This window comes from Cryptosporangium arvum DSM 44712, assembly GCF_000585375.1.
Taxonomy (GTDB): Bacteria; Actinomycetota; Actinomycetes; order Mycobacteriales; family Cryptosporangiaceae; genus Cryptosporangium; species Cryptosporangium arvum.
On the sequence record NZ_KK073874.1, the window covers coordinates 4,036,337 to 4,147,124 of the forward strand.

Sequence of the window (110,788 nt, forward strand, 5' to 3'; positions counted from 1 at the left end):
GTCTCGAGCTGACCGCCGGACTCGTCGCACCGGCCGGGGGCGTGCCGGTCGTTCTCGTCGGTGCGGGCGGTGTCCACGAGGAAGTCCTCGCCGACAAAGCGCTGGCCACCTGCCCGCTGGGCACCGGCCGTGCCGCCGCGATGCTCGACGAGCTGCGGTGCGCACCCCTGCTCCGTGGCCACCGGGGGAGCCCTCCACTGGACCGCGGCGCGGTCGTGGACGTCCTCGACCGGCTGGCCCGCCTCGCGGCGATCGCACCGGAGATCGCCGAACTCGACCTCAACCCGCTCCTCGTCGACGAACACGGCGTGACCGCCGTGGACATCGCGGTGCGGTGCCACCCGTCCACCCCGGACGGCCGTTCGCTCCACCGCGACCCGGTGGCGGACGACTACGCCCGCGCGCTGGGCTGACCCCGGCGCACGAATCACCCCTTACCCAAGGAGGCCGCCATGCGCGCCGCTGTTGTTCCCGCCCTCGGTGCCCCGCTGGAGATCCGGGACCTGCCCGTCACTCCGCCCGGTCCGGGCCAGATCCTGGTCCGGATCGAGGCGTCCGGTCTGTGCCACACCGACATCCACGCCGCGCGCGGCGACTGGCCGGTCAAGCCCACACCGCCGTTCGTCCCCGGGCACGAAGGCGTCGGTGTGGTCACCGGCGTCGGTACGGGCGTCACCTCCGTCGCGTGCGGTGACCGGGTCGCGCTGCCCTGGCTCGGCCACGCCTGCGGACGCTGCCGCTACTGCGTGTCCGGCCGGGAGACGCTCTGCGCCGGACAGCAGAACACCGGCTACTCCATCGACGGTGGGTACGCCGAGTACGCGCTCGCCGACGCCGCTTACGCCGTTCCGGTCCCCGACGGTGTCGACCCGGTCGACGCCGCCCCGCTCACCTGCGCCGGCGTCACCACGTACAAGGCCGTGAAGGTGGCGGGGATCCAGCCGACCGAGCTGGTGAGCGTCGTCGGCATCGGTGGTCTCGGGCACCTGGCCGTGCAGTACGCCTCGATCGTGGGCGGCACCGTGATCGGCGTCGACGTGCGTGAGGACAAGCTGCAGCTGGCCAAGGAACTGGGCGCGACCTACACGGTCAACGCCGCGACGACCGACCCGGTCGAGGCGATCCACACGCTGGGCGGCGCCGACGTCGCGATCGTGCTCGCCGCCAGCTCCGCGGCGGCCGAGGCCGCTCTGGCGTCGCTGCGCCCCGGTGGTCGCCTCGTGCTGGTGGGGCTGCCCAAGGACGGCGCGATCCGGCTGCCGATCTTCGACACGGTGCTGCACGGCAAGCACGTCATCGGGTCGATCGTCGGCACCCGGCAGGACCTGACCGAGGTGTTCGCGCTGCACGCGGCGGGCCGGACCCGGGTCATCACGCAGGCCCGCGCGCTCGACGAGGTGAACACGGCGTTCGACGAGGTGCTGGCCGGCGACGTCCCGGCTCGGCTGGTCTTCACCCGCTTCTGACGGCGGGTGACGGGCGTCCCGCGTCGCGACGAGGCTCCGCGACGCGGGACCTTCGTCCCTAGGGAGAACGATGATCGCGCTCGACACTGAGCCGATGCGCCCCCTTTCCCCCTCCCTCGTGGTGCTCGATCGCGACGAGTGCCTCGCCCTGCTGAGCAGCGTGCCGGTGGGGCAGGTTGTTTTCACCGACCGGGCGCTGCCCGACGTCCTCCCGATCAACTTCCGGCTCGACGGCGACGCGGTGGTGATCCGCGTCGCGACCGGCTCGAGGCTCGCGCGGGCCGCGGCCGGGGCGGTGCTGGCGTTCCACGCCGACCGGATCGACGAGGCCACGCACACCGGGTGGAGCGTCACCGTGGTCGGGCGGGCCACCGAGGTGACCGACCCGGCCGAGCGTCAGCGCCTGGACGAACTCCCGCTGCGGTCGTGGATCGGCGACACCCGGGATCACTTCCTCCGGATCCCGGCCGAGCGGGTGACCGGCCGTCGTCTGACGTGATCCGTCAGGCGCCGCGGCGATCAGGCGTGCGCGACCACCAGCGGCGCGCTCACCGGTCGGCCTCGGCGAACGCGGCCTCCAGCGTGGTGGTGTCCTGGTCGGCGCCGGCGATGCCGACCGCAGCCCACGACGACCGACGCGCGGGACGCGGACGCTTCCAGGAGGGCGCGCGCGGGTGGCTCGTCGCTGACCCGCCCGGAAACGGACAGCGCCGGGAACGCCGCGCCCAGGCGGGTCGCCGCCGGTCGAGCGCCCGCTCCCCGTCGACGCGTGCCGCGTCTCTCTTCCACGCAGGCCCAGCCGAGAGCCCGGTCGGCGGCGAGGGTGCCGTCGAGGCCGACCACGACTCCTTTCCACGCGCTCATCACGGGGCGGGCCGGGCGCGGAGTCGACGGACGCCGTGCTCCGTCGGGTCGCGGTGCGGTGCGGTGCCTCATGGCGATCCTCCTCGAACGCGGAAGGGCAGCCGGTACCTCCAGCGCGCGACCGTCCACCGGGGATCGACAGGGTCGACGATCCCGACCCGGACCGAATTCCGGGCCGGGAGTCACCACCAGGACCGCTGGTCGCCTCGGTCCGGGACCAAGGACCCTGCCCGGTTCGGTGGGACGCGACGAGGCTGGTGGGTGTGAGGAGGCTTGCGATGAGCGTTCATGGTGATGCCCCGGTCGTTCTGGCGGAGCTCCCGGTGGAGGTGACCACCGACGGGTACTTCGCTCCCGACGTCCCCGACCACGCGCGGCGGAAGGTGCGTGCGGCGCTGAGGTACTGCCCGTACCCGATCCTCCGGGCGTCGGTGCGGATGGTGCGTTTCCCCGACCCCGCGTTGCCCCGGCCGGTGGTCTCCAACGCGTTGGTGAACGTCAACGGGCGGCTGGTCCGGGTGCAGACGACGGCGTCGTCGGCCCGGGAAGGACTGGACGCGCTGCAGCACTCGCTGCGCACCGCGATCGAGCGGATCGATCGTCATCCGGGGCGCCGGGGCCACGGACAACGGCCGGTGGTACCGGACGCCGGCGACGATCCGGAGATCCACCCGCACGGCACCTACGCGCCGGTGTCGTGCACCGTCGACGAAGCGATCGCCGATCTCGACGCGCTCGACCGCGAGTTCCATCTGTTCCACGACGTCGACACCGACGTGGACACCGTGGTGTTCCGCGCCGGGCCGACCGGCTATCGCCTCGCCCAGGTCCGGCATCAGCCGCTCGAAGTGACTCCGGCCACGCCGGTGGCGATCGAGGTCGGCGACGCACCCCGGCTGAGCGTCGGGGATGCCACCGAGCGCCTGCGCTGCAGCGGTCAACCCTGGGTGCTCTTCGCCGACAGTGCCACCGGGCGCGGCACCGTGCTCCATGTCGGGCGCGACGGCCACTACGGGCTGGTCACGCTCGACTGAGAGGGTGTCAGGCGCCGGGCGTGTGCGGACCGAGCAGCTTCGTCGCCAGGATCGCGGCCTGGGTGCGGCGTTCGAGCCCGAGCTTCGACAGCAGGCTGGAGACGTAGTTCTTGACCGTCTTCTCGGCCAGGAACATCTCCTCGCCGATCTGCCGGTTGGTGAGGCCGCGCGCGATCAGTTCGAGGATCCTCCGTTCCTGCGGAGTGAGGCGGGCCAGTTCCGACGGCGTGTGCTCGTGGCCCTCGCGGATCCGTTCGAGTACCTGCTGGGTGACGGCGGGGTCGAGCAGGCTCTGCCCGGCCGCGACCCGCCGGATGCCGTCGATCAGGTCGGTGCCGCGGATCTGCTTGAGCACGTAGCCGGCGGCTCCGGCCATGATCGCGCTGAACAGGGCCTCGTCGTCCTGGTACGAGGTGAGGATCAGGGCTTTGATCGACGGGTCGGCCGACCGGACGTCACGGCAGACGTCGATGCCGTTGCCGTCGGGGAGGCGGGCGTCGAGCACGGCGACGTCCGGGCGCAGCGCGGGGATGCGGCGGGTGGCCTCGGGTGCGGAGCCGGACTCCCCGACGACCTCGATGTCACCGCTCGACTCCAGCAGCGCGATCAACCCACGTCGGACGACTTCGTGGTCGTCGAGGAGGTACACCCGGATCATGTGTCGTTCCTACACGGCGCGGACCGGATCCGGTGGGTTCTTCACTAGGCTGCGACCGGCGGCAGAGGTGTCCGGCGGGAGCGAACGATGAGCGACGACAGCGAAGAATCGGCCGGACCGGTGCCGTCCCTGTCCCGGTTGCGCCTGGACACGTTGCTCCGCGAGCTGGTCGTCCGGGCCGAGGACCTGCTCGACACCCAGTCGCGGCTGCACCGGTTGCTCGACGCGGTGGTGTCGATGGCCAGCGATCTGAGCCTGCCCGACACGCTGCGCCGGATCGTGGAACTCTCGGCCGAGCTCGCCGGCGCCCGGTACGCGGCCCTGGGCGTCATCGGACCCGAGCGTCTGCTGGTGGAGTTCATCACCGTCGGGCTCGACACGCAGACGCGGGTCGCGATCGGTGATCCGCCGCACGGCAAAGGCATTCTCGGCCTGTTGATCAACGAGCCGAAGCCGATCCGCCTGCACGACCTGGGCGAGCACCCGGAGTCCTACGGGTTCCCGCCGAACCATCCGCCGATGACGTCGTTCCTCGGTGTGCCGATCCGGGTGCGCGGCACGGTGTTCGGCAACTTGTACCTCACCGAGAAACGCGGCGGTGAGGACTTCAGCGAGGAGGACGAGGACGTCGTGATCGCGCTGGCCGCCGCGGCCGCGATCGCGATCGAGAACGCGCGGCTGTTCGAGCAGACCCACCGGCGCGAGCAGTGGCTCGCCGCGTCCACCGAGGTCACCGACCGGCTTCTGCAGGGCGCCGACTTCACCGAGACCAGCGGTCTGATCGTCGCCAAAGCCGTGGAGATCGGCCAGGCCGACGCCGGGTTCCTCCTGCTCCGCGGGGAGGGCGAGCCGCAGGACGACCCGCGGCTGACCGTGCGGGCCGCGTTCGGGGACGGCGCACATCATTTCCTCGGCGCCAGTTACACCGTTCCCAGCGCCCGCACCGCGCTGTTCGCCGGTGACGGCAGCCCGTTCCGGTTCGACGGCGGCGGCGCCCATCCGTTCGTCCCGCGGGACCCGGCCCCGGTTCCCGACCGTTTCCTCGGCCCGGGCGCGATCGTCCCGCTGGCCGCGGGCGGACGGGTCTTCGGCGTGATCTCGGTGGCCCGGGTCGAGGGGCGGGCCACGCTGAGCGACGCCGACACCCGGATGCTGCACGCGTTCGCCGGTCAGGCCGCGCTCGCCCTGGAGTTCAGCCGGGCGGCGTCCGATCGGCAGCGGCTCGCGGTCTTCGAGGATCGCGACCGGATCGCTCGTGACCTGCACGATCTGATTATTCAGCGGCTGTTCGCGGTGGGGCTCGGGCTGCAGGGTGTCAGCACGATGGCCGGCCGTCCGGAGGTGACCGACAAGCTCAACGGGTTCGTCGACGACTTGGACGACACGATCCGCGATGTCCGCAAGACGATTTTTTCGCTGCAGGAGCCGGTGGAGCGGCCCAGTGGGTTGCGGGGGGAGGTGTTGCGTGTGGTGTCGGGGTCGGCGGAGACGTTGGGGTTCGAGCCGCGGTTGCACTTGGTGGGTCCGATCGATTCGGCTGTGCCGGATGCGGTTCGTCCTGATCTGCTGGCAGTGTTGGGGGAGGCGTTGACGAACGTGGCGCGGCACGCGCGGGCGTCCAGTGCGGAGGTGGAGCTGAGTGTCGACGTCGGGTCCGGCCGGGTGACGCTGGTGGTCACCGACGACGGGGTCGGGCCTGGTGCCGACGACACGCCTGGCCACGGAACCGTCAACATGGCCTCCCGCGCCCACCGGTACGGCGGCGACTGCACGTTCGAGCCCCAGGCCGAGCGCGGGGCCCGGCTGTGCTGGTCGGTGCCGCTGCGTCCCGGTTCCTGAGCCGACCTCCGGGACTTTGGCCTCTGCTCCCGAGCGGCCCACCGTCCCACGCTGAGGTGGAGACCCGTGACGCGCGACCTGGAGTCGCGCCCGGCCGAGGAGCCCACGATGACCCACCGCAAGGTCCGGGACGTCATGACCACCGACGTCCGCACCGTCCACGTCGGATCACCGGCGAAAACCGTCGCCGGGCAACTGGAGGCCGGTTCGGTCAGCGCGCTGCCGGTCGTCGACGACGATCGGCACGTGGTCGGGGTCGTCTCGGAGGCCGACCTGCTGCACAAGATCACCTACCAGGACGACGCCGACGACCTCCCGCGCATCTTCCGACGGCACCGCGCCGATCGGGCCAAGGCCGACGGCGAGTCCGCCCGGACGTTGATGACGTCGCCGGCCGTGACGATCGGGCCGGGAGCGTCCGTGGTCGAGGCCGCCGCACTGATGGAGCGGCACCACGTGAAGCGTCTGCCGGTCGTCGACGACACCGGTGACCTGATCGGCATCGTCAGCCGTCGGGACCTGATCCGGATGTTCACCCGCACCGACGACGAGATCCGTGCGGAAGTCGAGCACGAGGTGCTCGACCGGGTGCTGATGCTGGAGCCCGGCACCGCCTCCGCCTGGGTCGCGAACGGCCACGTCACGTTGCGAGGGCGGTTGCGGCGCAAGAGCGAAACCGAGATCGCCGTCGCGCTCGCGGGGCGGGTCGACGGCGTCGTCGGGGTGGCGAACTCGATGACGTTCGACCAGGACGACACCACCTACCGCGCGCTGCGCGACGACGTCGCTTCGCGCGGGATCTATTACTGAGATGAACCGCTACTCGCGGCCCCGTCGCGTTCTCCGCACGCTCGGCTTCGGACGCAATCCGATGCGGCGTCGACTCGATCGGGTCGACGCCCTGCTGCGGGTGGTCACGGCGCTGCTGGCGATCGGGCTGGTGACGACCGCCGGTGACCTGGCCGCGACGAGGTACCGAACCGCGGTCGACCACCGGGCCGACCAGCTCCGGCATCGGCACGAGGTCACCGTGGTGCTCCTGGCCGACACCGTCTCGACGTCGAACGGGTCGTCCGCGCCGGTCCACCGGCAACGCTCGCCGGTGAGGGCCCGGTGGACCCAGCCGGACGGAACGGTGCGCACGGGCGACGTCTACTCGCGTCACCCCGGTGTGAAGGGCGACCGGGTCGCGGTCTGGTTCGACGAGACCGGCACGCCGGTACCCGCGTTGATCACCGTCGGCGACCTGCGGGCGCAGGCGTGGACGATGGCGTTGGCGGCCACGGGATTCGGTGGGCTGGTGCTGTTCGCCGTCTACACGAGCGCGCAGGCGGTGCTCGACCATCGTCGGTACGCCGCGTGGGCGGCGGAGTGGGCGGCGGTCAGCCCGCGGTGGCGCCATCGGATCTGAGGGGCGATCCGACCGGACCGCCCCTCGCCGGGGCATCAGCGGACGACGAGCACCGCCGCGTCGGCGTGGTGCACCAGGCGGCGGGCGACCGCGCCCAGCAGCATGCCGGCGAAGCCACCCCGCCCGTGCGATCCGACCACGACCAGACCGGCGTCGGGAGCCAGGCCCAGCAGCATCTCGGCCGGACGTTCCCGCTCCACCACGGTGTTGACCCGGACGTCGGGATACTTCGCCCGCCATCCCGCCAGCCGGCCGGTCACCAGGGCGTCCGCTTCCTCCCGCGCCTCGATCCAGCTCGGCACGGCGGCCGAGCCGAACAGGCCCACCCGGCTGACGTCGCTCCAGGCGTGGGCGACCACCAGCGGCGCGGCCCACCGGTCGGCCTCGGCGAACGCGGCCCCGAGGGTGGCCTCGTCCCAATCGGACCCGGCGACGCCGACGACGACCGGCGCCTCCGGTCCGGGCACGCGATCGGCCCGGACCACCGCCACCGAGCGCTCCGCGTGCGCGGAGACCGCAGTGGACACCGAGCCCAGGACCAGGCCCGCGGCCGGATTGAGGCCTCGGCAGCCGACCACAACGAGATCGCTGAGCGCGGACGCGTCCAGGAGGGCGCGGACGGCGGTCTCGTCGCTGACCCGGCCGTCGACCGCGAGGCCGGGCCGGGCCGTGCGAACCCGGGCCACCGCACGGCCGAGGGTCTTCTCCCCGTCGACGTGGGCGGCGTCTTTCAGCTCGGCGACGCGGTAACCGCCGTAGAACTGGCGCTCGCCCGGCCATCCGACGGCCACCACCACGTCGAGCGTCGCTTCCCGGGCGAACGCGTACCGCGCCGCCCAGTCGAGGGCGGCCAGCGCGGGAGCCGAACCGTCGACCCCCACGGTGACCACGGTTGTATCTGACATGTCGACCTCCTCTCTCACCTCCAGGGTCGGGCGCGTCGTCGCCGGCCGGCAGAGGCGGAGGTCCCGGCGGAGGACCCGGCCGGTTCGGGACGTCCGGCCCTGCCCCGCCCGCGCCGTGCGGTCGACGCTGGAGGTGAGGGGAGGAGCGGTGATGAGCGAGCAGCGGTACGACGGGCGGGTCGCGCCGGGTGACCGGCCGGACCGCCTGAGCCTCCGAAACGAGGGGGGAACGATGACACTCGACACCCGGCCGACCGGGCTGCGTCGCGTACTGCGCACCGGGGCGGGATTCGGTCTCGTGGCGGTCGGAGGCGCCCTGCTGTGGCCGGTCGCCGCGGCGGTGGTCGCCGGCGACCTGTGGCGAGCACGTCACCGGGCGTGACCTCCCGCGCCCGGCCGGTTCGCCACCGGGGCCCGTCCTACCTCATCAGCTCCGGAAGTGGGTGGTCAGTGCCTGCAGTTGCTGGGCCATCCTGGTCAGTTCGGCCACCGCGCTCTGGGATTGGGAGATGCCCTCGGTGGTGATCTGGGTAGCGGTCGCCAGGCCCGCGATGTTGGTGGCGATACCTCCCGCCCCGTCGGCGGCCGCCGAGACGCTGCGGTTCATCTCGCTCGTGGTCGCGGTCTGTTCCTCCACTGCTCCGGCGATCGTCGACTGGAAGTCGTTGATCTGCATGACGACCTCGCTGATCTGACCGATCGCGGCGATCGCCGCCTCGGTGTCCGACTGGATCGCGTCCACCCGCTGCGCGATGTCTTCGGTCGCCCGCGCCGTCTCCTGGGCCAGGTCCTTGACCTCGCTGGCGACCACGGCGAAGCCCTTGCCCGCCTCGCCCGCGCGCGCCGCCTCGATCGTGGCGTTGAGCGCGAGCAGGTTGGTCTGCGCGGCGATGCTCGTGATCACCTTGACCACCGTGGCGATCTCGGTGGAGGACTGGCCGAGCTTCCCGATCTGTTCCGTCGTCGTCTGGGCGACGCCGACGGCCTGACTCGCCACCCGCGCCGCCTCGGTCGCGTTGTGGGCGATTTCGCGGATGGAGAGCCCCATCTCCTCCGTGCCCCGCGCGACGGTCTGCACGTTGTCGGACACCTGGGCCGCGGCTTCCGCCGCGCCCTGGGCCTGGCCGGACGCATCCTGAGCCGACGCTTCTATCCGGCTGGACGTCGACGACATCTGCTCGGCCGCCGCGGCGACGTGGAACGCCGAGTCGGAGACGGCCGCGATCACGCTGCGGACGCCGGACTGAGCCTCGTCCAGCGCGTGGGCCATCTGGCCCACCTCGTCCCGGGACGAGATTTCCGCGCGGACCGTGAGGTCACCGCCGGCCATCGCCGCAAGTGCCAACCGCACCCGCTGCAGCGGTCCGGTGATCGAGAGCACCACGAACCGGGCCAGCAGACAGAGGAGAAGCGCGGTCGCCGCCGCGGTGGCCCACAGGACGTACTGGGCGTTCCGGCGGCTGGTGGCCGACGCGGCCTCCTCCGCGGTGACCACGCGTGCGAACAGCGTCCGCTCGTTCTCCAGGACGGTGCTGGTCAGATAGTTGTCGATGCCGATCTGGCCCCAGGCGCTCCGGGCACCGGCCGGGTCGACCGCGGCCCCGGCGACGAAGCGGGTGACGACCGCCGTGTAGTCGGTGTACGCGGTCTTGATCCGGGACACCGCGCTCGACAAGGACCTCGGCAGGTCAACGGTCTCCAGGCGACCGAGCAGTTGATCGGCCGCACCGACCTGATCGGCGAGCAGCGCCTGCTGGGTGGCGGGGTCGCTGCGGACGAGCGCTTGGAGCGCGCTGCTCTTCAGCTCGGTCGCCTGACGATCGAGCTGGAGCACCAGCGCGCCGGCCTCGTTGATGTTCTGCAGCCGTGTCGCGGTGCTGTCGGCGATCTGATGGCTCACGGTCGTCACCACCAGGCAGGTGGCGAGTGCGACCAGGCTCGCGCCGACGAGGGCGCCCAGCTTGGTGCGGACCGGGAGGTCAAAGAATCGGCCGGCCGGCGACCGACGCTTCGACCCGCTCTGCGGAGCGGATCCGTTCATGCGTGCTCCTGAGTGTGTCGCTTTCAGCCCGCTAGCTGGTCGGCGGTGTAGTAGCCGCCCTCGACGAGGACCCGCCGGTAGTTCGATTTGTCGACGTTCACCGGTTGGAGAAGGAACGTGGGCACTGTCTTGACGCCGTTGTTGTACTGCTTGGTGTCGTTGACCTCGGGGGTACCGCCGGTCAGCAGGGAGTTGGTCATCTGAACGGCCACCTTCGCCAGTTCACGGGTGTCCTTGTAGACGGTCTGCCCTTGTTGACCGGCGGCGATGAGCTTCACCGAGTCCAGTTCGGCGTCCTGGCCGGTGAGCACCGGCAGCTGCGAACCGCGATAGCCCGCCGCCTTCACCGCCTCCAGGATGCCCCGGCTGATGCCGTCGTACGGCGAGAGCACCGCGTCGAGGCGGGCGGACCCGTAGGAGGCGGCGAGGATGCGGGCCATCCGCTGCCGGGCCACCGTTCCGTCCCAGCGCTGGGTGGCGACCGCCGCGAACGACGTCTGCCCGCTTCGGACGACGAGCCGGCCGCGGCCGATGTACGGGCGGAGCACGCTCATCGCCCCGTTGAAGAAGAACGTCGCGTTGTTGTCGTCAGCGGAACCGGCGAACAACTCGAGGTTGAACGGACCGCGACCACGCTTCAGCCCGAGCGCGTCCACTATGTAGGACCCTTGCAGGACGCCGACACGGTAGTTGTCGAAGGTCGCGTAGAAGTCGACGTCCCCGGAGTCCCGGATCAGCCGGTCGTACGAGATCACCGGGATGTCGGCCGCGGCGGCCTTCGCCAGTACGTCCTTGAGCGCGCTGCCGTTGATCGCTCCGACCACGAGCGCCTTGTCGCCGCGCTCCACCATGGCGTCGATCTGGTCGATCTGCGTCTGCACGTCGTCGGCGGCGTACTGCAGATCGGTGCGGTAGCCGAGCAGCGTGAACTGCTTGACCATGTTCTCGCCGTCACCGATCCACCGCGCCGACCCCTTCGTCGGCATCGCCAGGCCGACGACCCCCCGATCGGGGGCCGCGATGTCCCCGGACGTGGAGTCCGAGCAGGCCGCGGTCACGAGCATCGTCCCGACGAGGGCCAGTGACAGCCACGGCAGGCTGACGTTCCGAGTGGCGAACGGCATACGTGCCTGATCGGGCGCCGCCCGGGCGACCTGAGCCCTTTCCGACGCCGAAGCGGGCCGGGTCAGCGCTCCCGCAGGGGCATCGCGAGGGGGCGCATGGGTGCGGCAGTCGCGCCACGGAGCTTGATGCCGGCGCCGATGAAGCAGAACTCGTACAGCTTCTCGGCCGACAGCGCCTCCATGTCGACGACCTCCATGATCGGCACACCGGCCTCGGCGAACAGGTACGTGTGCACCGGCAACCAGTTGCCCTCCTCGGTCGACGGGATCTGCTCGAACGAGAGGTTGTCGGAGCACACCAGCGCGGCCCCGCTCCTGGCCAGGAACTCCGCGCCGTCGCGGTTCACCCCGGCTTCGTTGGTGATGTAGGCCTGCGGGTCGTCCCACAGCGTCATCTGGCCGCCGCGGATGAGCACGACGTCGCCGGGGCGCAGCTCGACCTGCTGCGCGCGGGCGGCGTCGGCCAGGTCCTTCGCGCCGATGCCGTAGCTCTGCGGCAGCACGTCCACGCCGTGCAGCGCGGCGACGTCGAGCAGCACTCCGCGCGCGATGATCGGCGGCTGCTTCTCGGCGCCGGCGCACATCCAGTGCCGCGCGCCGAGGTACTGGTCGGCGTCGAAACCGTTCCAGATCTTGGTGCCGTACCCGAAGTGGTTCAGCGTGTCGATGTGCGTGCCGCAGTGCGTGTACATCGAGATCGCGTCACCGGAGTAGCCGACCAGCTTGTTCTGTTCACCGAAGCCCGTCCCGTCGTCGACGGCGGTGCCGCGCGGGGTGTTGGTCATCCAGATCTGGTACGGCGGCTGCCCCGCCGCGGTGAACGACGGCATGCCCAGGAAGTAGTCGACGCTCAGGTCGATCGTGTGCCCGGCGTCGGCGCGCGAGAGCACCGCGCGCATCGACTCCGGCGTGATCAGGTTGAGCATCCCGATCTCGTCGTCGGGGCCGAACGGGCTCTCGGTGATCTGCCGGAACTTCGCCGCGGTCGCGGCGATCTTGTCGGCGGTGGCCTGGTCGACGAAATTGGTTCCGCACATGTCAGGCGTCCTTCCTGGCGGGGGTTTCACGGGTCAGCTCGCCGTAGAGGCGCGGGCGACGATCGCCGAACAGCGAGATCGCGAAGTCGACCTCGGGGGCGAGGATTTCTTTGCGGCGGGCTTCCGCCGGGTCGATGGCGGCGATCACCAGCGCGTCGCCGCGATCCGCGGACGCCAGCACCGCGCCCGAGGGATCGAGGATCTGGCTGCGGCCGATGAACGAGACCCCCTCCTCCTCGTCTCCCCGGTTGGCCGCGATCACGTAGACGTGGTTCTCGGCCGCCCGCACCCGGGTGAACAGCTCGGCGACCTGCTCGGCCGGAGCCGGCCAATTCGTGGGGTTGGCGATGATGTCGGCGCCGCCCAGCGCCAGGCAGCGCGCCCACTCGGGGAATCGTAGGTCGTAACAGATGCTCAGCCCGATCACCCCGAACGGTGTCGTGACCAGCACCGGCAGGTTGTCACCCGGGGTGACGTACCGATCGGCGCCCAGGTGCGGCAGGTGCGTCTTGCGGTAGGTGGCCATCGGCCCGCCGGGGCCGAACAGCGTCACGGTGTTGTGGACGCGGTCACCGGCGCGCTCGAGGTAACCGACGACGACGTGCAGGCCCGACCCCGACGCGGCCGACGCCACCCGGGCCAGCTCAGGGCCGTCGACCTCCAGCGCGGCCGCGTGCACCGACGCGGCGTCGTCGAACACGTAACCGGTCAGGCCGCACTCGGGCAGCACCAGCAGGTCCACCCCGGCCGAACGGGCGTCGCGCATCGCGCGGAGCGTGCGGTCGACGTTCTCGGCGATCCGACCGGCGGGCGCGGCCAGCTGGCCCGCGGCGACTGTGGCAGTCAACGTGCTTTCCTCCGTCGGTCCCAGAGGCCGTTGGCGACGATCGCGACGACGAGCACGACGCCGTACACCATCTGCAGCACGAACGACGAGGCCTGGGTGAGCGTCAAGTAGTTCTGGATCAGGAACAGCAGCACCGCGCCGGCCGCCGCGCCGAGCAGCCCGCCGCGTCCCCCGGCGAGGCTGACGCCGCCGAGCGCGACCGCGGCGATCGCCTGCAGGGTGTACGTGGGGCCGACGGTGGAGTCGGCGCCACCGAGCACGGCGGTCAGCACCAGCCCCGCGACCCCGGTGAACACGCCGGTGACGAGGTAGGCCAGGAACCGCACCGCGGTCACCGGCACCCCCGACGCGTACGCGGCCCGGTCGGAGCTGCCGACCGCGCGCAGGTTGCGCCAGTACGCGGTGCGCGTCAGCCCCCACCACACCGCACCGACGCCGAGAACGACGTACGCGACGTTGGGCAGCGGCCCGTCGGTGCCGGTGAACCACCGCATCCAGCCCGGCAGGAACCCGGTCGGTGCGGCCAGGATCTGGGTCGCGAGACCGGCGAACACCAGGTAGGTGGCGAGCGTCGCGATGATCGGCGGGATCCGGACGAACGCGACGAGCGCGCCGTTGATGGCGCCCGCGGCCGCGCCGAGCACCAGCGCCGCCAGCACGATCAGCCACCACACCGACAACTGGTTCGGGATCAGCACCGCGGCGAGGACGACGCTGATCAGCCCGGCCGCGGGGCCGACCGACAGGTCCATGCCGCCGCCCCCGCTGAGTACGACCGGCGCCTGGGCCATGCCGAGCAGGATCAGCGGCGAGGCGTAGACGAACACCAGCTTCCAGCCGCCGTCGAGGAACTGCGGGGACGCCGACGCGGTGATCACCAGCATCAGCATCACCGCGAGCACGGCGGGCACGAAGTACGGGACGCTCCGCCGCGGGGTCGTGCTGAGCGTGGTCATGGGACCTCCTGTCCGAACATGGCCGCGAGGGCCGCGTCGTGGGTCATCGCGTCGCCGTCGAGCACCGTGGCGACGCGGTGATCGGCGCAGACCGCGATCCGGTCGCACACGGCCAGCAGCTCCTCGAGCTCGGTCGAGAGCATCAGCACGGTCATGCCCTCGTCGGTGAGGCGGCGCAGCAGCGCGTAGAACTCGACCTTCGTGCCGAGATCGACGCCGCGCAGCGGGTCGTTGAGCACCAGCAGGTCGGGTTCGGCCGCCAGCCACCGCCCGACCAGCACCTTCTGGGCGTTGCCCCCGGACAGCCCGGTGATCGGGTAGCGGGGATCGGACGGATGCACGCCCAGCCCGTCCAGGTGCTCGCGCACGGTCGCCAGCACCTGACTGCGGCGGAAGAACCCGCGGCGCGCCAGCCGCGGCAGGATCGCCATCGCCAGGTTGTCGGCCACGTCCAGCGTCGGGAACAGGCCTTCTTCCTGACGCTTGCCCGGCACGTACGCGACGCCCGCGGCGAACGCCGAGCGATGGCTCGTGATCGCCACCCCGTCGGCCGTCCCGACCGTGCCGCCGTGAGGCTTGCGGAGACCGGCGACGGTCTCGACGAGCGCGCTGCCGCCCTGGCCGTCGAGCCCGGCGACGCCGAGGATCCGGCCGCGGTGCAGTGTCAGGTCGAACGGCTCGGCGCCGGGCTCGAGGGTGAGGTCCCGCAGAAGGACGAAGTCGTCGCCGCCGGTGCGCGGGGGTCCGCTGCGGGCGGGCGCCGATTGCTCGGCGCGTCCGCTCATCATCGCCAGCAGCTTCGCCGGCGTCGCCTCCTCGCGGGTCACGGTGCCGACCGTGACGCCGGAGCGCTGGACGGTGGCGCGGTCGATGATCAGCTGCAGTTCGTCCATGCGGTGGGAGACGAACAGCACGCTGCGGCCATCGGTGGTCTGCTCGTTGACGAGCGCGAACAGGCGGTCGCGGGTGGCCAGGTCGAGCGCGGAGGTGGCCTCGTCGAGGATCAGCAGCCGCCACGGCCGTACCAGCGCCCGGGCCAGCGTCAGGATCTGCCGTTCGGCCAGGCTCAGGTGGTCGGGGGTGAGGTCGAGCAACGCCGGGTCGGCGCCGAGCCGCGTCAGGGCGTCGGCGGCCGCGGTGCGCTGGGCGGCGACGCTCCGCCGGCGCCGGAACAGACCGTCGGTGCCGGCGAACACGTTGTCGAGCGAAGTCAGTTCGTCGGCGACCAGCGTCTCCTGGAACACCGTGACGATGCCGTGGTGCTGCGCGTGGGCGGGGGAGCGCAGCGTGACCGGGGCGCCGTCGACCTGGACCGAGCCGGCGGTCGGCCGCATGATGCCCGACAGCAGCTTGACCACGGTGCTCTTGCCCGAGCCGTTCTCACCGACCAGCGCGTGCACTTCGCCGGGCTCGATGTCGAGCCGACAGTCGGCCAGGGCGACGGTCGCGCCGTAGCGGTGCTGCACACCGCTCAGAGACACCAGCATGGCGCTCACAACCTTTGTGCGACGTGCCGGTCGCGGCCGTAGACGGTGATCAGGGCGAGGATCGCCAGGCCGAGCAGCACCTGCTGCATGGTGGCGCCGATGCCCACGCCGATCAGCAGCGTGGTGAATTCGGTGGTGACCAGGACGCCGGCGATCGTGCGGGCGTAGCTGCCCGCGCCTCCCAGCAGTGACGTGCCGCCGACGACCACCGCGGTGATCGTCGAGAACAAGTACGAGGAGCCGATGCCGACCGACGCGCCGCCGCTGGAGCCGGCCAGCAGGGTGCCGGTGGCGGCCGCGCACAGGGCGCTGACCACGTAGACGGTGATCTGCACGCGGACCGGGCGCACGAACGCCAGCCGCGCGGCGCGGGTGTTGGCCCCCACGGCGTAGAGGTGCCGGCCGAACACCGCGCGGCGTTCCACCCACAGCACGAGGCCCGCGATGACGATCCAGGCCAGCACCGCGAACGGGATCGGCAGCGGACCGGCCGTGCCGACCGGCGACACCGCGTCGGTCAGCGCGGCGGGCACCGCGCCACCGGTGTTGCCGCCGGTGGCCACCAGCACCGCGCCGGTGACGACCGAACCGACGCCGAGCGTCACCACCAGTGGGTGCAGGCCGAGGCTGCCGGCCAGCGCGCCGTTGAGCAGGCCGGTGGCCACGGCGACGGCCACGATCACCGCGAGCGCGGCCCCGAAGCTCCAGCCGCGCGAATACAGCGTGGTCAGCAGCACGTTGGCCATGCCGATCGTGGCCGGGATCGACAGGTCGATGCCGCCGATCATGACCGCCCAGGTCTGCCCGACCGCGGCGATGCCCAGCAGCGCGGCCAGTACCAGCAGCGACATCACGCCGGTGCGGGAGAGCACCTCGGGCAGCACGGCCACCAGGACGACGAACATCGCGACCGGAGCGACGTAGACGAGCCGGACCAGCAGGTGCGGGAGCCTCGCCGCGACGGGCGCGCGGGCCGCTTGGGTGGTGGACATCGTTCTCCTGGGGGAGCGAGCCCGGCCGGCACGTACCCGCGCCGGCCGGGCGGGGATCACTTGATCGGGAGGGCGCCGAGACCGGCCGTGAAGGTGGCCGGCTTCGCGTCGCCGGTGAACAGCGCGTCGTAGTAGCTGTCCGGCACCGACTCACCGTCGAGCGGCTGAGCGTTGCAGCCGCTGTTGAGCGTCATCTGCGGCTTGTAGTACTGCGTGAAGTTGCTCGCGTTGATCTCCGGCAGCGGGTACAGCAGCGTGTTCACCGTCGACTTCTGGCCCGCCAGCAGCCGCAGCGCCACCTTGAACGCCTCGACGACACCCTGGCCGCCGCCCTGCGTGAAACCGATCGACTCCTTGCCGGTCCGCTTCCAGCTGGCCAGCCACGCGCAGCCGCCCTCGAACCCGGAGACGTACGGCAGCGTGCGCCCGGCCTGCTGGAACGCCTCGGTGACGGCGACCGCGCAGACGCCGCCGTCCCACACCCCGGCGACCTCACCGGCGTGCGTGCTCAGGTAGCTGAGCATCTGTGACTTGATCGTCGAGGGCGTCCACTCACCGGTGACGCGGTCGACCTTCAGCCCGGCCTTCTGGAAGACGGCGGCCGCGGCGGCCTGCCGGGCCTCGGCGGCGGCGACGCCGGGAATTCCGTCGCACATCACGACCGTGCCCTTGCCGCCGCTCTTCCGCACCAGCCACTCCGCGGCCTTCGCGCCGGTGGCGTACTGGGCGAAGTCCGACTGGATCACGTTCGTGCACTCGGTGCCGGTCTGCATCACGACGACCAGCGCACCGGCCTTGTTCGCGTTGTCGAAGGCGTTGCACATGCCCACCGACGGCGGCTGCATCGCGAAGATGACCTGGCAGCCCTGCTGCACCATCGTGGTGACCTGCGTGGCCTGCACGCTCGCGTTGTTGTTCGCGTCGGCGACCACCAGGTCACCGTCGACCAGGTTCTGGGTCTGGAGTTGCGCGACGATGTTCCGCGCGACGGTCAGCCCCTCGGCGCGCCACGAGTTGCCCTGGTAGGCGCTGGAGTAGCAGAACTTCCACGGCGCCTTCGGCGGCGTCCAGTTCGCGTAGGGGCTCGGGCCCAGGCGGGTGGAGTGCCAGAAACCGTCGTACGAGTCCTTCACCGACGCCGGTAGCGCGGCCAGCGCGTCGGTCTCGGTCGTCGTCGCGTCCTTGCCGGTGCGCAGGGCGGTGTAGCCGCCGGTCGTGCTGTCGGTGCCACCGGGCTCCTCGGCCGACAGACCACCGCACGCGGTGAGCACGCTGATCGCTAATCCGATTGCCACCAGGGCCAGTGCTCTCGGTCTGTACACGGGAGCTCCTCTCACAGTGTCGAAAGTCCCCGGATTCGCGTCGGGCTCCGGCTGGTGTGCCATGTAACATGCAACATGGAACAGGCGTCAAGAGCGGACTGCGCAGGTAGTGCATGCTTGACGCGTTCCCTGGTCGATCGGAGGCGAATGAAACCCCTGCGCGAGGGCTCGATGACCGAGCGGGCCGCCGCGGCGCTGCGCACGAGCATCCTCAACGGTGAGCTCGAGCCCAACGTCCTGCACGCCACCCACACGGTGGCCGACCAGCTCGGTGTCTCCCGCACCCCCGTGCGCGAAGCGCTGATGCAGCTGGCCAGCGAAGGGCTCGTGCGGGTTCAGCGCAACCGCGGGTTCGTCGTCCTGCGCCACTCGCCGCAGGACCTGCGGGAGATCTTCTCGCTGCGCATCCTGCTCGAGGTCCCCGCGACCCGGGTCTCGGCCACCATCGCCGGCCCCGCCGACATCGCGCGGCTCGAGGCCGACGTCGAACGCATGCGTGAGGCGATGGACGACGCGGAGAAGTTCCTGCGCGCCGACCGGCAGTTCCACCGCTCGCTCCTGGCGATCGGCGGCAACGAGCGGCTGGTCGACTTCGTCGACAACCTGCGCAACATCGTGCTGACGAGCGGGGTGTCGACGGCGAACCGCTCCGAGTCGATCGAGGAGATCCTGGAGCCGCACGTCGAGCTGCTGGAGCTGGTGCGGCGCAACGACGCGGTGAGCGCCGCCGCGTCGATGAGCAGGCACTTGATGAGCACGGGCGTGAAACTCATCGCCCAGGAATTCGGCCCCGACACGGCCGACGAGTTCCGCCGGACCGTGTCGATGCTCGTGCCCGGCCCGAGCTGACCAGCGGACAGGTCGAATGCGTCGAAGAGCCGCCGCTCGATCGGCGCGAGAGCACGAGCGCCCGGTCCGCGGCCCTTCGCGGCCGAGTTCGGGAACACCGACATACCGTTGTCGCGTCGGCGTTCGAGTGTGGGGGCATGACCGAGAGCACCAACCTCACGACCAGCTCCACCGCCCGGCACTCGCTCGACCTGTGGCTGACGATGTGGAACACCGACGGCGAGATCGCGCGGCAGATCTGCGCCGACGACTTCCGGATCCACTTCGCGGTGACCGAGCGTGACGGGTCGACCCCCGCCGACGACATCCGCACCGCTGAAGACTTCGTGATCTACCTCGACTGGTGGCACGAGCAGAACCCGGGTGTCGTCTTCACCAGGATCGACGACGCGATCGACGGCGATCACGGCCGGCTGCTGTGGGACGTCGAGGCGGACGGCACTCTGGCGGGCGGCGTCGACGTGTTCGACTTCGCCGAGGACGGCCGGGTCCGGCGGGTCTGGTCCGTCGGTGGACAGCGGAGCATGCGCAGCTGACGGAGGGCGCACGAATTCTCCCTGCCAGACTCGAGGCATGAAGAGAGCCGAGCGGCAGTACGCCCTGGTCGACCTGCTCCGCGGAGCACGTCGGCCCTGGTCCGCCGCTCGGCTCGCCGACGAGTTCGGGGTGTCCTCGCGCACCATCGAACGGGACATCGGATCGCTGCAGCTCGCCGGGGTCCCCATCTACGCCGACCACGGCGCGGCGGGCGGCTACTCGATCCTCCGGGAGTACTCGCTGCCACCGCTGAACCTGTCCGCCACCGAGTCGCTGGCCGTGCTGGCCGGGCTCGCGCTCCTCGACTCCTCGCCGTACCAGGGGGCCGCCCGGCGCGCACGCGCCAAGATCGCCGCCGTCATGGACGAAGACCATCGCGCGCCCGTGCAGGAGCTGCTCGGGCGGATGCGGGTCATCGACGCCGTCACCCCCGGTGACGACGGGGTGCCGCTCGGGATGCTCGCCGACGTGATCGCGGCCCGGCGGGTGGTGCGGCTCGCCTATCTGGGGGAGAACGCGGACGGTGGCCCGGACCGCGCCACCACCACCGTCCGCGACGTCGAGACGCTGGGCCTCCTCCGCGCGGGCGACGCGTGGCTGCTCACCGGGTGGTGCCGGCTCCGGGAGGCGATCCGCGGCTTCCGCATCGAGCGGATCACCCGGCTCGAGATCCTCGCGGAGGTGCCGCCGGCCCGCGACCCGGCGCTCCTCGAGGCCGACCTCGCGCGCTGGCCGACGCGGCGCCTCGCCTGATTCCCCCGGCTCCACGGCGCCTCGCCTGAATCCTCCGGCTCCACGGCGCCCGTGCGGTCGAACGCCTCCTGCGGCGCTGACGGTCAGGCGCCGGGCGACGGCTCGCCGACCTGATGCGAGCCCGCCTCGCGGGGGGTTCGCACTGGCCAGGTCGCGGCGTCGGCCAGGCGGGCGAGGGCACGCAGGCGGAGCGCGACGCGGAGAAGGCCGTACCCGAGGGGCGCTCCCAGGACATTGGCCAGCAGGTCGTTGACGTCGACCGCATGGCCGGCGTGGAACACGACGTCGGCGACGAACTGCAGCAGCTCGATCGTGAGACTGGCGAGAACCCCGGCGAGCAGGACCCGGCCGACCGAGCCGACCCGCGCGACGAGGGGGAGCAGGACACCGAGCGGGACGAACAGCACCACGTTCTGCAGCACGTCGTGCCACTCGGCGTGGACCAGCGGGGTGAGGTTGACAAACCACTGCCACGCCACGTGGTAGTCGGGCTCGCCGAGCGGGACCGGCAGGAGGGTCGCGGCGAGCACGGCGGTGGCGTAGACGCAGAACGTGACGACTACGAGGACGCGCGGCCAGGTCAGCGCCGCGCGGCGACGCAGTCGCCACAGCAGTGCCGCGATCGCCGCCGCCGCGAGCGGCAGGGCCACGGACAGCCGGGAGATCTCGTCGTACGGAGCGGGCATCGGGCGGAGTCTCCTCGGGCAGCGTCGGGCGTAGCGCACCCAAAGATTTCACGACGCCGTCACCGAAACCTTGACCACATCCGCATCGCTGGCTAGCTTCCTCGAATCGATAAGAAAGTTTCCAATCGATCCGAGCCCAGGAAGGCCAGCCCCCGATGTCCGGAAGCCCCAGCGCGCTGCGCTTTCTGAACGACCGCGCCGCGCTCGAGGCGTTGTTGCAGCACGAGGCGATCACCCGGGCCCAGCTCGAGACCCTCGTCGGCCTCTCGAAGCCGGCCACGTCCCAGCTGCTGGCCCGCCTGGAGAAGGTCGGCCTGGTCGAGCGCCTCGGCCGCCGGGAGGTCGGGCCCGGCCCCCGCGCCCAGCTGTGGGGCCTGAAGGCCGACGCCGGGTTCGCCGCCGGCGTCGACGTCACCAGCCAGGGCATCGACGTCGAGATCGCCGACCTGCGTGGCACCACGGTCGCTCAGCACCGGGCCCCGGCCGCGACCGACGAGCCCGCCGCGGCGCTCGGGGCGGCGCTCGGCGAGGCGTGCCGCCGGGCCGGTCTCGGCGTCGACCGCCTGGCGCACGTCGCGATCGGGACCCCGGGATCGGTCGACGCCGCCAGCGGTGTGCTCCGGTACGCGTCCGACCTCCCGGCGGCCTGGACCCGCGTGAACCTGCTGCAGGCGATCGGCTCCGTCCTCGACGTTCCCTTCACCATCGAGAACGACGTCAACCTCGTCGCGCTCAACGAGATGGCCCGCGGCAGCGCGCGGGACGTCCGCGACTTCGTCCTGCTCTGGATCTCCGAGCACGGCGTCGGCTCGTCGGTGGTCGTGCACGGCGGCCTGGTCCGCGGCGCGACGCTCGGGGCGGGGGAGCTCGGGTTCACTCCGGTCCCCGACCTGGCCCGCGAGCCCCTCCCCGGCGTCCACCGCTTCGGCGACCTGCTGGCCGGCTCCGCGCTGCTGACGCTGGCCGGGACGCACGGCCTCACCGCGGGTGGCCCGATCGACGCGATCCGGCAGAGCCTCGAGGGCGACGACGGCTTCCTGATCGACGTCGCCCGGCGGATCGCCGCGGGCCTTGCCGCCGTCGTCAGCCTCCTCGACCCGGAGCTGATCGTGCTCGGCGGCGCGGTGTGCAGCGCCGGCGGCTCCGCCCTCCGGGCGGCGATCAGCGAGGCGCTGGCCGAGTTCGTCGAGCCACGCGTCCGTCTCGTTCCCGGCCGTCCCGACTCCGACTCGGTCCGCGCCGGCGCGGTCCAAGCCGCGCTGGTGCCCGCTCGTGAGCACTACTTTTCCGCCGGTTCCTCACTCGGTGACATCTGACCCCCGGAGATCCACATGAAGAGACTCACCGCCGCCGTGGCCGCGGTCCTCGTACTCAGCGCCTGTGGCGGCACCGGCGGAGGCGACCAAAAAGTCGCCGACGCCCCCGGCGACAACGACAAGGTGACGCTCACGGTGTGGAGCGGGTTCGCCGACAAGGAGCTGGCCGCGCTCGACGCGGTCCTCGACGGGTTCCACCAGAGGCACCCGAACATCACGATCACGAGCCAGGGCAGCCAGGACGACGACAAGATCTCCCAGGCCGTCCGTGGTGGCACCGCACCCGACGTGGCGATCTCCAGCAACGCCAACGCGCTGGGCCAGTACTGCAAGACCGGCGCCTTCCAGAACCTGCAGGGCTACCTGGATCGCGACAAGGTGGACCTGAGCGTCTTCCCGCAGGCCGTGCGCGACTACACCGAGCACGACGACGTGCGCTGCGCGATGCCGCTGCTGGCCGACGCGTACGGCCTCTACTACAACAAGACGCTGTTCGCCGAGGCCGGCATCACCGCGCCGCCGAAGACGATGACCGAGCTCGCGGCCGCGGCCAAGAAGCTCACGAAGTTCAACGCCGACGGGTCGATCAAGGTGGCCGGCTTCGTCCCGACGCTGGGCTTCTACAACAACCGGGTCGACGTCTGGGCGCCGCAGTTCGGGGCCGAGTGGCAGGACTCCCGCGGCAAGTCGAGCCTGTCGACGAGCCCCGGCTGGACGAACCTGTTCCAGTGGCAGAAACAGCTGACCGACTTCTACACCGAGAAGAAGCTGACCGCGTTCACGGCCGCGGCGGGGCAGAAGTACTCCCCGGACAACGCGTTCCAGACCGGCAAGATCGCGATGATGTTCGACGGTGAGTTCCGCACCGGCTTCGTCGACTCGGAGGCCCCGAACCTCGACTACGGCACCGCGCCGCTGCCGGTGTCCGACGACCGCACCGACACGTACGGCGGCAGCGACGTCGGCGGCAACATCATCGGCATCCCGAAGGGCGCCAAGCAGGCCGGCGCGGCCTGGGAGCTGATCAAGTACCTGACGACCGAGACCGAGCCGCTCGTCGCGCTGGCCAACGGACTGAAGAACCTGCCGACGACCACCGACGCGCTCAAGTCGCCCGACCTGAAGTTCACCGGCACCCTCGCGCCGTTCGTCGACATCTTCACCAACCCGAACTCCAGTTCGCTGCCCACCACCCCGAACGGTGCGGCGTACCTGAAGACCACGCTGGACTTCGCGGTGAAGTGGCAGACCGGCGGCGCTCCCGACCTGAAGAAGGGCCTCAAGGACGCCGACACGCAGATCGACGACGATCTCGCACTGCAGAAATGACCGCTCACCGGCGGTTCGTCGTCCTCGGGTTCATGTCGCCGTGGATCGTCGGGTTCAGCGTCTTCTTCGTCTATCCGCTGCTCTCGACGCTCTACTACAGCCTGACCAGCTTCGACCTGATCAACGACCCGGTGTTCATCGGCGCGCGCAACTTCGTGTTCCTGTTCACCAAGGACCCGCTGGTACGCACCTCGGCCGCGAACACCGCGTACCTGGTGGTGGCCGTCACCGTCGGCCGGGTGGGGTACGGGCTGCTGACCGCGCTGGTGCTGAGCAGGCTCCGGAGCCGGGCGAGCGGTGTCTTCCGGACGCTGTTCTACCTCCCGGCGCTGGCTCCGCCGGTGGCCGCGGCGCTCGCGTTCGTCTTCGTGTTCAACCCCGGTACCGGACCGGTGAACGCGCTGCTGAACGTCGTCGGGATCAAGGGACCGCTCTGGTTCAACGACCCGTCCTGGTCGAAACCCTCGTTGACGGTGCTGGCGCTGTGGGCGTCGGGGGAGGTGATGGTGATCCTGCTGGCCGCGCTGCTCGACGTCCCCGCCGACTACTACGAGGCGGCGTCGCTCGACGGCGCGGGCCCGCTGAAGAAGTTCTGGCACATCACGCTGCCGTCGATCTCACCGGTGCTGCTGTTCGCGATCATCAACTCGATCATCGTGGGCCTGCAGTACTTCACCGAGTCCACGGTCGCCGGAGCGGTGGCGTCGGGATCGTCCGACGCCGTCGGCAACATCTCCTCGCTCGGCTACCCCGACAACTCGACGCTGACGTTCCCGATGTGGCTCTACGAGCGGGGCTTCCACTCGTACAACATGGGCTACGCCTCCGCGATGGCCACGGTGCTGTTCGGGGTGTCCGCGATCTTCACCGTCCTCCTCGTCCAGCGGCTGCGGGCGACGGCCGGCGGGCAGGAGGACTCATGAGCACGTCGGTTCGGGCCGCGCTGGCCTGGTGCGGGCTGCACGCGGTGGCGGTGGCGATGGCCATCGGGTTCCTCGCGCCGCTGCTGTTCCTGCTCCTGACGTCGGTCATGACCGATCAGCAGGCGTTGACCAGCGACCTGTGGCCGCGCGACTGGCAGTGGAGCAACTTCGTCACGGTGTTCGACAAGGCACCGATGCTCGGCTACTTCGCGCACAGCCTGTTCTACTCGATCACCGCGACGGCCGCGATGCTGGTCTCCAGCGTCCCGGTGGCGTACGCGCTGGCCAAGCTGCGGTGGCGCGGCCGGACCTGGGCGTTCTACCTGGTCATCGTGGCCATGCTGTTGCCGCCGCAGGTCATCGCCGTGCCGATGTACGTGATGTGGGCGAAGCTGGGGCTGACCGGCTCGCTCTGGCCGCTGATCCTGCCCAACCTGTTCGGCGACGCGTTCAGCATCTTCCTGCTGCGTCAGTTCCTGGTCGCGATCCCGCAGTCCTACATCGACTCCGCGCGCATCGACGGGGCCTCGGAGCTCGGCGTGCTGCTGCGGATCGTGGTGCCGATGGCCCGGCCGGGCATCGCGGCCGCCGGGCTGTTCATGTTCCTCAAGACCTGGAACGACTACTTCGGCCCGCTGCTCTACACCGGCGAGAACCGCGCCAACTGGACGCTGTCGCTCGGGCTCGCCGCGTTCCGCAGCACCCACCAGGTCCAGTGGAACCTGACGATGGCCGCCACCGTGCTGGTGATGCTGCCGGTCGTCGTGCTGTTCTTCTTCGCCCAGAAATCGTTCATCGAGGGGATCAAGTTGTCGGGGGTCAAGGGATGAAGCTCGCCGTCGTCGGCGGAGGGTCGACGTACACGCCGGAGCTGATCGACGGGCTGCTGAGCAACGCGTTCGGAATCGACGAGATCACGCTCGTCGATCCCGACGCGGACCGCCTGGAGGTCGTGGCCGGGTTCGCGCGCCGCATGGTGGGCGCGGCCGGGAAGGCGACGCGGATCACCGCGACGGACGACCTGGACCAGGGCGTCGACGGGGCCGGCGCGGTGCTCGTCCAGCTGCGTGTCGGGGGGCAGAAGACCCGGCTCTCGGACGAGACGTTCCCGCACGCCTGCGGCTGTCTCGGCCAGGAGACCACCGGCGCCGGTGGGTTCGCCAAGGCGCTGCGGACCGTACCGGTGATGCGCGACATCGCGTCGCGCGTCGACCCGGACACCTGGATCGTCGATTTCACGAACCCGGTCGGCATCGTCACCCGCAGCCTGCTCGACGCCGGGCACAAGGCCGTGGGGCTGTGCAACGTCGCGATCAACTTCCAGCGCAACTTCGCCGGTCTCCTCGACGTCGATCCCGGCCGCGTGGGCCTGCGTCACGTCGGGCTCAACCACCTGAGCTGGGAAACGGCGGTGTACCTGGACGGGGAGGACGTGCTGCCGTCGCTGCTCGCCGCGCGGGCCGAGGAACTGGCCGAGAGGTTCCGGATCACACCGGAGCACCTCCGGCTGCAGGGCGCGGTGCCCTCGTACTACCTGCGCTACTACTACGCGCACGATGTCGTCGTCGCCGAGCAGCAGACCGAGCGCCCGCGGGCGGAGGTGGTCAGCGACGTCGAGCAGGAACTGCTCGCGCTCTACCGCGACGAATCGGTGGTGACGAAGCCGGAGGCCCTGCAGAACCGCGGTGGACGGCACTACTCGCTGGCCGCGATCAATTTGGTCGCGTCGCTGCTCCAGGATTCCCGCGACGTCCAGGTCGTCAACGTCCGCAACCGGGGCACGCTGCCGTTCCTGCCCGACGAGGCGGTCATCGAGGCGGCCTCGACGATCACCGCCGCCGGGCCGGAACCGCTGCCGATCGGGCCGGTCGACCCCCTGCTGCGCGGGCTGATCGCGCACACCGCCGCCTACGAGGAGCTCGCCGTCGACGCCGCGCTCCACGGCGGGCGCGACCGGGTGGTCAAGGCGCTGTTGGCGCATCCGCTGGTCGGCCAGTACGCGCTGGCCGAAGGGCTGGCCGACCGCCTGCTGGCCGAGAACGCACGCTTCCTGCCGTGGGCGTGAGCCGGTCGTGGGGGTGAGCGCGGACGGCGTGCTGCTGGCCGTCGACGGCGGCAACAGCAAGACCGACGTCGCGGTGCTCGACCGCGACGGCACGCTGCTGGCGCGCCGGCGGGGGCCGGGGTTCTCCCCGCACGTGCTCGGTGTGGCCGGTTCCGTGCTCGCCGTCGAGGAGCTGGCCCGTTCGACGCTGTCCGCGATCGGGCTCGGTCTCGACCCGGCTGCGGTCGCCCACACGGCCGCCTACCTGGCCGGCGTCGACCTGGCCCGGGAGCGGCGGGAGATGCTCGCCGCCGTGACCGCCCGTGGCTGGTCCCGCTCGGCCGTGGTGGACAACGACACGTTCGCGGTACTGCGGCTGGGTTCCCCCGACGGCGACGGCGTCGCCGTGGTCTGCGGCGCCGGGATCAACTGCGTCGGGGTGTCGGGCTCCCAGGTGGTGCGGTTCCCCTCGCTGGGCACGGTCTCCGGCGACTGGGGCGGTGGCCTGCAACTGGGCGCGGAGGTCATGTCGGCCGCCGCGCGGGCCGAGGACGGACGCGGGCCGGCCACCGGGCTGGCCGCCGCGGTGACCGCGCACTTCGGGGTCGATTCGGTGCTGGAGGCCATCGAGGCGTTCCACTTCGGAGACTTCCCGGCGACCCGGTTCGGGGAACTGAGCCCCGTGGTGTTCCGCTCCGCCGCGCAGGGCGACGCGGTCGCCGGTCGCCTGGTCGACCGGCTCGCGGCGGAGATCGCCGACTACGTGTGTGCCTCCCTGCGCCGGCTGGAGCTGCGTGACCGGGCCACCCCGGTGGTGCTCGGCGGCGGGATCCTCGCCGGCGGCGACGAGCGGCTGCTGGCCGGAGTGGTCGACCGGGTGCGGCCGGAGTTCCCGCTCGCCCGCTTCGTTCCGGTCGACGAGCCGCCGGTGATCGGGTCGGCGCTGCTGGGGCTGGATCACCTCGGGATCGCCGGGGACGGTGTGGTGCGCGCGGCGTTCCGCGTCGCGGCCTGAGCCGCTGGTCGAACGCCGCCGACCCTCCTGAGGGTGTCAGGAGTGTGCCATCGCGATCTCTCTTCGCTGAGTGATGGCAGAGATTTGACATCACCGCGCCCCGATTTCGGGTGTGTTCCACGGCTTTCGTGCCTTGCTCGACACGGCAGCTACAGAGTTGGAACAGTGAAGAAATGTCAGAGTAATGACGCGCAGTCAATCTGCTTTCACCCGCAGCATTCAGCTGCACCCGGCCGGTGGCACGGGAGTACGGGACGTCGGCCGCTCGCTCTGACCATCCACACCGCACGTTTCGCGGTGCCGGGGCGCGGCGTCCCGCCCCCATCCCCAGGAACGGAGTTCCCCTATGTCCATCACCAGCAGGCGGCTGCGCGCGCTCGTGGCCACCGGCGCCGCCGGGATGAGCATGGTCCTCTTGCTCGCCGGCTGCGGCGCCCGAGCCGGCGACGACACGGCCGCCCAGGGGTCGGCTCCGGCGGCCAGCTGCGTCGACGCCTCCGGCGCCACCATCAAGCTCGGCTTCCTCAACTCGCTCACCGGTGGCATGGCGATCTCGGAGAAGACCGTCTCCAACGTGCTGCACATGGCCGCCGACGAGATCAACGCCGGCGGCGGCATCCTCGGGAAGAAGATCCAGTACGTCCAGGAGGACGGCGCCACCGACTGGCCGACCTTCGCGGAGAAGACCGAGAAGCTGCTCACCCAGGACTGCGTCGCCGCGATCTTCGGCGGCTGGACGTCGTCGTCGCGCAAGGCCGTCAAGCCGGTCGTCGAGAAGCACAACGGGCTGTTCTTCTACCCGGTGCAGTACGAGGGCCTCGAGTCGTCGAAGAACATCTACTACACCGGTGCGACCACGAACCAGCAGATCATCCCGGCGATGGACTTCCTCAAATCCCGCGGGGTGAAGACGCTGTTCCTGGCGGGCAGCGACTACGTCTTCCCGCGCACCGCGAACGCGATCATCAAGCTGTACGCGGCCAAGCTGGGCATCAAGATCGTCGGTGAGGAGTACGTACCCCTCGACAAGGACGACTGGACCAGCCAGGTGGCCAAGATCGTCAAGGCCAAGCCCGACTTCATCTTCAACACGATCAACGGCTCGTCGAACGTCGGCTTCGTCAAGGCGTACTACGACGCCGGCCTCACCGCCGCGAAGACGCCGATCATCTCGGTGTCGATCGCCGAGGAGGAGGCGCCGGCGATGGGCCACGAGGTCACCGGCCACTTCGCGTCCTGGAACTACTTCCAGTCGCTGAAGACGCCCACCAACCCGAAGTTCATCAAGAGCTGGCAGGCCTACCCCAACTCGAGCGGCGTCACCTCCGACCCGATGGAGGCCGCCTACATCTCGCTGTACCTGTACAAGTCCCTCGTCGAGAAGGCCGGCTCGTTCGACGTCGACGCGGTGAACGACGCGGCGAAGAAGAACACGATCACGTTCGACGCGCCGGAGGGCACCGTCACGCTCGACGGCGAGAACCACCACATCTCCAAGCCCGGCCACATCGGGCAGATCAACGCCCAGAACCAGTTCACCGTCGTCTGGGCCTCGGACAAGTTCATCGAGCCGGACCCGTACCTCGAGAAGTACGACTGGTTCCCGTCCGACGTCCGCAAGCAGCTCACCGACGCCGCCGGCTGATCGCCCACGCGGGGTTGCCTGCCGCCCGCGGCAGGCAACCCCACCCCTCGAACGGAGAGAGAGAACACGTGGACGCCCTGATCACACCGCTGCTGAACGGCAGTGCACAAGGTGCGCTGCTCCTGCTCGCCGCGCTGGGCCTCTCGCTCACCTTCGGCCAGATGGGCGTGATCAACATGGCCCACGGCGAGTTCCTCATGATCGGCGCCTTCACCGCCTACCTCGTCCAGCAGGTCATCGGCGCCGGCGACCTGTCGATCCCCGTCGCGTTGCCGGTCGCGTTCGTCGTCGCCGGTCTGTTCGGCCTCCTGCTGGAGGTCGCCATCATCCAGTGGATGTACCGCAGGCCCCTCGACACCTTGCTCGTCACCGTCGGGGTCAGCCTGATCCTGCAGCAGGCGGCACTGCAGATCTTCCCGTCGCAGGGCGTCCCGGTGGAGAAGCCCCACTGGCTCGACGGGCAGCTGAACGTCCTCGGCTACGACTGGCCGTTGCGGCAGCTGTTCACCATCGTGCTCGCGATCGGCTGCGTCGCCGCACTGGCGGCCTGGCTCAAGTACACCGCGTTCGGCCGACGCATCCGGGCGACCGTGCAGAACCGGGACCTGGCCGAGACCTCGGGCATCGCCACCCGCACCGTCGACCGCCTCACGTTCTTCGCCGGGTCCGGGCTGGCCGGGGTCGCCGGCGTGGCCGCCTCGCTCATCGGCGGCACGAACTCGCAGATGGGCACGCAGTACATCATCCCGGCCTTCCTCGTCGTCGCCGCCGGAGGCATCGGCCAGCTCAAAGGCACGATCATCGCCGCGTGGGCGGTGGGCGTCGCCCTCGCGTACTTCGCCGACTGGACGACCGGCAGCCTGGCCCAGGTGCTCGCCTTCATCCTCGTGATCGTCTTCCTGCAGCTGCGCCCGCAGGGACTGTTCACGGTCCGAACCAGGAGTTTGGTATGAGCAAGCTGAAGCCCTGGCTTTCCCTCGGCGGCATCGGGGTGTTCGCCGTCCTGCTCCTCGCCGTCGCCCCGCTCGTGCTCACCGAGCACTGGCTCAACAACCTCGGCAAGTACTGCTGCTGGGCCATCGCCGCCGTCGGCATCGGCCTGGCGTGGGGCCGGGGCGGGATGCTCGTGATGGGGCAGGGGGTGTTCTTCGCCCTCGGCGCCTACTCGATGGCCATGCACCTCACGCTGGAGACCGCCGGTGACCGCGTACCGGGGTTCATGGTGCTCTACGACCCCCTCGCGCCGCTCCCGGTGTTCTGGGAGCCGTTCCGCAGCGCGGGGTTCACCCTGCTGGCGATCGTGCTGCTCCCGGTGGTGCTGGCCGGCCTTCTCGGCTACGCGCTGTTCAAGCGCGGCGTGAAGGGCGCGTACTTCGCGATCCTGACCCAGGCCCTCGCCGTCGCGCTGGCCACGCTGATCAGCTCCACGATCCGCGAGACCGGCGGCGACACCGGGCTCAGCGACTTCAAGTACTTCTTCGGCTTCGTGCTGAACGACCCGGCGAACAAGGTCATGGTGTACCTGATCGCCGCCGCGCTCCTCATCCTGTGCCTGCTCGTGGTGTGGCAGCTCTACCGCAGCCGCTTCGGTGAGCTGCTCGTCGCCACCCGGGACGCCGAGGAGCGCGTCCGGTTCCTCGGCTACGACCCGGGCACCGTCAAGCTCGTCGCGTTCGTCGTGTCCGCGCTGATGGCGAGCATCGGGGGAGCGATGTTCGTGCCCATCGTCGGCATCATCACCCCGGCCGAGATCGGTGCCGCGGCCTCGATCTTCCTGATCGCCGGTGTCGCCCTCGGCGGCCGCGCGTCGCTGTTCGGGCCCGCGCTCGGCGCGATGGCGGTCGGCTGGGGACAGTCGAGCCTCGGCTCGACCTGGCCCGACGGCTGGACCTACCTCCTCGGCCTGCTGTTCATCGTCGTCATCCTGTTCCTGCCGAAGGGTCTGTCGTCGCTGCCGGCCCGGTTCACCGCCGCGCGCCGGAGCCCGGCCGAACCGCAGGCCCCCACCGCCGCGGAACTCGAAGAGGTGAGGTCATGAGCCTGGTGGTCACGGATCTGCGCGTCGAGTTCTCGGGCTTCGTCGCGGTCGGCGGCGTCTCCTTCGACGCGCACCCCGGCGAGGTGCGGTTCCTCATCGGCCCGAACGGCGCCGGCAAGACGACGTGCATCGACGCCATCACGGGGCTGACCAAGGGCACCGGGTCGGCCCGCCTCGGCGAGACCGAGCTGCTCGGCCGGCCGGTGCACACCATCGTCCGCCTCGGAGTGGGTCGCACGTTCCAGACCGCGAGCGTGTTCGACGAGCTCTCGGTACTGCAGAACCTCGACATCGCCGCCGGACGCCACCGCCGCCCGGCCTCGCTGTTGCGGACCAGGACCGGCGTCGACGCGTCGATCGAGCGGGCGCTGGAGGAGACCGGGCTCGCGGGCGAGCTCGCCACGCCGGCCGGCATCCTGTCGCACGGGCAGAAGCAGTGGCTGGAGATCGCGATGCTGCTCGTGCAGGACGCGAAGGTGCTGCTGCTCGACGAGCCCGTCGCCGGCATGAGCCAGGACGAGCGCACCGCGACCGGCGAGCTCCTGCAGCGCGTCGCGGCGAACCGCATCGTGGTGGTGGTCGAGCACGACATGGACTTCATGCGCCGCTTCGCCACCCGGGTGACCGTGCTGCACCAGGGCGCGGTGCTCGCGGAGGGCGCGGTGAGCGAGGTCCAGGCCGATCCGAAGGTGCAGGAGGTCTACCTCGGCACAGCGGGAGCCGCGACCACAGCCGCCGCGTCGGCCGTGCCTGAACCACTTCGGAAGGAGGACTGACATGCTCGAGCTCACCGACGTCGAGGCCGGCTACGGGCGCACCCGGGTGCTGCACGGCGTGACCGTGCCGGTCGGCCGGGTCGTGGCCGTGCTCGGCCACAACGGCGCCGGCAAGACGACCCTGCTGCGCCTCGCGATCGGCCTCATCAAACCGTCGAGCGGCCGCGTGGTGTTCGACGGTGAGGACGTCACGTCGCTCGCCCCCAACCAGCGCATCGCTCGCGGCATGGCCTACGTCCCGCAGGGGCAGCAGGCCTTCAGCCAGCTCACGACGCTCGAGAACCTGCAGCTCGTCGCCGACGGGCGCCGGGGCGGCAAGGCCCTCGTCGACGCGCAGCTGGCGCGCTTCCCGGCGCTGGAGCAGTTCGCCGCCCGGAAGGCCGGCCTGCTCTCGGGCGGGCAGCGCCAGCAGCTCGCGATCGCCCGCGCCCTCATCACCTCACCGAAGCTGCTCATCCTCGACGAGCCGACCGAGGGCATCCAGCCCACGATCGTCGCCGAGATCGAGCAGACGATCGTTCAGCTGGCCGCCGAGGGCATCAACGTGCTGCTCGTCGAGCAGCACATCGGCTTCGCCCTGGAAGCCGCCGAGCGCTACGTCGTGCTCGCCTCGGGCCGGGTCACCCAGACCGGAGACGGTGGTGCGGCCGCCACCTCCACGGTGCGGGCCGCCATGGCGATCTGACGGCTTCCTGGCCGCAACGCGATCGAAACACCGGGCCGGGAGGATACCCCCGAGGGGGCGCCACTGTGTCGACGGACAACGCGCGCGCGGCCGCGGAGGACAGCCTCGAGGACTACGCCTTCCGCTACGTCCCGCGCACTTTCCGGCGCTGGAGCGCGGCCTCGGTCGGCGCCACCGCCCTCGGATCGATCGCGTTCCTCGCCGATTTCTCGATCGGCGCGAGCATCGGTATCGACCACGGCACCGCCAACGCCGTGCTCGGCATCCTGTTCGCGTCGGTCGTCATCGTCATCGTGGGTGTTCCCGTCGCCTACTACGCCGCCCGCTACAACCTCGACCTCGACCTCATCGCCCGCGGCTCGGGGTTCGGTTACTACGGCTCGATCATCACGACGATGGTCTTCGCCGGTTTCACCTGCATCTTCTTCGCCCTGGAGGGCGCCATCATGGCGCAGGGACTGCAGGTGGCGACCGAGATGCCGCTGTGGCTCGGTTATCTGCTCTCGACCGTCGTCGTGATCCCGATCGTCATCTACGGCATGCGTGCGCTGGAGCGCCTGCAGTTCTGGACCACGCCGCTGTGGCTCGCGCTCGCCCTGCTGCCGCTGCTGTGGATCCTCGTCTCCGACCCCGAGGCGGTGCGCGCCTTCACGACGTTCACCGGCAACTCCGACGGCTCGATCCGGTTCGGCGCCGTGGTGTCGAGCGCGGCCGTGTGCTTCGCCCTCACCCCGCAGCTGGCCGAGCAGATCGATTACCTGCGCGCCATGCCACCGCGCACGTCGTCGAACACGCGCTCGTGGTGGACGTCGTTCGCGTTCGCCGGTCCGGGCTGGGTCGTGTTCAGCGGCACCAAGCAGGTGATCGGCGTGTTCCTCGCGGTCTACCTGCTGGTGAAGGTCGAGCCCACGCTCGGGCACCGCGCGACCGAGCCGGTCCAGCAGTTCGTCGTGATGTACCAGACGCTCGTCCCCGACTGGCTCGCGATCGTTCTCGCGCTCGTGCTCATCGTGGTGGCGCAGGTGAAGATCAACGTGACGAACGCGTACTCGGGCTCGCTCGCGTGGTCGAACGTCTTCACCCGGATGGCGAAGCACTACCCGGGGCGCACGATCTTCGTGCTGTTCAACCTCGTGATCGCCTACGCGCTCATGATGCTCGACGTCTTCACGCTCATCTCGTTCGTGTTGAGCCTCTACGCGAACGTCGTCATGGCCTGGCTCGTGACGATCGCCGCCGACATCGCGATCAACAAGTGGATCCTGCGGATCTCGCCGCGGTTCCCGGAGTTCCGCCGCGGCATGCTGCACGACTGGAACCCGGTCGGGCTGGTGTCGGTGGGGCTCGCCTCGGCGCTGTCGCTGCTCGCGTTCGCCGGGCTGTTCGGCCCGGGGGTCAAGCCGTTCTCGGTGCTCATCGCGATCGGCGTCGCGATGGTCGCCACGCCGGTCACGGCCCTCGCCACGCGGGGGCGCTACTACCTGCGCCGCCGCTCCGACGGCATCGACTCGCCCCGGTTCGACGACGACGGCAACCCCTCGGGGGAGCGGCTGCGCTGCCACGTCACCGGCTACACGTTCGAGCGGCCGGATATGCTGGCCTCGGCCGAGAGGGGGCCGCACGGCGAGGTGCAGTACGTCTCGTCGCTGGCGCTCACGCTCGACGATTCCGATCGCTTCGTGCTTCCGCCCGAAGTCACCGAGCCCCCGCGGTGGGCGGCCGCCCGGTCGAGGGAGGCGTGATGGAGGAGCCGGTCGACACCGCGACCGCGATACTCGCGAGCGCCGTGGTGCTGCTGCGCGGGCGGACGTTCGACGACATCTCCTACCGGGCGCTCGCCGACGAGGTCGGCATCTCGGAACGCACGATCTACCGCCAGTACCCGACCCGCGCGCACCTGCTCGCCGCCCTCTCGGACTGGATCGAGCAGACCTGCTTCCCGCTGCCGCCGTTCGTGACCGTGGCCGACTTCTGCGCCGCCGCCCACGAGCGCTTCCGCGCCTTCGACGCGTCGCCCGCGTACGCGTACGTCAGCGCGCGGGCGTCCGCGATCTCGCCGACGCTCGACGCCGCCGGGCCGGCCTACCTCACGCGGGCGATCGAGGCGATGCTCGAGGTGGCGGCGCCGACGCTCAACCGGCGGGACCGGCGGCGGGTCGCGGCCTCCCTGCGTTACTTCTCGTCGGCGATGTTCTGGGCCCGCCTGCGTACCGGCTTCGACCTGGATGCCGCCGAGATCGGCGACGCGTTCGACCACGCCGTGGGCACCGTGCTCGCGCGGCTGCCCGACGCGACGTGGGTGAAGCCGTGACGCTGAGTGGCACCCAGACGGCGATCCTCGCGGCCTACGCGGAACTGATCGAGGAGCTCGGCAGCGACGACGTGTCGTTCCGGGTCATCGCGCGCCGGGCCGGTATCGCCCAGCGCACAGTGTTCCGCAACTATCCGACGCGTGTCGACCTGCTGCTGGCGACCGCGGCGTGGATCGAGGCGACGCTGTTCGCCCGCGACGAGCTGGACTCGATCTTCGACGTCCCGCTCGCGATTCGCGACGCGATGCAGCGCTACGACGCGCGCCCGGAACTCGCGCACGTCGTCGCCGAGACCGCGATGCGCGGTGTGAGCGGCGCGGCACCGGCGCCCGGCCGGGCGCAGCTCGAGCGGCTGCTCGATGCCGAGGTGCCCTCCCTGGACGCCGCGCAGCGCCGGTCCGTCGTCGCGGCGCTGTCGCATCTGGACTCCGTCGGGACCTGGGTGACGTTCCGCCGCGAGTTCGGCATGGACCAGCGTGACATCGCCGACGCCGCCGCGTGGGCGGCGGAGGCGGTGCTCGACACCATCCGCGACCGCGTCGCCCCGTAACGTCCCCGACGGATCCGGCAGGCGTCGAGCCCGGCCGGTTTGACTCTCCAGTGGCTCGAGACGTGATAGTCACCGGCATGGACGAGCTTTATCCCATCGGTGACGTCGCCCGTCGCACCGGACTCAGCGTGACCACCATCCGGTTCTACGCGGACGCCGGGGTGGTCGTCCCGACCGGGCACAGCGGCGCCGGGTACCGGCTGTACGACGTCCGCGCGATCGCCGCCCTCGAACTCGTCCGCACGCTGCGTGAACTGGGCGCGGGGTTGGACGAGATCCGGCGGGTGCTGGCGGGCGAGGCCGGCGTCCGCGACCTCGCCGCCCACCACCTCGACCTCGTCGAGAGCCAGATCTCCCGCCTCCGGACGCGTCGCGCCGTGCTGCGCACGATCGTCCGCCAGGACAGCGCGATCGAACAGGTGACGATCATGCACGAGTTGGCGACCCTGTCCGACGACGACCGCGACCGGCTCGTCGACGGCTTCTGGACCGAGATCGCGGAAGGCCTCGACGCCGGTGTCCTCGACGACGACGTCCCGCCCTACCGGCCCCGGCTGCCGCAGGACCCGACGACCGAGCAGCTGGAAGCGTGGATCGAGCTGGCCGACCTGGTCATCGAGCCCGGGTTCCGGCAGGCGGTCCGCCGGTATTACGAGCAGCTGTACGCGCCGGAACAGGACCGGGCCTGGAGCGAGGAGGAGATCCAGCGGCAGGTCGCGCTCCTCACCGAAGCGAGGACGGCGGCCGAAGCGGGTCAGCCCGTCGACGCGCCGCCGGCCCGCGAACTGGCGCGCCGCTACGTGGCGCTGGTGATGAGCATGGACGGCGGCCTGGACGCCGCCGAGGCGCGCCGGTTGATCGCCGGCGCCGAGCCGAGCGCACACGTCGATCGGTACCGGCGGTTGTTCGACCGGTACAACGCCCTGGTCGCGATCATCAACGCGATCACGCACCGGCGAGCGGAAGCGCCCGGTGTCACCTGGCTGCACGAGGCGGTCAAGGCCCTGCCCGACACCCCCGACCACGGCGCCCGCAGCGCGGACTGAGTGAGGGCTTGGCGGGGGCCGGTGTCACGGTGGAGGCCCGTCGGCACCGGGTCAGCGCACCAGGCCGATCCGGTGGGCGAGCACCACGGCCTGGACCCGGTCGCGGACCTCGAGCTTGGCGAGGATCCGGCCCACGTGGGTCTTCACCGTGCCCTCGGAGAGCACGAACCGTTCCGCCAGTTCCGGGTTGGAAAGGCCTTCGCCCATCGCCACGAAGATCTCCCGCTCCCGGGGCGTGAGCCTGGCCACCCGCGGATCGTCGGGCGACGCCTGCCCCGGCGTCGGCAGCCGGTCGGCGTACGCGTCCAGCAGGCGCCGGGTGACGCTCGGGGCCACGACCGCGTCGCCGCTGGCCACCGACCGGATCGCCGACACCAGGTCACCGGGGGCGCGTCCTTGAGCAGGAAGCCGCTCGCTCCGGCACGCAGGCCCGCGTACGCGAATTCGTCGAGGTCGAACGTCGTCAGGATGAGCACTCTCGCCTGGCCGGCCTCGACGATCCGGCGGGTGGCCTCGATGCCGTCCGTGCCCGGCATGCGAACGTCCATGACGACGACGTCGGGCCCGAGCCGGGCGGCCTGCCGGATCGCGTCCGCGCCGGCCCCGGCGGGCGGCGACCGCGGCGACCGCGTACCGATGGCCCGGCCCGGCGACCCGGCCTGCCGTCGATCACGCCGGGGGCGGGTCGATCGCGTACAGGTCGAGCGTGGCCGGAGGCTCGGCGATCCCGGGGCCGCCGGCCCGGACCCAGGCGATGACGTCGTCGATCGCGTCCGGGTCCAGGACCAGTCCCAGCCAGGCCGGGCGGCCGCCGGCGCGTCGGCCGGCCGGGCTGGGGTTGACCACGAGGACGTTGGACTGGGCACACCGGTCCAGGCACGCGCTGACCCGGACGCGAATGGTGTCGCCGAGCGCGTCACGCAGGCGGGCGAGTTGTCCGTGGTGATCGACGGAGGGGTGCTTGGTGGTGCTGCCGCAGCAGCAGTCGCGGCAGACGGTGATCATGTGTTCCGGTTCCCGTCGTTCGCCGTGGTCGACCGTCATCATCACATTCGGTCCGCGCTCGGGCGGCGCGGCCCTCGGCGTCACGAGGAGGAAACCCGGCGATCAGCTGGACGACGATTACTAGACTCCGTCTGATCGAGTCGGCGGACACGGGGGAGTGGCACGGTGGACGATCGCCGCGGAGCGGCCGAGCTGGGGAGTGCGCTCCGCGCCGCGAGCCCGGTGGAGCTGTACCGGTTCAACGCTTTCCGGGTGACCGGTCTGCCCGTGGACGCCACCCCGGCCGAGGTCCGCCGGAGCGCCTCGCAGTTGCGGGCGGCCCACGCCCTCGGCGTCGACGCGCAGCTGCCCGGTCAGGTTCTCCCGCTGACCCCGGCACCGTCCCACGAACTCGTCGAACAGGCCCTGGCCCGGTTACGTGACCCGATCAGCCAGGTCGTCGACATGTTCTTCTGGTTCTGGCCGGGCAACGACGCCGCCACCGCGGCGCTGGCGGCCGGTGATCTCGACGGCGCCGAACGCGCCTGGGACGCGGACGGCTCCGCGGCCGCGTCGCACAACCTCGCGGTCCTCAACCACCTGCTCGCCCTCGACGCCGAACACGTGGGCAAGACCCCACCCCGCTACGGAGCCGCGGCCCGGTGGCGCGAGACCTACCGGCACTGGCTGGCCGCCTGGCGCGACGACGCGGTCTGGGTCGAGTTCGCCGACCGGGTGATGGGTCTGCGCCACCCCGGGCTGGACGCGACGGTCGCGGCCACCGTCCGGGACCTGGTGCCGACGGTGGTGATGGCCGGCACCGCCGCGGTCGCCCTGCGGGGGGCCGACCGGGGCTGGGACGACGAGCGCATCCGGGTGCACTGGCGGTTGGTCCACCGGCCGGGCTTCCCCGACGACACCCGCGCCGTCGTCGTCCGGGCGGCCACCGACCAGATCGTCGAGCGGCTGGAGGTACGCCTCGAAAAGGCGGAGCAGGATCTGTCCCACCACCCCGAGCGGGCCGACGAGCTCTCCGAGCGGCTCGCGGAGGCGACCCACCCGCTGCTCGTCAACCTGGAGCTGGCCCGCACCGCCGACTCCGACGCACTGCACGACGGGGTCGCCCGGCTGCTGCTCCGCTGCGCGTACACCGGCCATCAGCATCTCGGGGACTGGGAGCGGACCCGCACGATGCTCCGGCGCGCGCAGCGTCCCGCGCGGGGCGAGATGATCCGCACCCAGGTTCGGGAAGACATCCTCGCGGTGGAACGGATGCTCGAGAACCCCCGGCGCCCGGAAGCCCGGGGCTACACGTACCGGGTCCCCACCCAGGACGAACTGGAGGCGAGCGCCGAGGCCGAGCGGCAGCGCAACATCGAGATCATCCTCGAGGAACTGCGTAAGGTGCCGAACCTGCTCACCGAGGAGCGGGAGGCGGAGGTACGGCGCTTGGGGGCGTCGTTGGGGGCGCTCGGGGGCATCGTGTTCGTCCGTTCGAGTACCTGGGTGGACAACCCGATCGAGGTCGCACGCCGCTACCGGGAGATTTTCGCCGGACGGGACCATCTCGCGAAGGTCCGCCGCGAGGCGCAGGGGCGGCGGTCCCTGCTGGACGAGCTCCGGCGGGAGGCGGACGAGGCGAAGACGCGGCGGTACTTCGATCTCGAGGGCGGCCGGCCGGGGGATGTCTTCCCGTGAGCGACTCCGACGCGGCGACCGTCCGGGAACTGGAGGCGGTGATCGCCGAGGTCGCCACCGGCCTGTGGCGGCTAACCGCCCGGCTCGGGGATGCCCCGGAGCGCGACCGGCGTCCGGTGGAGCGACTCGTCGAGGTGCTCGCCGACCGGGGAATCCGGGTGCACGACCCGCGTGACCGCCCCTTCCACCCCGGGTTGCCGGTGGAGGTCGTGGCCTATCAGCCCACTCCCGGCATCCGCGAGGAGACGGTGATCGACGTCGAGCGCCCGACCGTGTACCGCGGGGCGAGCGTCCTGCAGCGCGCCCGGGTCGTCGTCGGCGTTCCGGACGAGGAGGTCGGTACCGCGTGAGCACGATCGACTACGGCATCGACCTCGGCACCACGAACAGCGCGATCGCCGCGCTGAGCGGTGTCGACACGCGGATCGTCAAGAACAACGACGACCAGGACACCACTCCGTCGGCCGTCTGGGTCGACCGCCGGGACCGGGTGTTCGTCGGGCGCGCCGCGCGGGACCGGGCCGAGGCCGACCCCGGGAACACCTGTACCGAGTTCAAGCTCCGGATGGGTACGGCGGGCGCCGAGAAGCACTTCGCCGCCGGCGGCCGGACGATGAGCCCGGAGCAGCTCTCCGCCGAGGTGCTCCGGTCGCTGCGCGCCGACGTCCACCAGCGCGACGGCGTCGAGCTCGACGCGGCCGTGATCACCGTGCCCGCCGCGTTCGAGCTGGGTGCCTGCGAGGCCACCCGGCGCGCCGCGGCGCTCGCCGGGTTGCGCACCACCCCGCTGCTGCAGGAGCCGACCGCCGCCGCGTACGCGTACGGCTTCCAGTCCGGGGAGGACGCCCGCTGGCTCGTCTACGACCTGGGCGGGGGCACGTTCGACGCGGCGGTCGTGCAGCTGCGTGACGGCGAGTTCACCGTTCTCACCCACCGGGGCGACCCGTTCCTGGGCGGCAAGCTCGTCGACTGGCGCATCGTCGAGACCCTCCTGGTGCCCGCGGTGGCGGCCGAGTTCGGCCTGGACGACCTGAGCCGCGGCAACCCCCGGTGGACGGCGGTGCTCAGCCGGCTCAAGCTGGCGGCCGAGGCGGCCAAGATCCGGCTGTCCCGGGCGCCGAGCGTCGACGTCCTCCTCGAGCTGGACCTCGGCGAGCCGGGGCGGCACGAGTTCGAGTTCGAGGTGCACCGGGCCGACGTCGAGCGGCTCACCGAGCCGTACCTGATCCGGTCGGTCAACCTGTGCCGTCAGGCCCTCGCCGATTCCCGCCTCGCGCCGGACGACCTCGCCCGCGTGCTGCTGGTCGGCGGCCCGACGCTCTCCCCCTACCTCCGGGAGTGGCTGGCCGACGCCGACCACGGCCTCGGCGTCCGGCTCGACCACAGCCAGGACCCGATCACCGCGGTCGCCCGGGGTGCCGCGATCTTCGCCGGCACCCAGCGGCGGCCCGGGCCGGCGCCGGTCCCGGACGTGCCGGGCGCCCGGCTCCGGATGGCGGTGGAGTACGCCCCGATCGGACCGGACACCGAGCCGTTGATCGCCGGGCGCCTCCTCCCGGCCGGCGAGGACCGCACGCCGGACCTCGTCGGCCACCGGGTGGAGCTGATCAGCGACGACCCGGGCGCCGTCTGGCGCAGCGGCCAGTACCCGGTCGGACCGGACGGGTTCTTCGCCGTTCCGGCCTGGGCCGAACGCGGCCGGCGCAACACCTACCGGATCACGGTCACCGACCCCGCCGGCACACCGATCGACGTCCCGCACGACCCGATCACGTACACGGTGGGGATCGTCGAGACCAGCCCGCTCCTGACGAACTCGATCGGCGTCGGGCTCGAGGGCAACACCCGGCAGTGGCTGGTGCGGCGGGGCACCCCGCTCCCCGCCTACGGCCGGGTGACGCTGCGCACCGCGGTCGACGTCGGCCGCGGCGGCCACGGCGGCGTGCTCCGGATCCCGTTCCTGGAAGGCGAGCACGCCAGGGCCGACCGCAACCGGCAGATCGGCCGGCTCGAGGTCGTCGCCGCGCAGGTGAGCCGCGACCTGCCGGAAGGCAGCGAGGTCCAGGTACGCCTCGAGATCGACGCGTCCCGGCTGATCACGGCCCGGGCCTACGTGCCGATCCTGGACGAGGAGTTCGAGCACGTGGTCCGGCTGGGGACCGAGACGGCGCCCGCGCACGCCGTGCTGAGCGCCGAGCTCGAGGTCGAACGACGTCGCCTGGCCGCGGTCCGGCAGCGGCAGCGCGACGTCGCCAGCCCGGTCGCCGAGATCGACCTGTTCCGCATCGACGACGAACGGATCGAGCCGGAGGTCGCGGCGCTCGTCGATGCGGCGCGTGCCGACCCGGACGCCGCCTCCGCCGCCGGACGCCGTTTGCTCGACCTGCGTGCCGCCGTCGACGCGGTCGAGGACGCGCTGGAGTGGCCGGAGCTGGTCAGCGGCGTGGAGCAGGCGATCGAGGAGGTGCGCCGCCTCGTCGCCACCGACGGGGACGCCGGTGACCGCCGTCGACTCGACGAGCTCTCGGCCACGGCGCGGCGGGCCGTCGACGACCGTGACCCCCGGCTGCTCCGCGTCCAGTTCTCCGAGCTGGCCGAGGTGGCGGTGACGATCCTCGATCGCAGTGGCCGCCTCGACGTGATGGTCTTCGAGGATCTGGCCCGCCGCCGGGGCGAGTTGCTCGACCGGGCTCAGGGCGACGCGCTGCTGGAACGGGGGCGGCAGGCCGTGGCCGGCGGCGACCACGCGACGCTGCGCAACCTCAACGTCCGGCTGCGTGGGCTGTTGCCGGTTCCGCCGCCGCCGCCCGACCCGTTCAGCACCGTGCGGAGGGCCTGACCCGTCCCGGCGCCGGGCGCGCCGCCGCGGTCAGCGGTCGTCGCGCGGCTGGTCGACGTGGGTGATCAGGTTGATGCCGCCGTCGACGTGGATCACCTCGCCGGTGACGAACGGGACCTTGGTGAGCGCGAGAACCATCGCGGCGACGTCGGCGGGTTGCCCGAGCCGGCCCAGCGGGGTCATCGCCGCGGTGCGCGCCGCCCGCGGACCGAGGCTGCCCGAGGTCAGCCGGGTCTCGACCGGCCCCGGAGCGATCGCGTTCACCCGGACGTCCGGGCCGACGGCCTTGGCCAGCAGCCGCGTCAGGTGGTCGAGCGCGGCCTTGCTGACCGAGTAGGGGATCGAGCTGCCGAGGGGGCGCGAGCCGCCCACCGAGGTGATGTTGACGATCTGGCTGCCGGGTTCCATGACCTTCACGGCGGCGACGGAGACCTGCCACGTCCCGACGACGTTGACGCCGAGGATCCGGTGCCAGTCGTCGGCGGTGATCGCGTCCAGGTCGGGGTGGGGGACCGGTCGCGCCACCCCGGCGTTGTTCACCAGCAGGTCGAGCCGGCCGTACCGCTCCACGGCCGTCTCCACCAGGCGCACGGCGTCGATGGGGTCGGCGATGTCGGCCCGGACGTAGCTCGCCCCGGGGAGCTCGGCCGCGAGCCGCTCACCGGCGTCGACCGAGGTGGCCGAGGTGACCACGACGTGGAAGCCGTCGGCCGCGAGCGCGCGGGCGATCCCTTCGCCGATCCCGGAACTGGAACCGGTCACGATGGCGACGCGCGCCACGGCTCAGACCCCGCCGGCGGCGTCGGGGGTGCTGGTCCAGAAGATCAGCCACTTGCCGAGCTGCACGACGATCGCGTGCAGTGCGATGCCGATCGCCGACAGCACGACGATCACCGCGAACGTCCGGGCCACGTCCAGGGTGAAGTTCGTCGCCTGGATCAGGTAGCCGAGACCCTCGGAGCTGCCCACGAACTCCGCGACGACGGCGCCGGTCACCGACAGGATGACCGCGACCTCGAGCCCGGCGAAGATGTGCGGAAGCGCCGACGGGATCTGCAGGTGCCGCATGACCTGCACGCGTGACGCGCCGAAGGACCGGAGCATCTCGACCTGCTCGTGGGCGGCGGACCGGAACCCCAGGACGGCGTTGATGAGGAGCGGGAAGAACGCGATCAGGGCGACGGTCAGCACCTTCGAGCTGATCCCGATACCGAACCAGACGATCAGCAGCGGCGCCATGGCGACCTTGGGGATGGTCTGGGTCAGGATGAGCAGCGGGAAGAGCACGCGCTCCACCGGCCGGAACTGGGTGATGAGCACCGCGGAGACCAGCGCCGAGCCGACCGCGATGCCGAACCCGATCAGGATCTCCTTCAGGGTGACGACCGAGTGGGTGATCAGGCTGCCGTCCCGGAAGCCGTCGACCAGGGAGTCGGCGACGGCCGTGGGCGCGGGGACGAGGATGTCCGAGACGTCGAACACCTTCACGACGAACTGCCAGACCACCAGCAGCCCGACGAACACCAGCACGCTGTAGGTGATCTCCGGTACCCGGCGGCGTCGGCGGCGGACCGGGGTGTCCGAGGCCTCCGGGGCGGCGAGCGTGGTCGACATCAGAACTCCTAGTGGGCGCTGTGCTCGGAGTCGAGCAGCTTGCGGATCTTCAGGACGATCTCGCCGAACTCGGGGGTGTTGATGTTCTCGAGCCGCCGCGGCCGGGGGAGCGCGACCTCGACGACGTCCGCCAGCCGGCCGGGGCGCGGGGTCATGACCACGACGCGGTCGGCGAGGAGCACCGCCTCGGGGATGCTGTGCGTCACGAACAGCACGGTCTTGCGGTCGGATTCCCAGATCCGCAGCAGGTCCAGGCCCATCTGGTCGCGGGTCATCGCGTCGAGGGCGCCGAACGGCTCGTCCATGAGCAGGATGCGCGGGTCGTGCATCAGGGCGCGGCCGATCCCGACCCGCTGCTGCATCCCGCCGGAGAGCTCGTTGGGGTACCGGTCGCCGAACTCCTCCAGGCCGAGCATCACCAGCAGCTCGTCGGCCTTCGCCCGGGTCGCGGCGTCCCGGGTGCGGTGGAGGTCGGGCGAGGTCAGCAGGTTCTTGCGCACGGTGCGCCAGGGCAGCAGCAGCGGCTGCTGGAAGACCATGCCGAGCTGGTTGCGGTGGGTGTCCTCCGACGGGGAGAACGTGACCTGTCCGGAGGTCTGGCGCGACAGGCCCATGAGGATCCGCAGCAGCGTGCTCTTGCCGCAGCCGCTGGGGCCGACGATGGAGATGAACTCACCGGCCCGGACGCGGAGCGAGACGTCGTCGAGCGCCTGGACCGTCCCGCCGGACTTCGTCGGGTACAGCATGGACAGTGCGTCCACGCGGATCACGCAGTCGGTGTCGGTACTTGTCGGCATGCCTGTCACTCCTCACCTGGTTCGGGCCACGTGCCACCCATTTCCTTGGTCAGCCGCTTGCAGGCGGCCTTCAACGCGGTGGCCTCCCGCGAGTCCAACGCCGCCGGCAGCATCCGCTCGGTGCCGACGGCCGCGATCGTGGCGCAGATCCCGCTCGCCGCGAACACCGGCGCCGCGAGGATGCAGATGCCGCGGTGGTTGACGTCGCTGCTCATCCCGGCCTGCCGGATCGTCGCGATCCGGCTGCGGACGTCGGTGCGCTGGGGCTCGGGGAGGCTGCCGGTGAGCCGGTCGGCGTGGAACTGGTCGGGGAGGAAGGCCAGGAAGACCTTGGCCTGCGAGGAGTTCAGGGCGAGCTGCGAGCCCACGCGCACCGTCACCAGCGTGGGATGGTCGGCCTCCTCCACCAGGGAGACCACCGGGCCGGAGGCGCCCCACAGCGACAGCACGGTGCTCACCTTGATCTCGAGTGCGAGCTCACGCAGGTAGGCCGGCGCCATCTGCATGATGCGCTGCTGTCCGAGCATGAAGCTGCCGAGTTGCAGGATCGACCGTCCGGGACGGACCAGCGCGGACTCCTCCACCCGCTCGAGCAGGCCGGAGCTGATCATCGAGCTGAAGTAGCGGTGCACGGTGGTCCGCTTCAGACCGAGCCGGCGGGTGGCCTCCGCGACCGAGAGCTCCGGCGTCTCCGGACCGAACAGCCCGAGGATCTGCGCGGTCCGGCTCACCGCCTGGATGTCCTGCTCCCGAGCCGTCTCCGGCTTGTCGTCCTGGTCCTCGGTCATGGCCTGACACCTGTTCCGTTGAGCGTCCACAAAGAGCACGCGTCGTTCGCAGTACGGACGGAGATTAAGCGTGTCCTCCGGCGTACGGCAAGGGTTGCCTGCGGATTCGCCGCGCCACTCCACTCTTGACAGACCGCATAGCGAACTCACAGTCTGTGATGCGAACGCCCGGCGATGCCTGGAGGCTTCATGAGCGAGACACCCGCAATCGTCAAGCTGCTGAACGGCTGCGTGGACCTGCACTGCCATTCCGGCCCGAACCCGTTCCCTCGACGCATCGACCACGCCGAGGCCGGAAAGGACGGCGAGCGGCTCGGCATGCGGGGCGTGCTGGTGAAATCCCACCACCACAACACCGTCATGGACCTGCTCGCGATGAGCGATCGGCTGGCGACGATCCGCACCCCGGTCTTCGGCGGCATCACCCTGAACAGCATGGTCGGCGGCATCAATCCGCAGGCGGTGGCCATGTCGCTGCGGATGGGGGGCCGGGCCGTGTGGTTCCCGACGTTCTCGGCCGGCCGGCACATCGACTGCCATCCGGAGGGCGTCGGCTTCCCCACGGCGAGCGTCGAGGTGCCCTCCTCCCGGGTCGACGTCCACCAGGCGGACGGCGAGCTCATCCCGGAGGTCCACGAGGTGCTCGACCTGGTGAAGGAGAGCGGCGCGATGGTGACCGGCGGCCACATGGAGACCGAGTCGATCACCCAGCTGTTCGCCGCGGCCAAGGACAAGGGCATCACCCGGATGCTGCTCAACCACCCCGACTACGTCATCGGCGCGGACGAGGCGAAGTGCCGTGAGCTCGTCGGCTACGGGGCGTTCATCGAGCACGAGACCGGCTTCTACGACCCCGAGGGCACCAAGAAGTGGGACCCGAAGCTGCTCCTGGACTGGATCGAGAAGATCGGCCCCGAGCACACCGTGATCGCCTCCGACCTCGGTCAGAAGGATCGGCCGCTGCCGGTGGACTCCTATCTCCGCGTCGCGACCGCGCTGCTGGACCTCGGCTTGGACGAGCGGTCGCTACGCCAGATCTTCTGCGACAACCCGGCGTTCCTGCTCGGACTGGAGGACCGATGAGCACCCTGGCCACCCCGCCCGACGTCGAGTTCTCCGACCTCGGCACGGGCGATCCCGACGAGACGACCCCCGGCGGATCGTCGACCTGGTACTTCCGCGGGCACAACTTCGTGCTCGCCCACACGACGCTCGTCGCCGGCGACGAGCTGGCACGGGCCGACCAGCCGGACGAGTACGTCGTGATCCTCCCCTACGAGGAGTGCGGCATCGAGGTGCGCGCGTCGCAGGAGGTCGCGTCGGTCTCGGGCCGAGCGGTGGTGATGGTCCCGCCGGGCCGCAGTGCGATCGTCGGCGTCGAGGACTGCACGGTCGTGCGGCTGTTCAGCTGCCGGTCCGCCGACCTGCTCGACAAGGCACGCAACCGGAGCTCGTACGCCGAGCCGCACCCGAACGTCCGGCCGTTCGAGCCGTGGCCGGACCCGCCGGAGGGCTATCGCATCCTGCCCTACCGGCTGGCCGACCTGGCCGTGACGCCGGACGCCGTCCGCCCGGGCCAGATCGTGCGGTGCAGCACGTTCATGGTCAACTTCCTGGCCCCCCGGGTCGGTCCGCGCGATCCGGACAGCCTCTCTCCGCACGACCACGACGACTTCGAGCAGTGTTCGCTCGCCGTGGAGGGGGAGTACGTCCACCACCTGCGGACCCCGTGGTCGAAGCGGCGCCGCGAGTGGCGCGAGGACCGGCACCTGCGGTGCGGCAGCCCGTCGGTGGCCGTGATCCCGCCGCCGATGATCCACACCAGCGAGGCCGTGGGCCCGGAGACCAACCAGCTGATCGACATCTTCTGCCCGCCGCGTCTGGACTTCTCCCGGACGCCGGGCCGAGTGCTCAACGAAGACGCCTACCCGTTACCCCACCAGTAAGAGGAAGGGTCCATCGTGAAGACCAGACGAGCGATGAAGCTCGTGAGTGGTGCGGTCGCCGTCCTGTGCGCGGCCGCGACGTTGAGCGCGTGCGGATCCGACGACTCGGCCTCGTCCGGCGGGCTGACGCCGGTGAAGTTCGCGATGGCGTCCCCGAGCTGGAACGCCGGCTTCGCGGTCATGGCGGTCGTGGAGGCCGAGGGCTTCTACCAGGAGGAGGGGCTGAAGGTCACGACGAACCTGTTCCCGTCGGCCACCCAGGCCGCGCAGCAGGTCGCCGGAGGCGGGGCCGACGTCGGTCTCATGACGGTCGAGCCGGTGGCCATCGGGCACGACAAGGACCTGGACCTGGCCTACTTCAGCTCCTACTGGCCGAAGTGGATCTACAGCCTGCAGGTGCCGGAGGGTTCGGACGTGAAGAGCATCGCCGACCTGAAAGGCAAGAAGATCGGCGTCACCGCGGTCGCGAGCTCCGGCGCGACGTTCGCCCGGACCGCGATGAAGCTCAACGGGATGAGCGAGAACGACGCCAGCCTGGTGCCGATCGGTGCCGGCCCCCAGCAGATCAACGCGATCAAGAGCGGCCAGGTCGACGCGTTGGCGCTCTGGGACATCCAGTACCAGAGCGTCAAGAACGCCGGCATCACGCTGACGCCGCTTCCGGTCACCGAGACGGCGGACGCGTGGGGCGGCGGCTTCGCGACGACCCGGAAGAACCTCGGGGCCAAGAAGGACGTCCTCGAACGGTTCGGTCGTGCGGTGGCCAAGGCGTTCGCCTTCTCGAAGGCCAACCCCGAGGCCGCGGTCCGCGACCTGTGGAAACTCCACCCGGAGACCCGCGGCTCCGGCTCGGAGGCGAAGGCGCTGGCCGACGGGGTCAAGGTCCTCCAGGTGCGCCTGGAGGGACAGGGCTTCGACGACAAGACCCTGGGCCGGATCGACGAGGCGGCGTTCACCCGGTCGCTCGACTTCCTGGCGTCGGCCGACCTGATCAAGAAGTTCCCGGCGAAGGACGTCTACACCGACGAGCTGTTCACCGCGTTCAACAACTTCTCCTACGAGGACGTCGTCAAACGAGCAGAGAGCGCCGGCTGAATGAGCAGCTCGTTCGTGTACGCGTCGGTCCGGACCCCGTTCGGCCGGTTCAACGGAGCCCTGGCCGACACGAGGCCCGACGATCTGGCCGCGACCGCACTGAAAGGACTTCTCGACCGCTCGCCGGGCCTCGATCCCGGACTGGTCGGTGACGTGTTCTGGGGCAACGCCAACGGCGCCGGCGAGGACAACCGGAACGTCGGCCGGATGGCCGTGCTGCTGGCGGGCCTGCCGGTCTCGGTGACCGCCACCACGGTGAACCGGCTCTGCGGCTCGTCGCTGGACGCCGCGATGATGGCCACGCGCATGATCGAGGTCGGCGACGCGGAGATCGCGATCGCCGGCGGCGTGGAGTCGATGACGCGGGCGCCGTGGGTGCTGCCGAAGCCGTCGCGCCGGTATCCGGCCGGCGACGTCACCGCCGTCTCCACGACGCTGGGCTGGCGCCTGGTGAACGAGCGGATGCCGGCCGAGTGGACGGCCTCGCTGGGCGAGTGCAACGAGCAGCTGCAGGAGAAGTTCTCGATCTCGCGCGAGCGGCAGGACGAGTTCGGCGCCCGCTCGCACCGTCTCGCCGCGCAGGCGTGGGACAGGGGCTTCTACGACGACCTCGTGGTGCCCGTGCGCGGCACCGACCTGGTCCGGGACGAGAGCATCCGGGCCGACACCTCGGTCGACAAGCTGGCCGGGCTGAAGCCGGCGTTCCGGCCCGACGGGACGATCACCGCGGGCAACTGCTCCCCGCTGAACGACGGGGCGAGCGCGGTGCTGCTGGGTTCGGCGGGCGCGGCCGCGTCCATCGGCCGGGACCCGGTCGCGCGGATCGCCGGTCGCGGCGGGGCGGCGCTGGAGCCGCAGCACTTCGGCTACGCCCCGGTCGACGCGGCCGACCGGGCACTGGAGCGGGCCGGCATCACCTGGGCCGACGTCGGCGCCGTCGAGCTCAACGAGGCGTTCGCCGTCCAGTCGATCGCCTGCGTCGACGCCTGGCTCGAGCTCGGGCTGCCGGACGCCGAGCTCGTCAACGCCACCGGCGGGGCGATCGCCATCGGGCACCCACTGGGCGCCTCGGGCGGGCGCGTCCTCGGGACCCTCGCGGCGCGGCTCGTGGAGTCCGGCGAGCGGTGGGGCGTGGCCGCGATCTGCATCGGCGTGGGTCAAGGCCTGGCCGTCGTGCTCGAGAACGTCGCATGACGCTGCTCTGCGCCTCGGCCGACGAGGCGGTCAGCGGCATCGCCGACGGCTCGACGGTGCTCGTCGGCGGCTTCGGCACCGCGGGCATGCCGTTCGCGCTGATCGACGCGCTCATCCGGCAGGGAGCGCGGGAGCTCACGGTCGTGTCGAACAACGCGGGCAACGCCGACACCGGGCTCGCGGCGCTGCTCGCGGCCGGGCAGGTGCGCAAGATCGTGTGCTCGTTCCCCCGCCAGACCGACTCCTGGGTCTTCGACCGCCTGTACCGCAGCGGGACGATCGAGCTCGAGGTCGCGCCCCAGGGGAACCTGGCCGAGCGCATGCGCGCCGCCGGAGCCGGGATCGGCGGGTTCTACACCCGCACCGGAGTCGGAACCCTGCTCGCGGAGGGAAAGGAGACCCGTGAGATCGACGGCCGGACGTACGTGTTCGAGCGGCCCATCGCCGCCGACGTCGCGCTCATCAGCGCCCACACCGCGGACACCCTCGGGAACCTCGTCTACCGCAAGACCGCACGCAACTTCGCACCCGTCATGGCCACGGCCGCGACGACCACCGTCGTGCAGGTGCCGCACGTCGTCGAGCCGGGAGCGCTGGATCCGGAGGCCGTGGTGACCCCGGGCATCTACGTCGATCGAATCGTGCGGGTGACGTCGTGAGCGGCCCGCTCGGACGGGACGAGATGGCCCGGGTGCTCGCACGCGACATTCCGCGCGGGGCGTACGTCAACCTCGGCATCGGTCAGCCCACGACCGTCGCCGACCATCTCCCCCCGGAGTCGGGAGTCGTCCTCCACACCGAGAACGGCATGCTCGGCATGGGACCGGCGGCGACGGGCGACGCCATCGATCCCGACCTGATCAACGCCGGCAAGTTCCCGGTGACCGAGTTGCCCGGCGCCGCGTACTTCCACCACGCCGACTCGTTCGCGATGATGCGTGGTGGCCACCTCGACCTGTGCGTCCTCGGCGCCTACCAGGTCTCGGCGTCGGGGGATCTCGCCAACTGGCACACCGGCGAGCCCGACGCGATCCCGGCGGTCGGCGGGGCGATGGACCTCGCCGTGGGCGCCAAGCGGGTCTTCGTGCTGATGTCGCTGTTCACCCGGGGCGGCGAGCCGAAGCTCGTCCGGGACTGCACGTATCCGCTCACCGCGCTGCGGTGCGTGAACCGGATCTACACCGACGTCGCCACGTTCGAGATCACCGGGGATCACGTCCTCGTCCGGGAGACGTGGGGGATCTCGTTCTCCGAGCTCCGCTCGCGCCTCGACGTCCCACTGGAGCGACATGTCCACTGAGTTCTACATCGGGGGTAGCTGGGTCGATCCGGCCGCGCCGCGGACCCTGGGCGTTCTCGACCCCGCGACCGAGGAGACGTTCGCGACGATCAGCCTCGGCACGGCCGCGGACGTCGACCGCGCGGTGGTGGCGGCGCGCGCGGCCTTCGCCACGTACTCGCAGGTCAGCGTCGAGCAACGACGGGAGTACCTGGAGCGGATCGTCGCCGGCTTCCGGGCCAGGCTGCCCGAGATCGCCCGGACGATGACACGCGAGATGGGTGCGCCGATCACGTTCTCGACGCAACGCCAGGCCACGGTGGCGCTGTTCCACTTCGAGGAGGCGGCCCGGGTACTCGCGGACTACCGCTTCGAGGAGGAGATGGGAGCCGGGATCGTGCGGCGCGAGCCGATCGGCGTCTGCGGTCTCATCACGCCGTGGAACTGGCCGCTGAACCAGGTCGCCTCGAAGGTGGCCCCGGCGCTGGCCACCGGATGCACCGTGGTGCTCAAGCCGAGCGAGATCGCGCCGCTCAGCGCGATGGTGCTCGCCGAGGTCATCCACGACGCGGGGCTGCCGCCCGGTGTGTTCAACCTCGTCAACGGCGACGGTCCGGGAGTCGGTGAGGCCATCGCGGCGCACCCCGGCATCGACATGGTCTCGCTCACCGGCTCGACCGGGGCCGGCGTCCGGGTCTCCCAGCTCGCGGCCGTGACCGTGAAGCGCGTCGCGCTCGAGCTCGGGGGCAAGTCGGCGAACATCGTCCTGCCCGACGCGGACCTGGAGTCCGCCGTCGTCGCCGGGGTGCACTCGTGCTTCACCAACGCGGGTCAGAACTGTCAGTCGCCGACGCGGATGCTCGTGCACCGCGCGCAGCGCGACGAGGCGTACGCCGCCGCGCGACGGGCGGTCGCCGAGGTCCGTCTCGGGGACCCGCTCGACGAGTCGACCACGATGGGGCCCGTCGTGAGCCGGGTGCAGCGGGAGAAGATCACCGCGCTCGTGCGGTCGGGGATCGACGAGGGCGCGACGCTCGTCGTCGGTGGCCCGGAGCGTCCCGACGGGCTCGACCAGGGGTTCTACGTCCGCCCGACCGTGTTCGGCGACGTCACGCCGGAGATGCGGATCGCGCGTGAGGAGATCTTCGGCCCGGTGCTCTCGATCCTGCTCTACGAGACCGAGGACGAGGCCGTCGAGATCGCGAACGACACGCCGTTCGGGCTGGCGGGCTTCGTGCAGTCGGCGGACCCCGACCGCGCCCGCCGGGTCGCCCACCGCATCCGGGCGGGCCGCGTCTACCTCAACGGCGCACCGTTCGACCGCAGCCTGCCGTTCGGCGGCTACAAGCAGTCGGGCAACGGGCGGGAGTTCGGACGGTTCGGGTTCGACGAGTACCTCGAGGTGAAGGCGATGATCGGGTGGTGAACGCCGACCGGCTGGCCGTCCTGCTGGACCGCGAGGAGCTCTTCGACCTGGTGCGGCGGGAACGCTTCGCCCGCGACCAGCGCCTCTTCGACGTGATGCGCGACTGCTTCCACGACGACGCCTACGTCCGGACCACCTGGTACGACGGGCACGGCGGCGCGGCCTACGTCGAGGCGACGAAGGCGTGGATGGCGAGGACCGGGAACAGCAAACACTGGGTTTTCCCCGCCTACGCGCGGGTCGCGGGCGACCGGGCCACCGTCGAGAGCCCCGCGAAGATCTTCAACCGCACCACGGTGGAGGGAGTGGAGGTCGACTTCCACGCCTACTGCCGCTTCTTCTCCCGGGCGGTCCGGGAGGAGGGACGGTGGACGCTGCTGAGCTTCGAGGTGTTGCTGGAGCGCGACGAGCTGCGTCCGGTTCACGCGGGAGAGGCGCTCCCGGTGGACGTGGCGCAGCTCGCCGGCTTCCGTCCTTCCTATCGGTTCCTGACCTGGATCCAGTCGACCCGCGGCGTGACGGTGAGCCAGGACCTGCTCGGCGACGACCGGCGGGCCGAACTCGACGCGTTCCACCGGGGCGAGACGGCCTGGCTCACCGGCACGGACAGCGGTCAGGGCCGTAGACCCCCACCGTAGGTGGCTCGCACCGTGAGGACCCCACGGCATCGGACGTCGTCGCCCGCCGCGATGACCTCGGCGCCGTAGCCACCAGGGCCGGGGCGCGGGCTCGACGTGCTCAGGTCCCGGATGACCGGCCCGTAGCGCCTGGATCGGTGCCGAGGAACTCCAGCCGGTTACCGACGGGGTCGAAGGTGTGGAATCTCCGCCGGCCCGGAATCTCCGCCGGATCCGCCCACCGAACCGGATGGTGCGCCGCGGCCAGCGCCGCCGCTACCGCGTCGACGTCCACGACGAACGCGGGATGGGCCTTCCGGGCGGGGCGGAAGTCGGCTTCGACGCCGACGTGCAGTTCCCCGTCGGGACCACCGAGGCCGGGGACGCGGAACCAGCAACCACCCCGCGCCGCCAGCAGTGGCGGCTTGTCGAGCTCCGTCCAGCCCAGCGTGCCGCTGTAGAACGCACGGAGTCGCGCTTCGCTACCGGCCGGACAGGCCACTTGGACGTGATGGATCACGAGCCTCACCTCCGTGCTCACTCTGCAGTACGGGCGTTCCCTCGTGCCGGCTGTCTCCGGCTCCGCCTCGGGGCGGGAAACTCGGGGCGGGGAAACCGGAGCCGATCGACGATCGGCGTCAGCGCGGCAACCGGCTGACCACCACCCCGAGGAGGTACTCGGCGTGGGCGTAACCGCGCACGCGGGAGTCCGCGCTGGCCGCGACGTTGTCGCCGAGCAGGAGGAACCGGCCGGGCGGCACCTCCCGGTCGGGCACGGTCGGCCGGACCACCTCGGGCACGGCGTCACCCGGCCCCGCCACCAGTCGCTTCACCATCCACGGGGCCAACGTGGACGGCCGGCCCGGCGTCGGCTTCTCGATCGTACGAGGGAACGGTCCGCCGGGCTCGGGGACGCCCCAGGCCGCCACGACGACGTCGCCGGCCCGCGCCCGAGCGAGGCGGACCCGCCGTACGAGCACCCGATCGCCGTGCGCGAAGGTCGGGACCATGCTCTCGCCGAGCACCGTCACGACGACGAACCGCCGGTGCAGCCACCACCCGGCCGCGATGCTCGTGGCGAGCAGCGCCCCGGCGACCCGCGCGACGGTCACCGCTGCGCCCCGGCCCGGGTGTAGCCGCTCGCCTGCAGGCCGAACAGGTGCGCGTAGGTACCGGCGGTCGCCATCAGTTCCCCGTGGTCGCCCTGCTCGGCGACGACGCCGTCGACCAGGACCACGATGCGGTCCGCGTCGGCCACGGCTCCGAGCCGGTGGGAGATGAGCAAGCTGGTACGGCCCGCCCGGTGACGGCGCAGCCGGGTGTGGACCTCGTACTCGGCCTCGGCGTCGAGGCCGGCGCTCGGCTCGTCGAGGACGAGCAGGTCACGCTCACCGCGCATCAGCGCCCGGGCCAGCGCCAGCCGCTGCCACTGCCCGCCGGACAACATCGTCCCGTTCGACTCGTCGTCGGACGTGTCGCCTTCCGTGAAGACCTGCGACAGCATCGTGTCGTAGCCCCGGGGCAGCGCGGCGAGCACGTCGTCGATCCCGGCGAGACGGGCCGCGTCGGTGATGCGATGCCGGTCGTCCACCGCCGCCACGTCGCCCAGACCGATGTTCTCCGCTGCGGTCAGGTCGTACTCCATGTAGTCCTGGAACAGCGCCGTGGTGCGCTGCCGCAATTCGTCGATCGCCAGGTCACGGAGGTCGACCCCGTCCCAGTGGATCGAGCCGAGGGTCGGGTCGTACAGCCGGCACAACAGCTTCACCAGCGTCGACTTGCCGGCGCCGTTGCGCCCGACGAGGGCGACGCTTGCGCCGTGCGGGATCACGAAGCTGACCCCCCGCAGAACCCAGGGCTTGTCGTCCGCGTAGCGGAACCACACGTCGCGCAGTTCGATGCCGCGACGCAACGGCGGGACCGGGACCGGCGCGACCGGCACCGGCAGGTCCGTCTCGGCCGCGAGGACCACCCGGTGGTGCGCGAACAGCAAGGCGGATTGGTGGCCGCCGGCCAGGGAACCGACGAGCCCCACCAGGGTCGCCTGCAGGCCGGCGACGGTGACGACGAACATCGACACGTCACCGACGCTCTGCTGGCCGGCCCGGGCGGCGAACACGGCCCACACCAGACCGCCTCCGGCGACGCACGCGCCGAGCAGGGCCAGGCCGCCCTGCGTGCCCAGCTCGCGCCGGTCGACGGCGCGCTGCGCGACGTCGATCGCGCGGTGTTCGGTGAGCATCCGTTCGCGCAGGAAGCGCGCGAGACCGAAGAGCCTGATCTCCTTGGCCGCGACCGGGTGCCCGAGCAGATGGCTGAAGAAGAATTCGCGCCGGGCCGTCGGGCTCATCCGCCACAGCACGGCGGCTCGACGCCGCGCGAGCCTCAGCTCCATCACCAGGACCGGCACGGCGGCAGCGAGCACGATCAGGGTCATCAGCGGGCTCACCACGGCCAGCGCCGCGATCAGCCCGACCGCGCCGAGCAGACCGGCGCCGGCCCCGAGTACCTCTCCGCACAGCTCGCCGGGTGCCCGGCCGCCGTTGCCGGCCATCCGTAGCCGGTCCAGGAACGGCGGGTCCTCGAACCGGCGCAGGCCGGCCTGCCGTTCGACCGCCCGGTAGAGCTCGTCGAGGGCCCGGACGGTGCTCCGCCGGCCGACCTCCGCCTGCGCGTACCTGGTGGCGTGCGGCAGCACCCCGGCGGCGATGCCCACCGCACCCAGTCCGGCGACGAACACGAGCAACTCGCCGGTGTCCAGGGACGTCACGATGCCGTCGATCGTCGCCCGGGTCAGCCACGCGGTCAGGGCCGGCGCGGCGGCGCTGAGCACGGCGACGACGACCGCACCGGCCAGCTGGGCCGGTGCGGCCAGCCACGCCAGCCGGAAGGCGGCGGCGACCGTGCGCGCCACCGGTTCGGTGGTCGCCTCGCTCATACGGCCGGCACGGCCAGCCGGTCCACCGACGACGCGTCGCTGACCAGGAGCCGGCCGTCACCGTCGAGCTGGAACACGGTCGGGTAGCCGGTGACACCGAACGCCCGCTTCACGACGCCACCGGTGACGTCCTCGACGACCACCCGAGCCGCCGGGGACAGCCGGTCGACGTACCCGGCCGCCTCCTCCGGCGTACCGACGACGACGGCGAGGGCGCTCTGCCGGCCGCCGGGGAGACGCTCCGCGTAGGACACGAACTTCGGCAGGAGGGCTTCGCACGGCGTGCAGCCGGGGCTGAAGAACCCGATCACGGCACCGTGGGGGAGCTCGTTCCGGAGCAGCGGACGCCCGTCGGTGTCGGTGGTGGTGAACGCCTCGATCTGCGCGCCGACCGGCAGAGCCCGCGGGCCCGGCAGACCACCGGGCGGGGTGTCGCCCTGCTCGCGCAGACGCCGGATGACTCCGAAGAGCAGCAGCAGGTTCAGCAGGGTCAGCGCGTTGGTGACGGCGAGCGCGGCGACGACGTAGGTCACGTCGGAGGTCCCTTCTGCCGGTGGATACGAACTAGCCGGCCGCAGGTGCAGCGGCCGGCTAGTCAGGCTGGTGCGCCGGAACCGCGACGAAGGACGGCGCCGGCGGATCTCGGATCAGCAGTAGTAGTCATGGCACTTGCCGATGTACCACTCGCTGCAGCTCCCGGCGCAGTACCGGTTGTCCTGCCGGTAGAACGAGCCGTAGCAGTGCACGCACCGGTACTCCATCTCGGCCAGCGCGGTGGTCCGTGGGACGACGACGGAAAGGAGGCGGTCCGCCAGCTTGACGACGGTATTGATCACGGGGTTGCTCCGTTCGACGATCCGATTTCCCGGAAAGGCAGTTCAGAAGCTCGCTCAGCAGCACCCTGGTGACGTGCTGTACGGCGTCGAGTAGCAGGAGTTCTCCCGCATCGCGAAGCAGTACTGACCGCCGGACACGTACTTGTTCCAGTAATAGACACAGCTACTGCCGCCGCAGGCGGTGTAGGCGTGCCGGCACATGATGCCGCAGGCGGACGCCCGTGCCTTGGGCAGCATGGCCGCGAGCATGGTGTCGCCCATCCTGGTGAGAAGTCTGGCCATGATGGTCCTTCCGCCGCTGAGACCGACGCCGTGTCGGCAGGGGCACCCTGACACGTGTCTTTAACGTTCCGCTAACGATGTGCTATCGGCCCGGGGGCGGCGGATCGCGCCGATCAGGCGGCTGATGCGTACTCCCGGAGCGGTGCCCAGATCTCCGGCGAGGATCCGGCAGAGCTGGTCGTGCACCGCGAGCGCGGACGCGAAGTCGCCGCGCTCCAGATGAGCACTGATCAGGTGCTCCCAGGCGCGCTCCCGGTAGGGCGTCAGCTGCACCAGGGACTGCATCGCGTCGATGACGGCATCGTGCTCGCCGAGCGCGAGACGCGCTTCCGCGAGGTCCTCGGTGGCCCGCCGGCGACGTTCGTCCAGCGACGCGGCGACCGCGGCCACCCAGGGGGAGGAGAGGTCGGTACACGCGTCCCCGCGCCAGAGCAGCAGAGCCTGCTCCAGTGCGGCCGCGCGCCGCGCCGCGCCGGACGGGAGCGGGCTGTTCCTGGCCTGCCGCACGAGGTTCTCGAAGGCGTCGAGATCCGTGGTGGCGTCCGGCGCGCAGAGCACGTAGCCGGGGCGTCGGGTGCGCACGACCCGCGCCGCCCTCGGCCCGCCGAGCCGCACCAGCCCCTGGCGGAGCGCGCAGACGTGCCCCTGCAGTTTGGTCGTCGCCGTCGCCGGTGGATCGTCGCCCCAGATCGCCTCCAGCAGACGGGGGACACCGACGACGGTGCCGACGTCCAGCGCGAGCGTCGCGATCAGGGCACGGCGGCCGGGTCCGCCGAGCGCGAGCGGCTGCCCGGCGACGGTGACCTCGATCGGGCCGAGCACCGACACCTGTACCAGCCCGGCGGTGCTCACGGCGCGATCCGATCGGCGCGCGTGTCGTCGTATCCGGAGGCTTGCAGGCGGAAGAGGTCGGCGTAGTGGCCGCCGCACGCCATGAGCTCCCGATGGGTGCCCAGCTCGGTGATCCGTCCCTCCTGGAGCACGGCGATGGCGGTAGCGTCGCGCACGGTGTTCAGGCGGTGGGAGATGAGGAGGCTGGTCCGCTTCTCCCGGAGCGCGGTGAGCCGCCGATGGACCTCGTGTTCGGCCTCGACGTCGAGGCCCGCGGACGGCTCGTCGAGGACCAGGACGTCGGCCTCCACACGCAGTGCCGCCCGGGCGAGGGCGATCCGTTGCCACTGGCCACCGGAGAGCACGACGCCGGTGCTGCGGAAGCCCGCGTCGTCGTCGGAGAAGGCGCGGGTCAGCAGGGTGTCGTAGCCCCGGGGGAGCTTCCGGAGCGTGTCGTCCAAACCGGCGGTGTCCGCCGCTGCACGCACCCGGTCGGTGTCGTCGAGCCCGTCCAGGTCTCCGAGGGCGATGTTCTCGTGCGCCGACAGGTCGTAGGTCATGAAGTCCTGGAAGGCGGCGCCGATGCGGGCCCGCACCGACGCCGGATCGTAGGTGCTGATGTCGACGCCGTCCCAGCGAACGACGCCGCGGGTCGGTCCGTAGAAGCCGCAGAGCAGTTTCACCACCGTCGACTTCCCGGCGCCGTTGCTCCCGACCAGGGCCAGCGACGTGCCGCGCGGGATCCGGAGCGTCAGGCCACGCAGCACCCAGTCGTGATCGGCCGCGTACCGGAACCAGACGTCGTCGAACTCCAGCGCGTCGCGCAGCCGGGGAGCGGGCGGGAGGGAGGAGGCGGCCGCGGATCGGCGTGCTCCGGCGGTGACGTCCACGTAGTGCCCGAACATGATCAGGGTCTCTCCGAGGTTGGCGATCTGCTGCACCAGGCTGGACACCGACATCTGGAGTGCGCCCAGCGCAGCGATCACGACGACGAGGTCGCCGATGGTGGCCCGTCCGCCGGCGACCTCCCGGACGAACACTCCGAGCGCGGCCAGCGACACCAGCCCGGTCAGCGCGGCCAGTCCGCTGTCGACGCCCAGCGCGAGCCGGTCCTGCTCCCGTTCCTGGCGCTGCGCCGAGCGGAGCTCACGGATCATCCGGCCGCGGAAGAACCCACTCAGGCCGAACAGCCGGATTTCCTTGGCGGCGCGCATGTCCAGGAGGAGCGCGGCGTAGAAGGCCTGGCGACGGAAGATCGGTGCGACCCGCTCCATCATGGCGCCGCGGAGCCGGGCCAGCCGGGCCTGGGCGACGAACGTCGGCACGGTGGCGAGAAGAATGAGCAGACCGACCACCCAGGACCAGCGCAGCAGCGGAACCGCGAACCCCACGATCGTGATCACGTCCTGACCGACGCCGAGGAAGACCATGCTCAGCTGGGCGGGCGCGAACTGGCTGGCCTCGCGGGCGAGGCGGAGGCGGTCGTGGTAGGTGCTGTCCTCGAGCTCGGTCAGGCCGGGATTCGCCGACACGGCGCTGAACAGCTCGACCTGTGTCCGTACCGTCACCCGTCGTTCGGTCTCCGAGCGCACGTATCCGGAGAGATGGGAGACCACCGGCGTCACGACCGCGAGCGCTCCGAAGCCGAGCACGCCGGCCCAGATCCGGGTGCTGTCCTGAGCGGACAGCCCGTCGACGATCGCGCGGGTGGACCAGGCCACGGCCACCGGTGCCAGGCCGGCAACCACCATCACACCGACGCTCACCGCGGCGGCCCACGGCGCCGCTCCGACGTAGATCCCCAGCGCGCGCCGGAAGATCGTCGCGGCCCGGCGGATCCCTCGCGCCGACCGGGGGGTCATCCGTCACCCAGCACGTCGCTCAGTTCGTGGCCTCTGCGCGTGAGCCGGCCGTCCGCGTCGAAGAGCAGGAAGCTGGGCGTCGCCGTCTCGCCGAAGACCGCCGTCAGGTAACCCGGGTCGCTCTCGGTGACGAGGGTTCCGGTCTTCTCGAGCACGGGGCTGAGGTTGTCGGCCCGGCCCTCGGACACGGTCAGCACACTGACCACCCGGGTGCCGTCACCGGTGAGTTCGTCCGCGCGCGACGCCAGGCGCGCGGCCTGCGCCGGGCAGTGCGAACAGCCGGTGGAGAAGAACGCGACGAGTGCGGGGCCGCCCGCGAGGTCGTCGCGGCTCAGCCCGTCGTCGCCGGTGCTGAAGTCCGGGATGGTCGCTCCGACCGGTAACCCGGTGTCCGGAGGGGTGCGGAGGTCGATCAGGGCCGCCTCGGTCTCACGCAGGCGGCGGATGATCGCCGCGCTGAGCACGAGGTCGACGAGAACGAGGGCCGTCAAGACGGCCACGATCACGGAGAGGATTGCCATGCGGAGCCCCGTTCGAAGACGTGCCGCAGCGCCCGGACCGGGTCAGGAAGGCGAGGCCGGGCGGCGGAAGAGCCAGAGCAACTCGTCGAGCCAGACGAGGGACGCGACGAGGAATCCGGCGGCTGCGAACGCGACGATCAGCTGAGCCGCCGGCAGGCCGGTCACTCGCTCGGTCGAGGTGGTCACGGCACCGCCGAGTGCGACGAGGGAAGCGGCAGCGAGAACACCGCTCCGCGCCACGTGACGTCGGGCGACCGGGGTGCTGGACACCCCGAAGCAGTGGCAGCCGGTGGTGGCGCGCCGCCCCACGGCGACGGACAGCGCGGCGGTGAAGCCGCCGAAGAGAAGGGTGGCTCCGGCCAGCCCGGCGACGAGGCCGCCGGGCCACACGAGGGCACCGAGCACCGCCGCCTCGGCCACCACGGCCAGTGCGGCCAGTGGAGGCGCCCAGCGGCCGGGAACGACCCGGAGTGCACCGAGCCCGCCGACGAAATCGCGGAAATCGCCACGGCTGCGGAGTTTGCTGAAGAGGGATACCGAAAGAACCCCGATGACCACTAGTGCCACCGTGGCGACAACGACGCGCATGAGGCCCCCCGTGGGCCAATAGTCGGTGCGGACAAACGCGAGTCGAACTGTTTTGGCAACCTACGGAGATTCGAAACGTACGCGTTGTTAACGTTAACGTCAACCAATTGCGGAAGCGCTCCGGCGATCGGTGCGCGAGGAGGTGGAGCCATTGTGGACGACGAAGTCCGCGGTCCGCGCGGTGCTGCCGACGGCCCTGGCGGCGACGCTGGGTGTCCTCGTCGGAGGCACTCTGGTGGCGCGCCGGCGATTGCTCGTGATCGACGTCGTCGGCGACAGCATGTCGCCGGTCTACGACCACGGTGACCGGCTCCTGGTCCGCCGGACCCGTCGGTTCCGGGTCGGCGACGTGGTGATCGCCCATCATCAGGTCGGTGGCCGGCGAACGCTGCCACCCGGATCACTGGCGACGAGTTGGCTGGTCAAGACGTTGGCGGCGCTGCCAGGAGATGCCGTGCCGCCCTCCGTCGCCGCCGCGGTCGGCAGTGACCGGCTGATCGTGCCGCCCGGTTCGGTGGTTCTGCTCGGCGCGCACCCGGCGAGTGCGGACTCGCGACTGTGGGGATTGGTCCCGGCCGAGGACCTCGCCGGTGTGGTGATCACCCGGCTGGGTTCCGCGCCGTCGCCCTGATCGACGGTGGTGCCGAGCGGCGGAGGTGGTTCGGGCGCGTACCGCGGTTCGCACCGGAGTCGTCGGGCCGATGTGAGCGTTACCAATCGAGGATTGCGCCGAGCCCTCTCAGCCGGTCAACCACGACCGCACTCGCCTTTCCGGATGGCCCGGCCGTCCCGGCCGAAAACTATTCGCCTGTCCGAATCGGCGGCGTCGGCGGCGCCGATTCCCGTTCAGCGCCGGACCTACCGGTACGGCCCGGTTCCCGCGTTCGTGCCGGGCCGGGATCACGGTCTGCGCGCGACCGCCCGTGGACCGCGCTGTTCGGGCTGGGCTGTTCGTCCGGTCCGGCGAGGCGGTCTCCGGCGCCTCGCCGGCCGGGGCGGACCGGGCCGTCACCGCCCGCGTAGGCGCACCAACGCGAAGACATGAAGTGCCATCGCCCGGTCCAGCTCGGTTCCCTCGCCGCTGTGACGGCGGAGCGTGTCGCACGCGTCGCCTAGATCTCGACGGCCGCGATGACGTCGAAACCCTTTCGCCAGCCGCATCGAAACGTCAGGGTCACTTGCGCCGGCTGGTCGAGCAGGGCGTCGACTGTTTCAAGACCGACTTCGGCGAGCGCATCCCGCTCGACGTCCGGTGGAGCGACGGAGCGGACCCGGACGGTATGCACAACCGGTACGCGCAGCTGTACAACGAGGCGGTGGCCGACGTGCTGTCGGACGCCCGCGGCGCCGGTGACGTCGTCCTGTTCGCGCGGTCCGCCACGACCGGTGGGCAACGTCTGCCGGTGCACTGGGGCGGGGACAGCACCTCGACCTTCGCCTCGATGGCCGAGACCTTGCGCGGCGGTCTCTCGCTCGCGCTCAGCGGGTTCGGGTTCTGGAGCCACGACATCGGCGGCTTCGAGGGAACCCCCGATCCCACCGTGTTCGTCCGGTGGGTCCAGTTCGGCCTGCTGTCGTCGCACAGCCGCCTGCACGGCAGCGGTTCGTATCGGGTGCCCTACGCCTTCGGTGACGAGGCCGAGCGGATCACCCGCGAGTTCCTGCGCCTGCGCTACTCGCTGATGCCCTACCTGTGGGCGACCGGCCGGCAGGCGGCCGAACGCGGCCTGCCGGTCATCCGCCCCATGGCGCTGGAGTTCCCGGACGATCCCGGCGCCGCGTACTGCGACCGCCAGTACATGCTCGGGGCCGATCTCCTGGTCTGCCCGGTGTTCGATCCGGACGGTGCCGTGGAGTACTACCTCCCGCCGGGCCGATGGACCGACTGGTGGACCGGCGACGTCACGCACGGCCCGGCCTGGCGCACCGACGAGTACCCGCTGGACCGCATCCCGCTGTGGGTGCGGGGACCGGCCGTCATTCCGATGACCACGCGGGTGGACCGCCCCGACCACGAGTGGCTCGACTCGCTGGAGCTGCGTGTCTTCCCGGCCGGTGGCGGGGCCGCGGTGAAGCAGGTGACCGTGACCGATGAAGCCGGACGGGAGGCGACCTGGCAGGTGACCATCGACGACGAGTTCCTCGCGGCCGTTGGCGCTGACGGAGCACCCGAGTTCTCCTTCTCGGACGCCGGTCAGCGGGTCGGCGTCTCGCGCGAGGGCCGCGCCCGACTCCCGCGGCGTGCCGGGACCCCCGGCTGACCCGCGCGACCCCGGGTCGCCGCCCGCTCGAGCGCTTCACCCCGTCGACGGGCCAGGGTGCGGACCCGTGCCGGGCACCGGTGCGAACGGGGGTGGGCACGACCGAGGGTGGTGGGAACACCAGCTGAGGAGATGCCATGGAGTACGCGATCGAAGTGATCGTCCTGCCGGTTTCCGACGTCGACCGCGCGAAGGCCTTCTACACCGCACTGGGCTTCCGGGAGGACGTCGACTACCGCGGGCCCGACGGGTTCCGGGTCGTGCACGTCACTCCGCCGGGTTCGGCGGCGTCGATCGTCATCGGCAGCGGGATCACCGAGCAGACGCCGGGGTCGTCGCAGGCCGTGCACCTCGTCGTGGACGACATCCGGGCCGCCCGGGCCGATCTCGAGGCCCGCGGCGCCCGGCCGAGTGCGGTCTTCCACGACGCGGGCGGTGTCTTCCACCACGCCGGGGTGGTGGACCGTGTCCCCGGCCCGCATCCCGACCGGCAGTCGTACGGGTCCTTCCTGTCGTTCACCGACCCGGACGGGAACCTGTTCGTGGTGCAGGAGGTCACCACGCGCCGTCCGGGCCGCGTCGACCGCGTCGTCTACCGGTCGGTGGACGAGGTGGAGAAGGCTCTGATCGACGCCGCCCGCGCGCACGGCGAGTACGAGAAGGAGATCGGGCGGGCGGACGAGAACTGGCCGGCCTGGTACGCCGCCCACCTGGCCCGGGCGGCCGGGCTCGGCGCCTGAGCCGTCAGCACGGCGTCGGTCCCGCCCGGCCACCGGCCGGGCGGGACCGACGCGTGACGCTCACCCCCGTGGGGCGTAGCGGGCCTCGATGGCCTTGACGGTGTTGCCGAGCGCCTTGTCGAGCTGGCCCTTCGCGACCGTCCCGAGCAGGAATCCGACGATTTTTCCCTTCAGGTTCTTCCCCTCCCGGACGACGACGGCGTCCAGCACGGTCATCCCGTCGGCGCGCCGGGTGAGCGTGTAGGTGTGGCCCGAGGCCCCGCCCCACAGGTTCGAATCGATCGTCGTCATCACTATGCGGTGCGGATCCGACCAGTCGTACCGGAGCCGCTCCCAGACGCCGCCGGACCCTTCGGTCACGTCGGCCCGGGTGGGGCCCTGGTCGTGCACCTGGAGCCGGTCGTCCGCGCTGGCGCTGAAGAGCGTGGAACGGCCGGGCCCGAAATCGGTGATCCCGGCGACGAGCTGCTCCGGTGTGGCGGTGGTGGTCTTGCTCATGCGAATCGTCGACATGCGCTGAGCGTCGCTCCGGGAACGGGGCCATCGCACCCGTGGTGGACACTGGTCCGTACCCGGGACGAAGGAGAGCGGTGCTGCTGGGGCGGGGGCGCGAGTGCGAGGCCCTGGACGGTCTGCTGCGTGACGTCCGGGCGGGGCGGAGCCGGGTGCTGGTGCTGCGCGGCGACGCCGGCATCGGGAAGAGCGCCCTCCTGGACCACGTGGCCGGGCGGGCCGCGGCGGGCCGGGTCGTCCGCGTCGCCGGCGTCGAGGTCGAGTCCGACATCGCCTACTCGGGGCTCCAGCAGCTGTGCGGCCCGCTGCTGCCGCACCTCGGCGCGCTGCCCGGCGTCCAGGCCGCGGCGCTGAGCACGGCGCTCGGGCTGAGCGCCGGGAGCGCGCCGGAGCTGCTCCCGCTCGGTCTGGCGGTGCTGAGCCTGCTCGCCGAGGCCGCGTCCGAACGGCCGGTCGTCGTCGTGGTCGACGACGCGCACTGGCTGGACCGGATGTCCGGGCTCATCCTCGGCTTCGTCGCCCGCCGCCTGGACGCCGAGGCGGTGGCGCTGATCTTCGCGACCAGGCAACCGAGCGACGAGCCGACGCTCGGCGGGCTGCCCGAGCTCCGGATCGGCGGATTGCCCGACGGCCCGGCCCGGACGCTGCTGAACTCCGTGCTGCCCGAACCGGTCGACGCGGCGGTGCGGGAGCGGATCCTCGCCGAGGCCAGGGGGAATCCGCTCGCGCTGCTCGAACTGCCCCGGGGATCGACGTCGGCGGAGTTGGCGTTCGGGTTCGGCGGTCACCGACCCACGCCGATCGCCGGCCGCGTCGACGAGGGCTTCCGGCAGCGGATCGCCGCGCTGCCGGCCGAGACCCGGGTCCTGCTGCTGACCGCCGCGGTCGAACCGACCGGCGACGTCCCGCTGCTGCTGCGCGCACTCCAGCTGCTCGGCGTCAAGATCTCCGCGGCCGAACCGGCGGCCACCGCGGGCCTGCTCGAGCTGGGGGCGGGTGTGCGGTTCCGTCATCCGCTCGTCCGGTCGGCGAGCTGGCGTTCCGCCGACGCCACGCTGTTGCGTGCGGTCCACGCGGCGCTGGCCGACGCCACCGACCCGGCCGACGACCCGGATCGCCGGGCCTGGCACCGCGGCCACGCGACGCTCGAGCCGGACGAGGAGGTGGCGGGCGAGCTGGTGGCCGCCGCCGACCGGGCGCTGGCCCGGGGAGGCCGGGCCGCGGCCGCCTCGTTCCTCGAACGCGCGGTGGTGCTCACCCCGGATCCGCAGCGGCGGGCCGCCCGGGTGCTCGCGGCCGCGCGTGCCCACCTCGGTGCCGGGGCCGCCGAGGCGGTGGCCGATCTGCTCGCCGCGGCCGAGCTCGGCCCGCTCGACGCGCGCCAGCGGGCCGAGGCCGGGCGGCTCCGCGCCTCCGCGGCGTTCCTGGTCGACCCGAGCGGCCGGTCCGGGCCACCGCTGCTCGACGCGGCGGCCGGCCTCGCGACCCTCGACGAGGCCGCGGCGCGGGAAACCGCCGTGATGGCGTTCGTCGCCGTGCTGCAGGGCGGCCGCTCCGGTGATCCGGACGCGGTGCGCCGCACCGCCGAGGCGGCCGGAACGCTTCCGCGCGGAGACGATCCGGCCGGGCGGCTGGTGGACGGTCTGGTCGCCTGGAGCCTCGACGGGCCCGGACCGGCCGCGCCCCGGCTGTCCGCGGCGCTGGAGACGATCACCGCCGCCGACGATCCGGAGGTGCTCTGGCTGTCGGCGTCGGTGGCGCTGGACCTCCTGGATCAGGCGGCGCTGGACCGGCTCACCCGCCGCGGCCTGGACTCCGCGCGCCGGACCGGAGCACGGTCGGGCCTTCCGGGCGCGCTGTCCGGCCGGAGCGAGGCGCTGCTGGCCGCCGGTCGGCTCGTGGAGGCGCGGAGCCTTCTCGACGAGGCGCGCACGATCGCCGAGGCCACCGGTCGCCCGAGTCACCTCGGCACCGAGGCGCTCGTCGCCGCCCATCAAGGCCGGGAGAAGGACGCCGAGGAGGCGATCGCGGCGGCCGAGCGGGCCGCCGCGTCGACCGGGGTGGGCCGCCTGATCGGGGTCGCGGCGCTGAGCGGGGCGGTCCTCCGCAACGGCCTGGGTCACTTCCCGGCCGCGCTGGCCGCCGCTCGGGTCGGCACGGCGTTTCCCGAGCTGTCGCTCTACCCGCGGGTGTTGAGCGAGCTGGCCGAGGCCGCGAGCCGGGCCGGGGTGCCCGCCGCCGTGACCGAGGCCCGCGACCGGCTCGCCGAACGGGCCGCCGCCGGGACGCCGTGGGCGCTCGGTGCCCACGCGGTGGCGGAAGCGCTGACCGGCCCGGCGCCGGCAGCGGAGGAGTGGTTCCGGGCGGCGATCGCGCACTTCGACGTCGACCTGCTGGCGTTTCCGCAGGCCCGGGCGCGGTTGCTCTACGGCGAGTGGCTGCGCCGGGAGGGCCGCCGGGTCGACGCCCGCGCGGCGCTGCGTGCCGCCCACGAGGCCTTCGCGGCGATGGGGGCGGAGGCGTTCGCCGACCGCGCCGCCCGGGAGCTGACGGCCACCGGCGAGATCGTGCGCAAACGTTCCGCGGACGCGCGCGACGAACTGACGTCGCAGGAGGCGCAGATCGCCCGGCTGGCGCTGGCCCATCGCACCAACGCGGAGATCGCCGCGATGATGTACCTGAGCCCGCGCACGGTCGAGTGGCACCTGCGCAAGGTCTTCACCAAGCTCGGGATCACGTCCCGCCGGGAGCTGGCGGCCGTCCTGGAGGGCTGATGCCCGCTCAGGGGGTGTGGACCCTGTCCACCTCGATCGTGAGGAGGACACGCTGCTGCTCGCCGCCGCCGTAGTTGGGGTACGGGCGGCCGATGTACTTCTGGGACAGCTCTTCCAGGTTCTGCCGGGCGCCGCTGGTCTCGGCGGCGACGACGGTGCCGCGCAGCGCCCAGGACCGCAGGGGTGCGGCCGGGTCGGCGATCCCGATCGCGACGCGCGGGTCGCGGCCGATGTTGCGGGCCTTCTGGTGGGTGTCGACCGTGTTGATGAGGACGTGCTTGCCGTCCGTGTCGGCCCAGGTCTGCGAGATCTGGGGCGAGCCGTCGGGCATCAGCGTGGTGACGAAGCAGATCGCCTTCCCGCGGAGAACCTCGAGCAGATCGTCGGGAAGTGGCATGTCGGTCGCACCTTTATTTCTGCTTGTCGTGGTACAGGAGATCGATGACCGTCTCGTCCGGCGGGTCGCCGGAGAGATCGGCGTGGCGCAGGCCGGCCAGGACGACGACGAGCGCGCGCCGCCAGAGTTCCGGAGCGGAGGCGCGGGACGCGTCCAGCACGCTGCCCACCATCACGTGCGCCGCGGCGAAGTCGGCCGGGGTGGCCCCGGCGGGGAGCTGCCCGGCGCGTACGGCGCGGTCGATGAGGCCGGCCACGAGCGGGGTCATGCGATCGTGGGCGCGACGTACCGACTCGGTGGCCTGATTCCGGCTCCGGAGAAGTTCTCCCAGCCCGCGGCTCTGCGCCTCCAGTTCGAGTTGCCGCTCGAGGAACCAGGTGAGCCCGGCCCAGGCGTCGTCGGAGCGCGCGGCCTGCTCGGCGAGGTCGGTCACCGTGTCGATGTGGTCGCTGAACAGGGCGTCGAGCAGATCCTGCCGCTGCGGGAAACGCCGGTACATCGTGCCCATCCCGGTACCGGCGGCGCGGGCGATGTCCTCGTACGGGACGCCGACGCCCTCGGTGGCCATCAGCTCGTACGCGGCGCGCAGGAGCAGCTGACGATTGCGCTCGGCGTCGCGTCGCAGCGGCGGTTTCGGATCGGACACGCCCCTGACGCTAGCCAAGTGGAAGAGAAATTCCAAGTTGAAGTTCTCTTCCACTTATGGGTCGGGGCGGCGCCGCGCTCACCGCCCGCGAGCTCGACGCGGTTGCGATCTGGGCCCACGAAGCCGGGCACGCCGTGGGCTGAGCCTTCGACTCACCGGTTCGACACTGCGGGCGTGGCCGACCGGATCGTCGACCCTCGCCTTGCCACATTGGACGACGCGATGAAAACTGCCTAGATGAGGCGGCGCGGCATCGAGCCGGTGGACCGCCGGGGGGTGAGGCACTCATGGACGGTCACCAGCCGGGCGACGCTCTCAATCGGCCCAGTCATCCCACCGCGAGTCTCCCGGAAGTCCGGGCACGGACGGAGATCTCCCGGCTGTTGACGGAAACGCCGATTCCGCCGGAAGACTTGACGAAGAATCTCGGGCTCTATCAATCCAAGGAGAGCGTCGCAACCATTCTGGCCATGAACGACGTCTACCGGCGTATTCGATCGATCCCGGGCGTCATCATGGAGTTCGGCTCGCTCTGGGGCCGCCGGTTGGCCCTTCTCATCGCGCTCCGCGAGATCTACGAGCCGTACGACTACACCCGGCGGATCATCGGTTTCGATACGTTCACCGGTCTTCCCGACCTCCATCGGAACGACGGGTCCTCCGTGGAGGTGCGGCCCGGATCGATGTCGGTGCCGCCGGACTACGCCCGCCATCTCGAACAGGTGCTGCACGTTCACGAGATGGAGAGTTGCCATGCGCATATCCAGCGCTTCGAGGTGAGACAAGGGGACGTCCGCCGGACGCTGCCGGAGTATCTGACGTCGAATCCCGAGACGATAGTGAGCCTGGCCTATTTTGATCTCGACCTTTATGAGCCCACCATTGCCTGCTTGGAGGCTCTTCGCCCCCGGCTCGTTCCGGGAAGCGTCTTGGCGTTCGATCAGCTCGTGCACCGAAACTTCCCGGGCGAGACCATCGCCGTTCTGGAGTCGTTGGGACTGCGCCTGAAGTCGGTGGAGAAGCTGCCCTACCTGCGGTCGCCAAGTATCGTGACGGTCTGATCCGGCCCAGCGTCGACCGGGGAGGGATGAGCCGTGCGACCAGACCGTGACCGCCCCTTCGTCGACGTGGCAGAGCTTGTCGGTGACCCGTCCCGCGCGCGGGTGTACGAGCACGGCTGGCAGTCGTGGAGCCCGACCGGCATCTATCCGGCCACCGGGACCTCGCAGCGGCCGGCGGACGCCACGGCGCAGACGATGGTGTACCGGCCGGGCCGCCCGGCCCCGGCCCGCGGGTTCCAAGGCGAGGGACTGATCGCCGTCCAGCCGGCCCCGCACGCCCCGGTGCACATCTGGTCGTCGTCCGCTCCCGAGCGTACGGTGCCGTCGATCCGGGTCCGGGCCGAGCGCGACCGCCTGGTCGTCTCGGCCGATTCGGAGGTCACCGTGTCGGTCCACGACACCGGCTTGGGAACCGCGCTGGCGCGGTGGGCGGAGTCGCTCGCGGTCCGCTTGGGTGTCGGGCCGGTACGACCCACGCCGCCGGTCTGGTGCTCCTGGTACTGCTACTGGGAGGCGGTCACCGCCGAGGCGGTGCTGGCCAACCTCGACGCCATCGTGGACGCGCGCCTTCCGGTCGAGGTCATCCAGGTCGACGACGGGTGGGAGGCCGGCATCGGCGAATGGAGAGCCGGCGGCGACTGGGCCGGCTCGCTCACCGGGGTGGCCGCGCGCGTGCGCGACGCCGGGCTTCGCCCGGGCCTGTGGCTGGCGCCGTTCCTCGTCGGCGCCCGCTGCACGCTGGCCGCCGATCACCCGGACTGGCTGGTCGGCGGGGCCGACGCCGGTCATAACTGGGGTCAGGACCTCGCGGTGCTCGACATCACCCGTCCGGCGGCGGCCGAGCATCTGACCGGGATGCTGCGCGCGCTCGCCGACGCCGGGTTCGACTACTTCAAACTGGACTTCCTCTACGCCGGCGCGCTGGCGGGGCGCCGGTACGCCGACTGCAGCCCGGAGGCGGCTTACCGGGAAGGGCTGGAGCTGATCCGAGCCGCGCTGCCGGAGGGAACCACGCTTGTCGGTTGCGGCGCGCCCCTCCTGCCGAGCATCGGGCTGGTCGACGCCATGCGGGTCGGTCCGGACGTCGCCGGGGAGGGGGCGCGGGAGACTCCGGAGCGCCGGCCGGCCGCGATCCGGACCGGCAGCGCTCGCTCCTTCCAGCACGCCCGGTGGTGGGTCAACGACCCCGATTGCCTCCTTCTGCGCCCGGAGGTGCCCGACCGGGAGGAATGGGCCGGGTACGTCAGCTCCTCCGGGGGCGTCGCCGGGTTCAGCGATCCGGTCTGGCAGCTCGACGAGTGGGGTCTGGATACTGCGCGCCGGCTGCTGCGCCCGTCCTCGACCGAGCACGTCGACCTCGTCTAGGGCGCCGCCATCACTCGGTGGGACCGACCGGTGGGACCGGGTAGGTGGCCGTCGGCGGCCCGGCGACCGGTGCCGAGCGTTCCAGGAGCGAACGGGCCCGCTGGGTCTCCGGGTTGTCCGGGCCGAAGGTGGCGGTGGTGATGTCGACGGCGAGCGCGAACTGCTCGCGGGCACCGGACTCGTCGCCCGCTTGCCGCAGTAGCGTTCCCAGGTTGCTCCGGACCACCGCGAGTGAGCGGTGCTGCGGCCCGAACGACCGCTCGATGATCGTGAGTGCCCGCTCGTAGTGCGCCCGCGCGCCCTGCACGTCTCCGAGGTCCTGCAGCACACCGCCCAGGTTGTTCGCCCGCATGGCGACCTGGTACCGGCCGGAGCCGAGCGTCTCCTCGTCGATCTCCAGCGCACGTTCGAGCAGACGGCGTGCCCCGGTCAGGTCGCCGAGGTCGTGCAGCAGACGACCCAGGTTGTTCAAGTCGACGGCGAACCGGGGATGGCTCGAGCCGTACCTGCGTTCGTCGATCTCCAGCGCGCGCTCGAGCTGGGCGCGGGCCGCGTCGGTCTCGCCCATCTGCTGCAGGACGCGGCCGAGGTTGCCGCAGATCGACGCGACCGCCGGATCGTCCGGACCGAACGCCGCCTCGTCGACGGCGAGCGCCTGCTCGAGCTGGTCCCGTGCGCCGGCGAGGTCGTCGAGGTCCTGGAGCACACCACCGAGTGTGTTGCGGACCGCCGCGATGCGCGGGTGGTCCGGTGAGAAGACCTGCATCAGGATCTCCAGCGCCTCCTCCAGCTCGGTCCGAGCCGCCGGCCACTCGCCGAGGTTCTGCAGGGTCCGCCCGAGGCTGTTGCGTGCCTCGGCCACGGCTTCGTGGTCCGGACCGTAGGCCGCCGAGGTGATCGCGACCGCCCGCTCCATGTACTGCCGGGCCTCGTGGAGTTCGCCCCCGGACTGCGCCACCGCGGCCAGGTAGCCGAGGTCGACGGCGACCAGCGGATGCTGTGGGCCGTGTGCGGACTCGTCGATGGCCAGCGCGCGCTGGAAGGCGCTGGCCGCGTCCTTCAGCCGGAACCGCTCGGCCAGGTAACTGCCCGCCGAGGTGAGCAGTTCCGCAGTGCGATCGGGCTCGACGCCGAGCCGCTCCGTGCGCGCCACGACCGTCAGCGCGTGCGGCAGCATCCGCTCACATCCCGGCCAGCTCGCCGGTTCGTCGGTGGCGAAGGGGAACGCGTCGGCGATCAAGTGCAGGGCACGTGTCGCCCAGAACGGCTCATCGGCCGGGCCCGCCCGCGTGCGCACGACCGCCTGCACCAGCCGATGCACGCTCAACGAGTCGTCGTGGGCACTGACCAGCGAGAAGCGGACCAGGGCGCCGACCGCGTCGGCATAGGTCAACGGGTCCGCCACCGCCTCGCGCAGCCGGTCCGGCAGCCTCGCCGCGCCCTGGACCGGCAGGCCGCGCGGGATGTCGTCCGGTGCCAGCATCGCGCATAACGTGAGCAGCTCGGCGGCGGCGGGGGCCCGAAGGTTGAGCTGGTCCAGCGCGATCGACCACGTGGTCGCGACCGGCTCCTTGTGCGCGAACGGCTCGCCGCGGTGCAGCACGTCCGGAAGCCGGTCCCGGACCAGCTCGACGTACGCGGACACGGTGATCTTCGTCTGGCTGACGTAAGCCGCGGCCTGCTCCAGCGCGAGTGGCAGATCGCCGAGCGCGTCGGCGAGATCCCGGGTCGCCTCGACGTCCGTGGCGACCCGGGACCGGAGAAACGCGACCGACTCGGCCCGGTCCAGCACGTCCACTTCGACCGTCCCGGCCAGCCCGGCCCAGTGCGGGTTGCGGGACGTCACCAGCACATGGCCGCCGATGGCCGGCCAGTAGGGCTCGAGGTCACCGCCGTTCTCTGCGTTGTCGAAGATCAGGAGCCAACGGATGCCGTCGCGCAGCACGTTCCACAGTGCGTCGGTCATGTCCGCCTGGTCGGCGACCTCGGCCACGCCCAGCCGGCGAGCCAACGCGGCCAGTTCGGCGGCCACCGTCGTGCCCTCCTCGGCCGCGATCCACCACACCACGTCGTAGTCGGCGCGGCGACGGTGGGCGTACTCCAGCGCGAGCTGGGTCTTGCCGACTCCGCCGAGCCCGTACAGCACTTGCCCGACCGGCCCGGACGCGGCCGCCGGATCCCCGAACCGCGTCGCAAGGTCAGCGAGGATCGCCTCCCGGCCGGTGAAGTTCTGGTTGCGGGGATGGAGGTTCGACATCGCGAGAGGCCGAGCCGGTGTGGGCGCGGTGTCCTCCGTCGGCCCGGCGGGCGGCGCGTGGCGACCGCGGCGTACGGCGAAGCCGCCGGCCCGGGCCGTCAACAGCGCCAGCAGGCCGGACAACGTGGAGGCGACGAGTGCCTGCCCGAGCTGTGCGCCGCGCAGCCCGTCCTGCAGGTTGGCGAGGATCCCGGCGTACACGGCGATCCCCGCCAGGAGCCCGACCCCGGCCTCCGCGAGCAGTCGCTGGGGGAGCCTCCAGGCACGTCGACCGCGGGCGGCGATTCTGGCCGCGATGGGCCGTCTCGGCTCGTCCGCGTCTGCATTCTCCATGCGAAACCCTCGCCGCCGGTGCCGATGTCCGACTGATCCGTTGTGAATCGCGCAGGTCGTGCTGTGCCGCGACCATACAGCCACGGCGGACAGCCGATCGCCCTCGCGAACGAAGCAGCGGAGGTCGTGCAGGCCGGCCGATCGGCCGAGGAGACCGCGGTCACCGTCCCGTGAGCGTGAGGGCGGCGTCCACGATCGAGGCGACGTCGATTCCGTGCAGGCGGTAGGCGTCGTCCACGCCGGACGACTGGCCGAACTCGGTGACGCCCAGGTTGATCGTGCGGTCGCCGCGGAGACCGGCCAGGAAGGACAGCGTGTGGGGGTGGCCGTCCAGCACGGTCACCAGCGGCGCGGGGTGCTCGGCGGGGAACAGCGCCGCGCTGATGTCGCTGCCGCGCCCCTGGGCGGACCGGAAGACCAGGTCCGGGCTGGTCAGGCAGACGACGCCCGCGGTGACGCCCTGGCTCGACAGGAGCTCGGCCGCGGCGACGACCTCGGGGAGGATGGCACCGGCGCCGACCAGCGTCACCTGCTCGTCGGCGGGGGAGTGGGCGGTGATCCGGTAGCCGCCGGCGACGGCCTGGCGCCGGCGGCGTTCACGCAGCACCTCGTCGAGCGGGAGCGCGGCCAGCCCCGGGTCGATCGGCCGGGTGGACAGGCGGAAGTAGCCGGAGGTCCCGCCGGGGACGCCGACCTGGTTCATCGCCTCGAGCAGGCACCACTCGAGGTCCTGGGCGAAGGCCGGTTCCCAGGCGACGCACCCGGGCTGCTCGAGCCCGATCGACGGCGTCGTGATGGATTGGTGGGCACCGCCCTCGGGCGCGAGCGTCACGCCGGAGGGGGTACCGACGATGATCGACTGCCCACCGGCGTAGATGCCGTACGACCAGGGCTCGAGGGCGCGTGAGATGAACGGGTCGTAGAGGGTCGCGATCGGGATCAGCCGTTCGCCCCACCGCGACCACGTCGCTCCCAGCTCGCCGAGCAGGCCGACCAGGTTGACCTCGGCGATGCCCAGCTCGATGTGCTGGCCGGTGGTCACCTCCGACCACTTCAGGACACGCTCGGTGTCGTCGGCGAACCAGTCCGGGCGGTCCTGCGCCGACCAGACCCCGGTCTTGTTGATCCAGCCGCCCAGGTTCGTGGAGGAGGCGACGTCGGGGCTGCAGGTGACCACGCGCGCGGCGGCGGCGGGCGCTTCGCGGGTCAGATCGGCCATGAACCGGCCGAGCGCGGCCTGCGTCGAGATGGCTTTGCGGTGCGGGCGGGAGAGGGCCGCGGGCAGCACGTCCGGCCGGCGGGACGGGGTCGGCGGCCGCTCCAGCGCCGCGGCCCGCCGCCCGCACAGTTCGGCGGCGCGCGAGCCGGGCGCGAACGTGCGCCACGGGTCGGCCGGGTCGGCCCCGACCGCCTCGGCGAGGGTGGCCATCTGCGCCTCGGACAGCAGGGCGGAGTGGTTGTTGGGGTGACCCTCGGTGGGTAGCCCGCGACCTTTGACCGTGTAGGCGAAGATCACGGTCGGCCGGGTCGACTCCACGGAGTCGTAGGTGTCGAGCAGTAGACCGTGGTCGTGCCCGCCCAGATCGCGGATGGCCGCCGCCAGCTCCGCGGCGGGCAGCGACGCGAGCAGCGCACGCAGCCCGGCCGACCCCCGCTCGCCGGCGATGCGGTCGGCGACCAGCGAGGTGTCGACCCGCAGCAGCCGCTGGTACTCCTCGTTGGGCATCGCCTCGAGGCGGGCCCGCAACTCGTCGCCGCCCGGCCGCTCGAACAGCGCCGAGATGGCGCGGCCCCACTTGAGGGTGATCACCTGCCAGCCGGCGGCGTCGAACATCCCCATCAGCCGGTGGATCTGGACGTCGGGCACCACGCGGTCGAGCGACTGCCGGTTGAGGTCGACGATCCACAGCAGCTCGCCCAGCCGTGCGACCGACGGGTCCGCGACCGCCTCCCAGATGGCGCCCTCGTCCAGTTCGGCGTCGCCGAGGAGGCTGACGAAACGCCCCGCTTTCGGTGCGGTGTCGAAGTGCGAGGCGACGTAGCGGTGCGCCATCGCCGCCCAGATCGCCGCGGTGGCGCCGATGCCGACCGACCCGGTCGAGAAGTCGACGGTGTCGGGGTCCTTCAGCCGGCTCGGGTAGGACTGCAGCCCGCCCTGGGCGCGCAGCGAGGTCAGGTACTTCGGGTCGAGGTCACCGAGCAGGTAGTTGATGGCGTGCAGCACCGGCGAGGCGTGCGGCTTGACCGAGACGCGGTCGTGGCGGCTCAGCTCGGAGAACCACAGCGACACCATGATGTCGACCATCGACGCGCTCGACGCCTGGTGCCCGCCCACCTTGACGCCGCTGGTGTTGGGCCGGCCGTGGTTGGCCGCGTCCACGATGGCGGTCGAGAGCCAGAGCACCTTCCGCGAGATCTCGTCCAGCACCTCCGTGCCGGTGGTGGCGTCGATGTCGATGTCGATGTCGTGCCGCAGCTGGTTCATCGCTGTCGTCTCCGTCGGTGGTGGCGGTCGTCGGCCGCGAAGTGCCGACGTCCCTGAGCAACGAACTGTGCGTAGACCGGGCCGCGAGGGCAAGAGAAGTGCGAAACCGTGCTCGGGAGCGCACGAATGTTTCGGGTTCGACGCCCGGCGGTGCATCATGCGTTCATGCCGAAGCACGAATCCCGGATGGCACGGCGGACCGTCCACCTGGACGAGGTCGACCGGCAACTGCTCGACCTGCTCCGCAAGGACGCCCGCGCGCCCGTCAACCAGCTGGCGCGGGCCGTCCGGCTCTCACCCGCGCCGGTCAGTCGACGGATCGCCCGGCTGGAGCAGGAAGGAGTGATCCGCGGCTACGTCACGGTCGTCGACGACCGGGCCGCGGGTGACGTGCACGCGTTCGTGGAGATCCGGCTCACCGGCGAGACCGAGACCGGGGAACTCGAGGAGTGGCTGCGCCGGATGGACGAGGTGGAGAACTTCTTCACCGTCGCCGGCGACCCGGACGTCCTGGTCCGCCTGCGTGTTCACGACGTCGATCACCTGCAGCGCGTCGTCAACTCCATCCGCCGCACCGGGAAGGTGACCGGCACCAAGACGATGATCGTCATGTACGACTGGACTCGCGGGGAGGACGTCGACGGCGGGTGACCGGCCGGACCTCCGCCGGGCTTCCGCCCGCCCAGGACACGTTGCGCTGCCGGTAACCGGCGGGTGACTCGCCGGCCTGCCGGACGAAGGCGCGGCGCATCGCCTCCGACGTGCCCCACCCGCACCGGCGGGCGATCCGGTCGACGTTGTCCGGTGTATCGGTGAGCATCCGCTGGGCCGCCTCGACCCGGACCTGCTCGACGTAGTGACCGGGGGTCGTTCCGGTCTCGCTCAGGAACAGCCGGGCGAAGTGCCGGGCCGACATCCGGGTCCGCTCGGCGAGAGCGGTGACCGACAGGTCCTCGTCGAGGTGGTCGGCTATCCACGCCCGGACGTCACGAAGCCTGGTCGAGCCGGACGATTGGACCGCCAGCTGAGCGCTGAACTGCGCCTGGTGGCCCGGCCGGCGCACGAAGACCACGAGCAGGCGCGCTACCCGCAGAGCGAGTTCGCGGCCGCAGTCCTCTTCGATGAGCGCGAGCGCCAGGTCGATTCCGGCGGTGACGCCGGCGGAGGTGAACACCCCGTCGTCCTCGACGAAGATCGGGTAGCGCTGCACGTGGACCCGGGGGTACGCCTGCGCGAAGTGGCCGCAGAACGACCAGTGCGTGGTGGCCCGCTTGCCGTCCAGCAGCCCGGCCTCGGCCAGCAGGAGTGAGCCGGTGCAGACCGAGGCCAGGCGCTCGGCCTCCGGGCCCAGGGTGCGAAGCCGCGCGGCGACCTCGGGGTTCGGGACCTCGGCGCCCGGTCCGCCGGGAACCAGGAGGATGTCGGGCCGGCGGACGTCCTCGATGTCCAGGTCCGGCAGGACGGTCAGCCCTCCGGCCAGGCGCACCGGACGGCGGCCGATCGACGCGGTGCGGACGACGTAGGGCGGGCCGTCCGGGGACGAGTGGTACCGGGCGGCCCCGGTGAACGCGTCGTAGGGGCCGGTGAAGTCGAGTGGCTGCGCGCCGTCGAAGAGGAAGATGACCACGGTCCGGGAGCGCATGGCAGCAGTGTCCGTCCTCGGCCCGGTCGTGGCAACGAGGCGCTGCGCGCGGGCGTCCGTGCGTTCTGCGTGGTCATGGCCGCTCTCCTGGGTCTCGTGCCCGCCGCGGGCCGAACGTAACAACGCCCGGTGGCGCTCGGACCCGCGTGTCCGGATACGAGGGGTATCCGTCGTTGTCCGGTCGGTCCCCGGAGCCTAGTTTCAGGCCAACCCCGCGGTATCCGCAGGTCAAGGACGTGTCGATAGGCGTTGGACGGCTCGCCGCCGAGGCTCACGGGCGTCGGCCGAATTCGTCCGCGGGCATGGCCAGGAGTCGACGTGGGCGCTACTGTGCGGGCTAATGGTCTAGAAAACATTCCAACAGACCAATAAACGAACCGGTGACGGGTGGTCCATGGTGCGAACGGGAAACATGACAAGACGGGTGGCCGGCCTGACCGGCCTGGCGTTAGTCGCGCTCGGGCTCGTCGCCTGCGGCGACTCGGGCGACCAGGCCTCGGGTGACTGCCGGAAGACCTACACGATCGGATTCAGTCACCCGATCAGCGAGGCGGCCTTCGTCAAGGCCCTCAAGAAGGAGATCCAGGGTCAGGCCGACACGATCGGCTGCGTCGAGATGTTGTTCGACGACACCCAGGCCAACGACCTGGAGTCCCAGCGCAACACGGTCGAGACCTGGGTGACCCAGCGCGTCGACGCGGTCGTCGTGCTCCCGGTGGACGCGAAGGCGCTCTCTCCGCTGCAGAAGCAGGCGCAGTCGTCGAAGATCAAATGGTTGCAGTACGCGACACCCGGCGACGGCGTGGACGGGTACACCGGCTTCGACAACGTGCGCAGCGGACAGATCGTCGGCCAGGCGGCCGTCGACTGGATCAAGCAGCAGCAGGTCAGCGGGAAGGTGACCGCGGCCATCAGCTCGATCAGCGCTCTGCCGGACGTTAAGGGCCGCTGGGTGGAGCCGCAGAAGCTGATCCCCGCCGCCGGCGTGAAGGTGGTGTCGCTGCAGGACTGCGCCGACCAGACGTGCGGGCTGGAGCAGGCCGAGGCGCTGCTCAACGCGCACCCGGACCTCCGGGTCTACATCGGGGCGAACGACGACGCGGCCCTGGGTGCGCTCAAGGCGTTCCAGAGCAGGGGCATCGACCCGAAGTCGGTGTTCATCGCCGGTCAGGACGGCAACATCGAGGCGTTGAAAGCCGTCAAGGCCGGTGGCGCCTACCGGGTGTCGGCCGCGATCGACCTGGTCGACCTGGCGCACGCGATCGTGCAGAACTCGATCAACGCGGTCGAGGGGTCGGGGGAGACCGAGACCGAGGCCGCGGTCATTCCCGCCTCGCTCACGGATCCGGCGAAGCTCGACGAGCTGATCGCCCAGCTGGGCGGGTGAGAACGGTGAGCCGGAGCGGCATGACCATTCGGGGCCTGACCAAGTCGTACGGGACCAGCGTCGTCCTGCGCGGCGTCGATCTGGACCTGACGGCGGGTCGGATCCACGCCCTCCTCGGACCCAACGGCGCGGGCAAGTCGACGCTGCTGGGCTGCCTGAGCGGGGCGGTGCGGCCCGACAGCGGGACGATCGTCGTCGACGGGGAGACCCACGAGGGTTTCACGCCGTCGTCGGCGCTGCGCTCGGGTACCGCGATCATCTATCAGCACCTGGAGCTGGTCGACGACCTGTCCGCGGTCGAGAACATCTTCCTCGGCAGCGAGCTGCGGACCCGGTTCGGGACCGTACGACGGCGCGAGCAGCGCCGGATCGCCGCGGAGCTCCTCGCGCGGGTCGGAGCGGATTTCCACCCGACCCGCACGCTGAGCTCGCTCACGATGGGACAGAAACAGGTCGTCGAGATCGCCAAGGCCCTCCGGCACCAGCCCGAGGTGCTCATCCTCGACGAACCGACGGCCGCGTTGAGCGCGCGGGAGACCGAGATGCTGCTCGCGCTCGTCACCCGCCTCGCCCACGAATCGGGCCTCGCCATCGTGTACGTCACCCACCTCCTGCGTGAGGTCACGGCGATCGCCGACGAGGTCTCCGTCCTGCGTGACGGGAGCGTGGAGTGGACCCGGCCGAAGTCCGAGCTCACCCTGGAGATCCTGGTCGAGGCGATCACCGGGACGCCGGTGACCGGTGCGTCCGCGGCCGGCGTCGCGGCCCGCCCCGGCGAGGCCGGGCCCCCGGTTCTCGAGCTCGTCGGCTTCCGCGCCGCCGGAGCGGCCGAGGTGTCGCTGACGATCGGCGCGGGTGAGGTCGTAGGGGTGTTCGGCCTGCTCGGCTCCGGCCGCACCAACCTCATCGAGGCCCTGGCCGGGGCCCGGCCGAGCCAGGGTGGCCTGCGCCTGGCCGGGCGGCCGCTCCGGCTGACCTCCCCCCGGGGCGCGCGCCGGGTCGGCATCGCGCTGGTCCCGTCCGACCGCAAGGTCCAGTCGCTGTTCTCGTCGCTCTCGGCCCAGGAGAACGTCCTGATGCCGCACTACCGGCGGCTGTCGCGGTGGCTGCGGAGGTCCGGCGCCGAGCAGCGCACGTTCCGCGCCGTCGCGGAACGGATGTCGCTGCACCCGATGGCCCCCGGGCTGGCCGGCGACGGGTTCTCCGGCGGGAACGCCCAGAAGCTGGTGATGGGCCGCTGGCTCATGGACGGCAGCGGCGTCACGGTGCTGCTGCTCGACGAACCCACCCAGGGCGTCGACGTGGGAGCGCGGGTCGAGCTGCACCGCATGATCCGGGAGTTCGCGCGGGAGAGCGAGCGCGCCGTCGTGTTCGTCTCGAGCGACGTCGAGGAGCTGAACGTGCTCGCCGACCGGATCGTCGTCCTCGCCGAATCCCGGGTCGCCGGGGTGGTGCCCGGCGACACCTCCGAGCGGGACCTGCTCACGCTGGCCCAGCCGGCCGAACTCCGAGGGAGCGCTGTCGCATGACCGAGGTAGTTCCCACCCGCACGACGCTGCGGCCGGCCTTCTCGCTGCGGTCCGGCGTCCTCACCGGCATCGACAGCATCATGCCGGTCGCGACCGTCGCGCTGATGATCTTCTTCGCGGCGAACAAGTCGTCGTTCCTCACCACGGACAACCTGCTGCTCGTCGCTCTGCAGTCGGCGCCGTTGATGGTCGTCGCCGTGGGGGCCGCGCTGCTGCTCATGTGCGGCTACATCGACCTCTCGATCGGCTCGGTGATCGCCGTCTCGGGCGTCTGCGCCGGGCTGACGTTCAACGCGGCCGGTGTCACGGCCGGCGTACTCGTCGGCCTCGGCGTCGGCCTCGCGTTCGGGGTGGTGAACGGCGTGCTCATCGGCTACCTGAAGCTGTCGCCGATCATCGTCACGCTCGGTCTGCTGGCGGCCGGCCGGGGCCTGGCGCAGGTCCTGTCGCCCGACGCGCTCTACGGCTTCCCCGACCCCGTGCTCGAGTTCGGCAACGCCAAGGTGTTCGGCGTGGGCACGCTGGTGTGGATCGCGGGCGCCGTCGTGGTGCTCGGCGCCCTGCTCATGACGTTTCTCCCGGTCGGGCGCCACATCGTCGCGGTGGGCGTCAACAGCCGGGCGTCCTACCTGAGCGGCATCCCGGTACGGCGCCTCGTGTTCGGTCTCTACGTCCTGGTCGGGCTCCTCAGCGCCCTGGCCGGTCTGCTGATCGTCTCCCGTCTGGACAGCGCGCCCAGCGGGACGCTGGGAGCCGGCTTCGAGATCAGCGTGCTCACCGCGGTGCTGCTGGGCGGCATCCCGTACAGCGGCGGCAGCGGCCACCTGTGGCGGGTCGTGCTCGGTGTCTGGTTGATGGGGATCCTCACCAACGGCATCACGCTGATGAACGTCAGCTCGCAGCTGAGCCAGGTGCTCACCGGTGGCGTTCTCGTCCTCGCGGCCGCGCTCGAAGGCGTCCGCTTCTGGATCCACCGGTCCTCCCGCTAGCCGGGCCGGCTCCCCGATCAGTCAGGAGATCCTCCCGTGATCCCATCGATCCTCACGTCATACACCAATCAGCTGTCGTACTTCCCGGGTGACACGATCCGCCTGTACGTGTCGAGCCCCGCGGACGACCGGGCGAGCATCACGCTGGTGCGGCTCGACGCGGCCCTGGACTCACCCGGAAAGGAAGCGCAGACCACGGAGATCCCGTGGTCGGAGGCCACGACGCGACCGGTCGGAGGGCAGGACGGCCACTTCGGCGGGTTCCTGACCGGCACCCTGGTGACTCCGCCCGCGACCCGGTTCACGGTGGGCGCCTTCGTCCGCTTCGACGGCGAGGTCCGCCCGGTGGCGCAGTCGATCGTGGCGGTGGGCGACGACCAGCACTCGGTGACCCTCGGTGTCGAGGACGGCCGGGCGCTGCTGACCACCGGGGACCCGGCCGGAGCGGTCCGCTGCGCCGAGCCGCTCCAGCCCAACGCGTGGTACCTCGTCGCGGGCACCGTGGACGGCGATCGGGCCGAGGTCCACGCGATCGCGATGGACGTCGGCGCGCGCTCCACGTCGACGACCGGCTCGCTGACGCCGAGCGGCGCGCTCGGACGGGGCGTCGTCGTCGCCGGAGCATTCCCGATCGTCACCCACGGCACCGGGATCGCCGCCCACGGACGCGCCGCGGCCAGCCTGACCGCCGCCGTGAGCTGGCCGTTCGTGGCGTCGACCGCAGTGGGCGCGGAGCAGCTGCGGACGCTGGCCGAGCGGCGCTCCCTCGACGCGACGACGATCGGCGCCGAGCTCCTCGGCGCCTGGGACCTCTATCCGGCCCACGGCGAGGACGGCTCCGCGGCCGACCTCGCGGGCGGAGCACCCGGCCGGCTGTACAACCTGCCGACCCGGGCGGTACCGGGGCCGAACTGGCAGCGGCTGACGACCCGCTTCACCGAGGCGCCGGACGAGTACTCGGCCGCGCACTTCCACGAAACCGACGTCGTGGACGCGGGCTGGAGCGAGACCTTCTCCGGCGCGCTGCCCGCCGACCTTCCCTCGGGGGCCTACGCCGTGCGCGTCGCCACCGGGCGGGAGGTGGACTTCGTCCCGTTCGTCGTCGCGCCCGCGCCGGGAAGCGCGCGCAAACCCGTCGTCGTGGTGATCCCGACGTTCACCTATCTCTCCTACGCGAACGAGTCGCTCTTCGAGGGCATGGACCCGTCGGTGACCGGCCACTTCACGATCGGCCCGAACGATGCCGACCTGGCCCACGTGGGGAACCGGACCTTCGGGCTCTCGCAGTACGACACCCACCCGGACGGCCACGGGGTCGTCTACTCGAGCGCGGCCCGCCCGATCGTGAACACCCGGCACGACTACCGCATGTGGCTCAGCGACAGCGGCCGTGGCTTCTCCGCCGAGATGTACCTCCTCGAGTGGCTGACGAGTGTCGGCATCGAGTTCGACGTGATCACCGACTTCGAGCTGCACACGCTCGGCGCCGACTACCTCGGCGGCTGGAAGGCGGTGCTGACCGGGGCGCATCCGGAGTACCACTCCGGCGAGATGCTCGACACGCTCACCCGGTACCGCGACACCGGCGGCCATCTCGTCTACATCGGAGGCAACGGCTTCTACTGGGTGACCGGCGTCATCTCCGAGTCGCCCCTGGTCGTCGAGATCCGCCGGGGCTTCGCCGGCATCACGGCCTGGAAGTCCCGGCCCGGCGAGACGAGCCTGCTGTCGACCGGCCTGCTGGGCGGCTCGTGGCGGCACCGGGGGCGTGAGCCACAGCGTCTCGTCGGCCTGGGGATGGCCGCGCAGGGCTGGGGCGGATCGCAGCCCTACCGGCGGACGGAGGCCTCATACGCACCCGAGGTCGCCTGGATCTTCGACGGCGTGGACGAGGACCCGATCGGTGCGTACGGGCGGGTGATGGGCGGCGCGGCCGGCGACGAACTGGACCGGGCCGACCCGACGCTCGGAACCCCGGCCAACGCCGTCGTCCTGGCCAGCTCCCGCGACCACGGCCGCACCTACCAGCGCGACGCGTCCGAGGTCGCGTTCATCCTCGACGGTCAGCACGGCGGAGACGTCGACCCCGAGGTGCACTCGGACGTCGTCTACTTCGAAACCCCGGGCGGGGGCGCGGTGTTCGCGGCCGGATCGATCGCGTACTCCGGGGCCCTGCTGGAGAACGGCTCGCAGAACGGGATCTCTCGGATGACCGAGAACGTCGTCCGCCGATTCGCCCACCTCGACGCAGCAGAAGGGAACCCGGCATGACTCGCCGCCACGACAACAAGGTCGCGTTCGTCACCGGCGCCGGTGCCGGGATCGGACGCGCGATAGCCCGGAACCTGGCCGCCGGGGGCGCGCGGGTCGTCGTCACCGACATCGACGGAGCCGCGGCCGCCACCGTCGCGTCCGGCCTCGCCGACGACGGCGCCGACGCGATCGCGATCCCGCTCGACGTGCGCGACGCGGCCCAGATCGACGCGGCGGTAGCCCGGGCCGAGGAGGCGTTCGGTGCCGTCCACCTGCTGGCCAACAACGCGGGGGTGGTGACCGACCACTCGTTGGCCACGCTCACCGAAGAGGCGTGGGACTTCGTCTTCGACGTCAACCTGAAGGGCCAGTTCCTCGTCGCGCGTGCCGTCGCCGCGGCCATGGCCCGCACCGGCGGGGGCGCCATCGTCAACCTGTCGACGATCGAGGCGCTCGTCGTCGTCACCTCGGGGTCGACCGCCCAGCCGCACTACAACGCCAGCAAGGGCGGCGTGCCGATGCTGACGAAAGCCCTCGCCGTCGAGCTGGCCGGCGCCGGCATCCGCGTCAACTGCGTCGCGCCCGGCCCGATCGCGACCGACTTCTTCGACTTCGAGACGGTGACGTCCGAGGCCGGTCTGGAGTTCATGAAGCAGCGGCTGCTGATCCCGCGGGTGGGCCGGCCCGAGGACATCGCCCAGGCGGTCTCCTTCCTGCTCTCCGACGAAGCGTCCTGGATCGACGGCGTCCAGCTGCCGGTCGACGGCGGGTGGCTGACGCGGTGAGCGATCAGATCCTCGCCGCGGCGGGCATCACCGGTGACGTCCACACGGTCATCGTCGCGACACCCGACCTGCAGGGCCGCCTGGTCGGCCGGCGTATCCCGATCGAGGGCTTCGAACGGGCCGTCGAGGAGGGCGTCGACGTCTGCACCTGCGTCTTCGCCTGGGACCTCACCCAGAGTCTGGAGCTGGTGGAGGCGAACGTCTTCGCGCTCTGCGGGGTGCACAACGGGATACCGGACTTCACGCTCGTCCCGGACCTTTCGACCCTGCGCCGGGCGGCCTGGCTGAACGGGATCGCGATCTGCTTCGCCGACGCCGTCGACAAGCACACGCGTGAGCCGCTGGCCCTCTCGCCGCGGGAGATCCTGAAGAAGCAGATCGCCGAGCTCACCACGTCGGGCATTCGCGCCCGGACCGGCACCGAGCTGGAGTTCTACTTGTTCCTCAATGCTCCCAGGGCGTTGCGTCAGGCGGGGTTCCGCGGCCTCGAGCCGACCACGCTGACCCCGTCGGACTTCATGATCCACGAGGGGAACCACTACGAGCCGTTCTTCCACCGGCTCCGCACGGACCTGCGTGACTCGCGGATCGAGATGGAGGCGGCGCAGAGCGAGTGGGGCTCGGGCCAGTGGGAGATGACGTTCCGCTACGGCGAGCCGCTGGAGATGGCCGACCGGCACGCCCTCTACAAGCTGGCGGTGCGCGACAGCGCCGCGGCCGCGGGAATGTCGGCCACCTTCATGGCCAAGCCGCTCAACGACGGGCAACCCGGGTCGTCGTGCCACGTGCACGTCTCGATGGTCGACCTCGACGGTCGGCCGACGTTCTGGGATCCCTCGGCCGAGCACGGACTCAGCGCCACGATGCGTCACGCGATCGGCGGGGTCCTCGAGCACGCGCCCGACCTCATGGCGTGGTACGCCCCGACGGTCAACGCCTACCGTCGCGTCAACTCGGGGGACGTCGCCGGCTGGGGCAGCGCCTGGGGGCTCGACAACCGCACGACCTCGGTGCGCGTCGTCGGACGGCGGGAGCAGGACCTCCGCTTCGAGTTCCGGCTGCCCGGCGCCGACACGAACCCGTACCTGACCCTGGCCGGGCTCCTCGCCTCCGCGCACCAGGGAATCCTCGACAAGACCAACCCGCCCCCGATGACGACGGGCAACGGTTACGACACGCCGGTCGACCCGGCGTTCCCGTCGAATCTCGGGGAGGCCGCCGCCCGGTTGCGGCGCTCGGCCTTCGTCGCCGGGGCCATCGGGGAGGAACAGCGCGATCACCTGGCGGTCCTGGCCGATCACGAGTGGCGCACGTTCATGTCCCACACCAGCGACTGGGACCTCGATCGATACTTCGACCGGATCTGAGGCGACGATGCACCTTCCCGTCCCACGCACCTGGCTCGCCGGCGTACCGGGCGCCAACACCGCGCCGGCCGTCCGCGACCTGTTCGACCCCAACACCGGAGAACACCTCCAGACCTACGCGTTCTCCGCCGACCAGCAGGTCGACGCCGTGCTCGACGCGGCGGTCGCGGCCCATGCCTCGGGGCGGTGGGCGGACGCCGACCTGGCGGAGCGCGCGGTCGTGCTCTCGGCGTTCGCCACCCGGCTGGAGGGGGTGGCCGACACGATCGCCGAGCTGGACGCACTCAACAGCGGTGTGCCGGTGCGCTTCACCCGCATGTTCGCCGAGAGCCTTCCGGGTACCGTCCGGCGCGCGGTGGAACTCGCGGAGGAGCAGTCCACCCGGCGCTGGCTCGAGGCCGACGGACGCCGCGTGCAGTTGCGCCGCCGTGCCTGGGGCCCGACCGCACTGCTGCTGCCCTGGAACGCGCCCGCGGCGGTGCTGGTGAAGAATGTGGCTTACGCCCTGGTCGCGGGAGCTCCGGTGGTCGCGAAACCGTCGCCGGAGTCACCGTGGAGCGCGGAGATCGTCGCGGACGCGCTGACCGCGGCCGGCGTCCCGGCGGGGGTCTTCGGGCTCGTCCACGGGGATGCCCGGGTCGGGGCGCTGATCGCGGCCGACCCGCGCATCCAGGCGATCTCGATGACCGGCTCCACGCACTCCGGACGCAGCGTGGCCTCGGCCGCCGGCCGCAACCTGACCCGGCTCCGTCTGGAGCTCGGCTCCAACAACCCGGCAGTGGTGCTCGCGGACGCCGACGTTCCGGCCACGGCGCGGGCGCTGGCCTCCGGCTTCACCAAGCTGAACGGGCAGTGGTGCGAGGCGCCCAGGGCGGTCTACGCCGACAGCGGCCTGACCGGGGAGCTCGTCGACGCGCTCGTCGCCGAGATCGAGCAGCTCCGGCTCGGACCGAGCACCTCCGGGGACACCACGTTCGGGCCGATGGCGTTCGCCGGCCGGAAGTCGGTCCTGGAGGACCAGGTCACGGCGATGGCCGCTCCCGGGGCCCGGTCGGTGGCGCCGCTCGCGCTGCCCTCCGACGGGTGGTTCCTCTCGCCCACCCTGATCGTCGGGGACGAGGTGCGCCTTCCGGGCGAGGTGTTCGGGCCGGTGCTCGCGATCAGCCCGGTGACCGGCGACCGCCGGGCGGTGGCCCGGGCGAACGCGCTCGGCGGCGGTCTGGCCGGCTACGTGTTCACCCGCGACGTGGAGCGCGGGCTCGAGGTCGGGTCACAGATCGTCGCCGGTGAGGTGAAGCTCAACGGGACGAGCCTCCTGGACATGGCGCGCGACTCGGCCCAGAGCTTCTTCGGCACCAGCGGGCTCGGCGGCCACGGTGACCGCGACGTCCTGGAGTTCTTCGCCGGCAAGCAGGTGCTCGGCGCCGACCTTCCCGACCCCGCGATCTGAGAGGAAACCCATGATCGACGACGTCTTCGGCAGCGGACACGAGCAAGTGGTGCTCTGCCACGACGAGGAGTCCGGCCTTCGCGCCGTCATCGCCCTCTACTCCACCGCGCTCGGACCCGCGATGGGCGGCACCCGCTTCTACCCCTACCGCTCGGCGCAGGCCGCCCTGGACGACGCGTTGCGGCTGTCCACGGCGATGGCCTACAAGAACGCCCTCGCCGGGCTCGACCACGGCGGCGGGAAAGCCGTGATCATCGGCGACCCCGACAAGCACAAGTCCGAGACCGTCCTGCGGGCCTACGGCCGGTTCGTGCACGGGTTGAACGGCCGCTACCTCACGGCCTGCGACGTCGGCACGTTCAGCCCGGACATGGACGTCGTCGCCCGGGAGACGCCGTACGTCACCGGACGCACGGTGGCCAACGGCGGGGCCGGCGACTCGTCGATCCTGACCGCGTGGGGCGTCTACCAGGGCATGCGCGCGGCCGCGCAGCATCGCTGGGGGAGTCCCGACCTGGGCGGCAAGCGGGTCGGGATCGCCGGGGCGGGCAAGGTGGGATCCCGGCTCACCGAGCTGCTGATCGAGGCGGACGCGCGGGTGACGATCACCGACCCGAACCGGTCGGCGATCGACGCGCTCGTGGGCCGCTTCCCCGGCGTCGACGTGGTGGCGGGCACCGAGGAGCTGATCGACGTCGATCTGGACGTCTACTCGCCGTGCGCGATGGGAGGGGCCGTCAGCCGGGCCTCGCTCGCCTCCCTCAAGGCGGAGATCGTGTGCGGGGGAGCCAACAACCAGCTGGCCGAGGCCGGGATCGACCGGGAGATGGCGGCCAGGGGGATCCTGTACGCGCCGGACTACTGCGTCAATTCGGGGGGCGTCATCCAGATCGCGGACGAGCTCCAGGGCTTCAACTTCGAGCGGGCCAAGGCCCGGGCCACCGGCATCTTCGACACCACGCTGCGGGTGCTCGAGCTGGCGGCCTCGACCGGTGTGACCACCGCGGTCGCCGCGGACCAGCTGGCCGAGGAGCGGATCGCGGGCGTCAGCCGGCTGCTCCGCCTCTACCGGGGAGCCTGAGCTCCGACCGGCGAAGCGCCCGTCCCCGGTGGGGGCGGGCGCTTCCGCGTCGGTCAGGGTCCGGTGTGCTGCCGGGCCGGTGCCCCGGCGGCGGTGACCAGCCAGTCGAAGACCGGGTCCCGGTCGAAGCACTCGGGATGCCACTGGACGCCGAGCACGGGGGCGTTCGCCATCTCGACCGACTCCACGACGCCGTCGCCGGCCCGTCCGGTGACCGTCAGCCCGGTGCCGGGCCGGTCCACGGCCTGGTGGTGGAATGAGTTGACCAGAGCCTGATCGCCGTACAGGCGGTGCGCGATGCTGCCGGCCTCGAAGCGGACGTCGTGGCGGCGGTGGGCCCGCGGGTACGCGTAGGAGGCGTGCGAGGCGCCTTCGCCGACCGGCAGGTCGGGCACGAGCGTGCCGCCGAGCGCCACGTTGATGAGCTGATTTCCCCGGCAGATGCCCAGGATCGGCTTCCCGGCGTCGAGGACGGCTTCGAACAGAGCGACCTCGAACGCGTCCCGGGTCGGGTCCAGCACGGTCGACCTCGGGCCGGCCGCCGAGCCGTAGCGGACCGGATCCACGTCCTCGCCTCCGGTGAGCAGCAGGGCGTCGACGGCGTCGGCGACGGCCTCGGGCGGACCGTCCACCGCGATGTGGAACGGAAGCCCACCGGCGCGGGCGACGCCGCGCGCGTACTCGCTGTAGTAGGCCTCCGCCTGGGCATCGGCGAAGCCGGGCGGCGCTCCGATGCGCGACGCGGTGGTGCGCCGGCCGGTGAGGCCGACGAGGGGCCGGCGGGGTGCTCCACCGCTCGATAACGTAGGCATAATGGTCTATAGATTAGTCCATAAGGCCTTAGTGCGGTATCGGTGCGGTGCTCCGAATAGACTCGGGCCATGACTGACACGCAGGTGCGCGTCCGAGCGGCCTACTCGGTGGTGCTGGAGAGGCTCCGGCGGGACATCATGTTGAGCCGGATCCTGCCCGGGGAGCGGTTCCCGCCGGAGCGCGAGCACGCGGAACGGCTGGGCGTGTCGCGGGTGACCCTGCGCGAAGCCCTGCGTGTCCTCGAGGGTGAAGGCCTGATCGAGGTGCGTCGCGGGGTCAACGGCGGGTCCATTGTCAAGGCGCCCGCCGTGCCCGACGGTCGCACGCCTCCGCTCGCGCCGTGGTCGGAGATCGAGGGCCTGCTCGAGTTCCGGGCCAGCATCGAACCGCTCGCGGCACGCCGGGCCGCGCAGCGCCTCACCGACGAGGGCCTCGCGGGCCTCGAAGCCGCGGTGCGGGGCCTGGACACGGCGTCGGACATCGCGACGTTCCGCAGCCTCGACTCCGCGTTCCACCTGTTGATCGCCGAGCTGGCCGACCTGCCGCTGCTGCTGGACGCGGTCGAGGCGACCCGGATCGCGATGTTCGAGTCGCTGGACCGGCTGGACTTCGACGTCGTGCTCGCGTCGACCCAGCGCGCGCACCGCCGCGTGCTGGCCGCCATCGTCGAGGGCAACCCCAAGCTGGCCGAGCGGCGGATGACCGCGCACCTCGCGGATTCCAGCCGGGAGGTGGCCGAGGTCTACGCCCGTTTCGTGAGCCCGTAGACAGCGGTGGCCGCCCGGCGTCCCCGCGTTCCGGTTACTGACGCGCGAGCCACTCGTCGAACCGGATCGCGCCGAGCCGGGCGTCGGTACCCGGGAGCAGGGTCCGCTCGCTCACCCGGATGCCGAAGTACGGGGCCTGCTCGTCGGTGACGACCTCGCGCGGGTCGCCCTTCGCCGCCAGCGCCCTGCGCACGAGCGCGTCGAGCCCGGACTGCTCCGGGCCGCCGATCTCGCGGATCCCGTTGACCGGCGCCTCCACCGCGGTGCGCCCGACCCCGGCGGCGACGTCGGCGGCCGCCATCGGCTGGAACCGGGCGGAGGGCAGCCGCACCGTGCCGTCGACGGTGCTGAAGTCCGCGATGGCCGCGATGAACTCGAAGAACTGGGTGGCGTGCACGAGCGAGTACGGCAGCCCCGACTCGCGGATCAGCGTCTCCTGTGCGGCTTTGGCGCGGAAATATCCCGACTCCTGCAGGCGGTCCGTGCCCACCACCGAGAGCGCCACGTAGTGCTCGACGCCGGCTTTCGCGGACGACTCGAGCAGGTTCGTGGTGGCGGTCCGGAAGAAGTCCATCGCGGCGTCGTCGGCGAACGACGGCGCGTTCGAGACGTCGACCACGACCGCCGCGCCCTCGAGCACCGGGTCGAGCCCTTCCCCGGTGACCGTGTTCACGCCGGTGCTGGGGGCGGCCGCGACCGCCTCGTGGCCGTGCTCCGCCAACTCGCCGACAAGCGTGGACCCGATCAGCCCGGTGCCACCGATCACAACAACCTTCACGGTCGTCCCTCGATTCGCGATGCGAGAACGCCGCCGACGGTCGTCGGCGGCTCCGCAACTCACGACCGGACAGCGAGCCGATCTGTGACACCGGCGGGTCAGGTGACCGCGGTGATCTTCTCCGGGTTCACCATCCACAGCACCTGGTCGACGCCGTCGGCCGACGCGCTGATCGCCAGCACCCCGTAGACGCGGCCGTCCCGGCGCAGCACGGCCGAGGTCTGCCCGTTGGTCTGCGCCCAGCCCACCTCGACGTCGTCCCAGAACCAGCCGGAGATCGCGGTGAGGAACTTCGCGACCCGGGTAGCGCCCACGATCACCGTGCGGGCCACCCGGTAGCCGCCGTTGCCGTCCGACACGCTGGCGACCTCCGGGGCGAACAGCCGTTCCAGCCCGGCGAGGTCGCCGGACCGGGCGGCGTCCAGGAACGCGGCCAGCAGCTCCCGCTGCGCAGCCGGGGACACCGGCGTGCGCCGTTCGCCGGCCACGTGTTTGCGCGCCCGGCTGACCAGTTGGCGCACCGCCGGTTCGCTCGACTGCAGGATCTCGGCGATCTGGGCGTACGGGTAGTCGAACGCCTCACGCAACACGAACGCGGCGCGTTCGGCGGGGGAGAGCTTCTCCATCAGCAGCAGCGCCGCGAACTCCAGCGCCTCGCCGCGCTCGGCGCCCAGGTACGGGTCCGCGCTGGTGTCGACGGGCTCCGGCAGCCACGGCCCGACGTAGGTCTCGCGCCGCGCTCGCGCGGACGTCAGCGCGTTGATCGCCAGCCGGGTCGTCGTCGTCGCGAGGAACGCGGCCGGGTTCCGTACCGCACTGCGGTCGTACAGTTGCCAGCGCAGCCAGACGTCCTGCACCAGGTCTTCGGCCTCGGCCACGCTGCCGAGCATGCGGTAGGCGATGCCGAACAGGCGCGGACGGACGTCGGCGAAGACCTGTGCGGCGCTCTCCAGATCGGTGGCGTCGCTCGGGACGTCCACCTCTGAGTCCGTCACCTGTGCGCCCCGCCCGGTCGTGTCCGCTCCCGGAGAACGTACCTCGTCGACGGCGGCCGCGATGTCGGTTTAGTTCGCCAACAGGCGGATAACCGGCGGTGATGTCGTCGCTGAAAGCCGTCGCGCTCTGCTGCTCGCTGAAGAAGTCACCGGCTCCCTCGAGTTCCGAGCTCATCGCCCGGGAGATCCTGACCGCCCTGGCCGATCACGACGTCGAGGGCGACGTGATCCGGGTCGTCGATCACGACGTGCGGTTCGGGGTGTCGACCGACGAGGGCGACGGGGACGAATGGCCCGGGATCCGCGCGCGGATCCTCGGCGCCGACATCCTGATCGTGGCCACCCCGATCTGGATGGGCCAGCCCGCCAGCGTCAGCAAGGTCGTGCTCGAGCGCCTGGACGCCGAGTTGTCGGAGACCGACGACGAGGGCCGGCTGTCGACCTACGGCAAGGTCGCCGTCCTCGGTGTCGTCGGCAACGAGGACGGCGCGCACCACGTCACGGCGGAGGTGTTCCAGGCGTTGAACGACGTCGGGTTCACGATCCCGGCGAACGGGGCCACGTACTGGGTGGGCGAGGCGATGCAGTCGGTGGACTACGACGAGGCCGGCCCGAAGCCCGACACGACCGGCGCCGCCACCAAGTCCCTCGCCGCGAACGCGGCGCACCTGGCCCGGCTCCTCCGGGCGAGCCGGTATCCGCCCGCGTAGCGTCCGTGGTCAGGCACATCGCGTGTCTTTGTGCGGCAGTGTGCCGGTCGCCAGGAAGGTGTCGGCGGCCCGCGAGGCGCAGGCGGTCGGGCCGTGCGGGTTGCTGCCGTAGACGACGTGGCCGCCCGCGTTCACGGTGACCAGCACCGACCGGTGGCCCAGCGCCCGGTGCATGCCGCGTCCGGTCTCCAGCGGCGTCGCCGGGTCGCGTTCGTTCTGCAGGATCAGGATGTTCCGCGCGCCGCGGCCGGAGACCGCGACGGGCTTCCCGACCGGCTGCGTGGGCCAGAACGCGCAGGGCCAGAGGTTCGCGGGGGCCCCGGCGGAGAGCGGATACGCCTTCCGGTCGGCGGCCACGTTACGGGCGTATTCGCGGAGGTCCCGCGGCCAGCGCGCGTCGCCGCAAGCCACCGCGTACGCCGACGCGATCGCGTTGTCGGTGGGGACACCCGGGGAGGAGGCGGCGGCGACATTCATCGCTCCGAACAGGCCCTGGAGGGTCCGGAGTTGTTTCCCGGTGGCGTGTCCGGCGGCGAGGTCGGCCGCCGCGCGCCACCCTTCGCCCAGCATCGGAAAGTACTGGTCCGACGAGAGCAACGCGGTGGTCAGACCGCGCAGCACGGCCCCGGAGAGCGGGACCGGTGCGCCCGGAACGACCGCCGGGGCGGCGTCCAGCCGGGCCGTCAGTTCGGTGTAGGACGCGGTGACCGCGGACAGCGTGCGGCCGAAGCGCAGCGTGGCCGCGTTCGCCGCGACGTAGGCGGCGGCGTCCGGGAAGCGGATGGCCTGGCCCCGGCTCTGGGTACGGAACTGGTCGTACCAGACCTTCGACGGGTCGACGGCGCTGTCGAGCACCAGCCGGTCGGTGCGCGATGAGAACAGCGTCGCGTACGCCGCCCCGAGGTACGAGCCGTACGACGTGCCGTAGTACGAGATCGTCCGCTCGCCGAGGGCGGCGCGGATCCGGTCCAGGTCCCGGGCCGTGTTCGCGGTCGTGACGTATGGCAGCAGGTCGCCGGACCGGGCTCCGCACCGCTGCGCGGCCGACGTCGCGTACGCGACGTTCGCCGCGATCGAGCCGGTCCGGTCCGGGTAGGGGTACGGCGGGACGAGCTCGGCCGGTTGGAGTCCGCAGGTCACCGGCGAGCTGTGGCCGACTCCGCGGGGGTCGAACCCGATCAGGTCGTACGCGGCGAGCACCGGCTTGCCCGCCGTCCGGGTGAACGTACTCGGCAGGTTCAGGCCCTCGCCGCCGGGGCCGCCGGGGTTGAGCACCAGCACGCCGCGCCGCGCGGCCTTGCCGGTGGCCGGAATGCGGGAGATCGCGATCGGGATCGTCTTCCCGCCGGGCTTCGTGTAGTCGAGCGGAACCCGCACCGTTGCGCACCGCTGCCGGGGATCGACGGCGAGACCGGCGGGTGGCTTCGGACACGGCCCCCACCGGACGGCGGGCGCTTCGGAGAGCGACGCGTTCGCGACCTCCACCGTCCTCGTCGGAGTGAGGGCGGGTGTGCCGGCGGCGAGGGCCACCGCGACGACCACGGGCGTCGACCAGAGCAGCGTCTTCTTCATCGTTCTCCTCGTCAGAGCGGTGACGGGAGCGACGCTACGGACCGCGATGCCCGAAATCGTCACCCGTCGGAGCGCACCCGACCGTCCCCCGCGCGAGCTACGCCGGGCGCGGGCGAGTGCGCCGACGGGGACTCGGCGATCGCACTCGCCGGGACGCCGCGCCCGGACGTGGTGGTGCGGATGCCCGGCGCCGACGGTGACCTAGGTGATCACCGCAGGGACGACCGGGTCGTCGGTTCGAGGCGCAACTCGAGCGGCGGGCCCGCCGAGCGCGCGGCCAGGAGCGCTGCGATCTGGTCACGGACTGGGGCGGCCGCCGCGTGCGCGTGCCGATCGGCGCAGCGTGCGAACCGGACGATGACCTGCTCGCCCTCACGGACGGGCAGCGCCGGGTAGGTGTTGGCTGACGGCTCGGTCCGCAGCAGCGCCGACCGGTGGCTACCGCACCGGGCCAGGAGCGGTTCGACCTCCCGATCGAAGAACTCCAGCGTGGCGTCGGCCACGGGCTCGGTGAACGGGTAGACGGTGGCCGTGGTCAGCGCCGGGCCGGCGGCGGCGTCGGCCGGCGGGAACCCGGTGCCGGGGCTCGCCGGGCGCAGCAGCAGGACGTCGTCGGAGTCGATCATCGTCGCGTTGGCGGCGTCCTTGTGCGCCGCCCAGACCGGGCCGCCGTAGAACGCCGAGAGCGCGGCTTCACGTTCCGGCATGCCGGCGAACCCGCGCACCCAGACGAAGTGATCCGGCCGATCGAGGTCGCGGAACTGGCCGACCACCGCGATGCCGACGTCCTCCTGGGTCTCGACGAACTCCCGGTCGAACAACTCGATCAGGTCGTCGCGCCGGCCGGGGTGGAGCGTGTACTGGCGTAGTTCGAAAACGTGGCTCATCGGGCTCCTCATCACTAGAGCGCTCTGTATAGTCAGCGCATGGGGAAAGCGCAATCGCGACCGGGCGGCGGGCGGGAGCGGCTGATCACGGCGACGGTCGGGTTGCTCAGCCGGCAGGGGTACGAGGCGACGGTCGTCAAACAGATCACCACCGAGGCCGCCGCCCCGATGGGCTCGTTCTACTTCCACTTCCCCGGCGGCAAGGAGGAGCTCGCGCTCGCCGCGCTCGAGCGGGGCGCCGAGGGCGTCGACACGCTGCTGGCCGAGACGCTCGCCCGCGCGGCGGCGCCGGTGGACGCACTCGCCGACTGCGCGCTCGCGCTCGCCGACGTGCTCGCCCGCTCGGAGTGGCTGGACGGGTGTCCGGTCGCCGCGACCGCGCTGGAGTCGATCGGACGCTCGCCCGCGCTCCGGGCGGCCGCGGCGGCGGCGTTCGAGCGGTGGGTCGGGACGCTGGAACGTCACCTGGTGCGTGCCGGCGTGGCCGCCGAGCCGGCCCGCTCGCTGGCGACCACGACGCTGGCGCTGCTGGAGGGCGCCGAGATGCTGGCCCGGGTCCGGGGAAGCGCCGAACCGCTGCACGACGCGGCCGCCGCCCTGCGCGTCCTCGCCCGCACCGCGCTCGCCGCCGGGGACTGACCCGGTACCGGCCCGGTCACCGCGAGGGCGGATTGCGGAACACCGCGCTGGCCGTCAGCACGGTTCGTCCGTCGCTGTGGAGCCGGGCCGACACGAACGTCACGGTCGTCGTGGAGCGGTCGACGGCGTCCTCGCCGAACAGCAGCGCACCGCCGCGTGCGGGGCCAGCATCGAGCACGACGGCCGGAGCGTCACCGGGCGCCGGTCGGAGTCGATGCCGAGCAACGACTCGACGGTGGCGTCCAGCGTGATGTCGAGGACGGTCAGCAGGAAGCCGCCGTGCGCGGACCTCGCGGAACGCTGAGCCACCGGCCGTGCTACCAGGGAAGGACACCGTCGCGGTCGGTCGCCGTTCCGGTCGGCGTCCGATCGCCGAGGGTGGCCAGACGCACCGCGGCGTCCGTCCCCTCCTGCGGGCTGTGACCGAGCCCGCCGGTGAAGTCGGTGGCCGACTGCCCGGGGTCGACGACGTTGAACCGGACGTCGGGGATCGTCCTGGCGTACTGCACGGTGAGCATCGTGACGGCCACCTTGGACGATCCGTAGGCCGCGAGCGGGTACTGCGACTCCACCCGGTCCGGGTCGTTGATCAGCGTGAACGACCCGACGCCGCTGGTGATGTTGATGACCGACGGCGTCGTCGCCGCGCGCAGCACCGGCAGGAACGCGTGGGTGACCCGCACGGTGCCGAACACGTTCGTCTCGTAGACCGGCCGCAGGTGCTCGACGGTCATCTCCTCGGGAGGGGTGACCTCCCCGAGAATTCCGGCGTTGTTGATCAGGACGTCCAGGTGCCCGGCCTCGGCGCGGATCGTCTCGGCCGCGGCGAGCACCGACGCGTCGTCGGTGACGTCGAGCCGCACGAACCGGGCGCCGATCCGGTCGGCGGCGGCCCGGCCCCGCTCGGCGTCGCGGGCGCCGATCCAGACGGACTGCCCGGCGTCGACGAGCCGGCGCGCGAGCTCGAAACCGAGGCCGCGGTTGCCGCCGGTGACGAGGGTGACGGTCGGCGCGGTCATCGGGCGGGCCGGAACGGGCGGAGAAGCGTGATGCCGTCCTCGATGGAGCCGTCGATCAGCTCGAGCATCCGCGGCACGAGGTCGGCCATCCGGGGCGCGCCGAGGTGCGCGTCGAGGTGTTCGCGGCTCTCCCAGCGTTCGTAGATGACGAACGAACCGGGCTGCCCCTCGACCTCGTGCGCCTCGTAGTCGATGTTGCCGGGGTCGTTGCGCGAGGGGGTGACGGCCGCGCTGATGAAGTCCTTCAGGTCGGTTTCGCGTCCGGGCTTGGCCCGGGTCTGCCAGATCACGGTCACGTATCCGTTGGGTGTTGCGGTCATGCGTCGATCCTCCGGCGCGCCGGACGGGGTAACCAGGTAACACCCGTGCTACCCAGGCAGACTGATGGGCGATGACCTCCGAACCCCTCTCGCTCGGCGAGCTGCTGCGTAGCCGGCGCGAGCACCTCACCCCCACCGACGTCGGGCTCGCGTCCTTCGGCCGGCGACGGACCGCCGGGTTGCGGCGGGAAGAGCTCGCCCAGCTGGCCGGCGTGAGCGTCGACTACATCACCCGCCTCGAGCAGGGCCGCTCCCGCACCCCGTCCCGGCAGGTGGTCGCCGCGCTGGCCCGGGCACTGCGGTTGAGCCGCACCGAAGCCGACCTGCTCCACCGGGCGGCCGGCCTGACCCCGCCGGGGTCGGGGATCGTGTCGCACTACGTCCCGCCCGGCGTGCGCCGGATGCTCACCCGGATGTCGGACCTGCCGCTGGCCGTGTTCGCCGCCGACTGGTCCCTGCTCGACTCGACGCCCCTCTGGCAGGCGTTGTTCGAGGCCCCGCCGGTCGACGCCGATCCGGACCAGAACCTCCTCGTGCAGGTGTTCATCGACGACAGCGTCAGCGGGATCGCCACCGCGCACGGCGGCCCGGAGGCGTTCGAGCGCGCGCTGGTCAGCGACGTCCGGCGCTCCGCGGCCGACTACCGCGACGACGCGCGCTTCCGCGAGTTCGTCGCCGATCTGCGGGCACGCAGCCCGCGGTTCGCCGCGCTCTGGGACGCCGGACACGCCGCCGCCCACCAGAGCCTGGTGAAGACCGTGCACAACTCGGTGGTGGGCGACGTCGTGCTCGACTGCGACGTCGTCGTGGTGCCCGACGGCCAGATCAAGGTCGTCGTCTACTCGACGTCACCCGACGGCCCGGACGCGGAGAAGCTCGACTCGCTGCGGCTGAGCGCCGCGCGCTAGGCGGTTCACGCGGGGGCGTCCGTGGTTTCGGGGTGGGTGAAGCAGCCGGCGAACGGGTCGGGGAGCGTCGGCCAGGTGTCGTGGCCGTCGGCGAGTTCGTCGTCGGTGAGCAGGCAGTGGGTCAGGAGCGTGGTGAGCGCGTCGGAGGCGAGGTCGAGCCCGACGAAGGCGAGCGTGGTGCGGCGGTCGCCGTAGTAGGGGTCCCAGGTGGCGTCGGCGGTCAGCCGGCGGTCGAGCGACGCCTCGGTCCACCGGGCCGGGGGCAGCGCGGCGAGCCAGTAGCCGAGGCCGCCGAGCCCGATGCCACCGCCGGCGGCTTCGAAGCCGAGCACGGTGTCGGGCTGGCTGGCGATCCAGAGTTGCCCGCGGGCACGCAGGGTCAGGCCGGCGAGGTCCTCGAGGGCGTCGTGCAGGCGCTGCGGATGGAACGGGCGCCGGGCCTCGAACACCAGCGAGGCGACGCCCCAGTCGCCGGTCGGTGCCTGGTCGCCGATCGGGTAGCCCGCCAGCGCCCGGCCCAGCGTCGCGGGGAGCCGGGGGTCGTGCCGGTGGGTTCGCCGGATCGCGGCCGGGAGGTCGCCGGTGTCGGCGTCGACCGGGACCGCCCAGGGGACGAGGCGCCGCAGCAGGGTGGCGGTGCGGACGCGGTCGAGCGGGTCGGTGTCGGGGGGCGTCCAGGTGAGGATCGTGTCGGCGTACTCGAGTTGGCGGGCGACGACGTCGGCGACCGCGCGATGGTCGTCCGGTGCGACGTGCAACCCGCGGTCACGCAGGTCGTCGGTGGTGTCCAGGTCGCCGGTGATCCGGCCGGCGTCGACGACCGTGACGTAGGAGTCGAACCGCACGGCCTCGGCGACCCACGGCGAGTGGGCGCAGGCCGCGGCGACGGCCTCCGGTTCGACGGCGCGGGGCAGCGCGAGCAGCAGATCGCTGCCGGGGCGCTCGTGGGCGAGCCGGACCAGCGTCGGGAGGACGTCGTCGCGCAGCGTGCAGGAGAAGCAGCCGTGCACGAGTTCGACGGTGACGTCCTCGACGATGCCGGCGGCGGTGCGGACCAGCCGCCGGACCGTGCCGTCGGCGAGATCGTCGATCGAGTGGACCACCAGCAGCAGGCTCGGGTCGTCGACGAGCAGGCGGCGGGCGACCGCGCCGGTCGCGGCGGGGGAGAAGCCGCTCAGCACGGTGACGGCGGGGCGGGGGATGTCGGTCATGGTCCTTCCCGGGGGTCAGGCGAGGTCGCGTCGCTGGAGGTCGCGCAGCTGGGCGGGCAACGGCGCCGCGGACGGCCCGCCTCCGCGCACCCAGTCGGCGAGGGAGTGCAGGTCGGCCGGGTGGTGCAGCGGCCCGAGCATCGTGGCGGCCAGGGGACCGCCGCCGGGGTCCGATCGCGGCGCGACGAGCGCGACCGGAGCCCACACGCACGGGCCGAGGCAGCCCTGGCTGCGGATCAGCACCGCTCCGGACGTCTCGCGGACCGCCGCGCGCAACAGGTCCGTCGAGGCGTCGGGCCGCAGCGCCAGACAACGTCGGCCACCGCAGGTGACCACCACCGGATCAGGCATCGGTGCTCCTCTCGATCGGGCCGCGCCGGAGAGGTACCGGCGCATGCCCTACCGTAGAGCAAATGAAAATCATTTTCGAGAGCGGACGACGATGAGCGCCCGCTGCCGGGGGACCGGCCGCACCCCCGGGTTCGGGAACGCCGGGTCGCCGTCGCACCGCCGGACCACGCGGCGCGGGGAGACGATCTGATGGCGAAGAAGAGCACCGTCGCGCGCGACACCCGGCGGCGCGTCGTCGTCGCCCGGCACGCCGCGCGCCGGGCCGAACTCAAGCGGGTGATCGGCAACCCACGCAGCACCGACGACGAACGGACCGCCGCGAGGGCCGAGCTCACGCGTCAGCCCCGGGACGCCAGCCGCACCCGCCTGCGCAACCGCGACGTGGTCGACGGGCGGCCGCGCGGGCACCTGCGTGCGTTCGGGCTCTCCCGGGTGCGTTTCCGGCAGCTGGCCCACGCCGGCGAACTTCCCGGCATCAGCAAGTCCAGCTGGTAGGTCGAGCCCGGGCGCGAGGTTAGTGATCGTCGCCCGGGGTACCAGGCGGTCTCCGGGCTCGCATCAGGCGGGCTCGGAGCGTGAGGAGTGGTCATGAGCGCCGAGGACAAACTGAGCAACAAGACCGAAGAGCTGGGCGGCAAGGTCAAGGAGGGCGCCGGCAAGGCGACCGACGACAAGGACCTGGAGGCGGAAGGCAAGGGCGACCAGGCCGGCGCGAACCTGAAGCAGGCCGGCGAGAAGATCAAGGACGTCTTCAAGTCCTGATCGCCGCGACGATCGCGCGCCCCGGCGACTGACGCCGGGGCCGGTCACGCTGCCGCTCCGCTGCCCGTACACAATGGAGCCAGTGGACACCGTCTTCGTCGTCACGGCCGTGGCGCACCTGTGCGCTGTCGTTCTGCTCAGCGTCGAACTGGTCCGTGGCCGCAGGCTGCCGGCGGCGGTCGTCCCGGTGGTCTGCGCCGCGGCCGGCGCCGGCGGTGCGCTCCTGACCGGTCGGCCGGCGGCGTCGGCGGTGGGCGTGCTGGTGCTGGGCGCCGTGGCGGTCCGGTGCGCGCCGGGGCTCCGGCCGTCCGGCGCGGTCGCGTGGGCGACGCTGCTGGTCAGCACCGCGGCGGGCACGGTGGTCGGGTTGCTGCACCTGGCCGGGCTCACCGTCCACCCGGTCGGGCTGGTGCTGATCTGGGTGGTCGCGCTCGTCGGTGTCGTGCGGACCCCGTCGAGCCTGCTGCAGTTGTACGAGAACTGGGAGATCGGGCTGCGCCGGCACTGGCGGCGCAGCCTCGCTCCGCTCGTCGACCGGGAGCCGGGCGGCGACGCCCCGCTGGTGACCGTGCAGGTGCCGATCCACGCGGAACCGCCGTCGGTCGTGATCGCGACGCTCGACGCGCTGGCCCGGCTCGATTATCCGCACTTCGAGGTGCTGGTCATCGACAACAACACCGGCGACGAGGAGCTCTGGCGCCCGGTCGAGCAGCACTGCGCCGAGCTCGGTGACCGCTTCCGCTTCCGGCACGTCGAGGGCATCACCGGCGCGAAGGCCGGCGCGCTCAACTGGTCCCGCCCGCACCTGGACCCCCGGACCGCGCTGGTCGCGCTCGTCGACGCCGACTACCAGGTCGACCCGCTCTGGCTGCGCCACACGGTCGGGTTCTTCGACGACCCCGAGATCGGTTTTGTGCAGTGCCCGCACGCCTACCGGGCCTACGAGCACTCCGCGTACGGCCGCTGGGCGAACACCGGGTACGAGTGGGCCCAGGTCACCGAGATGCGCTCGCGCAACGAACACGGCGCGGGCATCACGGTGGGCACGATGTCGCTGATCCGGCTGGAGACGCTCGACGCCGCCGGCGGATGGGCCGAGTGGTGCCAGACCGAGGACTCCGAGTTCGCGATCCGGGCCCACGCGGCCGGATACAGCTCGGTGCTCGTCGACCGGGCCTACGGCTGGGGCCTGATCCCGGAGACCGTCGCGGAGCTGAAGAAACAGCGGTTCCGCTGGACCTACGGGCCGGGGCAGGAGTTCAAGGCCCATGCCCGGCTCTACCTCCCCCGGCCGCTGGGCGTGCCGTCGCGGCTGACCCGGGCCCAGCGGATCCGCCACGGCCACTACGGCCTGGTCGTGCTGGTCACCGGGCTCGGTGTGCTCTCGCTGCCGGTCAGCCTGGTGCTCGTCGGGATGATGTTCGCGCGCCACGACATCCCGGACGTGCCTGCGGTGTTGCTGCTGCCGCTGGCCGCCGGGCTGGTGGCGCGCCGGATCATGCGGTGGACGCTGTTCCGGACGGCGGTCGGCGCCGGCTTCGGTGCGTTCCTCGGCGCGTGCGTCGCGCTGCTCGCGGTGAAGCCGACGATGTCCGGCGCGGCGTTCGGGGTGCTGATCGGCCGCCCGGCGCGCTGGCAACGCACGAACAAGTTCCGGGTGCTGCCGCGCCGGTTCCGGTTCGTCCGGGACGCCTGGTCGGAGATCGTGCTGGGGGCCGGGTGCCTCGCGCTGGCGATCGCGTTGCCGCTCGTCGCACCGATGAGCGTGGCGACGGTCGTGTTCGCGCTCGGATTCGGGTGGCAGGCGCTGGTGTACGCGTGCGCGCCGTTGCTCGCGGTGCTGGCCGAGCGGGCGCTGCGGCCCGGCCGCGCCGTCACCGATCACCGTGACGCCGGAACCGGCGGTGACCCCGGCCCGCACCGCCGGGTGGCGACCGGTGGTGCGGACGCCCGTGACGACGTCGGTGCCGGCCCGGCTCAGCCGGAGGAGAAACGCCACCCCCGAGCGGCATCCGCCGGGGCACCGTGACGGTCGCCCTCGGTCCCTTCTCGATCGTCGAGCCAGACGATGTGGTTCCGGGTGATCGCGAAGTCGTGCATCATCGTCAGCCCTGGCACCGCGACCGGCTCGCTGCGCACCAGGTTCCCCGCCGGGTCGAGGCGGTGGTAGGTGAGGCGCGGCGGACCACGCCCGCGTGCTGGTCGAGCGGATCACCGCGGAGAGCGAGCGGGAGAGCGCCGACCCGCGTGCCGTGATCGCGCGCATGGAGAGCGCCGAGGACGGCGGACAGTTCGGGTTCGCCCGGTACGCGGCCGAGTTCGGCCTGCGCTGGTACAGCGTCCAGCGCGAGTGGGTGGCCTGGGTCGTCGAGCGAATGGACGCCGGTGCCTAGCCTGCCGGTTCGAGGAACGGGCTCCGGAGGCCGGCCGGGTGTTCCCCGCGCTGGACGAACCATTCGCGGCCGGCGACCAGGGTGAACAGCGGCCCGGGCAGTCGCAGGAGGGTGGTGATCGTGCGTGGACCACGTCCGCCTTCGCCCTGGCTGACGTGGGCGCGCAGCGCGGCGCGCTTCTGCGGCAGGTAGCGCCGGACGTCGACGGAGTGGGTGATCTCCGCGCGCGGCGTGAACACGGCGTCGCCCAGCGGGAGAGCCGGGAGCCACCGCCGGGCCAGTCCGAGTGCACGGAGCAGCAGCCGGAGCGAGTCCCGGTCGATCGTGGCTTCGAGCACGACCGGTACGTCGGCCAGCTCGGCCGCGCGGGCGCCGACGCGGTGGACGGCCAGGTGATCGGGGTGCCCGTAGCCGCCGTGGACGTCGTAGCTGGTGAGGACGTCCGCCCGCTCGGCACGAAGGATCGCGGCCAGCCGGTGCGCGGCCTGCTCGGCCGGAGCGTCGGCGAAGCGCCGGGCCGCGGGGTGGGCTCCGTCCAGGCCGGAGTCGTCGTACCCCAGCACCTCGACCCGGGCGCAGCCGAGGGCGGCGGCCGACGCCAGCAGTTCCCGGTGCCGCCGCGCGGCCAGCGCCTCACCGCGGGGGTCCGCGGCCAGGCCCGCGCCGCCCAGCGTGGCGACGACCAGCACCACCCGGTGCCCCTCGGCGGCGGCCCGCGCGAGCGTCCCCCCGGTGAGCAGCGCCTCGTCGTCCGGATGGGCGTGGAAGGAGACCAGGATCATCGGACGCCGACCCGACCCTGGTGGCCGGCCGCGCGATCGTAGAGCGCCGACGCGCGGTTCAGGACCGCGTCCCAGTTCACGGCCGGTGGCACGGCCCGGTTGTGCCGGCCGATCGCGGCGATCCGGTCGGGGGCGTCGAGCAGGGCGCCCACGGTGGCGAGCAGGTCGGCCTCGGAGCCCACCAGCCAGCCGTCGACGCCGTCGCGGATGAAGTCGGCGACGCCGCTGCCGGTGCGGGCGATCACCGGCAGCCCGGCGCTGCGCGCCTCCAGGGCGGCGATGCCGAACGACTCGCGGTGTGCCGGCGCCAGGTAGAGGTCCGCGGCCGCGAGCCGGGCCCGGATCGCGGTGCGGTCCAGGGCACCGGTCAGCACGATGTCGTCCGCCGCCCCGGCCCGGTCGACCTCGCGACGCAGCGCGGGCAGCAGCGGCCCGTCACCCACCAGCACCGCGGTGAAGGCCCCGGGACGGGTGGCGCGTAGCGCGAGCAGCGTCCGCAGCAGCGGACGCGGCTGCTTGCGCCGGACCATCCGGCCGACGCTGATCACCGTGGGGACCCGGGTCGGGTCCGGTGCTCCCGGCTGGAGCCAGGCGCCGGGGTCGATGCCGTTCGGGAGCACGTCGACCGGTGCGCCGTCCAGCGCGTCGCGCACCCCCGCGGCGGCGACGCTGCTGACCGCGGCCCATGCCACCGGCCACCGGTTCGCGTGCCGCCGCCGGGCGTACCCGCGCACCAGTGGCGCGATGTCGTGCCACATCGAGTGCACCGATACGACGGTGGGCAGGCCGGTGCGCCCCGCCAGCCGCGCCGCGGCCCAGGCCAGCGGCGAGAACGTCGAGAGGTGGACGTGGACCGCGTCGATGCCGAGCGCGGCCAGCGTCGCGACGAGCTCGTCGTCGCTGACGCCGCGGTACGGACCGGCGCCGATCCGGCCGTGGCCGAGCCGCAGGACCTCGACGTCGGCGAGGCGGTCGGTGACCCGGCCGCTCGGTTCCAGGCCCGGGGGCGGCGCGGTCGTGGTGATCACGACCGTGTCGTGCCCGGCGGAGCGTTGGCGGAGGGCCAGGTCGTGGACCTGGAGCTCGACCCCGCCGAGCCGGGGCAGGTAGACGTCGGTGACATGGGCGATGCGCACGAGGGGGCTCCTTCGGGGGAGGTCAGGCGGTGGCGCGACGGCCGAGGGCCCAGAACGCGGTGGCGATGCCGCCGACGGGGATCTCGGCGGCGAAGACGAAGGCCCGGTAGAGCAGCACACCGGCCAGCACGCCGGTGGCGGCCGCGCCCAGCGCGACGAGGAGCGCGACCGTGCCGGCCTCGACGAACCCGCTTCCGCCCGGGGTGACGGCGAGCAGGGTGAGCACGCGTTCGGCGACCAGCCCGGTCAGCACGACGACGACCGGGAGGTGGACGCCGACCGCGTGCAGGCAGAGCCAGAACAGCGCACCCTGCAGGACCAGGTAGGCGGACATTCCGCCGCTCAGCCCGGCCCATCGCCGCCGGACCAGCCGACTGGTGTCGGCCAGCAGCGTCTCGACCGACGCGGTCCAGGTGCCGGTGCGGTCCCGCCGGAACCGTTCGGCGAACCGGACCACGGCGAGCAGCGGCTTCGCCCGGCCGAGCAGCGCGGTCACGACGAGGGCACCGACGGCGGCGCTGAGCACGGCCAGGCCGAGCCAGCCGGCGGTGTGCCGGGTCGGTTCCAGCTCGTCCAGGCCCAGCAGAGCGACGAGGGCCAGCAACGGCAGCACCAGCTTGGCCGCGACGTCCCAGGCCTTGCTGACGATCGTGAAACGGGCGAAGTCGCGCGCGCTGTGGCCCCAGCCGCGCACCATGCCGAAGTTGAGGGCGGTACCGGCCACCCCGCCGAGCGGAAAGACGTTGGAGACCGCACTACCGGCCAGGTTCAGCGTCAGCGCGCGGCGGTGGGTGAGCCCGGGCAGCGACGCGGTGAGCACCCAGGTGTGCGCGCTGAGCCCGAGGATCCACACCGCGCCGAGCAGGAGCGGCCACTGCCAGGGAAGCCCGGTGATCAGGTGCAGCGCGGCCGACCACGAGGCGCCGAGGGCAGCGAGATGCCGGAGCGCGAGGACCGCGGCGCCGGTCGCCGCCAGGAGCAGAAGAGCTCGGCGGATGCGGTGGGCGTTCATTCGCCCACCATCACCGGCGGTTTCTGAAAATTTGATGACAGTTCCCGCGATGGGGGAAGGCTCAGCGCGGTCGCAGGCCGGAGAGCGCGTCGGCGAGGGCTTCCACTCCCTCGGCGATCGCGCGCTCGGTGAGGGTGGCGTAGCCGAAGATCAGCCCGCCCGGTCCGTCGGGGTCCAGCCGGTACGGGGCGAGGCCCCGCACGATCAGCCCGTGCCGGGCGGCGGCCACCACGACCGCGTCCTCGTCGAGCGTCCGGGGGAGCCAGGTGACGACGTGCTGACCCGCCGCGACGCCGGTCGGTTCCAGGTCGGGCAACCAGGTGCGCAGCGCGGCCAGGAGCGCGTCCCGGCGCCGGCGGTAGACCGGGCGCATCCGCCGGAGGTGCCGGTCGAACTCGCCCCGGGTGAGGAAGTCGGCGAACGTCAGCTGATCCAGGACGGGGGAGCCCCGGTCGGCCAGCACCTTCGCCGCCGCGATCGCGTCGACCAGGTGCGCGGGTGCCAGCAGCCATCCGAGCCGCAGCCCGGGCGCGAGGGTCTTGCTCGCGCTGCCGCAGTACACCACGGTGTCCGGCGCCAGCCCCTGCATGGCGCCGATCGGCGAGCGGTCGTAGCGGTACTCCGCGTCGTAGTCGTCCTCGATCACCAGCGCGTCGCGGGCCTGCGCCCAGCGGATCACCCGGGCCCGCGCGGTGGCCGAGAGGACCCCTCCGGTGGGCCACTGGTGCGAGGGCGTCAGCACGACCGCGTCGGCGTCGGTGCGTTCGAGTTCGTCGACCAGGATGCCGTCCGGCCCGACCGGGACGCCGACCACGTCCAGGCCGGCGGCGGCCGCGAGCGGGCGGGCGTCGTCGTCGGCGGAGGGATCCTCGACGGCCAGCCGCCGTGCGCCGCGCGCCGCGAGCACCTGGATCAGCAGCCCGACGCCCTGGCCGTAGCCACTGCAGACGACGACGTTCTCCGGGCGCGCCGAGGTGCCGCGGACCCGGTTGAGGTAGTCGCTCAGCGCGGTGCGCAGTTCGGGGACGCCACGCCCGTCGAGGTAGGCGAAGCGCTCGTTCGGCGCGGTGGTGAGGGCCGTGCGCACCGAACGCAGCCAGGCGGCCCGGGGGAACGACGACACATCGGTCCGGCCGTAGCCGAAGTCGATCCGGGCCGGCGGCCGATCCGCGGTGCGGCGATCCGCGGACGCCGGAACCGGCCCGGCCGCGACCCGGGTGTAGCCACCGGCCCGGCTGGTGAGGTAGCCCTCGGCGACGAGCTGCTGGTAGGCCTCGACCACCACGCCGCGGGACACCCCCAGATCGGCGGCGACGGTGCGGGTGGGCGGGAGCGACGTGCCGGGACGCAACCGGCCGTCCCGGACGCCGCCGCGGATCGAGGCGGCGATCTGCCGGTGCAGCGGATCGGCCGCGGACCGGTCGAGAGTGATCAGGAGGTCCTCGGCCGTGCTCGAATTGGTCCTGATCCGGCCCATGTCATCGGACCTTACCGGGGGTACCGATTTCCGGGACGCTCAGCGCGTGACTCCTCACTTCGACGGCTCCCTGCTCACCGGGGGCGACCCCGGATACGACGCGGCCCGCACGGTCTGGAACGCGATGATCGACCGCCGTCCGCGGATGATCGTGCGGGCCGCGAGCGTCGCCGACGTGGTGACCGCGGTGCGTCTGGCCCGCGAATCCGAGCTGGAGCTCGGGGTGCGCTGCGGCGGCCACAACGCGGCCGGGTTCGCCGTGCCCGCCGATGGCCTGATGATCGATCTGACCCGGATGAACGCCGTCCGGGTGGACCCCGTCGGGCGGCGCGCGACGGTTCAGGGCGGCGCGCTGCTCGGCGCGCTCGACCGGGCGTCGCAGCCCTACGGCCTCGCCACCACCAGCGGCAACGTCTCGCACACCGGGGTCGGCGGCCTGACCCTGGGCGGCGGCATGGGGTGGCTCGCCCGCCGGTACGGACTGGCCTGTGACAACGTCGTCTCCTACCGGATGGTCACCGCCGACGGGGAGGTGGTGACCGCGAGCCGCACCGAGAACCCCGACCTCTTCTGGGGGTTGCGCGGCGGTGGCGGCAACTTCGGCGTCGTCACCGACTTCGAGTTCGCGCTGCACCACATCGGAACCCGGGCCCTGGTCGCCGAGCTCGACTTCCCGGCCGAGGACGCCGTGCCGGTGCTGGAAGGCTGGCGGGACCTCAACGCCGACGCGCCGCGGGAGGCGACGTTCACCGCCGACGTCCGGAGTGCGCCCGGCGGCGCGATCGCCACGGTCGGCTTCGTCTGGGTCGGGGACCCGGCCCGGGGTGCCCGGTTGCTGCCGGGGCTGCGCGCACTCAGGTGCCCGGTCGCCGAGCGGGTCACGACGCCGTCCTATCGGGAACTCCAGAGCCGCGACGACAGCACCGGCGGGCACACCTACCGGCGCTACTCCAGCGCGCACTACCTGCGTGAGTTCTCCACCGCCGCGATCGAAGCGTTCCTGTTGCGCGGCGCGGCGGACGTGGGCACCGGCTCCTTCCGGCCCGACGTCGGCCTGCAGGCGTACGGGGGCGCGATCGCCGACGTCGCGGACGCCGACACCGCGTTCAGCTACCGCGGCACCCGGTTCGAGTTCGGCGCCGGTTCCCGCTGGACCGATCCGGCCGAGGACGACGCCCGGATCGCCGCCGCCCGGGCCGCGGGCGCGGCGCTCGGCCCGCACGCCGACGGCGTCTACGTCAACTCGCTCTCGGCCGACGAGGGCCGGCGTGGGGTTCGACGCGCGTACCCGGCCGCCAAGCTCGCCCGGCTATCCGATCTCAAGTCCGTCTGGGATCCACGCAACGTGTTCCACCTCAACCACAACATCCCGCCCGTCGGGGAGTGAGGAGTCCTCATGGCCGGTCGCTTCGTGTACTGGATGAACGTCTCGCTCGACCTCAAGATCGAGCACGCCCGGGGTGAGGAGGGCGGCGGGAGCTGGCTGCGCATCGGGGAGGCGCTGCACCGGGAATTCAACGCCCGGGCCCGCGCGCTGGCGATGATCGTGGAGGGGCGTACGGTCCGCGAAACGATGGAGGCGTTCTGGCCGGACGCGCGCGAGGACCGGTCGCTGCCCGGCTTCCTCCGCGAGTACGGCGAGATCTGGACGTCGAAGCCCAAGGTGCTGGTGTCACGCACCCGGACCGAGGCCGGGTACGACACGCGCGTGATCGGCGGGGACGGCGACGCGATCGAGGAGCTCGCGCGCCTGCGCGCGCGGACCGACGGTGACCTCGGGGTGGGCGGCGCCACGCTCGCCACCCAGCTGCTGCGGGCCGGGCTGCTCGACGAGCTGCTGCTCTTCACCCATCCCGTGGTCCTCGGTACGGGACGGCCGCTGTTCGATCCGCACGACGAACCGATCGAGCTCGACCGGCTCGAGCAGGCGTCGTTCGACGAGGGCGTCACCCTGCATCGCTACGCGGTCCGAGGGGTGCGGTGAACCCGGTCGCGGGCCGGGCTGTCCGAAGGTAGGAGTCCTATCTAGTATTGGGTCATGGGAGAGAGCACCTTCGCCGTACCCGTGGCGCCGGGGCGTCAGCCGCTGGTGGGGCACATGCCGGCGCTGGCCCGGGACGTCGTCGGCTTCTTCGAGTCGCTGCGCGACGTGGGCGACGTCGTCGAGGTCCGCTTCGGACGCACACCGGTCTACGTGATCACCGACGCCGAGCTGGTGCACCGGGCGATGGCCGCCGACTCCGGCGACTTCGTGCAGGGCAAGCTCTACGACAAACTGGCCCGGGTCGCGGGCGGCGGTGTCGCCTGCACCGACGGGCCGGGCCACCTGGACCAGCGGCGGGCGTTGCTGCCGGCGTTCCGGCCGGCCCGGAACGCGGAGTTCGCGGACCTCTTCCGGGAACAGGCCCTCGAGCTGAGCCGGTCCTGGCGCCCGGGGCAGCCGGTGAACCTGCTCCGCGACATGTACCGGCTGACCACCAGGACGACGGCGCGGGCCCTGCTCGGCGGGGACCTCGACGACGCCGACACGAACTGGCTCGCCGACAACATCCCGTTCGTCTTCTCGATCTTCGCCCTGCAGACGTTGTCCCCGTCGGACCTGCTGGAGCATCTGCCGACGGCGACCAACCGGCGTTACGCCGCGGTGCGCGAGCGCCTGCGCGCGATCGTCGACGACGTGGTGGGCCGGAGCAGCGGCGACGGTGACGACATCGTGTCGACGCTGCGCCGCGCCCACCACGGTGGTGACGCCGCCGACGAGGTCGCGACTATCCTGATCACCGCGATCGAACCGACCGCCACCGTCATCGCCTGGCTGTTCTACTACCTCGCCCGGAACCCGGCCGTCGAGGCGCGGGTGCACGACGAACCGGCGTACCTGAGACCGGTGATCACCGAGGTGCTCCGCTTGCGGCACCCCATCTACTTCGTGATGCGGCGGACCGTGCGCGAGGTCCGGCTGGGGTCCTGGCCGCTGCCCGCCGGGGCCGACGTGCTCTGGAGCAACGCGGCGCTGCACCGGGACCCCGCCGCCTTCCCCGATCCGCACGTCTTCGACCCGGACCGCTGGGCGTCCGGGGAACCGCCGCACCGGCACTACCTCCCGTTCGGCGGGGGCGCGCACAAGTGCCTCGGGCACCGGTTCGCGACGAGCGAGATCGACGTCGTCGTGTCCACGATCACCGAGCGCTGGCGACTGGTCCTCGACCCGGACGTCGAGATCCCGCTGGGCGTCCTGCATCCGGACGAGATGCCGGTGTCCGTCGTCGCGCGGGACGGACGGCCGTGACCGCCACGACGTCGCCGAACCCGGCCGCCACCACCGGGTCCGCCCGCACCGCGGTCCGGGTCGTGCGGCTGCTGCGTGCGCTGCGCCGGTGGGCCGCCGAGGTGGGCCCCTCCTTCGCGGACGCGGTCGAGATCGACGAGGTCTCGGCGATGGTGCTCGTCGACGCCGGGCCGCACGCCCCCACCGGTGAACTGCTCGCGCCGGCCATGACCGCGGTGTGGATGCAGGTGGCCGACGACCACGTCGACCGTTTCACGCACGACCAGGCCGAGTTCGACGGGCTGATCCAGCGCTGGCGCAGCGTCTCGGCCGGGGCGCGGCCGACGCCGGGGGACCCGTTGGAGCGTGGCCTGGCCGACCTGGTACGCCGGCTGCGCACCGCGCCCCGCTACCCGTCGCTGTTCCCGGTGTGGCGGCGGAGCTTCGGCCGCATGCTCGACGCCTGGGTCTTCGAGCAGACGACGGCCACCCGCCTGGCCCGGGGCGAACCCGCGCCGAGCATCGAGTCCTACCTGGCCCACCACCACAGCTTCGGCCTGCGCCCGATCGTCCTGGCCTGGTGGGTCACCGCCGGTGGCGACGATCTGCCGGACGCGCTCGAGGCGCTCCTGGCCGCACTCGACGAGATCGAGACCGCCGTGCGGCTGGCCAACGACCTGGTCATGGCCGACCGGGCGCGGACCGAGCCCGGCAGCGTCGACGCCCTGCTGCTCGGCGCCGACGCCACGTGGGTCAGCGACCGCGCGACCGAACACCTGCGCCGCGGTCACGATCTGCTGGCCCCGCTGATCGAGACCGGCTCACCCACCGGCGAGGCGCTCGGCCGCATCGGCGAGTGGCTGGTGACCTTCTACCTGCTGACCGACGCCCGGCTCCAGGGCGGTGGTCCGGGGCGCCGGGCGGCTCCGGCTCCGATCGCGACCTGATCGCGGGCCCAGCCGGCGTACGCCGGTCCGGCGAGGACGGCGCGGGTGTGGCCGTGCTCGGCTGGCGTCCCTACCGCGGGGACGGCGGCGTACCCGCGACGAGT

General features: G+C 71.9%; 110 protein-coding genes and 2 pseudogenes (1 of these 112 only partly in view). 64 read left to right on the top strand and 48 right to left on the bottom strand.

Annotation, left to right across the window (positions count from 1 at the left end; all coding sequences use genetic code 11):
- The 4 genes from CRYAR_RS18015 to CRYAR_RS18030 all read left to right on the top strand — a co-directional run.
- A protein-coding gene (locus tag CRYAR_RS18015; protein WP_051570550.1) for a bifunctional acetate--CoA ligase family protein/GNAT family N-acetyltransferase crosses the window boundary here: on the top strand, nt 1-413 show its 3' end. The gene continues 2,326 nt to the left of window position 1, outside the view; only the last 413 of its 2,739 coding nucleotides appear in the window; its start codon lies off the left edge, out of view; its stop codon occupies nt 411-413.
- Between the two features lie 39 nt (nt 414-452).
- Nucleotides 453-1,466: an alcohol dehydrogenase AdhP gene (adhP, locus tag CRYAR_RS18020; RefSeq protein ID WP_035852327.1), complete on the top strand. Its 1,014-nt coding sequence runs from the start codon at nt 453-455 to the stop codon at nt 1,464-1,466.
- A gap of 94 nt (nt 1,467-1,560) precedes the next feature.
- The gene (locus CRYAR_RS18025) at nt 1,561-1,965 is read left to right on the top strand and encodes a pyridoxamine 5'-phosphate oxidase family protein (RefSeq protein ID WP_035864508.1); all 405 of its coding nucleotides are present in this window, start codon (nt 1,561-1,563) and stop codon (nt 1,963-1,965) included.
- 643 nt (nt 1,966-2,608) lie between these two features.
- Nucleotides 2,609-3,364, top strand: coding sequence for a sigma 54 modulation/S30EA ribosomal C-terminal domain-containing protein (locus CRYAR_RS18030; RefSeq protein WP_157017860.1), 756 nt, complete (start codon nt 2,609-2,611; stop codon nt 3,362-3,364).
- 7 nt (nt 3,365-3,371) lie between these two features.
- Here CRYAR_RS18030 and CRYAR_RS18035 read toward each other — a convergent pair whose 3' ends face one another.
- Nucleotides 3,372-4,022, bottom strand: a complete 651-nt coding sequence (locus CRYAR_RS18035; RefSeq protein ID WP_035852328.1) for a response regulator — start codon at nt 4,020-4,022, stop codon at nt 3,372-3,374.
- 87 nt (nt 4,023-4,109) lie between these two features.
- On the opposite strand from CRYAR_RS18035, the gene CRYAR_RS18040 reads away from it, so the two are divergent.
- The 3 genes from CRYAR_RS18040 (at nt 4,110) to CRYAR_RS18050 (ending at nt 7,272) form a co-directional block, all read left to right on the top strand.
- Nucleotides 4,110-5,861, top strand: coding sequence for a GAF domain-containing sensor histidine kinase (locus tag CRYAR_RS18040; protein WP_035852331.1), 1,752 nt, complete (start codon nt 4,110-4,112; stop codon nt 5,859-5,861).
- 66 nt (nt 5,862-5,927) lie between these two features.
- Nucleotides 5,928-6,671, top strand: a complete 744-nt coding sequence (locus CRYAR_RS18045; protein ID WP_211247518.1) for a CBS domain-containing protein — start codon at nt 5,928-5,930, stop codon at nt 6,669-6,671.
- A 1-nt stretch (nt 6,672) separates the two neighbouring features.
- Nucleotides 6,673-7,272, top strand: coding sequence for an Rv1733c family protein (locus CRYAR_RS18050; RefSeq protein WP_035852333.1), 600 nt, complete (start codon nt 6,673-6,675; stop codon nt 7,270-7,272).
- A gap of 35 nt (nt 7,273-7,307) precedes the next feature.
- Here the strand turns inward: CRYAR_RS18050 and CRYAR_RS18055 are convergent, their stop codons facing one another.
- The gene (locus tag CRYAR_RS18055) at nt 7,308-8,177 is read right to left on the bottom strand and encodes a universal stress protein (protein WP_035852336.1); all 870 of its coding nucleotides are present in this window, start codon (nt 8,175-8,177) and stop codon (nt 7,308-7,310) included.
- Nucleotides 8,178-8,328: 151 nt separating this feature from the next.
- On the opposite strand from CRYAR_RS18055, the gene CRYAR_RS18060 reads away from it, so the two are divergent.
- Nucleotides 8,329-8,559: a hypothetical protein gene (locus tag CRYAR_RS18060; protein WP_035852339.1), complete on the top strand. Its 231-nt coding sequence runs from the start codon at nt 8,329-8,331 to the stop codon at nt 8,557-8,559.
- 45 nt (nt 8,560-8,604) lie between these two features.
- On the opposite strand, the gene CRYAR_RS18065 is transcribed toward CRYAR_RS18060, so the two are convergent.
- From CRYAR_RS18065 to CRYAR_RS18100, 8 genes are all read right to left on the bottom strand, one after another.
- The gene (locus CRYAR_RS18065; RefSeq protein ID WP_035852341.1) at nt 8,605-10,218 is read right to left on the bottom strand and encodes a methyl-accepting chemotaxis protein; all 1,614 of its coding nucleotides are present in this window, start codon (nt 10,216-10,218) and stop codon (nt 8,605-8,607) included.
- Nucleotides 10,219-10,241: 23 nt separating this feature from the next.
- On the bottom strand, nt 10,242-11,342 hold the full coding sequence (gene chvE, locus CRYAR_RS18070; RefSeq protein WP_281174606.1) for a multiple monosaccharide ABC transporter substrate-binding protein: 1,101 nt from the start codon (nt 11,340-11,342) through the stop codon (nt 10,242-10,244).
- A gap of 62 nt (nt 11,343-11,404) precedes the next feature.
- Nucleotides 11,405-12,379 (bottom strand): cyclase family protein, encoded by a 975-nt coding sequence (locus CRYAR_RS18075; protein WP_035852344.1) that lies wholly within the window; start codon nt 12,377-12,379, stop codon nt 11,405-11,407.
- A gap of 1 nt (nt 12,380) precedes the next feature.
- A complete protein-coding gene (locus CRYAR_RS18080) occupies nt 12,381-13,226 on the bottom strand; it encodes a carbon-nitrogen hydrolase family protein (RefSeq protein ID WP_051570555.1) in 846 nt (281 codons plus the stop codon).
- Nucleotides 13,223-14,182, bottom strand: a complete 960-nt coding sequence (locus CRYAR_RS18085; protein WP_035852356.1) for an ABC transporter permease — start codon at nt 14,180-14,182, stop codon at nt 13,223-13,225. The genes CRYAR_RS18080 and CRYAR_RS18085 overlap by 4 nt, the downstream gene beginning before the upstream one ends.
- On the bottom strand, nt 14,179-15,669 hold the full coding sequence (locus CRYAR_RS18090; protein ID WP_035852359.1) for a sugar ABC transporter ATP-binding protein: 1,491 nt from the start codon (nt 15,667-15,669) through the stop codon (nt 14,179-14,181). The genes CRYAR_RS18085 and CRYAR_RS18090 overlap by 4 nt, the downstream gene beginning before the upstream one ends.
- Nucleotides 15,670-15,674: 5 nt before the next feature.
- Nucleotides 15,675-16,661, bottom strand: coding sequence for an ABC transporter permease (locus CRYAR_RS18095; RefSeq protein WP_051570557.1), 987 nt, complete (start codon nt 16,659-16,661; stop codon nt 15,675-15,677).
- A 56-nt stretch (nt 16,662-16,717) separates the two neighbouring features.
- The gene (locus CRYAR_RS18100; RefSeq protein WP_169745055.1) at nt 16,718-17,956 is read right to left on the bottom strand and encodes a substrate-binding domain-containing protein; all 1,239 of its coding nucleotides are present in this window, start codon (nt 17,954-17,956) and stop codon (nt 16,718-16,720) included.
- Between the two features lie 174 nt (nt 17,957-18,130).
- On the opposite strand from CRYAR_RS18100, the gene CRYAR_RS18105 reads away from it, so the two are divergent.
- The 3 genes from CRYAR_RS18105 (at nt 18,131) to CRYAR_RS18115 (ending at nt 20,122) form a co-directional block, all read left to right on the top strand.
- Nucleotides 18,131-18,832 (top strand): GntR family transcriptional regulator, encoded by a 702-nt coding sequence (locus CRYAR_RS18105; protein ID WP_051570563.1) that lies wholly within the window; start codon nt 18,131-18,133, stop codon nt 18,830-18,832.
- 137 nt (nt 18,833-18,969) lie between these two features.
- Nucleotides 18,970-19,368, top strand: coding sequence for a nuclear transport factor 2 family protein (locus CRYAR_RS18110; protein ID WP_035852364.1), 399 nt, complete (start codon nt 18,970-18,972; stop codon nt 19,366-19,368).
- 37 nt (nt 19,369-19,405) lie between these two features.
- The gene (locus CRYAR_RS18115; RefSeq protein WP_035852367.1) at nt 19,406-20,122 is read left to right on the top strand and encodes a helix-turn-helix transcriptional regulator; all 717 of its coding nucleotides are present in this window, start codon (nt 19,406-19,408) and stop codon (nt 20,120-20,122) included.
- Nucleotides 20,123-20,205: 83 nt separating this feature from the next.
- Here the strand turns inward: CRYAR_RS18115 and CRYAR_RS18120 are convergent, their stop codons facing one another.
- The gene (locus CRYAR_RS18120; protein ID WP_051570565.1) at nt 20,206-20,808 is read right to left on the bottom strand and encodes a VanZ family protein; all 603 of its coding nucleotides are present in this window, start codon (nt 20,806-20,808) and stop codon (nt 20,206-20,208) included.
- Between the two features lie 155 nt (nt 20,809-20,963).
- Between CRYAR_RS18120 and CRYAR_RS18125 the strand changes: the two genes are divergently transcribed.
- The 15 genes from CRYAR_RS18125 to CRYAR_RS18195 all read left to right on the top strand — a co-directional run bounded on the left by CRYAR_RS18125 (nt 20,964) and on the right by CRYAR_RS18195 (nt 36,487).
- Complete coding sequence (locus CRYAR_RS18125) at nt 20,964-22,124, top strand: ROK family transcriptional regulator (RefSeq protein WP_035852369.1); 1,161 nt, start codon at nt 20,964-20,966, stop codon at nt 22,122-22,124.
- 15 nt (nt 22,125-22,139) lie between these two features.
- Nucleotides 22,140-23,453, top strand: coding sequence for an ABC transporter substrate-binding protein (locus CRYAR_RS18130; protein WP_035852372.1), 1,314 nt, complete (start codon nt 22,140-22,142; stop codon nt 23,451-23,453).
- Nucleotides 23,450-24,376: a carbohydrate ABC transporter permease gene (locus CRYAR_RS18135; RefSeq protein WP_035852374.1), complete on the top strand. Its 927-nt coding sequence runs from the start codon at nt 23,450-23,452 to the stop codon at nt 24,374-24,376. The genes CRYAR_RS18130 and CRYAR_RS18135 overlap by 4 nt, the downstream gene beginning before the upstream one ends.
- Complete coding sequence (locus CRYAR_RS18140; protein ID WP_035852376.1) at nt 24,373-25,206, top strand: carbohydrate ABC transporter permease; 834 nt, start codon at nt 24,373-24,375, stop codon at nt 25,204-25,206. The genes CRYAR_RS18135 and CRYAR_RS18140 overlap by 4 nt, the downstream gene beginning before the upstream one ends.
- Nucleotides 25,203-26,441 carry a 6-phospho-beta-glucosidase gene (locus CRYAR_RS18145; protein ID WP_035852378.1) on the top strand — a complete coding sequence of 413 codons (1,239 nt, stop codon included), beginning with the start codon at nt 25,203-25,205 and terminating at the stop codon, nt 26,439-26,441. The genes CRYAR_RS18140 and CRYAR_RS18145 overlap by 4 nt, the downstream gene beginning before the upstream one ends.
- Before the next feature lie 13 nt (nt 26,442-26,454).
- A complete protein-coding gene (locus CRYAR_RS18150; protein WP_211247519.1) occupies nt 26,455-27,435 on the top strand; it encodes an N-acetylglucosamine kinase in 981 nt (326 codons plus the stop codon).
- Between the two features lie 346 nt (nt 27,436-27,781).
- Nucleotides 27,782-29,080 (top strand): urea ABC transporter substrate-binding protein, encoded by a 1,299-nt coding sequence (gene urtA / locus CRYAR_RS18155; protein ID WP_035852383.1) that lies wholly within the window; start codon nt 27,782-27,784, stop codon nt 29,078-29,080.
- Between the two features lie 68 nt (nt 29,081-29,148).
- Nucleotides 29,149-30,033, top strand: coding sequence for an urea ABC transporter permease subunit UrtB (gene urtB / locus CRYAR_RS18160; protein ID WP_035852388.1), 885 nt, complete (start codon nt 29,149-29,151; stop codon nt 30,031-30,033).
- Nucleotides 30,030-31,118 (top strand): urea ABC transporter permease subunit UrtC, encoded by a 1,089-nt coding sequence (urtC, locus tag CRYAR_RS18165; protein ID WP_035852391.1) that lies wholly within the window; start codon nt 30,030-30,032, stop codon nt 31,116-31,118. Before urtB ends, urtC begins: the two co-directional genes overlap by 4 nt.
- Nucleotides 31,115-31,894, top strand: a complete 780-nt coding sequence (urtD, locus tag CRYAR_RS18170; RefSeq protein WP_035852394.1) for an urea ABC transporter ATP-binding protein UrtD — start codon at nt 31,115-31,117, stop codon at nt 31,892-31,894. The genes urtC and urtD overlap by 4 nt, the downstream gene beginning before the upstream one ends.
- 1 nt (nt 31,895) lies before the next feature.
- Nucleotides 31,896-32,579, top strand: coding sequence for an ATP-binding cassette domain-containing protein (locus CRYAR_RS18175; protein ID WP_035852395.1), 684 nt, complete (start codon nt 31,896-31,898; stop codon nt 32,577-32,579).
- Between the two features lie 65 nt (nt 32,580-32,644).
- Nucleotides 32,645-34,321, top strand: a complete 1,677-nt coding sequence (locus CRYAR_RS18180; RefSeq protein WP_051570567.1) for a purine-cytosine permease family protein — start codon at nt 32,645-32,647, stop codon at nt 34,319-34,321.
- Nucleotides 34,321-34,890, top strand: coding sequence for a TetR/AcrR family transcriptional regulator (locus tag CRYAR_RS18185; RefSeq protein WP_035864591.1), 570 nt, complete (start codon nt 34,321-34,323; stop codon nt 34,888-34,890). Before CRYAR_RS18180 ends, CRYAR_RS18185 begins: the two co-directional genes overlap by 1 nt.
- Complete coding sequence (locus tag CRYAR_RS18190; RefSeq protein WP_211247520.1) at nt 34,887-35,441, top strand: TetR/AcrR family transcriptional regulator; 555 nt, start codon at nt 34,887-34,889, stop codon at nt 35,439-35,441. The genes CRYAR_RS18185 and CRYAR_RS18190 overlap by 4 nt, the downstream gene beginning before the upstream one ends.
- A 77-nt stretch (nt 35,442-35,518) precedes the next feature.
- Nucleotides 35,519-36,487: a helix-turn-helix domain-containing protein gene (locus tag CRYAR_RS18195; RefSeq protein WP_051570569.1), complete on the top strand. Its 969-nt coding sequence runs from the start codon at nt 35,519-35,521 to the stop codon at nt 36,485-36,487.
- Between the two features lie 51 nt (nt 36,488-36,538).
- On the opposite strand, the pseudogene CRYAR_RS50795 reads toward CRYAR_RS18195, so the two are convergent.
- A pseudogene (locus CRYAR_RS50795) lies at nt 36,539-37,125 on the bottom strand (response regulator).
- A 31-nt stretch (nt 37,126-37,156) separates the two neighbouring features.
- The gene (locus tag CRYAR_RS49665; RefSeq protein WP_245620477.1) at nt 37,157-37,534 is read right to left on the bottom strand and encodes a (2Fe-2S) ferredoxin domain-containing protein; all 378 of its coding nucleotides are present in this window, start codon (nt 37,532-37,534) and stop codon (nt 37,157-37,159) included.
- A gap of 123 nt (nt 37,535-37,657) precedes the next feature.
- On the opposite strand from CRYAR_RS49665, the gene CRYAR_RS18210 reads away from it, so the two are divergent.
- From CRYAR_RS18210 to CRYAR_RS18220, 3 genes are read left to right on the top strand one after another with little or no spacing between them, the layout of a single operon-like run.
- Nucleotides 37,658-39,169, top strand: coding sequence for a hypothetical protein (locus CRYAR_RS18210; RefSeq protein WP_035852399.1), 1,512 nt, complete (start codon nt 37,658-37,660; stop codon nt 39,167-39,169).
- Nucleotides 39,166-39,519, top strand: a complete 354-nt coding sequence (locus CRYAR_RS18215; protein ID WP_035852400.1) for a nucleotide exchange factor GrpE — start codon at nt 39,166-39,168, stop codon at nt 39,517-39,519. Before CRYAR_RS18210 ends, CRYAR_RS18215 begins: the two co-directional genes overlap by 4 nt.
- Nucleotides 39,516-42,008, top strand: a complete 2,493-nt coding sequence (locus tag CRYAR_RS18220; protein ID WP_035852401.1) for an Hsp70 family protein — start codon at nt 39,516-39,518, stop codon at nt 42,006-42,008. The genes CRYAR_RS18215 and CRYAR_RS18220 overlap by 4 nt, the downstream gene beginning before the upstream one ends.
- A gap of 30 nt (nt 42,009-42,038) precedes the next feature.
- Here CRYAR_RS18220 and CRYAR_RS18225 read toward each other — a convergent pair whose 3' ends face one another.
- From CRYAR_RS18225 to CRYAR_RS18240, 4 genes are read right to left on the bottom strand one after another with little or no spacing between them, the layout of a single operon-like run.
- The gene (locus CRYAR_RS18225) at nt 42,039-42,788 is read right to left on the bottom strand and encodes an SDR family NAD(P)-dependent oxidoreductase (protein WP_035852403.1); all 750 of its coding nucleotides are present in this window, start codon (nt 42,786-42,788) and stop codon (nt 42,039-42,041) included.
- Nucleotides 42,789-42,791: 3 nt separating this feature from the next.
- Nucleotides 42,792-43,622 carry an ABC transporter permease gene (locus tag CRYAR_RS18230; RefSeq protein WP_035852405.1) on the bottom strand — a complete coding sequence of 277 codons (831 nt, stop codon included), beginning with the start codon at nt 43,620-43,622 and terminating at the stop codon, nt 42,792-42,794.
- Between the two features lie 8 nt (nt 43,623-43,630).
- Nucleotides 43,631-44,419: an ABC transporter ATP-binding protein gene (locus tag CRYAR_RS18235; RefSeq protein ID WP_084700662.1), complete on the bottom strand. Its 789-nt coding sequence runs from the start codon at nt 44,417-44,419 to the stop codon at nt 43,631-43,633.
- Nucleotides 44,420-44,424: 5 nt separating this feature from the next.
- The gene (locus tag CRYAR_RS18240; protein ID WP_035852408.1) at nt 44,425-45,207 is read right to left on the bottom strand and encodes an IclR family transcriptional regulator; all 783 of its coding nucleotides are present in this window, start codon (nt 45,205-45,207) and stop codon (nt 44,425-44,427) included.
- Nucleotides 45,208-45,396: 189 nt separating this feature from the next.
- On the opposite strand from CRYAR_RS18240, the gene CRYAR_RS18245 reads away from it, so the two are divergent.
- The 8 genes from CRYAR_RS18245 to CRYAR_RS18280 are packed head-to-tail and all read left to right on the top strand — an operon-like array spanning nt 45,397 to nt 52,785.
- The gene (locus CRYAR_RS18245) at nt 45,397-46,290 is read left to right on the top strand and encodes a DUF6282 family protein (RefSeq protein WP_035852409.1); all 894 of its coding nucleotides are present in this window, start codon (nt 45,397-45,399) and stop codon (nt 46,288-46,290) included.
- On the top strand, nt 46,287-47,153 hold the full coding sequence (locus tag CRYAR_RS18250; protein ID WP_035852410.1) for a cupin domain-containing protein: 867 nt from the start codon (nt 46,287-46,289) through the stop codon (nt 47,151-47,153). The genes CRYAR_RS18245 and CRYAR_RS18250 overlap by 4 nt, the downstream gene beginning before the upstream one ends.
- 15 nt (nt 47,154-47,168) lie before the next feature.
- Nucleotides 47,169-48,248: an ABC transporter substrate-binding protein gene (locus tag CRYAR_RS43265; RefSeq protein ID WP_211247524.1), complete on the top strand. Its 1,080-nt coding sequence runs from the start codon at nt 47,169-47,171 to the stop codon at nt 48,246-48,248.
- Nucleotides 48,249-49,442, top strand: a complete 1,194-nt coding sequence (locus CRYAR_RS18260; RefSeq protein WP_035852411.1) for a thiolase family protein — start codon at nt 48,249-48,251, stop codon at nt 49,440-49,442.
- Nucleotides 49,439-50,101, top strand: a complete 663-nt coding sequence (locus tag CRYAR_RS18265) for a 3-oxoacid CoA-transferase subunit A (protein WP_035852412.1) — start codon at nt 49,439-49,441, stop codon at nt 50,099-50,101. Before CRYAR_RS18260 ends, CRYAR_RS18265 begins: the two co-directional genes overlap by 4 nt.
- Nucleotides 50,102-50,124: 23 nt before the next feature.
- Nucleotides 50,125-50,742: a 3-oxoacid CoA-transferase subunit B gene (locus CRYAR_RS18270; protein WP_157018663.1), complete on the top strand. Its 618-nt coding sequence runs from the start codon at nt 50,125-50,127 to the stop codon at nt 50,740-50,742.
- Nucleotides 50,732-52,147: an aldehyde dehydrogenase family protein gene (locus CRYAR_RS18275; RefSeq protein WP_035852414.1), complete on the top strand. Its 1,416-nt coding sequence runs from the start codon at nt 50,732-50,734 to the stop codon at nt 52,145-52,147. The genes CRYAR_RS18270 and CRYAR_RS18275 overlap by 11 nt, the downstream gene beginning before the upstream one ends.
- On the top strand, nt 52,144-52,785 hold the full coding sequence (locus CRYAR_RS18280) for a nuclear transport factor 2 family protein (protein WP_035864612.1): 642 nt from the start codon (nt 52,144-52,146) through the stop codon (nt 52,783-52,785). The genes CRYAR_RS18275 and CRYAR_RS18280 overlap by 4 nt, the downstream gene beginning before the upstream one ends.
- Nucleotides 52,786-52,885: 100 nt before the next feature.
- Here CRYAR_RS18280 and CRYAR_RS18285 read toward each other — a convergent pair whose 3' ends face one another.
- The 10 genes from CRYAR_RS18285 to CRYAR_RS18330 form a co-directional block, all read right to left on the bottom strand.
- A complete protein-coding gene (locus CRYAR_RS18285) occupies nt 52,886-53,284 on the bottom strand; it encodes a VOC family protein (protein ID WP_035864617.1) in 399 nt (132 codons plus the stop codon).
- Between the two features lie 118 nt (nt 53,285-53,402).
- The gene (locus CRYAR_RS18290) at nt 53,403-53,876 is read right to left on the bottom strand and encodes a S26 family signal peptidase (protein ID WP_051570575.1); all 474 of its coding nucleotides are present in this window, start codon (nt 53,874-53,876) and stop codon (nt 53,403-53,405) included.
- A complete protein-coding gene (locus tag CRYAR_RS18295) occupies nt 53,873-55,702 on the bottom strand; it encodes an ABC transporter ATP-binding protein (RefSeq protein WP_035852415.1) in 1,830 nt (609 codons plus the stop codon). The genes CRYAR_RS18290 and CRYAR_RS18295 overlap by 4 nt, the downstream gene beginning before the upstream one ends.
- Nucleotides 55,699-56,235, bottom strand: a complete 537-nt coding sequence (locus CRYAR_RS43270; RefSeq protein ID WP_051570577.1) for a TlpA family protein disulfide reductase — start codon at nt 56,233-56,235, stop codon at nt 55,699-55,701. Before CRYAR_RS43270 ends, CRYAR_RS18295 begins: the two co-directional genes overlap by 4 nt.
- A 114-nt stretch (nt 56,236-56,349) precedes the next feature.
- A complete protein-coding gene (locus CRYAR_RS18305) occupies nt 56,350-56,538 on the bottom strand; it encodes a hypothetical protein (RefSeq protein ID WP_035852416.1) in 189 nt (62 codons plus the stop codon).
- Nucleotides 56,539-56,592: 54 nt separating this feature from the next.
- Entirely contained in the window at nt 56,593-56,820 is a 228-nt protein-coding gene (locus CRYAR_RS18310; protein WP_035852417.1) for a hypothetical protein, read from the bottom strand.
- A 60-nt stretch (nt 56,821-56,880) separates the two neighbouring features.
- A complete protein-coding gene (locus tag CRYAR_RS18315; RefSeq protein ID WP_035852418.1) occupies nt 56,881-57,672 on the bottom strand; it encodes an AfsR/SARP family transcriptional regulator in 792 nt (263 codons plus the stop codon).
- A complete protein-coding gene (locus CRYAR_RS18320; RefSeq protein WP_035852419.1) occupies nt 57,669-59,513 on the bottom strand; it encodes an ABC transporter ATP-binding protein in 1,845 nt (614 codons plus the stop codon). Before CRYAR_RS18320 ends, CRYAR_RS18315 begins: the two co-directional genes overlap by 4 nt.
- Complete coding sequence (locus CRYAR_RS18325; RefSeq protein WP_035852420.1) at nt 59,510-60,034, bottom strand: TlpA family protein disulfide reductase; 525 nt, start codon at nt 60,032-60,034, stop codon at nt 59,510-59,512. Before CRYAR_RS18325 ends, CRYAR_RS18320 begins: the two co-directional genes overlap by 4 nt.
- Nucleotides 60,035-60,076: 42 nt before the next feature.
- Entirely contained in the window at nt 60,077-60,622 is a 546-nt protein-coding gene (locus CRYAR_RS18330; RefSeq protein WP_084700670.1) for a MauE/DoxX family redox-associated membrane protein, read from the bottom strand.
- A 151-nt stretch (nt 60,623-60,773) separates the two neighbouring features.
- Here CRYAR_RS18330 and CRYAR_RS18335 point away from each other — a divergent pair, with 151 nt between their 5' ends.
- The 3 genes from CRYAR_RS18335 to CRYAR_RS18345 all read left to right on the top strand — a co-directional run bounded on the left by CRYAR_RS18335 (nt 60,774) and on the right by CRYAR_RS18345 (nt 63,623).
- Nucleotides 60,774-61,253, top strand: a complete 480-nt coding sequence (locus CRYAR_RS18335) for a S26 family signal peptidase (RefSeq protein ID WP_051570579.1) — start codon at nt 60,774-60,776, stop codon at nt 61,251-61,253.
- Between the two features lie 547 nt (nt 61,254-61,800).
- Nucleotides 61,801-62,883 carry a TIM-barrel domain-containing protein gene (locus CRYAR_RS18340; protein ID WP_051570581.1) on the top strand — a complete coding sequence of 361 codons (1,083 nt, stop codon included), beginning with the start codon at nt 61,801-61,803 and terminating at the stop codon, nt 62,881-62,883.
- A 137-nt stretch (nt 62,884-63,020) separates the two neighbouring features.
- Nucleotides 63,021-63,623 (top strand): VOC family protein, encoded by a 603-nt coding sequence (locus tag CRYAR_RS18345; protein WP_035852423.1) that lies wholly within the window; start codon nt 63,021-63,023, stop codon nt 63,621-63,623.
- 60 nt (nt 63,624-63,683) lie between these two features.
- Here CRYAR_RS18345 and CRYAR_RS18350 read toward each other — a convergent pair whose 3' ends face one another.
- Entirely contained in the window at nt 63,684-64,136 is a 453-nt protein-coding gene (locus CRYAR_RS18350) for an SRPBCC family protein (protein ID WP_035852424.1), read from the bottom strand.
- Nucleotides 64,137-64,213: 77 nt separating this feature from the next.
- Here CRYAR_RS18350 and CRYAR_RS18355 point away from each other — a divergent pair, with 77 nt between their 5' ends.
- Complete coding sequence (locus tag CRYAR_RS18355; protein ID WP_035852425.1) at nt 64,214-66,910, top strand: helix-turn-helix transcriptional regulator; 2,697 nt, start codon at nt 64,214-64,216, stop codon at nt 66,908-66,910.
- A 7-nt stretch (nt 66,911-66,917) separates the two neighbouring features.
- On the opposite strand, the gene CRYAR_RS18360 is transcribed toward CRYAR_RS18355, so the two are convergent.
- Both CRYAR_RS18360 and CRYAR_RS18365 read right to left on the bottom strand, forming a co-directional pair.
- Nucleotides 66,918-67,307, bottom strand: coding sequence for a TIGR03618 family F420-dependent PPOX class oxidoreductase (locus CRYAR_RS18360; RefSeq protein ID WP_035852427.1), 390 nt, complete (start codon nt 67,305-67,307; stop codon nt 66,918-66,920).
- 13 nt (nt 67,308-67,320) lie between these two features.
- Complete coding sequence (locus tag CRYAR_RS18365) at nt 67,321-67,953, bottom strand: TetR/AcrR family transcriptional regulator (protein WP_211247525.1); 633 nt, start codon at nt 67,951-67,953, stop codon at nt 67,321-67,323.
- A 287-nt stretch (nt 67,954-68,240) separates the two neighbouring features.
- On the opposite strand from CRYAR_RS18365, the gene CRYAR_RS18370 reads away from it, so the two are divergent.
- Both CRYAR_RS18370 and CRYAR_RS18375 read left to right on the top strand, forming a co-directional pair.
- Nucleotides 68,241-69,014, top strand: a complete 774-nt coding sequence (locus CRYAR_RS18370) for a class I SAM-dependent methyltransferase (RefSeq protein ID WP_035852428.1) — start codon at nt 68,241-68,243, stop codon at nt 69,012-69,014.
- 66 nt (nt 69,015-69,080) lie between these two features.
- Nucleotides 69,081-70,379: a glycoside hydrolase family 36 protein gene (locus CRYAR_RS18375; protein WP_157017868.1), complete on the top strand. Its 1,299-nt coding sequence runs from the start codon at nt 69,081-69,083 to the stop codon at nt 70,377-70,379.
- A 10-nt stretch (nt 70,380-70,389) separates the two neighbouring features.
- On the opposite strand, the gene fxsT is transcribed toward CRYAR_RS18375, so the two are convergent.
- Together fxsT and CRYAR_RS18385 are read right to left on the bottom strand one after the other, a co-directional pair.
- Nucleotides 70,390-72,969: an FxSxx-COOH system tetratricopeptide repeat protein gene (gene fxsT, locus CRYAR_RS18380; RefSeq protein ID WP_157017870.1), complete on the bottom strand. Its 2,580-nt coding sequence runs from the start codon at nt 72,967-72,969 to the stop codon at nt 70,390-70,392.
- A 160-nt stretch (nt 72,970-73,129) separates the two neighbouring features.
- Complete coding sequence (locus CRYAR_RS18385) at nt 73,130-75,454, bottom strand: transketolase-like TK C-terminal-containing protein (RefSeq protein ID WP_051570589.1); 2,325 nt, start codon at nt 75,452-75,454, stop codon at nt 73,130-73,132.
- A 165-nt stretch (nt 75,455-75,619) separates the two neighbouring features.
- Between CRYAR_RS18385 and CRYAR_RS18390 the strand changes: the two genes are divergently transcribed.
- Complete coding sequence (locus CRYAR_RS18390; RefSeq protein ID WP_211247526.1) at nt 75,620-76,105, top strand: Lrp/AsnC family transcriptional regulator; 486 nt, start codon at nt 75,620-75,622, stop codon at nt 76,103-76,105.
- Here CRYAR_RS18390 and CRYAR_RS18395 read toward each other — a convergent pair.
- A complete protein-coding gene (locus CRYAR_RS18395; RefSeq protein WP_051570591.1) occupies nt 76,062-77,096 on the bottom strand; it encodes a GlxA family transcriptional regulator in 1,035 nt (344 codons plus the stop codon). The two genes, CRYAR_RS18390 and CRYAR_RS18395, sit on opposite strands and share 44 nt — an antisense overlap.
- A gap of 412 nt (nt 77,097-77,508) precedes the next feature.
- Here CRYAR_RS18395 and CRYAR_RS18400 point away from each other — a divergent pair, with 412 nt between their 5' ends.
- From CRYAR_RS18400 to CRYAR_RS18435, 8 genes are read left to right on the top strand one after another with little or no spacing between them, the layout of a single operon-like run.
- Entirely contained in the window at nt 77,509-78,483 is a 975-nt protein-coding gene (locus CRYAR_RS18400) for a sugar ABC transporter substrate-binding protein (protein WP_169745056.1), read from the top strand.
- 20 nt (nt 78,484-78,503) lie between these two features.
- Complete coding sequence (locus CRYAR_RS18405) at nt 78,504-80,012, top strand: sugar ABC transporter ATP-binding protein (protein WP_051570593.1); 1,509 nt, start codon at nt 78,504-78,506, stop codon at nt 80,010-80,012.
- Nucleotides 80,009-81,001: an ABC transporter permease gene (locus CRYAR_RS18410; protein ID WP_035852431.1), complete on the top strand. Its 993-nt coding sequence runs from the start codon at nt 80,009-80,011 to the stop codon at nt 80,999-81,001. The genes CRYAR_RS18405 and CRYAR_RS18410 overlap by 4 nt, the downstream gene beginning before the upstream one ends.
- 36 nt (nt 81,002-81,037) lie before the next feature.
- A complete protein-coding gene (locus CRYAR_RS43275) occupies nt 81,038-83,272 on the top strand; it encodes a N,N-dimethylformamidase beta subunit family domain-containing protein (protein ID WP_051570595.1) in 2,235 nt (744 codons plus the stop codon).
- Entirely contained in the window at nt 83,269-84,039 is a 771-nt protein-coding gene (locus tag CRYAR_RS18420) for an SDR family NAD(P)-dependent oxidoreductase (RefSeq protein ID WP_035852432.1), read from the top strand. Before CRYAR_RS43275 ends, CRYAR_RS18420 begins: the two co-directional genes overlap by 4 nt.
- Nucleotides 84,036-85,406 carry a glutamine synthetase family protein gene (locus CRYAR_RS18425; protein ID WP_084701940.1) on the top strand — a complete coding sequence of 457 codons (1,371 nt, stop codon included), beginning with the start codon at nt 84,036-84,038 and terminating at the stop codon, nt 85,404-85,406. Before CRYAR_RS18420 ends, CRYAR_RS18425 begins: the two co-directional genes overlap by 4 nt.
- A 7-nt stretch (nt 85,407-85,413) precedes the next feature.
- Nucleotides 85,414-86,856: an aldehyde dehydrogenase family protein gene (locus CRYAR_RS18430; RefSeq protein WP_035852436.1), complete on the top strand. Its 1,443-nt coding sequence runs from the start codon at nt 85,414-85,416 to the stop codon at nt 86,854-86,856.
- 10 nt (nt 86,857-86,866) lie between these two features.
- A complete protein-coding gene (locus CRYAR_RS18435) occupies nt 86,867-87,937 on the top strand; it encodes a Glu/Leu/Phe/Val dehydrogenase dimerization domain-containing protein (protein WP_035852448.1) in 1,071 nt (356 codons plus the stop codon).
- A gap of 53 nt (nt 87,938-87,990) precedes the next feature.
- Here CRYAR_RS18435 and CRYAR_RS18440 read toward each other — a convergent pair whose 3' ends face one another.
- Nucleotides 87,991-88,749 carry a gamma-glutamyl-gamma-aminobutyrate hydrolase family protein gene (locus CRYAR_RS18440; protein WP_035852449.1) on the bottom strand — a complete coding sequence of 253 codons (759 nt, stop codon included), beginning with the start codon at nt 88,747-88,749 and terminating at the stop codon, nt 87,991-87,993.
- A 69-nt stretch (nt 88,750-88,818) separates the two neighbouring features.
- Between CRYAR_RS18440 and CRYAR_RS18445 the strand changes: the two genes are divergently transcribed.
- The gene (locus CRYAR_RS18445; RefSeq protein WP_035852450.1) at nt 88,819-89,517 is read left to right on the top strand and encodes a FadR/GntR family transcriptional regulator; all 699 of its coding nucleotides are present in this window, start codon (nt 88,819-88,821) and stop codon (nt 89,515-89,517) included.
- A gap of 34 nt (nt 89,518-89,551) precedes the next feature.
- Here the strand turns inward: CRYAR_RS18445 and CRYAR_RS18450 are convergent, their stop codons facing one another.
- Together CRYAR_RS18450 and CRYAR_RS18455 are read right to left on the bottom strand one after the other, a co-directional pair.
- Nucleotides 89,552-90,295, bottom strand: coding sequence for an SDR family oxidoreductase (locus tag CRYAR_RS18450; protein ID WP_035852453.1), 744 nt, complete (start codon nt 90,293-90,295; stop codon nt 89,552-89,554).
- Nucleotides 90,296-90,393: 98 nt separating this feature from the next.
- Nucleotides 90,394-91,290, bottom strand: coding sequence for an RNA polymerase sigma-70 factor (locus CRYAR_RS18455; RefSeq protein ID WP_245620478.1), 897 nt, complete (start codon nt 91,288-91,290; stop codon nt 90,394-90,396).
- A gap of 101 nt (nt 91,291-91,391) precedes the next feature.
- Between CRYAR_RS18455 and CRYAR_RS18460 the strand changes: the two genes are divergently transcribed.
- On the top strand, nt 91,392-92,000 hold the full coding sequence (locus tag CRYAR_RS18460; protein WP_035852459.1) for a flavodoxin family protein: 609 nt from the start codon (nt 91,392-91,394) through the stop codon (nt 91,998-92,000).
- Nucleotides 92,001-92,009: 9 nt separating this feature from the next.
- Here CRYAR_RS18460 and CRYAR_RS18465 read toward each other — a convergent pair whose 3' ends face one another.
- Nucleotides 92,010-93,572, bottom strand: a complete 1,563-nt coding sequence (locus CRYAR_RS18465) for an alpha/beta hydrolase (RefSeq protein ID WP_051570597.1) — start codon at nt 93,570-93,572, stop codon at nt 92,010-92,012.
- Between the two features lie 209 nt (nt 93,573-93,781).
- On the bottom strand, nt 93,782-94,459 hold the full coding sequence (locus tag CRYAR_RS18470; RefSeq protein ID WP_211247527.1) for an NIPSNAP family protein: 678 nt from the start codon (nt 94,457-94,459) through the stop codon (nt 93,782-93,784).
- Nucleotides 94,460-94,498: 39 nt separating this feature from the next.
- On the opposite strand from CRYAR_RS18470, the gene CRYAR_RS18475 reads away from it, so the two are divergent.
- Complete coding sequence (locus CRYAR_RS18475) at nt 94,499-95,098, top strand: TetR/AcrR family transcriptional regulator (RefSeq protein WP_035852471.1); 600 nt, start codon at nt 94,499-94,501, stop codon at nt 95,096-95,098.
- 99 nt (nt 95,099-95,197) lie between these two features.
- Here the strand turns inward: CRYAR_RS18475 and CRYAR_RS47380 are convergent, their stop codons facing one another.
- Genes CRYAR_RS47380 through CRYAR_RS18485 form a run of 3 tightly spaced genes read right to left on the bottom strand, consistent with a single transcriptional unit; the run spans nt 95,198 to nt 96,437 of the window.
- Complete coding sequence (locus CRYAR_RS47380; RefSeq protein ID WP_157017872.1) at nt 95,198-95,407, bottom strand: hypothetical protein; 210 nt, start codon at nt 95,405-95,407, stop codon at nt 95,198-95,200.
- Between the two features lie 8 nt (nt 95,408-95,415).
- Entirely contained in the window at nt 95,416-96,117 is a 702-nt protein-coding gene (locus CRYAR_RS18480) for an SDR family NAD(P)-dependent oxidoreductase (RefSeq protein WP_035852474.1), read from the bottom strand.
- Nucleotides 96,114-96,437 (bottom strand): putative quinol monooxygenase, encoded by a 324-nt coding sequence (locus CRYAR_RS18485; RefSeq protein ID WP_035852479.1) that lies wholly within the window; start codon nt 96,435-96,437, stop codon nt 96,114-96,116. The genes CRYAR_RS18480 and CRYAR_RS18485 overlap by 4 nt, the downstream gene beginning before the upstream one ends.
- A 71-nt stretch (nt 96,438-96,508) precedes the next feature.
- On the opposite strand from CRYAR_RS18485, the gene CRYAR_RS18490 reads away from it, so the two are divergent.
- Complete coding sequence (locus CRYAR_RS18490) at nt 96,509-97,345, top strand: helix-turn-helix transcriptional regulator (protein WP_035852482.1); 837 nt, start codon at nt 96,509-96,511, stop codon at nt 97,343-97,345.
- A 5-nt stretch (nt 97,346-97,350) separates the two neighbouring features.
- Here CRYAR_RS18490 and CRYAR_RS18495 read toward each other — a convergent pair whose 3' ends face one another.
- Both CRYAR_RS18495 and CRYAR_RS18500 read right to left on the bottom strand, forming a co-directional pair.
- Entirely contained in the window at nt 97,351-98,556 is a 1,206-nt protein-coding gene (locus CRYAR_RS18495; RefSeq protein WP_035852485.1) for a GTP-binding protein, read from the bottom strand.
- Between the two features lie 15 nt (nt 98,557-98,571).
- Nucleotides 98,572-98,907, bottom strand: a complete 336-nt coding sequence (locus CRYAR_RS18500) for a (2Fe-2S) ferredoxin domain-containing protein (RefSeq protein ID WP_157017874.1) — start codon at nt 98,905-98,907, stop codon at nt 98,572-98,574.
- Between the two features lie 189 nt (nt 98,908-99,096).
- Between CRYAR_RS18500 and rpsN the strand changes: the two genes are divergently transcribed.
- From rpsN to CRYAR_RS43280, 3 genes are all read left to right on the top strand, one after another.
- Nucleotides 99,097-99,402 (top strand): 30S ribosomal protein S14, encoded by a 306-nt coding sequence (rpsN, locus tag CRYAR_RS18505; RefSeq protein WP_035852490.1) that lies wholly within the window; start codon nt 99,097-99,099, stop codon nt 99,400-99,402.
- A 93-nt stretch (nt 99,403-99,495) separates the two neighbouring features.
- Nucleotides 99,496-99,669, top strand: a complete 174-nt coding sequence (locus CRYAR_RS45840; RefSeq protein WP_084700676.1) for a CsbD family protein — start codon at nt 99,496-99,498, stop codon at nt 99,667-99,669.
- A gap of 82 nt (nt 99,670-99,751) precedes the next feature.
- Complete coding sequence (locus CRYAR_RS43280; RefSeq protein ID WP_051570598.1) at nt 99,752-101,698, top strand: glycosyltransferase family 2 protein; 1,947 nt, start codon at nt 99,752-99,754, stop codon at nt 101,696-101,698.
- A gap of 26 nt (nt 101,699-101,724) precedes the next feature.
- On the opposite strand, the pseudogene CRYAR_RS50805 reads toward CRYAR_RS43280, so the two are convergent.
- Nucleotides 101,725-101,862: pseudogene (locus CRYAR_RS50805) on the bottom strand (carotenoid oxygenase family protein); the annotation flags it as partial.
- Between the two features lie 2 nt (nt 101,863-101,864).
- On the opposite strand from CRYAR_RS50805, the gene CRYAR_RS18515 reads away from it, so the two are divergent.
- Nucleotides 101,865-102,062: a hypothetical protein gene (locus CRYAR_RS18515; RefSeq protein WP_035852493.1), complete on the top strand. Its 198-nt coding sequence runs from the start codon at nt 101,865-101,867 to the stop codon at nt 102,060-102,062.
- On the opposite strand, the gene CRYAR_RS18520 is transcribed toward CRYAR_RS18515, so the two are convergent.
- The 4 genes from CRYAR_RS18520 to pdxR all read right to left on the bottom strand — a co-directional run bounded on the left by CRYAR_RS18520 (nt 102,059) and on the right by pdxR (nt 106,469).
- Nucleotides 102,059-102,844 (bottom strand): PIG-L deacetylase family protein, encoded by a 786-nt coding sequence (locus CRYAR_RS18520; RefSeq protein ID WP_035852496.1) that lies wholly within the window; start codon nt 102,842-102,844, stop codon nt 102,059-102,061. The two genes, CRYAR_RS18515 and CRYAR_RS18520, sit on opposite strands and share 4 nt — an antisense overlap.
- Nucleotides 102,841-103,980: a glycosyltransferase gene (locus tag CRYAR_RS18525; RefSeq protein WP_035852504.1), complete on the bottom strand. Its 1,140-nt coding sequence runs from the start codon at nt 103,978-103,980 to the stop codon at nt 102,841-102,843. Before CRYAR_RS18525 ends, CRYAR_RS18520 begins: the two co-directional genes overlap by 4 nt.
- A gap of 22 nt (nt 103,981-104,002) precedes the next feature.
- Nucleotides 104,003-104,992 carry a lysylphosphatidylglycerol synthase domain-containing protein gene (locus CRYAR_RS18530; protein ID WP_035852507.1) on the bottom strand — a complete coding sequence of 330 codons (990 nt, stop codon included), beginning with the start codon at nt 104,990-104,992 and terminating at the stop codon, nt 104,003-104,005.
- 61 nt (nt 104,993-105,053) lie between these two features.
- Nucleotides 105,054-106,469 (bottom strand): MocR-like pyridoxine biosynthesis transcription factor PdxR, encoded by a 1,416-nt coding sequence (gene pdxR / locus CRYAR_RS18535; RefSeq protein WP_035852513.1) that lies wholly within the window; start codon nt 106,467-106,469, stop codon nt 105,054-105,056.
- Here pdxR and CRYAR_RS18540 point away from each other — a divergent pair.
- The 4 genes from CRYAR_RS18540 to CRYAR_RS18555 are packed head-to-tail and all read left to right on the top strand — an operon-like array spanning nt 106,468 to nt 110,684.
- Nucleotides 106,468-107,856 carry an FAD-binding protein gene (locus CRYAR_RS18540; protein ID WP_084700680.1) on the top strand — a complete coding sequence of 463 codons (1,389 nt, stop codon included), beginning with the start codon at nt 106,468-106,470 and terminating at the stop codon, nt 107,854-107,856. The two genes, pdxR and CRYAR_RS18540, sit on opposite strands and share 2 nt — an antisense overlap.
- 9 nt (nt 107,857-107,865) lie before the next feature.
- Nucleotides 107,866-108,453 carry a dihydrofolate reductase family protein gene (locus CRYAR_RS18545; protein ID WP_035852515.1) on the top strand — a complete coding sequence of 196 codons (588 nt, stop codon included), beginning with the start codon at nt 107,866-107,868 and terminating at the stop codon, nt 108,451-108,453.
- A gap of 54 nt (nt 108,454-108,507) precedes the next feature.
- The gene (locus tag CRYAR_RS18550) at nt 108,508-109,758 is read left to right on the top strand and encodes a cytochrome P450 (RefSeq protein ID WP_035852516.1); all 1,251 of its coding nucleotides are present in this window, start codon (nt 108,508-108,510) and stop codon (nt 109,756-109,758) included.
- On the top strand, nt 109,755-110,684 hold the full coding sequence (locus CRYAR_RS18555) for a terpene synthase family protein (protein ID WP_035852517.1): 930 nt from the start codon (nt 109,755-109,757) through the stop codon (nt 110,682-110,684). The genes CRYAR_RS18550 and CRYAR_RS18555 overlap by 4 nt, the downstream gene beginning before the upstream one ends.
- Nucleotides 110,685-110,788 lie beyond the last annotated feature (104 nt).

What these genes read in the sequence shown, in the direction of transcription:
- CRYAR_RS18050 (WP_035852333.1), top strand. Translation starts at nt 6,673, where the DNA reads ATGAACCGCTACTCGCGGCCCCGTCGCGTTCTCCGCACGCTCGGCTTC.
- CRYAR_RS18140 (WP_035852376.1), top strand. Translation starts at nt 24,373, where the DNA reads ATGAGCACGTCGGTTCGGGCCGCGCTGGCCTGGTGCGGGCTGCACGCG.
- CRYAR_RS18435 (WP_035852448.1), top strand. Translation starts at nt 86,867, where the DNA reads ATGATCGACGACGTCTTCGGCAGCGGACACGAGCAAGTGGTGCTCTGC.
- CRYAR_RS18530 (WP_035852507.1), bottom strand. Translation starts at nt 104,992, where the DNA reads ATGAACGCCCACCGCATCCGCCGAGCTCTTCTGCTCCTGGCGGCGACC.
- CRYAR_RS49665 (WP_245620477.1), bottom strand. Translation starts at nt 37,534, where the DNA reads ATGATGACGGTCGACCACGGCGAACGACGGGAACCGGAACACATGATC.
- CRYAR_RS18235 (WP_084700662.1), bottom strand. Translation starts at nt 44,419, where the DNA reads ATGCCGACAAGTACCGACACCGACTGCGTGATCCGCGTGGACGCACTG.
- CRYAR_RS18410 (WP_035852431.1), top strand. Translation starts at nt 80,009, where the DNA reads ATGACCGAGGTAGTTCCCACCCGCACGACGCTGCGGCCGGCCTTCTCG.
- CRYAR_RS18175 (WP_035852395.1), top strand. Translation starts at nt 31,896, where the DNA reads ATGCTCGAGCTCACCGACGTCGAGGCCGGCTACGGGCGCACCCGGGTG.
- CRYAR_RS18310 (WP_035852417.1), bottom strand. Translation starts at nt 56,820, where the DNA reads ATGGCCAGACTTCTCACCAGGATGGGCGACACCATGCTCGCGGCCATG.
- CRYAR_RS45840 (WP_084700676.1), top strand. Translation starts at nt 99,496, where the DNA reads ATGAGCGCCGAGGACAAACTGAGCAACAAGACCGAAGAGCTGGGCGGC.
- CRYAR_RS18400 (WP_169745056.1), top strand. Translation starts at nt 77,509, where the DNA reads ATGACAAGACGGGTGGCCGGCCTGACCGGCCTGGCGTTAGTCGCGCTC.
- CRYAR_RS18145 (WP_035852378.1), top strand. Translation starts at nt 25,203, where the DNA reads ATGAAGCTCGCCGTCGTCGGCGGAGGGTCGACGTACACGCCGGAGCTG.
- CRYAR_RS18065 (WP_035852341.1), bottom strand. Translation starts at nt 10,218, where the DNA reads ATGAACGGATCCGCTCCGCAGAGCGGGTCGAAGCGTCGGTCGCCGGCC.
- CRYAR_RS18325 (WP_035852420.1), bottom strand. Translation starts at nt 60,034, where the DNA reads ATGGCAATCCTCTCCGTGATCGTGGCCGTCTTGACGGCCCTCGTTCTC.
- CRYAR_RS18485 (WP_035852479.1), bottom strand. Translation starts at nt 96,437, where the DNA reads ATGACCGCAACACCCAACGGATACGTGACCGTGATCTGGCAGACCCGG.
- CRYAR_RS18055 (WP_035852336.1), bottom strand. Translation starts at nt 8,177, where the DNA reads ATGTCAGATACAACCGTGGTCACCGTGGGGGTCGACGGTTCGGCTCCC.
- CRYAR_RS18245 (WP_035852409.1), top strand. Translation starts at nt 45,397, where the DNA reads ATGAGCGAGACACCCGCAATCGTCAAGCTGCTGAACGGCTGCGTGGAC.
- CRYAR_RS18495 (WP_035852485.1), bottom strand. Translation starts at nt 98,556, where the DNA reads ATGACCGACATCCCCCGCCCCGCCGTCACCGTGCTGAGCGGCTTCTCC.
- CRYAR_RS18075 (WP_035852344.1), bottom strand. Translation starts at nt 12,379, where the DNA reads ATGTGCGGAACCAATTTCGTCGACCAGGCCACCGCCGACAAGATCGCC.
- CRYAR_RS18275 (WP_035852414.1), top strand. Translation starts at nt 50,732, where the DNA reads ATGTCCACTGAGTTCTACATCGGGGGTAGCTGGGTCGATCCGGCCGCG.
- CRYAR_RS18240 (WP_035852408.1), bottom strand. Translation starts at nt 45,207, where the DNA reads ATGACCGAGGACCAGGACGACAAGCCGGAGACGGCTCGGGAGCAGGAC.
- CRYAR_RS18540 (WP_084700680.1), top strand. Translation starts at nt 106,468, where the DNA reads ATGTCATCGGACCTTACCGGGGGTACCGATTTCCGGGACGCTCAGCGC.
- CRYAR_RS18085 (WP_035852356.1), bottom strand. Translation starts at nt 14,182, where the DNA reads ATGACCACGCTCAGCACGACCCCGCGGCGGAGCGTCCCGTACTTCGTG.
- CRYAR_RS18465 (WP_051570597.1), bottom strand. Translation starts at nt 93,572, where the DNA reads ATGAAGAAGACGCTGCTCTGGTCGACGCCCGTGGTCGTCGCGGTGGCC.
- CRYAR_RS18320 (WP_035852419.1), bottom strand. Translation starts at nt 59,513, where the DNA reads ATGACCCCCCGGTCGGCGCGAGGGATCCGCCGGGCCGCGACGATCTTC.
- CRYAR_RS18490 (WP_035852482.1), top strand. Translation starts at nt 96,509, where the DNA reads ATGACCTCCGAACCCCTCTCGCTCGGCGAGCTGCTGCGTAGCCGGCGC.
- CRYAR_RS18250 (WP_035852410.1), top strand. Translation starts at nt 46,287, where the DNA reads ATGAGCACCCTGGCCACCCCGCCCGACGTCGAGTTCTCCGACCTCGGC.
- CRYAR_RS18345 (WP_035852423.1), top strand. Translation starts at nt 63,021, where the DNA reads ATGGAGTACGCGATCGAAGTGATCGTCCTGCCGGTTTCCGACGTCGAC.
- urtA (WP_035852383.1), top strand. Translation starts at nt 27,782, where the DNA reads ATGTCCATCACCAGCAGGCGGCTGCGCGCGCTCGTGGCCACCGGCGCC.
- CRYAR_RS18110 (WP_035852364.1), top strand. Translation starts at nt 18,970, where the DNA reads ATGACCGAGAGCACCAACCTCACGACCAGCTCCACCGCCCGGCACTCG.
- CRYAR_RS18360 (WP_035852427.1), bottom strand. Translation starts at nt 67,307, where the DNA reads ATGCCACTTCCCGACGATCTGCTCGAGGTTCTCCGCGGGAAGGCGATC.
- pdxR (WP_035852513.1), bottom strand. Translation starts at nt 106,469, where the DNA reads ATGGGCCGGATCAGGACCAATTCGAGCACGGCCGAGGACCTCCTGATC.
- CRYAR_RS18230 (WP_035852405.1), bottom strand. Translation starts at nt 43,622, where the DNA reads ATGTCGACCACGCTCGCCGCCCCGGAGGCCTCGGACACCCCGGTCCGC.
- urtD (WP_035852394.1), top strand. Translation starts at nt 31,115, where the DNA reads ATGAGCCTGGTGGTCACGGATCTGCGCGTCGAGTTCTCGGGCTTCGTC.
- CRYAR_RS18480 (WP_035852474.1), bottom strand. Translation starts at nt 96,117, where the DNA reads ATGACCGCGCCGACCGTCACCCTCGTCACCGGCGGCAACCGCGGCCTC.
- CRYAR_RS18445 (WP_035852450.1), top strand. Translation starts at nt 88,819, where the DNA reads ATGACTGACACGCAGGTGCGCGTCCGAGCGGCCTACTCGGTGGTGCTG.
- urtC (WP_035852391.1), top strand. Translation starts at nt 30,030, where the DNA reads ATGAGCAAGCTGAAGCCCTGGCTTTCCCTCGGCGGCATCGGGGTGTTC.
- adhP (WP_035852327.1), top strand. Translation starts at nt 453, where the DNA reads ATGCGCGCCGCTGTTGTTCCCGCCCTCGGTGCCCCGCTGGAGATCCGG.
- CRYAR_RS18260 (WP_035852411.1), top strand. Translation starts at nt 48,249, where the DNA reads ATGAGCAGCTCGTTCGTGTACGCGTCGGTCCGGACCCCGTTCGGCCGG.
- CRYAR_RS18520 (WP_035852496.1), bottom strand. Translation starts at nt 102,844, where the DNA reads ATGATCCTGGTCTCCTTCCACGCCCATCCGGACGACGAGGCGCTGCTC.
- CRYAR_RS18350 (WP_035852424.1), bottom strand. Translation starts at nt 64,136, where the DNA reads ATGTCGACGATTCGCATGAGCAAGACCACCACCGCCACACCGGAGCAG.
- CRYAR_RS18295 (WP_035852415.1), bottom strand. Translation starts at nt 55,702, where the DNA reads ATGAGCGAGGCGACCACCGAACCGGTGGCGCGCACGGTCGCCGCCGCC.
- CRYAR_RS18470 (WP_211247527.1), bottom strand. Translation starts at nt 94,459, where the DNA reads ATGAGCCACGTTTTCGAACTACGCCAGTACACGCTCCACCCCGGCCGG.
- CRYAR_RS18390 (WP_211247526.1), top strand. Translation starts at nt 75,620, where the DNA reads ATGCCGAAGCACGAATCCCGGATGGCACGGCGGACCGTCCACCTGGAC.
- CRYAR_RS18385 (WP_051570589.1), bottom strand. Translation starts at nt 75,454, where the DNA reads ATGAACCAGCTGCGGCACGACATCGACATCGACATCGACGCCACCACC.
- CRYAR_RS18545 (WP_035852515.1), top strand. Translation starts at nt 107,866, where the DNA reads ATGGCCGGTCGCTTCGTGTACTGGATGAACGTCTCGCTCGACCTCAAG.
- CRYAR_RS18420 (WP_035852432.1), top strand. Translation starts at nt 83,269, where the DNA reads ATGACTCGCCGCCACGACAACAAGGTCGCGTTCGTCACCGGCGCCGGT.
- CRYAR_RS18395 (WP_051570591.1), bottom strand. Translation starts at nt 77,096, where the DNA reads ATGCGCTCCCGGACCGTGGTCATCTTCCTCTTCGACGGCGCGCAGCCA.
- CRYAR_RS18115 (WP_035852367.1), top strand. Translation starts at nt 19,406, where the DNA reads ATGAAGAGAGCCGAGCGGCAGTACGCCCTGGTCGACCTGCTCCGCGGA.
- CRYAR_RS18270 (WP_157018663.1), top strand. Translation starts at nt 50,125, where the DNA reads ATGGCCCGGGTGCTCGCACGCGACATTCCGCGCGGGGCGTACGTCAAC.
- CRYAR_RS18125 (WP_035852369.1), top strand. Translation starts at nt 20,964, where the DNA reads ATGTCCGGAAGCCCCAGCGCGCTGCGCTTTCTGAACGACCGCGCCGCG.
- CRYAR_RS18440 (WP_035852449.1), bottom strand. Translation starts at nt 88,749, where the DNA reads ATGCCTACGTTATCGAGCGGTGGAGCACCCCGCCGGCCCCTCGTCGGC.
- CRYAR_RS18095 (WP_051570557.1), bottom strand. Translation starts at nt 16,661, where the DNA reads ATGTCCACCACCCAAGCGGCCCGCGCGCCCGTCGCGGCGAGGCTCCCG.
- chvE (WP_281174606.1), bottom strand. Translation starts at nt 11,342, where the DNA reads ATGCCGTTCGCCACTCGGAACGTCAGCCTGCCGTGGCTGTCACTGGCC.
- CRYAR_RS18030 (WP_157017860.1), top strand. Translation starts at nt 2,609, where the DNA reads ATGAGCGTTCATGGTGATGCCCCGGTCGTTCTGGCGGAGCTCCCGGTG.
- CRYAR_RS18040 (WP_035852331.1), top strand. Translation starts at nt 4,110, where the DNA reads ATGAGCGACGACAGCGAAGAATCGGCCGGACCGGTGCCGTCCCTGTCC.
- CRYAR_RS18120 (WP_051570565.1), bottom strand. Translation starts at nt 20,808, where the DNA reads ATGCCCGCTCCGTACGACGAGATCTCCCGGCTGTCCGTGGCCCTGCCG.
- rpsN (WP_035852490.1), top strand. Translation starts at nt 99,097, where the DNA reads ATGGCGAAGAAGAGCACCGTCGCGCGCGACACCCGGCGGCGCGTCGTC.
- CRYAR_RS18185 (WP_035864591.1), top strand. Translation starts at nt 34,321, where the DNA reads ATGGAGGAGCCGGTCGACACCGCGACCGCGATACTCGCGAGCGCCGTG.
- CRYAR_RS18500 (WP_157017874.1), bottom strand. Translation starts at nt 98,907, where the DNA reads ATGCCTGATCCGGTGGTGGTCACCTGCGGTGGCCGACGTTGTCTGGCG.
- fxsT (WP_157017870.1), bottom strand. Translation starts at nt 72,969, where the DNA reads ATGGAGAATGCAGACGCGGACGAGCCGAGACGGCCCATCGCGGCCAGA.
- CRYAR_RS18060 (WP_035852339.1), top strand. Translation starts at nt 8,329, where the DNA reads ATGAGCGAGCAGCGGTACGACGGGCGGGTCGCGCCGGGTGACCGGCCG.
- CRYAR_RS18135 (WP_035852374.1), top strand. Translation starts at nt 23,450, where the DNA reads ATGACCGCTCACCGGCGGTTCGTCGTCCTCGGGTTCATGTCGCCGTGG.
- CRYAR_RS18550 (WP_035852516.1), top strand. Translation starts at nt 108,508, where the DNA reads ATGGGAGAGAGCACCTTCGCCGTACCCGTGGCGCCGGGGCGTCAGCCG.
- CRYAR_RS18265 (WP_035852412.1), top strand. Translation starts at nt 49,439, where the DNA reads ATGACGCTGCTCTGCGCCTCGGCCGACGAGGCGGTCAGCGGCATCGCC.
- CRYAR_RS18330 (WP_084700670.1), bottom strand. Translation starts at nt 60,622, where the DNA reads ATGCGCGTCGTTGTCGCCACGGTGGCACTAGTGGTCATCGGGGTTCTT.
- CRYAR_RS18405 (WP_051570593.1), top strand. Translation starts at nt 78,504, where the DNA reads ATGACCATTCGGGGCCTGACCAAGTCGTACGGGACCAGCGTCGTCCTG.
- CRYAR_RS18035 (WP_035852328.1), bottom strand. Translation starts at nt 4,022, where the DNA reads ATGATCCGGGTGTACCTCCTCGACGACCACGAAGTCGTCCGACGTGGG.
- CRYAR_RS18430 (WP_035852436.1), top strand. Translation starts at nt 85,414, where the DNA reads ATGCACCTTCCCGTCCCACGCACCTGGCTCGCCGGCGTACCGGGCGCC.
- CRYAR_RS18130 (WP_035852372.1), top strand. Translation starts at nt 22,140, where the DNA reads ATGAAGAGACTCACCGCCGCCGTGGCCGCGGTCCTCGTACTCAGCGCC.
- CRYAR_RS18025 (WP_035864508.1), top strand. Translation starts at nt 1,561, where the DNA reads ATGCGCCCCCTTTCCCCCTCCCTCGTGGTGCTCGATCGCGACGAGTGC.
- CRYAR_RS18370 (WP_035852428.1), top strand. Translation starts at nt 68,241, where the DNA reads ATGGACGGTCACCAGCCGGGCGACGCTCTCAATCGGCCCAGTCATCCC.
- CRYAR_RS18195 (WP_051570569.1), top strand. Translation starts at nt 35,519, where the DNA reads ATGGACGAGCTTTATCCCATCGGTGACGTCGCCCGTCGCACCGGACTC.
- CRYAR_RS18460 (WP_035852459.1), top strand. Translation starts at nt 91,392, where the DNA reads ATGTCGTCGCTGAAAGCCGTCGCGCTCTGCTGCTCGCTGAAGAAGTCA.
- CRYAR_RS18090 (WP_035852359.1), bottom strand. Translation starts at nt 15,669, where the DNA reads ATGCTGGTGTCTCTGAGCGGTGTGCAGCACCGCTACGGCGCGACCGTC.
- CRYAR_RS18475 (WP_035852471.1), top strand. Translation starts at nt 94,499, where the DNA reads ATGGGGAAAGCGCAATCGCGACCGGGCGGCGGGCGGGAGCGGCTGATC.
- CRYAR_RS18105 (WP_051570563.1), top strand. Translation starts at nt 18,131, where the DNA reads ATGAAACCCCTGCGCGAGGGCTCGATGACCGAGCGGGCCGCCGCGGCG.